General features: G+C 60.2%; 109 protein-coding genes and 2 tRNA genes (2 of these 111 only partly in view). 54 read left to right on the forward strand and 57 right to left on the reverse strand.

The annotated features are described in order from the left end of the window. Positions 1-1,075: the 3' portion of a cytochrome c gene (locus CKW30_RS00510; protein ID WP_095179500.1), read on the forward strand. 161 nt of this gene lie to the left of the window's left edge; the window shows 1,075 of its 1,236 coding nt (coding positions 162-1,236); its start codon lies beyond the left edge, outside the window; the stop codon is at positions 1,073-1,075. Position 1,076: 1 nt separating this feature from the next. Then, positions 1,077-2,048, forward strand: a complete 972-nt coding sequence (locus CKW30_RS00515) for an XdhC family protein (protein ID WP_095179501.1) — start codon at positions 1,077-1,079, stop codon at positions 2,046-2,048. A gap of 129 nt (positions 2,049-2,177) precedes the next feature. Here the strand turns inward: CKW30_RS00515 and CKW30_RS00520 are convergent, their stop codons facing one another. Then, the gene (locus CKW30_RS00520; RefSeq protein ID WP_041478544.1) at positions 2,178-3,461 is read right to left on the reverse strand and encodes an FAD-binding oxidoreductase; all 1,284 of its coding nucleotides are present in this window, start codon (positions 3,459-3,461) and stop codon (positions 2,178-2,180) included. A 183-nt stretch (positions 3,462-3,644) separates the two neighbouring features. On the opposite strand from CKW30_RS00520, the gene CKW30_RS00525 reads away from it, so the two are divergent. Together CKW30_RS00525 and CKW30_RS00530 are read left to right on the forward strand one after the other, a co-directional pair. After that, a tRNA-Val gene (locus CKW30_RS00525) sits at positions 3,645-3,721 on the forward strand. A gap of 465 nt (positions 3,722-4,186) precedes the next feature. Further along, a complete protein-coding gene (locus CKW30_RS00530) occupies positions 4,187-4,642 on the forward strand; it encodes a DUF2214 family protein (RefSeq protein ID WP_095179502.1) in 456 nt (151 codons plus the stop codon). 219 nt (positions 4,643-4,861) lie between these two features. Here the strand turns inward: CKW30_RS00530 and csrA are convergent, their stop codons facing one another. After that, positions 4,862-5,056 (reverse strand): carbon storage regulator CsrA, encoded by a 195-nt coding sequence (gene csrA / locus CKW30_RS00535; protein ID WP_003179932.1) that lies wholly within the window; start codon positions 5,054-5,056, stop codon positions 4,862-4,864. Positions 5,057-5,306: 250 nt separating this feature from the next. Here csrA and CKW30_RS00540 point away from each other — a divergent pair, with 250 nt between their 5' ends. Further along, positions 5,307-5,672 (forward strand): SPOR domain-containing protein, encoded by a 366-nt coding sequence (locus tag CKW30_RS00540; protein WP_056784413.1) that lies wholly within the window; start codon positions 5,307-5,309, stop codon positions 5,670-5,672. 82 nt (positions 5,673-5,754) lie between these two features. Here the strand turns inward: CKW30_RS00540 and CKW30_RS00545 are convergent, their stop codons facing one another. The 3 genes from CKW30_RS00545 to CKW30_RS00555 all read right to left on the reverse strand — a co-directional run bounded on the left by CKW30_RS00545 (position 5,755) and on the right by CKW30_RS00555 (position 8,004). Then, positions 5,755-6,444, reverse strand: coding sequence for an endonuclease (locus CKW30_RS00545; protein WP_041478547.1), 690 nt, complete (start codon positions 6,442-6,444; stop codon positions 5,755-5,757). Positions 6,445-6,448: 4 nt separating this feature from the next. Next, positions 6,449-6,718 carry a DUF1654 domain-containing protein gene (locus tag CKW30_RS00550; RefSeq protein WP_095179503.1) on the reverse strand — a complete coding sequence of 90 codons (270 nt, stop codon included), beginning with the start codon at positions 6,716-6,718 and terminating at the stop codon, positions 6,449-6,451. Positions 6,719-6,915: 197 nt separating this feature from the next. Beyond that, positions 6,916-8,004 carry an asparaginase gene (locus CKW30_RS00555; RefSeq protein WP_095179504.1) on the reverse strand — a complete coding sequence of 363 codons (1,089 nt, stop codon included), beginning with the start codon at positions 8,002-8,004 and terminating at the stop codon, positions 6,916-6,918. 336 nt (positions 8,005-8,340) lie between these two features. On the opposite strand from CKW30_RS00555, the gene CKW30_RS00560 reads away from it, so the two are divergent. The 8 genes from CKW30_RS00560 (at position 8,341) to CKW30_RS00595 (ending at position 15,954) form a co-directional block, all read left to right on the forward strand. Then, positions 8,341-8,790: a hypothetical protein gene (locus tag CKW30_RS00560; protein WP_041478549.1), complete on the forward strand. Its 450-nt coding sequence runs from the start codon at positions 8,341-8,343 to the stop codon at positions 8,788-8,790. Positions 8,791-8,988: 198 nt separating this feature from the next. Further along, positions 8,989-9,945, forward strand: a complete 957-nt coding sequence (locus tag CKW30_RS00565) for a sugar ABC transporter substrate-binding protein (RefSeq protein ID WP_024012403.1) — start codon at positions 8,989-8,991, stop codon at positions 9,943-9,945. Between the two features lie 55 nt (positions 9,946-10,000). After that, the gene (locus CKW30_RS00570; RefSeq protein WP_095179505.1) at positions 10,001-11,554 is read left to right on the forward strand and encodes a sugar ABC transporter ATP-binding protein; all 1,554 of its coding nucleotides are present in this window, start codon (positions 10,001-10,003) and stop codon (positions 11,552-11,554) included. Beyond that, the gene (locus CKW30_RS00575; RefSeq protein ID WP_016774040.1) at positions 11,551-12,528 is read left to right on the forward strand and encodes an ABC transporter permease; all 978 of its coding nucleotides are present in this window, start codon (positions 11,551-11,553) and stop codon (positions 12,526-12,528) included. The genes CKW30_RS00570 and CKW30_RS00575 overlap by 4 nt, the downstream gene beginning before the upstream one ends. 3 nt (positions 12,529-12,531) lie before the next feature. After that, on the forward strand, positions 12,532-13,551 hold the full coding sequence (locus tag CKW30_RS00580) for a LacI family DNA-binding transcriptional regulator (protein ID WP_076567153.1): 1,020 nt from the start codon (positions 12,532-12,534) through the stop codon (positions 13,549-13,551). A 24-nt stretch (positions 13,552-13,575) separates the two neighbouring features. Next, positions 13,576-14,493 (forward strand): ribokinase, encoded by a 918-nt coding sequence (gene rbsK / locus CKW30_RS00585; protein WP_095179506.1) that lies wholly within the window; start codon positions 13,576-13,578, stop codon positions 14,491-14,493. After that, positions 14,490-14,894: a D-ribose pyranase gene (gene rbsD, locus CKW30_RS00590; RefSeq protein WP_041478553.1), complete on the forward strand. Its 405-nt coding sequence runs from the start codon at positions 14,490-14,492 to the stop codon at positions 14,892-14,894. Before rbsK ends, rbsD begins: the two co-directional genes overlap by 4 nt. Before the next feature lie 31 nt (positions 14,895-14,925). Beyond that, positions 14,926-15,954: a nucleoside hydrolase gene (locus tag CKW30_RS00595; protein WP_095179507.1), complete on the forward strand. Its 1,029-nt coding sequence runs from the start codon at positions 14,926-14,928 to the stop codon at positions 15,952-15,954. Positions 15,955-15,987: 33 nt separating this feature from the next. Here CKW30_RS00595 and CKW30_RS00600 read toward each other — a convergent pair whose 3' ends face one another. Further along, positions 15,988-16,188 (reverse strand): hypothetical protein, encoded by a 201-nt coding sequence (locus tag CKW30_RS00600; RefSeq protein ID WP_016774045.1) that lies wholly within the window; start codon positions 16,186-16,188, stop codon positions 15,988-15,990. Between the two features lie 130 nt (positions 16,189-16,318). Between CKW30_RS00600 and CKW30_RS00605 the strand changes: the two genes are divergently transcribed. Both CKW30_RS00605 and CKW30_RS00610 read left to right on the forward strand, forming a co-directional pair. Then, a complete protein-coding gene (locus CKW30_RS00605) occupies positions 16,319-16,621 on the forward strand; it encodes a hypothetical protein (protein WP_056784439.1) in 303 nt (100 codons plus the stop codon). 166 nt (positions 16,622-16,787) lie between these two features. Continuing rightward, entirely contained in the window at positions 16,788-17,105 is a 318-nt protein-coding gene (locus CKW30_RS00610; RefSeq protein ID WP_095179508.1) for an I78 family peptidase inhibitor, read from the forward strand. 65 nt (positions 17,106-17,170) lie between these two features. Here CKW30_RS00610 and CKW30_RS00615 read toward each other — a convergent pair whose 3' ends face one another. Both CKW30_RS00615 and CKW30_RS00620 read right to left on the reverse strand, forming a co-directional pair. Next, positions 17,171-17,383: a cold-shock protein gene (locus CKW30_RS00615; RefSeq protein WP_003179963.1), complete on the reverse strand. Its 213-nt coding sequence runs from the start codon at positions 17,381-17,383 to the stop codon at positions 17,171-17,173. 290 nt (positions 17,384-17,673) lie between these two features. Beyond that, positions 17,674-17,976: a hypothetical protein gene (locus CKW30_RS00620; RefSeq protein WP_056784441.1), complete on the reverse strand. Its 303-nt coding sequence runs from the start codon at positions 17,974-17,976 to the stop codon at positions 17,674-17,676. A gap of 370 nt (positions 17,977-18,346) precedes the next feature. Between CKW30_RS00620 and thrS the strand changes: the two genes are divergently transcribed. The 10 genes from thrS (at position 18,347) to CKW30_RS00670 (ending at position 26,224) form a co-directional block, all read left to right on the forward strand. Continuing rightward, positions 18,347-20,269: a threonine--tRNA ligase gene (gene thrS, locus CKW30_RS00625; protein WP_024012407.1), complete on the forward strand. Its 1,923-nt coding sequence runs from the start codon at positions 18,347-18,349 to the stop codon at positions 20,267-20,269. Further along, the gene (infC, locus tag CKW30_RS00630; RefSeq protein WP_169432615.1) at positions 20,269-20,820 is read left to right on the forward strand and encodes a translation initiation factor IF-3; all 552 of its coding nucleotides are present in this window, start codon (positions 20,269-20,271) and stop codon (positions 20,818-20,820) included. The genes thrS and infC overlap by 1 nt, the downstream gene beginning before the upstream one ends. 60 nt (positions 20,821-20,880) lie before the next feature. Then, positions 20,881-21,075 (forward strand): 50S ribosomal protein L35, encoded by a 195-nt coding sequence (gene rpmI, locus CKW30_RS00635; protein WP_002553160.1) that lies wholly within the window; start codon positions 20,881-20,883, stop codon positions 21,073-21,075. A gap of 27 nt (positions 21,076-21,102) precedes the next feature. Next, positions 21,103-21,459: a 50S ribosomal protein L20 gene (gene rplT, locus CKW30_RS00640; RefSeq protein ID WP_002553161.1), complete on the forward strand. Its 357-nt coding sequence runs from the start codon at positions 21,103-21,105 to the stop codon at positions 21,457-21,459. Positions 21,460-21,568: 109 nt separating this feature from the next. Beyond that, a complete protein-coding gene (gene pheS, locus CKW30_RS00645; RefSeq protein WP_003226365.1) occupies positions 21,569-22,585 on the forward strand; it encodes a phenylalanine--tRNA ligase subunit alpha in 1,017 nt (338 codons plus the stop codon). Positions 22,586-22,611: 26 nt separating this feature from the next. Continuing rightward, positions 22,612-24,990, forward strand: a complete 2,379-nt coding sequence (gene pheT / locus CKW30_RS00650) for a phenylalanine--tRNA ligase subunit beta (RefSeq protein ID WP_095179509.1) — start codon at positions 22,612-22,614, stop codon at positions 24,988-24,990. A gap of 3 nt (positions 24,991-24,993) precedes the next feature. Continuing rightward, entirely contained in the window at positions 24,994-25,296 is a 303-nt protein-coding gene (gene ihfA, locus CKW30_RS00655) for an integration host factor subunit alpha (RefSeq protein ID WP_002553164.1), read from the forward strand. Further along, positions 25,277-25,633 carry a MerR family transcriptional regulator gene (locus tag CKW30_RS00660; RefSeq protein ID WP_003179985.1) on the forward strand — a complete coding sequence of 119 codons (357 nt, stop codon included), beginning with the start codon at positions 25,277-25,279 and terminating at the stop codon, positions 25,631-25,633. The genes ihfA and CKW30_RS00660 overlap by 20 nt, the downstream gene beginning before the upstream one ends. Positions 25,634-25,722: 89 nt before the next feature. Further along, positions 25,723-25,799 (forward strand) — tRNA-Pro (locus CKW30_RS00665). A gap of 209 nt (positions 25,800-26,008) precedes the next feature. Then, positions 26,009-26,224, forward strand: coding sequence for a hypothetical protein (locus tag CKW30_RS00670; RefSeq protein ID WP_082530259.1), 216 nt, complete (start codon positions 26,009-26,011; stop codon positions 26,222-26,224). Between the two features lie 419 nt (positions 26,225-26,643). Here the strand turns inward: CKW30_RS00670 and rtcR are convergent, their stop codons facing one another. Continuing rightward, a complete protein-coding gene (gene rtcR / locus CKW30_RS00675) occupies positions 26,644-28,248 on the reverse strand; it encodes an RNA repair transcriptional activator RtcR (protein WP_095179510.1) in 1,605 nt (534 codons plus the stop codon). A 195-nt stretch (positions 28,249-28,443) separates the two neighbouring features. Between rtcR and CKW30_RS00680 the strand changes: the two genes are divergently transcribed. The 3 genes from CKW30_RS00680 to CKW30_RS00690 all read left to right on the forward strand — a co-directional run bounded on the left by CKW30_RS00680 (position 28,444) and on the right by CKW30_RS00690 (position 31,318). Continuing rightward, the gene (locus CKW30_RS00680) at positions 28,444-29,670 is read left to right on the forward strand and encodes an RtcB family protein (protein ID WP_095179511.1); all 1,227 of its coding nucleotides are present in this window, start codon (positions 28,444-28,446) and stop codon (positions 29,668-29,670) included. Positions 29,671-29,830: 160 nt separating this feature from the next. Then, positions 29,831-30,856 carry an RNA 3'-terminal phosphate cyclase gene (rtcA, locus tag CKW30_RS00685; protein WP_095179512.1) on the forward strand — a complete coding sequence of 342 codons (1,026 nt, stop codon included), beginning with the start codon at positions 29,831-29,833 and terminating at the stop codon, positions 30,854-30,856. A gap of 174 nt (positions 30,857-31,030) precedes the next feature. Beyond that, on the forward strand, positions 31,031-31,318 hold the full coding sequence (locus CKW30_RS00690; protein WP_041478565.1) for a hypothetical protein: 288 nt from the start codon (positions 31,031-31,033) through the stop codon (positions 31,316-31,318). Between the two features lie 82 nt (positions 31,319-31,400). Here the strand turns inward: CKW30_RS00690 and CKW30_RS00695 are convergent, their stop codons facing one another. Then, positions 31,401-31,616 (reverse strand): hypothetical protein, encoded by a 216-nt coding sequence (locus CKW30_RS00695; RefSeq protein ID WP_016774063.1) that lies wholly within the window; start codon positions 31,614-31,616, stop codon positions 31,401-31,403. Positions 31,617-31,743: 127 nt separating this feature from the next. Beyond that, positions 31,744-32,019, reverse strand: a complete 276-nt coding sequence (locus CKW30_RS00700) for a hypothetical protein (RefSeq protein WP_095179513.1) — start codon at positions 32,017-32,019, stop codon at positions 31,744-31,746. A gap of 196 nt (positions 32,020-32,215) precedes the next feature. Between CKW30_RS00700 and CKW30_RS00705 the strand changes: the two genes are divergently transcribed. Next, positions 32,216-32,545 carry a hypothetical protein gene (locus CKW30_RS00705; RefSeq protein ID WP_041478568.1) on the forward strand — a complete coding sequence of 110 codons (330 nt, stop codon included), beginning with the start codon at positions 32,216-32,218 and terminating at the stop codon, positions 32,543-32,545. 30 nt (positions 32,546-32,575) lie between these two features. Here CKW30_RS00705 and CKW30_RS00710 read toward each other — a convergent pair whose 3' ends face one another. The 3 genes from CKW30_RS00710 to CKW30_RS00720 form a co-directional block, all read right to left on the reverse strand. After that, complete coding sequence (locus CKW30_RS00710) at positions 32,576-33,520, reverse strand: alpha/beta hydrolase (RefSeq protein ID WP_095179514.1); 945 nt, start codon at positions 33,518-33,520, stop codon at positions 32,576-32,578. 114 nt (positions 33,521-33,634) lie between these two features. Next, positions 33,635-34,633: an NAD(P)H-quinone oxidoreductase gene (locus tag CKW30_RS00715; protein WP_095179515.1), complete on the reverse strand. Its 999-nt coding sequence runs from the start codon at positions 34,631-34,633 to the stop codon at positions 33,635-33,637. Between the two features lie 60 nt (positions 34,634-34,693). Then, positions 34,694-35,893, reverse strand: coding sequence for a YbfB/YjiJ family MFS transporter (locus CKW30_RS00720; RefSeq protein ID WP_095179516.1), 1,200 nt, complete (start codon positions 35,891-35,893; stop codon positions 34,694-34,696). 111 nt (positions 35,894-36,004) lie between these two features. Between CKW30_RS00720 and CKW30_RS00725 the strand changes: the two genes are divergently transcribed. Both CKW30_RS00725 and CKW30_RS00730 read left to right on the forward strand, forming a co-directional pair. Beyond that, complete coding sequence (locus tag CKW30_RS00725; RefSeq protein ID WP_095179517.1) at positions 36,005-36,880, forward strand: LysR family transcriptional regulator; 876 nt, start codon at positions 36,005-36,007, stop codon at positions 36,878-36,880. Between the two features lie 180 nt (positions 36,881-37,060). Continuing rightward, on the forward strand, positions 37,061-37,567 hold the full coding sequence (locus tag CKW30_RS00730) for a hypothetical protein (protein ID WP_252869157.1): 507 nt from the start codon (positions 37,061-37,063) through the stop codon (positions 37,565-37,567). Between the two features lie 41 nt (positions 37,568-37,608). On the opposite strand, the gene CKW30_RS00735 is transcribed toward CKW30_RS00730, so the two are convergent. After that, positions 37,609-38,331 carry a pirin family protein gene (locus CKW30_RS00735; RefSeq protein ID WP_095179518.1) on the reverse strand — a complete coding sequence of 241 codons (723 nt, stop codon included), beginning with the start codon at positions 38,329-38,331 and terminating at the stop codon, positions 37,609-37,611. A gap of 220 nt (positions 38,332-38,551) precedes the next feature. On the opposite strand from CKW30_RS00735, the gene CKW30_RS00740 reads away from it, so the two are divergent. After that, positions 38,552-39,502, forward strand: coding sequence for a GlxA family transcriptional regulator (locus CKW30_RS00740; protein WP_095179519.1), 951 nt, complete (start codon positions 38,552-38,554; stop codon positions 39,500-39,502). Positions 39,503-39,592: 90 nt separating this feature from the next. Then, positions 39,593-41,065, forward strand: coding sequence for a winged helix-turn-helix domain-containing protein (locus tag CKW30_RS00745; RefSeq protein WP_095179520.1), 1,473 nt, complete (start codon positions 39,593-39,595; stop codon positions 41,063-41,065). On the opposite strand, the gene CKW30_RS00750 is transcribed toward CKW30_RS00745, so the two are convergent. Both CKW30_RS00750 and CKW30_RS00755 read right to left on the reverse strand, forming a co-directional pair. Next, positions 41,030-43,879: a winged helix-turn-helix domain-containing protein gene (locus CKW30_RS00750; protein WP_095179521.1), complete on the reverse strand. Its 2,850-nt coding sequence runs from the start codon at positions 43,877-43,879 to the stop codon at positions 41,030-41,032. The genes CKW30_RS00745 and CKW30_RS00750 overlap by 36 nt on opposite strands. A 134-nt stretch (positions 43,880-44,013) precedes the next feature. Next, positions 44,014-44,445 carry a helix-turn-helix domain-containing protein gene (locus CKW30_RS00755; RefSeq protein WP_056784487.1) on the reverse strand — a complete coding sequence of 144 codons (432 nt, stop codon included), beginning with the start codon at positions 44,443-44,445 and terminating at the stop codon, positions 44,014-44,016. Positions 44,446-44,681: 236 nt separating this feature from the next. Between CKW30_RS00755 and CKW30_RS00760 the strand changes: the two genes are divergently transcribed. From CKW30_RS00760 to ycaC, 6 genes are all read left to right on the forward strand, one after another. Further along, positions 44,682-45,665 carry an MBL fold metallo-hydrolase gene (locus CKW30_RS00760; protein ID WP_056784490.1) on the forward strand — a complete coding sequence of 328 codons (984 nt, stop codon included), beginning with the start codon at positions 44,682-44,684 and terminating at the stop codon, positions 45,663-45,665. Positions 45,666-45,719: 54 nt separating this feature from the next. Continuing rightward, positions 45,720-46,643, forward strand: a complete 924-nt coding sequence (locus CKW30_RS00765) for a LysR family transcriptional regulator (protein WP_039762138.1) — start codon at positions 45,720-45,722, stop codon at positions 46,641-46,643. A gap of 368 nt (positions 46,644-47,011) precedes the next feature. After that, entirely contained in the window at positions 47,012-47,425 is a 414-nt protein-coding gene (locus tag CKW30_RS00770; RefSeq protein WP_095179522.1) for a DoxX family protein, read from the forward strand. Continuing rightward, positions 47,418-48,044: an antibiotic biosynthesis monooxygenase gene (locus CKW30_RS00775; protein WP_041478579.1), complete on the forward strand. Its 627-nt coding sequence runs from the start codon at positions 47,418-47,420 to the stop codon at positions 48,042-48,044. The genes CKW30_RS00770 and CKW30_RS00775 overlap by 8 nt, the downstream gene beginning before the upstream one ends. A gap of 40 nt (positions 48,045-48,084) precedes the next feature. Continuing rightward, positions 48,085-49,923 carry an amidohydrolase gene (locus CKW30_RS00780; RefSeq protein ID WP_095179523.1) on the forward strand — a complete coding sequence of 613 codons (1,839 nt, stop codon included), beginning with the start codon at positions 48,085-48,087 and terminating at the stop codon, positions 49,921-49,923. 68 nt (positions 49,924-49,991) lie between these two features. Then, positions 49,992-50,615 (forward strand): isochorismate family cysteine hydrolase YcaC, encoded by a 624-nt coding sequence (gene ycaC, locus CKW30_RS00785; protein WP_016774080.1) that lies wholly within the window; start codon positions 49,992-49,994, stop codon positions 50,613-50,615. 224 nt (positions 50,616-50,839) lie between these two features. Here the strand turns inward: ycaC and CKW30_RS00790 are convergent, their stop codons facing one another. Both CKW30_RS00790 and CKW30_RS00795 read right to left on the reverse strand, forming a co-directional pair. After that, a complete protein-coding gene (locus CKW30_RS00790; protein ID WP_073474277.1) occupies positions 50,840-52,267 on the reverse strand; it encodes a mechanosensitive ion channel family protein in 1,428 nt (475 codons plus the stop codon). Between the two features lie 108 nt (positions 52,268-52,375). Continuing rightward, positions 52,376-53,395 carry an alpha/beta hydrolase gene (locus CKW30_RS00795; RefSeq protein ID WP_095179524.1) on the reverse strand — a complete coding sequence of 340 codons (1,020 nt, stop codon included), beginning with the start codon at positions 53,393-53,395 and terminating at the stop codon, positions 52,376-52,378. Between the two features lie 235 nt (positions 53,396-53,630). Here CKW30_RS00795 and CKW30_RS00800 point away from each other — a divergent pair, with 235 nt between their 5' ends. Then, positions 53,631-54,530: a LysR family transcriptional regulator gene (locus tag CKW30_RS00800; RefSeq protein WP_041478583.1), complete on the forward strand. Its 900-nt coding sequence runs from the start codon at positions 53,631-53,633 to the stop codon at positions 54,528-54,530. Positions 54,531-54,602: 72 nt separating this feature from the next. Here CKW30_RS00800 and CKW30_RS00805 read toward each other — a convergent pair whose 3' ends face one another. Together CKW30_RS00805 and CKW30_RS00810 are read right to left on the reverse strand one after the other, a co-directional pair. Then, a complete protein-coding gene (locus CKW30_RS00805; protein WP_082228561.1) occupies positions 54,603-54,872 on the reverse strand; it encodes a type II toxin-antitoxin system mRNA interferase toxin, RelE/StbE family in 270 nt (89 codons plus the stop codon). Next, positions 54,862-55,053, reverse strand: a complete 192-nt coding sequence (locus CKW30_RS00810; RefSeq protein ID WP_095180272.1) for an antitoxin — start codon at positions 55,051-55,053, stop codon at positions 54,862-54,864. Before CKW30_RS00810 ends, CKW30_RS00805 begins: the two co-directional genes overlap by 11 nt. 308 nt (positions 55,054-55,361) lie before the next feature. On the opposite strand from CKW30_RS00810, the gene CKW30_RS00815 reads away from it, so the two are divergent. Continuing rightward, entirely contained in the window at positions 55,362-56,159 is a 798-nt protein-coding gene (locus CKW30_RS00815; protein WP_095179525.1) for a class I SAM-dependent methyltransferase, read from the forward strand. A gap of 126 nt (positions 56,160-56,285) precedes the next feature. On the opposite strand, the gene CKW30_RS00820 is transcribed toward CKW30_RS00815, so the two are convergent. The 17 genes from CKW30_RS00820 to CKW30_RS00900 form a co-directional block, all read right to left on the reverse strand. Beyond that, the gene (locus CKW30_RS00820; RefSeq protein WP_041478587.1) at positions 56,286-56,978 is read right to left on the reverse strand and encodes a GNAT family N-acetyltransferase; all 693 of its coding nucleotides are present in this window, start codon (positions 56,976-56,978) and stop codon (positions 56,286-56,288) included. Positions 56,979-57,035: 57 nt separating this feature from the next. Continuing rightward, complete coding sequence (locus CKW30_RS00825) at positions 57,036-57,827, reverse strand: carbohydrate deacetylase (protein WP_095179526.1); 792 nt, start codon at positions 57,825-57,827, stop codon at positions 57,036-57,038. Beyond that, positions 57,799-58,986, reverse strand: coding sequence for a GNAT family N-acetyltransferase (locus CKW30_RS00830; RefSeq protein ID WP_095179527.1), 1,188 nt, complete (start codon positions 58,984-58,986; stop codon positions 57,799-57,801). The genes CKW30_RS00825 and CKW30_RS00830 overlap by 29 nt, the downstream gene beginning before the upstream one ends. Before the next feature lie 4 nt (positions 58,987-58,990). After that, positions 58,991-59,680 (reverse strand): N-acetyltransferase, encoded by a 690-nt coding sequence (locus tag CKW30_RS00835; RefSeq protein WP_095179528.1) that lies wholly within the window; start codon positions 59,678-59,680, stop codon positions 58,991-58,993. A 68-nt stretch (positions 59,681-59,748) separates the two neighbouring features. Continuing rightward, on the reverse strand, positions 59,749-61,668 hold the full coding sequence (locus CKW30_RS00840) for a hypothetical protein (RefSeq protein WP_095179529.1): 1,920 nt from the start codon (positions 61,666-61,668) through the stop codon (positions 59,749-59,751). Beyond that, positions 61,665-62,969: an oligosaccharide flippase family protein gene (locus CKW30_RS00845; RefSeq protein WP_095179530.1), complete on the reverse strand. Its 1,305-nt coding sequence runs from the start codon at positions 62,967-62,969 to the stop codon at positions 61,665-61,667. The genes CKW30_RS00840 and CKW30_RS00845 overlap by 4 nt, the downstream gene beginning before the upstream one ends. Then, positions 62,966-63,967: a polysaccharide deacetylase family protein gene (locus CKW30_RS00850; RefSeq protein ID WP_041478593.1), complete on the reverse strand. Its 1,002-nt coding sequence runs from the start codon at positions 63,965-63,967 to the stop codon at positions 62,966-62,968. Before CKW30_RS00850 ends, CKW30_RS00845 begins: the two co-directional genes overlap by 4 nt. A 13-nt stretch (positions 63,968-63,980) precedes the next feature. After that, on the reverse strand, positions 63,981-65,117 hold the full coding sequence (locus tag CKW30_RS00855) for a glycosyltransferase family 2 protein (RefSeq protein ID WP_095179531.1): 1,137 nt from the start codon (positions 65,115-65,117) through the stop codon (positions 63,981-63,983). After that, a complete protein-coding gene (locus tag CKW30_RS00860) occupies positions 65,110-66,078 on the reverse strand; it encodes a glycosyltransferase family 2 protein (RefSeq protein ID WP_095179532.1) in 969 nt (322 codons plus the stop codon). Before CKW30_RS00860 ends, CKW30_RS00855 begins: the two co-directional genes overlap by 8 nt. Next, positions 66,075-67,445: an O-antigen ligase gene (locus CKW30_RS00865; protein WP_095179533.1), complete on the reverse strand. Its 1,371-nt coding sequence runs from the start codon at positions 67,443-67,445 to the stop codon at positions 66,075-66,077. Before CKW30_RS00865 ends, CKW30_RS00860 begins: the two co-directional genes overlap by 4 nt. Further along, positions 67,442-68,533 (reverse strand): glycosyltransferase family 4 protein, encoded by a 1,092-nt coding sequence (locus CKW30_RS00870; RefSeq protein WP_095179534.1) that lies wholly within the window; start codon positions 68,531-68,533, stop codon positions 67,442-67,444. The genes CKW30_RS00865 and CKW30_RS00870 overlap by 4 nt, the downstream gene beginning before the upstream one ends. Beyond that, positions 68,530-70,122 (reverse strand): Wzz/FepE/Etk N-terminal domain-containing protein, encoded by a 1,593-nt coding sequence (locus CKW30_RS00875; RefSeq protein ID WP_095179535.1) that lies wholly within the window; start codon positions 70,120-70,122, stop codon positions 68,530-68,532. Before CKW30_RS00875 ends, CKW30_RS00870 begins: the two co-directional genes overlap by 4 nt. A 16-nt stretch (positions 70,123-70,138) precedes the next feature. Next, positions 70,139-71,161: a polysaccharide biosynthesis/export family protein gene (locus tag CKW30_RS00880; RefSeq protein ID WP_095179536.1), complete on the reverse strand. Its 1,023-nt coding sequence runs from the start codon at positions 71,159-71,161 to the stop codon at positions 70,139-70,141. Between the two features lie 21 nt (positions 71,162-71,182). Continuing rightward, entirely contained in the window at positions 71,183-71,830 is a 648-nt protein-coding gene (locus tag CKW30_RS00885; protein ID WP_024012451.1) for a CpsD/CapB family tyrosine-protein kinase, read from the reverse strand. Then, positions 71,830-72,576 (reverse strand): sugar transferase, encoded by a 747-nt coding sequence (locus CKW30_RS00890; RefSeq protein ID WP_041478600.1) that lies wholly within the window; start codon positions 72,574-72,576, stop codon positions 71,830-71,832. Before CKW30_RS00890 ends, CKW30_RS00885 begins: the two co-directional genes overlap by 1 nt. Positions 72,577-72,590: 14 nt before the next feature. Further along, complete coding sequence (locus tag CKW30_RS00895; RefSeq protein WP_095179537.1) at positions 72,591-73,625, reverse strand: NAD-dependent epimerase; 1,035 nt, start codon at positions 73,623-73,625, stop codon at positions 72,591-72,593. Further along, complete coding sequence (locus CKW30_RS00900; protein WP_016774103.1) at positions 73,622-74,974, reverse strand: UDP-glucose/GDP-mannose dehydrogenase family protein; 1,353 nt, start codon at positions 74,972-74,974, stop codon at positions 73,622-73,624. Before CKW30_RS00900 ends, CKW30_RS00895 begins: the two co-directional genes overlap by 4 nt. Positions 74,975-75,363: 389 nt before the next feature. Between CKW30_RS00900 and CKW30_RS00905 the strand changes: the two genes are divergently transcribed. Next, positions 75,364-77,061 carry a sulfatase-like hydrolase/transferase gene (locus CKW30_RS00905; protein ID WP_095179538.1) on the forward strand — a complete coding sequence of 566 codons (1,698 nt, stop codon included), beginning with the start codon at positions 75,364-75,366 and terminating at the stop codon, positions 77,059-77,061. A gap of 140 nt (positions 77,062-77,201) precedes the next feature. Here CKW30_RS00905 and CKW30_RS00910 read toward each other — a convergent pair whose 3' ends face one another. Both CKW30_RS00910 and CKW30_RS00915 read right to left on the reverse strand, forming a co-directional pair. Beyond that, positions 77,202-78,221: an AraC family transcriptional regulator gene (locus CKW30_RS00910; RefSeq protein ID WP_095179539.1), complete on the reverse strand. Its 1,020-nt coding sequence runs from the start codon at positions 78,219-78,221 to the stop codon at positions 77,202-77,204. After that, complete coding sequence (locus CKW30_RS00915) at positions 78,218-79,162, reverse strand: LysR family transcriptional regulator (RefSeq protein WP_095179540.1); 945 nt, start codon at positions 79,160-79,162, stop codon at positions 78,218-78,220. The genes CKW30_RS00910 and CKW30_RS00915 overlap by 4 nt, the downstream gene beginning before the upstream one ends. A 96-nt stretch (positions 79,163-79,258) precedes the next feature. On the opposite strand from CKW30_RS00915, the gene CKW30_RS00920 reads away from it, so the two are divergent. Continuing rightward, a complete protein-coding gene (locus tag CKW30_RS00920; RefSeq protein ID WP_095180273.1) occupies positions 79,259-80,107 on the forward strand; it encodes a helix-turn-helix domain-containing protein in 849 nt (282 codons plus the stop codon). Between the two features lie 12 nt (positions 80,108-80,119). On the opposite strand, the gene CKW30_RS00925 is transcribed toward CKW30_RS00920, so the two are convergent. Next, positions 80,120-82,093: an alkyl/aryl-sulfatase gene (locus tag CKW30_RS00925; protein ID WP_095179541.1), complete on the reverse strand. Its 1,974-nt coding sequence runs from the start codon at positions 82,091-82,093 to the stop codon at positions 80,120-80,122. Positions 82,094-82,232: 139 nt separating this feature from the next. Between CKW30_RS00925 and CKW30_RS00930 the strand changes: the two genes are divergently transcribed. The 6 genes from CKW30_RS00930 (at position 82,233) to CKW30_RS00955 (ending at position 87,674) form a co-directional block, all read left to right on the forward strand. Further along, a complete protein-coding gene (locus CKW30_RS00930; RefSeq protein WP_016774109.1) occupies positions 82,233-82,886 on the forward strand; it encodes an ABC transporter ATP-binding protein in 654 nt (217 codons plus the stop codon). Next, entirely contained in the window at positions 82,886-85,354 is a 2,469-nt protein-coding gene (locus CKW30_RS00935) for an FtsX-like permease family protein (protein WP_371857493.1), read from the forward strand. Before CKW30_RS00930 ends, CKW30_RS00935 begins: the two co-directional genes overlap by 1 nt. Next, positions 85,344-86,411 carry a lipocalin-like domain-containing protein gene (locus tag CKW30_RS00940; RefSeq protein WP_095179543.1) on the forward strand — a complete coding sequence of 356 codons (1,068 nt, stop codon included), beginning with the start codon at positions 85,344-85,346 and terminating at the stop codon, positions 86,409-86,411. Before CKW30_RS00935 ends, CKW30_RS00940 begins: the two co-directional genes overlap by 11 nt. A 137-nt stretch (positions 86,412-86,548) precedes the next feature. After that, the gene (locus CKW30_RS00945; protein WP_095179544.1) at positions 86,549-86,791 is read left to right on the forward strand and encodes a hypothetical protein; all 243 of its coding nucleotides are present in this window, start codon (positions 86,549-86,551) and stop codon (positions 86,789-86,791) included. Between the two features lie 11 nt (positions 86,792-86,802). Further along, positions 86,803-87,003, forward strand: a complete 201-nt coding sequence (locus tag CKW30_RS00950; protein ID WP_041478610.1) for a hypothetical protein — start codon at positions 86,803-86,805, stop codon at positions 87,001-87,003. 86 nt (positions 87,004-87,089) lie between these two features. Further along, complete coding sequence (locus CKW30_RS00955) at positions 87,090-87,674, forward strand: hypothetical protein (protein WP_041478611.1); 585 nt, start codon at positions 87,090-87,092, stop codon at positions 87,672-87,674. Between the two features lie 323 nt (positions 87,675-87,997). On the opposite strand, the gene CKW30_RS00960 is transcribed toward CKW30_RS00955, so the two are convergent. The 7 genes from CKW30_RS00960 to CKW30_RS00990 form a co-directional block, all read right to left on the reverse strand. Beyond that, positions 87,998-88,825, reverse strand: coding sequence for a glycosyltransferase family 2 protein (locus tag CKW30_RS00960; RefSeq protein ID WP_095179545.1), 828 nt, complete (start codon positions 88,823-88,825; stop codon positions 87,998-88,000). Between the two features lie 307 nt (positions 88,826-89,132). Continuing rightward, the gene (locus tag CKW30_RS00965; RefSeq protein WP_095179546.1) at positions 89,133-90,521 is read right to left on the reverse strand and encodes a VOC family protein; all 1,389 of its coding nucleotides are present in this window, start codon (positions 90,519-90,521) and stop codon (positions 89,133-89,135) included. Between the two features lie 88 nt (positions 90,522-90,609). Next, a complete protein-coding gene (glcF, locus tag CKW30_RS00970; protein WP_095179547.1) occupies positions 90,610-91,830 on the reverse strand; it encodes a glycolate oxidase subunit GlcF in 1,221 nt (406 codons plus the stop codon). Positions 91,831-91,832: 2 nt separating this feature from the next. Further along, positions 91,833-92,882 carry a glycolate oxidase subunit GlcE gene (gene glcE / locus CKW30_RS00975; RefSeq protein WP_095179548.1) on the reverse strand — a complete coding sequence of 350 codons (1,050 nt, stop codon included), beginning with the start codon at positions 92,880-92,882 and terminating at the stop codon, positions 91,833-91,835. Then, a complete protein-coding gene (gene glcD, locus CKW30_RS00980) occupies positions 92,882-94,381 on the reverse strand; it encodes a glycolate oxidase subunit GlcD (protein ID WP_095179549.1) in 1,500 nt (499 codons plus the stop codon). Before glcD ends, glcE begins: the two co-directional genes overlap by 1 nt. Before the next feature lie 163 nt (positions 94,382-94,544). Then, a complete protein-coding gene (locus CKW30_RS00985; RefSeq protein ID WP_095179550.1) occupies positions 94,545-95,471 on the reverse strand; it encodes an alpha/beta fold hydrolase in 927 nt (308 codons plus the stop codon). Between the two features lie 21 nt (positions 95,472-95,492). Next, positions 95,493-96,947, reverse strand: a complete 1,455-nt coding sequence (locus CKW30_RS00990) for an NAD(P)/FAD-dependent oxidoreductase (RefSeq protein ID WP_095179551.1) — start codon at positions 96,945-96,947, stop codon at positions 95,493-95,495. Between the two features lie 188 nt (positions 96,948-97,135). On the opposite strand from CKW30_RS00990, the gene CKW30_RS00995 reads away from it, so the two are divergent. The 3 genes from CKW30_RS00995 (at position 97,136) to CKW30_RS01005 (ending at position 100,333) form a co-directional block, all read left to right on the forward strand. Beyond that, entirely contained in the window at positions 97,136-98,209 is a 1,074-nt protein-coding gene (locus tag CKW30_RS00995) for a diguanylate cyclase (protein ID WP_095180274.1), read from the forward strand. 208 nt (positions 98,210-98,417) lie between these two features. Next, positions 98,418-99,653, forward strand: coding sequence for a M20/M25/M40 family metallo-hydrolase (locus CKW30_RS01000; protein WP_095179552.1), 1,236 nt, complete (start codon positions 98,418-98,420; stop codon positions 99,651-99,653). 401 nt (positions 99,654-100,054) lie between these two features. Beyond that, on the forward strand, positions 100,055-100,333 hold the full coding sequence (locus CKW30_RS01005) for a hypothetical protein (RefSeq protein ID WP_095179553.1): 279 nt from the start codon (positions 100,055-100,057) through the stop codon (positions 100,331-100,333). Positions 100,334-100,462: 129 nt separating this feature from the next. Here CKW30_RS01005 and CKW30_RS01010 read toward each other — a convergent pair whose 3' ends face one another. The 8 genes from CKW30_RS01010 to CKW30_RS01045 all read right to left on the reverse strand — a co-directional run bounded on the left by CKW30_RS01010 (position 100,463) and on the right by CKW30_RS01045 (position 108,674). After that, positions 100,463-101,332 (reverse strand): oxaloacetate decarboxylase, encoded by an 870-nt coding sequence (locus CKW30_RS01010; protein WP_016774123.1) that lies wholly within the window; start codon positions 101,330-101,332, stop codon positions 100,463-100,465. Positions 101,333-101,486: 154 nt separating this feature from the next. Further along, positions 101,487-102,521, reverse strand: a complete 1,035-nt coding sequence (gene astA, locus CKW30_RS01015) for an arginine N-succinyltransferase (protein WP_041478621.1) — start codon at positions 102,519-102,521, stop codon at positions 101,487-101,489. A gap of 49 nt (positions 102,522-102,570) precedes the next feature. Next, on the reverse strand, positions 102,571-103,587 hold the full coding sequence (locus CKW30_RS01020; RefSeq protein ID WP_095179554.1) for an arginine N-succinyltransferase: 1,017 nt from the start codon (positions 103,585-103,587) through the stop codon (positions 102,571-102,573). A 118-nt stretch (positions 103,588-103,705) separates the two neighbouring features. Further along, positions 103,706-105,055 (reverse strand): APC family permease, encoded by a 1,350-nt coding sequence (locus tag CKW30_RS01025; RefSeq protein WP_076567476.1) that lies wholly within the window; start codon positions 105,053-105,055, stop codon positions 103,706-103,708. Between the two features lie 53 nt (positions 105,056-105,108). Further along, positions 105,109-105,861: an N-formylglutamate amidohydrolase gene (locus CKW30_RS01030; RefSeq protein ID WP_056784608.1), complete on the reverse strand. Its 753-nt coding sequence runs from the start codon at positions 105,859-105,861 to the stop codon at positions 105,109-105,111. Continuing rightward, the gene (locus CKW30_RS01035) at positions 105,845-107,176 is read right to left on the reverse strand and encodes a glutamine synthetase (RefSeq protein WP_095179555.1); all 1,332 of its coding nucleotides are present in this window, start codon (positions 107,174-107,176) and stop codon (positions 105,845-105,847) included. Before CKW30_RS01035 ends, CKW30_RS01030 begins: the two co-directional genes overlap by 17 nt. Further along, positions 107,173-107,817: an isochorismatase family cysteine hydrolase gene (locus CKW30_RS01040; protein ID WP_095179556.1), complete on the reverse strand. Its 645-nt coding sequence runs from the start codon at positions 107,815-107,817 to the stop codon at positions 107,173-107,175. Before CKW30_RS01040 ends, CKW30_RS01035 begins: the two co-directional genes overlap by 4 nt. Before the next feature lie 2 nt (positions 107,818-107,819). Beyond that, complete coding sequence (locus tag CKW30_RS01045; RefSeq protein WP_095179557.1) at positions 107,820-108,674, reverse strand: MurR/RpiR family transcriptional regulator; 855 nt, start codon at positions 108,672-108,674, stop codon at positions 107,820-107,822. A gap of 258 nt (positions 108,675-108,932) precedes the next feature. Between CKW30_RS01045 and CKW30_RS01050 the strand changes: the two genes are divergently transcribed. Then, entirely contained in the window at positions 108,933-109,562 is a 630-nt protein-coding gene (locus CKW30_RS01050) for a histidine phosphatase family protein (protein WP_371857494.1), read from the forward strand. Continuing rightward, entirely contained in the window at positions 109,562-110,317 is a 756-nt protein-coding gene (gene cobF / locus CKW30_RS01055; RefSeq protein ID WP_095179558.1) for a precorrin-6A synthase (deacetylating), read from the forward strand. The genes CKW30_RS01050 and cobF overlap by 1 nt, the downstream gene beginning before the upstream one ends. A 219-nt stretch (positions 110,318-110,536) precedes the next feature. Here cobF and CKW30_RS01060 read toward each other — a convergent pair whose 3' ends face one another. Then, positions 110,537-111,449: the 3' portion of an acetyl-CoA C-acetyltransferase gene (locus tag CKW30_RS01060; RefSeq protein WP_095179559.1), read on the reverse strand. The gene runs 269 nt beyond the window's last position; the window shows 913 of its 1,182 coding nt (coding positions 270-1,182); the start codon falls outside the window, past its right edge; its stop codon occupies positions 110,537-110,539.

Consider the following 111,449-nt stretch of genomic DNA (forward strand, 5'->3'; position numbering starts at 1 on the left):
CCTGCCGATCGTGTCGCCGTTCGGCACGATCTACGGCACCAACATCACCCCGAGCAAAGAGCACGGCATCGGTCTGTACAACGATGACGAGTTCTTCGCTGCGCTGACCGAAGGCAAACGGCGCGACGGTGCGAATCTGTATCCGGCGATGCCGTACACTTCGTATCACCTGATGCCGCGCGCCGATTCCGATGCGATTCACGCGTATCTGAAAACCATCGAGCCGATCGAACGCGCCGCGCCGGTGACCAGCCTGAGCTTTCCGTTCAACGTGCGTCTGGGCCTGACCGGCTGGAACATGCTCTACGGTAAAGACGTCAAGCTGGAGCCGGCCGAAGGCAAAAGTGCGGCGTGGAAGCGCGGCCAGTATATGGTCGATGTCCTCGGCCACTGCGGTGAATGCCACACGCCACGTGGCCTGCCGGGCGCGATGCAAATGGACAAGCGCATGACCGGCGGCATTCTCAATGGTTATCTCGCGCCGAGCCTGCTGGCCACCGACCTGGCCGCGCGCGGCTGGAATCAGCAGGATCTGAGCACGTTTCTGAAGCATGGCATGAGCGCGCAAGGAACGATGTTCAACGAAATGTTCCCGGTGTTTCACAACAGCACTCAAGGTCTGAGCGATGCTGATCTGGCGGCAATGGCGACGTTCCTGCTTGGCGAGCAACCGCCACCAGCCAAAGAGCTCGTCGAAGTACCGCTGGACAAGCTCAGCGCGAGTGCTCAGCGCGGCCGTCAGGAATATCTGAACGTCTGCGCCGGTTGTCACGCGGCTGGCGGTGAAGGCAAACCGCACATCGCAGTGGCCATGCGCGGCAACACCACGTTGCGTCTGGAAGATCCGCGCAACCTGTTGCGAGTGATCGATGACGGCATCGGCGAACAGAAGTTCTCCGGGTTCGAGCACATGCAGCCGATGCCGGGTTTTGCTGAAAAGCTCAGTCCTGAGCAATTGACTGATCTGCTCAACTACCTGCGTCAGGGTTGGGGCGGCCAGAGCGCTGAGCTGGCAGTAAGTGAAGTGCAGAAGCTGCAAGCCGACGCGCCGAGCGTCGAGCACAAGGCCCACTGATATGCAGCATCTCGATCTGCAAGTGGTGCATAAGGCGCTGGAATGGTCGGTGGCCGGGCAGCGAATCTGGCTGTGCACGGTGCTGACCACTTACGGCTCGGCACCGCGCGCGCCGGGTTCGCTGCTCGCGGTGAACGAAAGCGGGCAGTGGATCGGTTCGCTGTCGGGCGGTTGCGTTGAGGAGGATTTTCTTCAGCGCGTTGCCGAAGGTGCGTTTCTCGAAGCAGTCAGCGTCGTGCGTTACGGCGAAGGCGATGATCCGCGCTCGCGGGTCAGTCTGCCTTGCGGTGGCATTCTCGATGTGTTGGTGGAAAAACTTGACGCCGACTGCGCGGTGCAGGCGCATCTGCGTGAACTGGAATCAGCGCTGCTGGGTCAGCGTCGTCTGCTTCGCGAAGTCGATCTGGCCAGCGGTGCTCGCGTTCTGTTGGCTGATCGCGAGCAGGGTGCACGGATCGAGCGTGAGATTGATCGGGTGCGCATCCGTATCGGTGCAGCACAGCGCTTGTTGCTCGCCGGCTACTCCAGTGTGGCGCAGGTCTGTGCCGAGTTCGCGGTAGGACTTGGCTTCGAAGTGATTCTCTGCGATCCGCGCGAGGAGGTGCTGGAAGGTGTGGTGCTCAATGGCGTGGAAATCCGTCGGCAGTTGCCTTCGGTGTTTATTGCCGACGGTGGTTGTCATCGCGATACGGCGGTAGTGGCGTTGACCCACGATCCGCGTATCGATGATCTGGCGATTATGGAGGCGGTGCGCACCAAGGCGTTTTACATCGGTGTGATGGGATCGCTGCAGACGTCGCAAAAACGCTTTGAGCGCTTACGTCGCATTGGTGGTTTGAGCGAGGCGCAGCTGGCGCGGATTCATGCGCCGATCGGCCTCAACCTCGGCAGCAAGACCCCGGCGGAAATTGCGCTGGCGGTGCTGGCGGATATCCTGCGGATTCGCAGCGGGATAGCTCGGGATCAGCTCTGATCCTAAGCCTTGCTGAATCTACTGTGGCGAGGGGATTTATCCCCGTTGGACTGCGCAGCAGTCCCCTCCTGCTCAAGAGGGGGCGCTTCGCACCCCCAACGGGGATAAATCCCCTCGCCACAATGGTGTTTATAGGCCGTACTTATCGCGCAGCCCGTAATACCAGGCGCCCAGCGCGGCAAACGGTGTGCGTAGCAGTTGCCCGCCGGGGAAGGGGTAGTGGGGCAGGTCGGCAAAGGCATCGAAACGCTCGGCCTGACCGCGCAACGCTTCGGCGAGGACTTTGCCGGCCAGGTGCGTGTAGGTGACGCCGTGTCCGCTGCAGCCCTGCGAGTAATAGATGTTGTCGCCCAGGCGCCCGACCTGCGGTAAGCGCGAAAGGGTCAGCAGGAAGTTGCCGGTCCAGGCGTAGTCGATCTTCACGTCCTTGAGTTGCGGGAAAGCCTTGAGCATTTTCGGGCGGATGATCGCTTCGATGTTCGCCGGATCGCGAGCGCCATAGACTACACCGCCGCCGAAGATCAGGCGTTTGTCGGCGGTCAGGCGATAGTAGTCGAGTAGATAGTTGCAATCCTCCACGCAGTAATCCTGCGGCAGCAATGCTTTCGCCAGCTCATCACCCAAGGGCTCGGTGGTGATCACCTGAGTGCCACACGGCATCGATTTGGCCGCCAGTTCCGGCACCAGATTACCTAGGTAGGCGTTGCCGGCAACGATGATGAACCTGGCCCTGACCTTGCCCTGCGGCGTATGCACAACCGGATTGGCCCCGCGCTCGATGCGCACGGCAGGTGATTGCTCATAGATGGTGCCGCCGAGAGACTCGACTGCCGCTGCTTCACCGAGCGCCAGATTCAGCGGATGGATGTGGCCGCCGCTCATATCGAGCATGCCACCGACGTATTGATCGCAACCCACTACTTCACGGATGCGGCGTTGGTCCATCAATTCCAGCTGGGTGTGGCCAAAGCGTTCCCACAGGCGCTTTTGCGATTCCAGGTGGCCCATTTGTTTGGCGGAAAGGGCGGCGAATACACCGCCATCTTTCAGGTCGCACTGGATGTTGTATCTGGCCACGCGCTCGCGAATGATCCGGCCGCCTTCAAAGGCCATTTCGCCGAGCAGTTGCGCCTGCTTGGGGCCGACCGTGCGTTCGATGACATCAATGTCGCGGCTATAGCTGTTGACGATCTGCCCGCCGTTTCGGCCCGAGGCGCCAAAACCGACTTTCGCCGCTTCCAGCACGGTTACGCGAAAACCGTTCTCCAACAGGAACAGGGCGGACGACAGCCCGGTATACCCGGCGCCGATCACACAGACGTCCGTCTCCACATCATCCTGCAGCACAGGGCGTGGTGGTACGGCATTGGCCGACGCAGCGTAATAAGACTCTGGGTATTGGGTGTTCGCCATCCTGCCGCCTCTGTTTAATATATTTTACGAGTGTGCCGATCCTACCCGAGTTGAAAAACCTCCGCCAGCCACCGCAAAATCTTCGTCGCTGAGGCGAAATTAAATATTTTGCATATTCATAGGGTTAGGTGAAAAAAAGGTGTTGACACCCCTCCGGAATTCCGTAGAATGCCGCCTCACAGCAGGCACGTAGCTCAGTTGGTTAGAGCACCACCTTGACATGGTGGGGGTCGTTGGTTCGAGTCCAATCGCGCCTACCAAACAAAATCCGCTCTGCTGGGCGGTCTGGAAGGGCTCACCGAAAGGTGGGCCCTTTTTTGTTGTCTGCGATTTGCGCAACGCTTGTTTCCGGTCATTTCCGCTTCGCTCTGTTCAGCTCTCCATTCATTACTGTTAGCGCAAAGCGATCAAGCGCCATTTTGGTGCGTTCTTCTTACATTTCGTAGTTGAAAACACCTGAATATCCAAAGGCTTACAGCTCTTTTTCTCCAACCGGTTATCGAAAAAGCCTTGTTGCATGTTGGGAATTTAAGTAACATCCGTTCCGCGTTCACCACCACGGTTTATGCATTGTTAAATCCCAAGCTTCCATCAGCTGCTTGGGATTTTTTTTGCCTGCGATTTGGCTTTTGAGCGCCTATCCCTCCATCACCTCCAAGCGAGGCGCGGTTTTTTCGTCTACTACTGACTGGCCGATTTTCAACTCTTTGTAAGGGAGTGCGTCGATGCTGAGTCAGTGGGTCCTTGCCGCTATTCATCTATTCGCGTTTGCCTTGGCTTTCTGGGCGGCGCTGACGCGCGGCACAGCTTTCCGAAAACTCTCGGCGGGTACGGGAGAGCTCAAGCGCGTGCTGCTCGCGGATAACCTCTGGGGGCTTTCAGCTTTTACGCTGCTTATTACCGGAGCGATGCGCGCATTTGGTGGTTACGAGAAAGCCTCCGACTATTACCTGCATCAGCCGCTGTTTCATCTGAAGATGACGCTGTTCTTGCTGATACTACTGATGGAGCTTGCACCGATGATCACGCTGATCAAATGGCGCATCGCATCGTCGCGCGGGGTAGCGCCTGAAGCCGGGCGTGCGAAGTTGTACGCGCGAATCAGTCATGTTGAAGCGCTGCTGCTGATCCTGATGATGGTCGCGGCGACAGGCATGGCGCGTGGCGTGATATTCGCTTAGAAGGCGAAATTCGCCGTGCTCTATCGGAAACGTCCGACAGCCAGCTCCAGGAGTGAAAGGTAATATCGGCGTAAGAAAGGAGGGAGGGGCAAGTGAAAGGAGTCAGCATGCTTCAGGCGCCGTGCCCAGCGGGGTGAAATGCGGATGGCTAAACGGCGCGTGAATCTTTAGCCAGTCTTGCGCGGGGGCAAAGGGACTGGCTACGTAATGCAAAGTGGCTCAGGGCGTTTGCGGCTTGTCCGGAGCGGTCAGGCCGGCCTGGATGCGTTGGTAAATTTCTTCACGGTGCACTGCCACGTTTTTCGGAGCGTTGATGCCGATGCGGACTTGTTGGCCGCTGACTCCGAGGATGGTGATCGTGATGTCATCACCAATGTTTATGCTTTCACCGACTTTGCGGGTGAGTATCAGCATGGTCTTCTCCTTGATTGCTTTGTAGGGCACCTGATTCAGACAGTGCAGAGGTCGGTGGTATCTATAGATTAGTGCGAAGTCTCACGGTTTGGGTGCCTCTTTCTGACGCGCAGATGCGGCATTAATTCCCAGGGCGTAACTATACAGAGGCTGCAATCATCATTCTCGTTGTTTTGTGCCCATTTTGCGGGGCTCGCGAAGTATTTATGAATGATAAGATCGCCGCTTTGTGAATTCCGAGGAAAGCGTTGTGCGCAAATTGGTTTGGCTGGTAGCGGCACTGGCATTGGCAGGCTGCGGTGAAGGCAAGAGTGTAGATGCGCCCAAGCCTGAGACAAAGGTCGCGGCAGCGCCGGCGGCCGCCGCGCCACAGTGGGATCTGGAAGTGCGTGGCGAGACTCCTCAGGCCGTCAGTGATCTGAGCGGCTGGTTGATCGAGCACGCTTTCGTTCCGACGGTCGTCAAGGACGGCAGCGGTAAAACACGAATTCTGATCGGTCCGTTCAATTCCCAGGCTGACGCCGAGGCGCGAAAGGTGCAGGTCGATGCAGCGCTGGTAAAAGCCAAGAAACAAAATATCGAATCCGTGGTGATCGAGCATCCGCTAACGCCATAAGCGAAGCGCCTTCAAAACACGCTGAACAGACATTAAAAAGGCCTCGAGCATAACGCTCGAGGCCTTTTTATTTCCGCTGCAATCAGCCGCAGGCTTTCAGATTTACCGAGCCGACAAACTCGTTGCCGCGCCCCATCACGCACGCCACGCTCTGGTTGCGTTGACGTTCCCAGTCCTGCACTGGATAGGTCTTGTCCCACGCTTCGTACAACTGCCGATCCTGCTTCGACAGGCGCAGTCCGTATTGTTTGCTCATATAAAAATACGTGCGGGCGATCATGCCGCGAATCGAAGGGCGGGGCATGACCTTCTTGGCCTTGAAGTCGACCTGGGTCAGGCAGGAACCGTACTGGCCCGATTGTACCGGCAACCAACCGTAGCTGAAGTTGCTGCGGTCACCGTTGACCTCGCCAATGCTCGGCACCAGGTTATGCAAATCTGCTTCGGCCTTTTGATAAACCGGATCGTAACGCGTGCAATTTTTGCGTCCGCCTTGCTGCCAGCACTGCCGCTGATGCCCGATCTGCCACGCTGGCACGATGTGCTCCCACTCGATCCTCGATGCACGCTTGGCGTTCTTGCGCGGCACATAGCCGCAAGCCTTGAGATCGACGCGGTTGCCGGTGTACTTGCAGCCGCAGTAAAACTCCGTGGACTGCGGCGCATAAAGTTTCCATGCAGCTTTCTTGGCTTCGGAAAATGTACGTGGGGCGCCAGCCTGGGCGCCCACGGCGAAAAACAACAACAGCAAAGCAACACAGCGGACACTCATTGAATCAATCTTCCTTCGGCACAACCCAAAAAATCTGCGCGCCACCGTCATCGCGATAGGCGAGGGTGACGTTGTCGTTCTCGTCGATTTCCTCGAGCAAGCGCTCCCAGTCGTCCATCGGCTCATCCGGCAGACGGAAAATCAGTGCGGCTTTGGCTTTTTGTGCGGTGGGGGAATTGATGATTTTCTGAACGCGCATACCCATGCGTTCATAAGCGTCAGGAGCAGCAGGAGAGGTGGCCACGAGGTTATCCTTATTAAGCTGTACGTGCATACAGTATTTAACTGTAAGCGATTTCGCAACTGCTTAAAATTCAAGAAAATCCTCTGACAGCGGGTTTCCGATTTTGGTGTAGGACTTGTCGAGATTTTTGTGGGAAAAGTATTGGAAGGGCGTAAGCGGGGCACCACCTGCCAAGCTGACAGGTGATGCGCAATTGCCCGATCGAGAAGTGATCAGGCGATGTTCAATCAGTATTCCCAGAACATCCGTTGCAGCTCTTTGCTGTCGTTGGTCTTGGTCAGTGCAACCATCGCCAGGATGCGGGCTTTCTGCGGGTTCAGGTCGTGAGCGACAACCCAGTCGTATTTGTCGTCGGGCTGTTCGGCGTTACGCAGGACAAAGCCGCCGGCGTTGACGTGGGACGAGCGAATGATCTGCACGCCATCCTTGCGCAGGGCTTGCAGGGATGGAACCACGCGAGAGGATACCGAACCGTTGCCAGTGCCGGCGTGGATGATGGCTTTGGCGCCGGCTTGCGCCAGTGCCTTGTAGGCGGTATCGCTGACGTTGCCGTAGGAGTAGGCAATTTCTACGTCAGGCAGGCTCTTGATGTCCTTGATGTCGAATTCCGAATCCATGGTGTGACGCTTGGCCGGCAGGCGGAACCAGTAGGATTTGCCTTCGACCACCATGCCCAGCGGACCCCAGGCGCTTTTGAATGCTTCGGTCTTGATGTTGATCATTTTGCTGACGTCGCGACCGGACTGGATCTCGTCGTTCATGGTCACCAGCACACCTTTGCCGCGTGCTTCTTTGCTGCTCGCCACGGCGACGGCGTTGTACAGGTTGAGCATGCCGTCTGCCGACATGGCAGTGCCCGGACGCATCGAACCTACGACGATGATCGGCTTGTCGGTCTTCTCGACAAGGTTCAGGAAGTAAGCGGTTTCTTCGAGGGTGTCGGTGCCGTGGGTGATAACGATGCCGTCCACGTCCTTGCTGTCAGCCAGTTCGGAAACGCGACGACCCAATTGCAGCAGGTTGTCGTTGGTGATGCTTTCCGAAGCGATCTGCATGACTTGTTCGCCACGCACGTTAGCCAGTTTGCTCAACTCGGGAATGCCGGCAATCAGTTGTTCGATGCCGACTTTTGCTGCCTGATAAGTGGCGCTGTTGGCCGCACTGGCGCCGGCGCCAGCGATGGTGCCGCCTGTGGCAAGGACGACGACGTTGGCCAGTTTCGTCTGGGTTTCGGCTTCTTTTGCCTGAAGGGCAGCAGGCAGGAGCAGGAGGAGGGCCAATGCGCCCGGAATCAAAGTATTGAAAGCAGATTTCATTATTTTTCTCTCTAGTCGTGAGACGGTGCTGATGCAGGTTCATCTAGATGCGCCCCAAGCCGATCTGAATGCTCGAGGTGCAAGGACGGGAGCAGGATTCATACCATGCGTAATGTGCTGGCGGAAAATGTTTAACCCAATGATTTAAATCAATATTTGTCGAGGGCTAGAGCATCGTTGAGGATCCATCCATCCGGGATTCCGAACGACAGACGGATTCGTGTTCGGCTCGCCGATAGGCAATCTCTGAAAAGCCAGGCGGGTGACAAATCCCCGCTAAAGAAATGTGCTCTCAGGCCGATGCGTCCTCAAGGAAACCAAATCTTAGGAGTTCACATGTCACTGACGGTCGGTTTTGCCAATCCCGCTGCAGTCACCATTGGCGGTAAAACTGCAGCGACGATCAACAGCCTGAACGATGCGACCAATGAGACTTCGGCGCAGGCGCTGGGTACCGAAAAGACTGAGAAGAATCAGGTCAGAACCGGTGGCGGGCCTGTGCAGGAAAACAGTGAAACCGAGGCTGACAGCAATCTCAGCATCACCGTCAAGACGTTGCTCAAGCGGATGAAGGAACTGCAGAAGCAACTTCAGGAGCAGCAACAGCAACTGGCTGCGGCTCAGGCCGCAAGCTATCCGACTCCCGAAGCGAAATCCCAGGCAGTGATGTCGATTCAGGGCCAGATCGCGCAAACCAGCGCCGCACTGGCAGAGGTGGCGGGTGCGTTGGTCAAGGAGATGTCGAAAAGCGCTACAAGCGGTGGCCTGGTCAACACGACCGCCTGAAGCGTCTGATGGCCGACTCAGCGATTCGGCCTACAACAAAAGACGATTTCTGATTGTTGACAAATGTCAGCGGGATTCTCATAGTTCGGTCTACGCAAACGTTTGCGCGGCTTTGAAGGGCATCTGCTTCCGGAGCCGTGACGTAGCTTACGTCAGCGCAAACGTTGCTCACAATAATCATAAGATCGGAGTGAACCCATGAAGCTGCCATTCGCCGCACGTCTTCTTGCTGTCGCTATGCTGGCTGCCACAGCCGCCGCACTACCTGTCTCCTCGGCGTTCGCCGAATCCGCAGAAAAGCCCAAAGTCGCGCTGGTCATGAAATCTTTGGCCAATGAATTCTTCCTGACCATGGAAGACGGCGCCAAGGCGTACCAGAAAGAACACTCCGCCGATTTCGATCTGATCTCCAACGGTATCAAGGACGAAACCGACACTGCCGGCCAGACTCGCATCGTCGAACAGATGATCCTGGCCAAGGTGAATGCACTGGTGATCGCGCCTTCTGACTCCAAGGCCATGGTGCCTGTGATCAAGAAGGCCGTAGACGCCGGTATCACGGTGATCAACATCGACAACCAGCTTGATCCCGCCGTGGTCAAAAGCAAGAACATCAACGTGCCGTTCGTAGGTCCGGACAACCGCAAGGGTGCACGTCTGGTTGGCGAATATCTGGCCAAGCAACTGAAGGCGGGCGACGAGGTCGGCATCATCGAAGGCGTGTCCACCACCACCAACGCGCAGGCGCGCACGGCCGGTTTCAAGGACGCGATGGAAGCCGCGCAGATCAAAGTGGTCTCGCTGCAGTCCGGTGACTGGGAAATCGACAAGGGCAACAAGGTTGCGGCTTCGATCCTCAGTGAATACCCGGATGTCAAAGCACTGCTGGCCGGTAACGACAGCATGGCGGTCGGCGCCGTTTCCGCAGTCCGTGCCGCTGGCAAGGCAGGGCAGGTAAAAGTCGTGGGTTACGACAACATCAATGCGATCAAGCCAATGCTCAAGGACGGTCGTGTGCTGGCGACGGCTGACCAGTTTGCAGCCAAGCAGGCCGTGTTCGGCATCGAAACCGCACTGAAGATCATCAAGGGCGAGAAAGTCGACAGCGGTGCCAACGGCGTGATCGAAACACCGGTCGAGCTGGTCACCCAGTAAGTCATCTGGCGACACAACGGCGCTCGTCCGTCCGGGCGAGCGCATGGAGATTTCTATGTCAGTTTCCGCCCCGAACGCTGTCCTCTCGGTCAGCGGTATCGGCAAGACCTATGCGCAACCGGTGCTCACCGGCATCGATCTGACGCTGATGCGCGGTGAAGTACTGGCGCTGACTGGCGAAAATGGTGCCGGCAAAAGTACCCTGTCGAAGATCATTGGCGGTCTGGTCACACCCACTACCGGCCAGATGCAATTCCACGGCAAGGATTATCGTCCGGCCAGCCGTACCCAGGCCGAAGAGCTTGGCGTGCGCATGGTCATGCAAGAACTCAATCTGTTGCCGACGCTGTCGGTGGCGGAAAACCTCTTTCTGGATAATCTGCCGAGCAGCGCTGGCTGGATCAGCCGCAAGCAGTTGCGCAAGGCCGCGATCGAAGCCATGGCGCAAGTCGGCCTCGATGCGATCGATCCGGACACGCTGGTTGGCGAACTCGGTATCGGCCATCAGCAGATGGTTGAAATCGCGCGCAACCTGATCGGCGACTGCCATGTGCTGATCCTTGACGAGCCGACCGCGATGCTCACGGCGCGCGAAGTCGAAATGCTCTTCGAGCAGATCAGCCGATTGCAGGCCCGCGGCGTTTCCATCATCTATATCTCTCACCGTCTCGAAGAACTGGCGCGGGTGGCGCAGCGTATTGCCGTGCTGCGTGACGGCAACCTGGTCTGCGTCGAGCCGATGGCCAACTACAACAGCGAGCAACTGGTCACCTTGATGGTTGGTCGCGAACTGGGCGAACACATCGACATGGGGCCGCGCAAGATCGGCGCTCCGGCGTTGACGGTCAAAGGCCTGACCCGTTCTGACAAAGTCCGCGACGTCTCTTTCGAGGTGCGTGCCGGGGAGATCTTCGGCATTTCCGGATTGATCGGAGCTGGGCGCACGGAACTGCTGCGGCTGATATTCGGTGCCGATGCTGCCGACAGCGGCACCATCGCGCTCGGCTCCCCGGCCAAGGTCGTGAGTGTTCGCTCGCCAGTCGATGCCGTACGCAATGGCATCGCGTTGATCACCGAGGATCGCAAGGGCGAAGGGCTGCTGCTCAGTCAGTCGATCAGCGCCAACATCGCCTTGGGCAACATGCCGGAAATCTCCAGTGGTGGTTTCGTCAACAACGGCGACGAAATTTCCCTGGCGCAGCGTCAGATCGAGGCCATGCGCATCCGCAGCTCGAGCCCTACGCAGTTGGTTTCGGAGCTGTCCGGCGGCAATCAGCAGAAGGTCGTGATCGGTCGCTGGCTGGAGCGCGACTGTTCGGTGCTGCTGTTCGACGAGCCGACTCGTGGAATCGATGTCGGTGCCAAGTTCGACATTTACGGTTTGCTCGGCGAGTTGACCCGTCAGGGCAAGGCGTTGGTGGTGGTGTCCAGTGACTTGCGCGAGTTGATGCTGATCTGCGACCGAATCGGCGTGCTTTCGGCGGGGCGTCTGATCGACACCTTCGAGCGCGACAGCTGGACCCAGGATGATTTGCTTGCCGCCGCATTCGCCGGCTACCAAAAACGTGATGCGTTGCTCAATGAGGCAGCGCCTAGGGATCTCCCATGAAAACTGCATCTTCTGCCAGTAAACGTAGTGGCAATTTCTTCGGCCTGGGCACATATCTGGGCCTGGCCGGTGCCTTGCTGGCGATGATTGCGCTGTTCTCGGTTCTGAGCAGCCATTTCCTTTCGTACAACACTTTCAGTACCCTGGCCAACCAGATTCCCGACCTGATGGTGCTGGCCGTGGGCATGACCTTTGTGCTGATCATCGGCGGCATCGATTTGTCCGTCGGCTCGGTGCTGGCGTTGGCCGCATCGACGGTCAGCGTTGCGATTCTCGGCTGGGGCTGGAGCGTTTTGCCAGCGGCGCTGCTCGGCATGGCGGTGGCGGCGCTGGCCGGGACCATCACTGGCTCGATCACCGTGGCCTGGCGGATTCCGTCGTTCATCGTCTCCCTCGGCGTGCTGGAAATGGCCCGCGGTGTGGCGTATCAGATGACCGGGTCGCGGACTGCGTACATCGGCGATGCGTTCGCCTGGCTGTCGAATCCGATCGCGTTCGGTATTTCACCCTCGTTCATCATCGCTTTGCTGGTGATCTTCATCGCGCAGGCAGTTTTGACCCGCACGGTTTTCGGCCGCTACCTGATCGGCATCGGCACCAACGAAGAAGCCGTGCGGCTGGCCGGGATCAATCCCAAGCCCTACAAGATTCTGGTGTTCAGCCTGATGGGGCTGCTGGCGGGCATCGCTGCGCTGTTTCAGATTTCGCGTCTGGAAGCGGCTGACCCGAACGCAGGTTCGGGTCTGGAACTGCAAGTGATCGCGGCGGTGGTTATCGGTGGTACCAGCCTGATGGGTGGACGCGGGTCGGTGATCAGCACTTTCTTTGGTGTGTTGATCATTTCCGTGCTCGCGGCCGGACTCGCGCAGATTGGTGCGACGGAGCCGACCAAGCGCATCATCACCGGCGCGGTAATCGTTATCGCTGTGGTGCTCGACACCTATCGCAGTCAACGCGCCAGTCGCCGGGGCTGAACCATGGCAACGATCAAGGATGTAGCGGCGCTCGCGGGTATTTCCTACACGACCGTGTCGCACGTGGTGAACAACACCCGCCCGGTGAGTCAAGAAGTGCGGCGCAAAGTCGAGGCGGCGATCAAGAGCCTCGACTACGTTCCCAGTGCCGTGGCGCGCTCGCTGAAAGCCAAAACCACGGCGACCATCGGCCTGCTGGTGCCTAACAGCCTCAACCCGTACTTCGCTGAATTGGCGCGCGGAATCGAGGATTACTGCGAGCGCAACGGTTACTGCGTGATCCTCTGTAACTCCGACGACAATCCGGACAAGCAGCGCAGTTATCTGCGCGTGTTGCTGGAAAAACGCATCGACGGTTTGATCGTCGCCTCCGCCGGCGGTGACAGTGGTCTGGCGCAAGGGCTGGCAGGCGTGAAGACGCCGATGGTCATCGTTGACCGGGGCCTGGAAGGTGTAAATGCCGATCTGGTGCGCATCGACCACGAATACGGCGCTTATCTGGCAACCCGTCACCTGCTCGAGTTGGGGCATCGCGACATCGCCACCATTGGCGGTCCGGCCAGTACCAGCGTGGCGCAAATGCGTCAGGCCGGTTATTGCCGAGCGCTGCGAGAAGCGGGAATCGAAGTGCGCGAGGAGCGTATGCTCGAAAGCGACTTCACCAGCACCGGCGGTTACAACGCCGCAGCCCGGCTGCTCGAAAGCAATCCCCCGAGCGCGATTTTTGCCGGCAACGACATGATTGGCATCGGTGTGCTGCGTGCGGCGGCTGAACGTAATGTCCGGGTGCCGGCCGAGCTGTCGGTAATCGGCTTCGATGACATTCAGATGAGCCGTTATGTCTATCCGGCGCTGACCACGGTCGGCCAGTCGATCCTGCAACTGGGCGAGATGGCCGCCGAAGTGCTGTTGCGCAGAATTGCTGCGCCGGATTCGGGCACCGATCAACGCATCGTGACCCCGAGCATTGTCCTGCGCGAATCGACCGCGCCGCTGTCCGGCGTGTTCACCGAATATCGCTGAAACCGAATTGATGAGTAGTGATGTATGCCAGCAAATGTAGTGGTAATAGGCAGCCTGAACATGGACCTGGTCACCCGGGCGCCACGGCTGCCACGCGGCGGTGAAACGCTGATCGGTCATTCCTTTGCCACGGTGTCTGGCGGCAAGGGCGCCAATCAGGCGGTTGCTGCTGCGCGCTTGGGCGCTAAGGTGGCAATGATCGGTTGCGTCGGAAATGACGACTACGGTGTGCGATTGCGCGATGCCTTGCTCGCCGAGCACATCGACTGCGAGGCTGTCAGTGTCGTAGAGGATTCCAGTGGCGTAGCGCTGATTGTGGTGGATGACGACAGCCAGAACGCCATCGTGATTGTCGCCGGTGCCAACGGCGCGATGACGCCGGCAGTGATCGACCGCTTTGATGCGGTTTTACAGGCCGCCGATGTTGTGATCTGTCAGCTCGAGATTCCCGACGCGACGGTCGGGCATGCGCTCAAGCGCGCGCGTGAACTGGGCAAAACCGTCATCCTCAACCCGGCGCCGGCCAGCCGTCCTTTGCCGGCTGACTGGTTTGCCGCCATCGACTATCTGATTCCCAACGAAAGCGAAGCCGCCGCATTGAGCGGGCTCGCTGTCGACTCGCTGCAGTCGGCAGAAACGGCTGCCACTCAGTTGATTGCCATGGGCGCGGGCAAAGTCATCGTCACGTTAGGCGCGCAAGGCTCATTGTTCGCCAACGGCAACGGCTTCGAACATTTCCCCGCGCCGACCGTGAAGGCGGTCGATACCACGGCGGCGGGCGACACTTTCGTCGGCGGTTTTGCCGCAGCGCTGGCCGATGGCAAGTCTGAGGCCGAGGCGATTCGCTACGGTCAGATCGCCGCTGCACTGTCGGTTACCCGCGCCGGTGCGCAACCGTCGATTCCAACCATGTCCGAAGTACAGGCGTTCAAACCCGCATGAAAAAGACTCCTCTGCTTAACGTCGCGCTGTCGCGATTGATCGCTTCTCTTGGCCACGGTGACATGGTCGTGATTGGCGATGCCGGTTTGCCCGTGCCACCGGGTGTCGAGTTGATTGATCTGGCGCTGACCCATGGCATCCCTGATTTCGTCAGCACGCTGAAAGTTGTACTCAGCGAGATGCAGGTAGAAAGCCATGTGCTGGCCAAAGAGATCTTCGACAAACAACCCACGGCACTGGCCGATCTGGACGCGTTGAACGAAGAGGGCGCGCTGGGCCGTAGGGATCTGCTCACCCACGAGCAGTTCAAGGTGCTTAGCCGACAAGCCAGGGCGATCATTCGTACAGGAGAATGTCAGCCGTACTGCAACATCGTTCTGGTCGCCGGGGTTACATTCTGATTTCCGATATCACCTGCACAAGGAATGCGCTATGCAACGCTATGCTGAAAAACTCCATCAACTGCTTCGGGGTCTGCTGCTTTTGTCTGTGATAACTGCGACCGGCGTTCAGGCCGCTGAAAAAATCGATTTGATCATCGACACCGATCCAGGCGCTGACGACGTTGTCGCTTTGCTCTTCGCGCTGGCGTCGCCGGATGAATTGAATATCCGCGCGTTAACGACTGTCGCCGGCAACGTGCGCCTGGACAAGACTTCGCGTAACGCACGCCTGGCTCGCGAATGGGCAGGGCGCGAAGACGTGCCGGTTTACGCTGGCGCACCGAAGCCGCTGATGCGCACGCCGATCTACGCCGAGAACATTCATGGCAAGGAAGGCTTGTCAGGCGTCACGGTTCACGAACCGAAGAAAGGCCTGGCGAAAGGCAATGCCGTCAATTACCTGATCGACACTCTCAAATCCGCCAAACCGCACAGCATCACCATTGCCATGCTCGGTCCGCAGACCAACCTGGCTCTGGCATTGATCCAGGAGCCGGAAATCGTTCAGGGCATCAAGGAAGTGGTGATCATGGGCGGGGCGCATTTCAACGGTGGCAACATCACCCCTGTGGCTGAATTCAACCTGTTCGCCGATCCGCAGGCTGCCGAGGTGGTGCTCAAGAGCGGGGTGAAACTCACTTATCTGCCGCTGGACGTGACCCACAAGGTCCTGACCAGCGATGCACGCCTGAAGCAGATCGCCGCGCTGAACAACAATGCGAGCAAGATCGTCGGCGACATTCTCAACGAGTACATCAAGGGCGACATGGAGCACTACGGCATTCCCGGCGGTCCGGTGCATGACGCGACGGTTGTGGCGTATCTGCTCAAGCCTGAGCTGTTCACCGGTCGGGCGGTCAACGTCGTAGTGGATAGCCGAGAAGGACCGACATTCGGCCAGACCATTGTTGACTGGTACGACGGCCTGAAAGCACCGAAGAATGCATTCTGGGTCGAAAATGGCGACGCCCAGGGATTCTTTGATCTGCTGACCGAGCGCCTGAAACGCCTGAAATAAGTCGTCAACCCGCAGGCGGTTGCCTGCGGGTTTTCACTGCGGCTGTTCGGCCTGACCGATCGGATAGCGTTCGAATACCTGATTGATAAAATGCTGCGCCGCTTCTATCCCCAGCTCCTTGACCAGTAAATCAATGCCGATCAGCGCCAATTCTTCCGTCGTGCCGGGGCTGTAAGAGCTGTGTCCTTCGGCCCATTTGGCGTTGATGGCGGCGTCGATGCTTACACTGGTCATGGGAGGCTCGAAAGGTCAGGATGTCTGTTTTCGAGTTAACCATTTTGTGCGGCATTTGGCACTGCGACTTAGGCATGAGCGGAGCGCTATGCGACACTTGGTCTTTTCCGGCTTGCAAAGGACCCCCGCTGTGCAGATTGATCTGAATACCCCTGACGGCCTCACACTCGAAGCAGTGCGCCAATTGCTTGCCTCGGGCAGTGACGACGTGCACAACCAATTGCGCGTGACCAAAGATGGCATTGCCTATCTGTCTACGGTGACCGGTGGGCAGGATATCGAGGGTCTGCTGTTTCGCCTGGAAACCTGGGCGAAGGGGTCGGGCTATGTGGGTAACGTCGCAGCCAGCGATGAAGTCTGGGTGATGCAAATTTTCAACGCACTCAAAGACAACTGGCCGAATCCGCCCTACGACTACATCGACGTTTATTGAGGTCGTTAATATTCAGTCACGAATGTTTGATGAGCCGGACAGGGCGGCTCAGGCACACTCGGCATTTTTCCGCTCGTGGGGCAGGGCATGGCTTGAGCCTTGAAACCAAACGCCGCATTGGCGGTCGCACGATCTCTGCTTAAACATTTGAAAACAAGGAGGCTTCATGCCTTTGAAGTTCGCGACACTGGGTGCACTTATGGCCGCTGCTCTGTTGGCTGGTTGCAGCACAACCTCCAGCGAGTCGGCAAAGGAGCCCGTGGCGGCTGAATCAGGAAATAGCCGCTGCGAAGCATCGGCAGCGCAATTTGCCATCGGCAAGAAGGCATCCCCTGAGTTGCTGGATCAGGCGCGTGCCAAGGCTGGGGCGCAAAATGCGCGCTTCCTCAAGCCGAACGACATGATCACCCTGGAATACCGCTCCGATCGCCTGAACCTGAACACCGACAACAACCTGATAGTCACCCGCGTCAACTGCGGCTGAGTCCTTTTGTCTCAAGCATAAAAAACCCCGTCACCAGGACGGGGTTTTTTTAGTGCGCCGAGAAATTACTCTGGGCGAACCTGTGCAGCTTGCATACCCTTTTGGCCTTTCTCAGCCACGAAAGAGACGGTCTGGCCTTCTTTCAGGCTTTTGAAACCGTCGGATTCGATAGCTTTGAAGTGTACGAACAGGTCGTCACCGCCACCTTGAGGAGTGATGAAGCCGAAGCCTTTTTCATCGTTGAACCATTTAACGGTGCCGGTTTGGCGATTAGACATGGTGTATCTCCAAGAAACATATATTTTCAGTAGTGCTGTGCTGCTCAGGCCAACTGGGCACACCCGGGTATCATAGTCGAAATGTTCGCTTTGGTAGCCCCCCGGACGTGCTGTTTGCCAATCAGTCGTGTTTTCTTTACCACCTGGTTGCGCTGAAAGCCCCGGTTTGAAAGGCTTTCAGCGAAACGTAAAGACGATAAAAAAACCTGTAAAACCTGCATAAATCGTCTGAAAAGCCTCATTTCCAGCACTTTTTTCCGCCTTTCAGCCGATGTTAATGACCGGTTTTCTTATTTTTTCGGGGCGGTATTTGCCTTGCATTTGGTGATCTGGCCAAGGGCTTTCTTTTGCAATTCAGGCGTCGCCTTGTTGTCCATCAGCGCCTGAATGTCGCTGGCCGGATAGGACTTGATGGCGTCAGCTCCGCAAGCGCAGTGGGATTTCGCCGCGGCAGCACCGATTTGCTGGGTTGCAGCCTCAGTGCACTGGGCCATGTACTTCTCGCGCTCGCCTTTCGGCCAGTCGGCATGGGCGCTCAGTGGCAGCAGCAGAACGACGGGTGCGACGAGGGCGAATAAGCTTTTCAGACGCATGCGAGGATGCTCCTTGTGGGTCAATGTCTTGTTATCTGAGGGCGCAAAGGCCGATCAAGTTCAGCACTTTGGCATAAAAACGGACATTTGACCTTCTGCCAAATCAGGACGTAAGCGACCGCTCATCTGTGCTAGCATGCCGGGCTCAAGCGTTCTCAGGCTTCGGATGACCTTCAGTCCCGAAGCGGTCGGCGTGCGAATTTTTCCGATTTGAATCCCAGTCACTCTGGTTCGGTTTTCCGGTTGGCCGCAAGGCTCCTGCCGCTGTAAGGCAGGCGTTCGTCATTGAATGGCCTGGATCGGATCTTGTACTGGCTCATCCCAACCCACGTGACCTTTGGTAGGGGTCACCACTAGGAGAGGAGGCGCCATGCCAACTATTACTCTTCCCGACGGCAGTCAACGTTCATTCGATCACCCGGTTTCCGTAGCCGAGGTCGCCGCATCCATTGGTGCAGGCCTGGCCAAGGCCACGCTCGCGGGCAAGGTCAATGGCCAACTGGTCGACGCCAGCGACATCATCAGCAGCGACGCGACCCTGCAAATCATTACGCCAAAGGATGAAGAGGGGCTGGAGATCATTCGCCACTCTTGCGCGCACCTGGTTGGCCACGCGGTCAAGCAGCTGTACCCGACCGCGAAGATGGTCATCGGCCCGGTCATCGACGAAGGCTTTTATTACGACATTGCCTACGAGCGTCCTTTCACGCCGGAAGACATGGCGGCTATCGAACAGCGCATGCAGCAACTGATCGAGAAAGATTACGACGTCATCAAGAAAGTCACTCCGCGCGCTGAAGTGATCGAAGTGTTCAAGGCTCGTGGCGAAGACTACAAGCTGCGTTTGGTTGAAGACATGCCGAACGAGCAGGCCATGGGTCTGTACTATCACGAAGAATACGTCGACATGTGCCGTGGTCCGCACGTGCCGAACACGCGTTTCCTGAAATCCTTCAAGCTGACCAAGCTGTCGGGCGCTTACTGGCGTGGCGACGCCAAGAACGAGCAATTGCAGCGCGTCTACGGCACAGCCTGGGCTGACAAGAAACAGCTGGCGGCGTACATCCAGCGCATCGAAGAAGCCGAGAAGCGCGATCACCGCAAGATCGGCAAGCGTCTGGGCCTGTTCCACACCCAGGAAGAATCCCCGGGCATGGTGTTCTGGCACCCGAATGGCTGGACTCTGTACCAGGTGCTCGAGCAGTACATGCGCAAGATCCAGCGCGACAACGGCTACCTTGAGATCAAGACTCCTCAAGTCGTCGACCGCAGCCTGTGGGAAAAATCCGGGCACTGGGCCAACTACGCCGACAACATGTTCACCACCCAGTCGGAAAATCGCGACTACGCCATCAAGCCGATGAACTGCCCATGCCACGTGCAGGTGTTCAATCAGGGCCTGAAAAGCTACCGTGAGTTGCCGATGCGTCTGGCCGAGTTCGGTGCTTGCCACCGTAACGAGCCGTCGGGTGCGTTGCACGGCATCATGCGCGTGCGAGCGTTCACTCAGGACGACGCGCACATCTTCTGCACCGAAGAGCAGATGCAGGCCGAGTCCGCTGCGTTCATCAAGCTGACCATGGACGTCTATCGCGATTTCGGCTTTACCGAAGTCGAGATGAAACTGTCCACTCGTCCGGAAAAACGCGTCGGCTCCGATGAGCTGTGGGATCGCGCTGAAGCAGCATTGGCTGCAGCCCTTGATTCTGCTGGCCTGCCGTACGATCTGCAGCCGGGCGAGGGTGCTTTCTACGGGCCGAAGATCGAGTTCTCGCTGAAAGATTGTCTCGGTCGAGTCTGGCAGTGTGGTACCTTGCAGCTCGATTTTAACCTGCCTGTCCGTTTGGGCGCTGAATACGTCTCCGAAGACAACAGCCGCAAACACCCAGTGATGTTGCACCGCGCGATCCTCGGTTCGTTCGAGCGTTTCGTCGGGATTCTGATCGAGCACTACGAAGGTGCTTTCCCTGCGTGGCTCGCGCCGACCCAGGCGGTGATCATGAATATCACTGATAAACAGGCAGATTTTGTTGCAGAGGTTGAAAAAACTCTCAACGAAAGCGGATTTCGTGCCAAGTCCGACTTGAGAAATGAAAAGATCGGCTTTAAAATCCGCGAGCATACTTTGCTCAAGGTTCCCTATCTTTTGGTTATCGGAGATAAGGAAGTCGAGATGCAGACTGTCGCTGTGCGTACTCGTGAAGGTGCTGACCTGGGCTCGATGCCCGTCGCCCAGTTCGCTGAGTTTCTCGCGCAAGCGGTTTCCCGGCGTGGTCGCCCAGATTCGGAGTAATTATTATTAAGCGTGAAATGAGACAAGATAAACGAGCTGCACCGAAAGCCCCGATCAACGAGAATATCTCGGCACGCGAGGTTCGGTTAATTGGCGCTGATGGCGAGCAGATTGGCATCGTCTCGATTGATGAAGCGCTTCGTATCGCTGAAGAAGCAAAGCTTGATCTGGTGGAAATTTCCGCAGATGCAGTCCCGCCTGTTTGCCGGGTGATGGACTACGGCAAATCGATCTTCGAGAAGAAGAAGCAGATTGCCGCGGCGAAGAAAAACCAGAAGCAGATTCAGGTTAAAGAAATCAAGTTTCGTCCAGGGACGGAGGAAGGGGATTACCAGGTAAAACTGCGCAACCTGGTACGTTTCCTGAGTGACGGGGACAGGGCCAAGGTATCCTTGCGATTCCGCGGCCGTGAGATGGCCCACCAGGAGCTGGGGATGGAACTCCTCAAGCGGGTTGAACAAGACCTGCTCGAGTACGGTTCGGTCGAACAGCATCCTAAGATGGAAGGACGCCAGCTGATCATGGTCATCGCCCCGAAAAAGAAGAAGTAATCAACAGGGCACGGCAGGCCTTCTGATTATGTTTATCAACTGAATGCGGAGTATCCGAACATGCCAAAAATGAAAACCAAAAGTGGTGCTGCCAAGCGGTTTCTGAAAACTGCTAACGGCATCAAGCACAAGCACGCTTTCAAGAGCCACATCCTGACTAAAATGTCGACCAAGCGTAAGCGTCAACTGCGCGGTAGCAGCTTGCTGCATCCGTCTGACGTGGCAAAAGTCGAGCGCATGCTGCGCCTTCGTTAATTTAGTCAAGAATAGAGGAAGTAACTCATGGCTCGTGTAAAGCGTGGCGTCATTGCCCGTAAGCGTCACAAAAAAATTCTGAAACTTGCTAAAGGCTACTACGGCGCACGCTCCCGCGTATTCCGTGTTGCCAAGCAAGCGGTAATCAAGGCAGGCCAATACGCCTACCGTGACCGTCGTCAGAAAAAACGTCAGTTCCGCGCTCTGTGGATCGCTCGTATCAACGCTGGTGCTCGTGTTAACGGTCTGTCCTACAGCCGTTTCATCGCTGGCCTGAAAAAAGCGTCCATTGAGATCGACCGTAAGGTTCTGGCTGATCTGGCAGTGAACGAAAAAGCGGCGTTTGCTGCGATTGTCGAGAAAGCTAAAGCCACCTTGGCTTAAGTACCCCCGACAGTCACCCGGCCTCACCTCTGTGGGGCCAGGTGTTAAACGTCATAAATAGGGGAAGAGCCTTCAAGCTCTTCCCCTATTTTGTATCTGGAGTCTGTACATGGAAAACCTGGATGCGCTGGTCTCTCAAGCACTAGAGGCTGTGCAAAGCGCTGAAGATATCAATGCCCTGGAGCAAATCCGGGTTCAATACCTTGGCAAGAAGGGCGAATTGACTCAGGTGATGAAGACCCTGGGGAATCTGCCGGCCGAAGAGCGTCCGCAAGTCGGTGCGCTGATCAACGTTGCCAAGGAACGTGTTACAGGCGTTCTCAATGCGCGCATGGCATTGTTTGAAGAAGCCGAGCTGGCTGCCAAACTGTCTGCCGAATCCATCGACGTGACATTGCCGGGCCGTGGCCAGACCTCTGGCGGTCTGCATCCGGTCACCCGGACTCTGGAGCGCGTCGAGCAGTTCTTCACCCGCATTGGCTACGGCATCGCCGAAGGCCCTGAGGTCGAAGACGACTACCACAACTTTGAAGCGCTCAACATCCCAGGCCATCACCCGGCCCGGTCGATGCATGACACCTTCTATTTCAATGCCAACATGTTGCTGCGCACCCATACCTCGCCGGTACAGGTCCGCACCATGGAATCGAAGCAGCCGCCGATCCGCATCGTCTGCCCGGGCCGCGTCTATCGCAGCGACTCCGATATCACCCATTCGCCGATGTTCCACCAGGTCGAAGGCCTGCTGGTCGATCGCGATATCAATTTTGCCGATCTCAAAGGCACGATCGAAGAATTCCTGCGGGTGTTCTTCGAGAAAGAACTGGCCGTGCGTTTCCGTCCTTCGTATTTCCCCTTCACCGAGCCATCCGCTGAAGTCGATATGGAATGCGTGATGTGCAGCGGCAAAGGCTGCCGCGTCTGCAAGCAGACCGGCTGGCTGGAAGTGATGGGCTGCGGCATGGTTCACCCGAACGTGCTGCGCATGTCCGGCATCGATCCGGAAGAGTTCTCCGGATTTGCCTTCGGCATGGGTGTCGAGCGTCTGGCCATGCTCCGTTACGGCGTGAACGACTTGCGTCTGTTCTTCGACAACGACTTGCGGTTCCTCGCGCAATTTCGCTAGTCGTAACGAATTCTTAGGAGAGCAGGATGAAATTCAGTGAACAATGGCTGCGTGGCTGGGTCAGCCCGCAGGTAGATCGCGACGAGCTGGTTGCCCGTCTGTCGATGGCCGGTCTTGAGGTCGATAGCGTTACTCCGGCCGCCGGCGTATTCAGTGGTGTGGTGGTGGGTGAGGTGCTGAGCACCGAGCAGCATCCGGACGCCGACAAGTTGCGCGTATGCCAGGTCAGCAATGGCGCGGAAACCTTCCAGGTCGTGTGCGGAGCGCCAAACGTGCGCCCGGGCCTGAAGATTCCGTTCGCCATGATTGGCGCAGAGCTGCCGGGCGACTTCAAGATCAAGAAGGCCAAGCTGCGTGGCGTCGAGTCCAACGGCATGCTGTGCTCGCAGGCAGAGCTGCAGGTCGGTGAGGGCAACGACGGTCTGATGGAGCTGCCGGCCGATGCGCCGGTGGGCGAAGATTTCCGTGTGTATCTGGATCTGGAAGACGCCAGCATCGAGGTCGACCTGACCCCGAACCGTGGCGACTGCCTGTCCTTGGCCGGTCTGGCCCGTGAAGTCGGCGCGCTGTACGCCGTGCCGGTAACCCGTCCTGTGGTGGCTGCGATTGCAGCGGTACACGACGAAGTCCGCTCGGTCGAGGTGCTGGCCCCAGCTGCCTGCCCACGTTACCTGGGTCGGGTCATCCGTAACGTCGACCTGTCCAAGCCAACCCCGCTGTGGATGGTTGAGCGTCTGCGTCGCGCTGACGTGCGCAGCATCGACGCTGCCGTCGACATCACCAACTACGTCATGCTCGAGCTCGGCCAACCGCTGCACGCTTTCGATCTCGCCGAAATCAATGGCGGCATTCGTGTGCGCATGGCTGAAGAGGGCGAAAAGCTGGTTCTGCTTGATGGTCAGGAAGTCAGCCTGCGTAGCGATACGCTGGTCATCGCTGACCACACTCGTGCACTGGCGATCGCCGGCGTCATGGGTGGCGAGCACAGCGGTGTTTCCGCGACCACCCGTGATGTGTTCCTCGAATCTGCGTTCTTTGATCAGATTGCGGTTGCCGGCAAGGCACGTTCTTACGGCTTGCATACCGACGCTTCGCATCGCTACGAGCGTGGCGTTGACTGGCAACTCGCTCGTGAAGCCATGGAGCGCGCCACTGGCCTGCTGCTGGAAATCACTGGCGGCGAAGCTGGTCCGATCATCGAGACCGTCAGCGAACAACATCTGCCATCGATTGCACCGATTACTCTGCGCGCTCAGCGCATCACTCAGATGCTCGGCATGGAGATGGATTCGGCACAGGTCGAGCGCCTGCTCAGTGCCTTGGGCCTGAGCATTGCCGCTGACGGCGAAGGTCAATGGCGAGTTGAAGTGCCAAGCCACCGCTTCGATATCAGCCTGGAAGTCGACCTGATCGAAGAGCTGGCGCGTCTTTACGGTTACAACCGTTTGCCGGTTCGCTACCCGCAAGCGCGTCTGGCGCCGCAAGCCAAGGCCGAAGCGCGTAGTGATCTGCCTGAGCTGCGTCGTCTGCTGGTTGCTCGTGGTTATCAGGAAGCGATCACTTACAGCTTCATCGATCCGCGTCAGTTCGAACTGTTCAGTCCTGGCGTCGAGCCGCTGTTGCTGGCCAATCCGATCTCCAACGATATGGCCGCCATGCGCTCGTCGTTGTGGCCAGGTCTGGTCAAGGCATTGCAGCACAACCTCAACCGTCAGCAGGATCGCGTGCGTCTGTTCGAGAGCGGCCTGCGCTTCGTTGGTCAGCTTGAAGGCTTGAAGCAAGAGCCGATGCTGTCCGGGGTTGTGTGCGGGAGTCGCTTGCCGGAAGGCTGGGCGCAGGGTCGGGATACCGTCGACTTCTTCGACGTAAAGGCTGACGTGGAGGCTGTACTGGGTTTTGCCGGTGCCCTGGATTCGTTCACCTTTGCTCCGGGCAAACACCCAGCGCTGCATCCGGGTCAAACCGCGCGCATCGAGCGTGAAGGTCGCGAGGTAGGCTATATCGGTGCAATTCACCCTGAGCTGTCGAAGGCGCTGGGGCTGGATCGTCCGGTGTTCGTCTTTGAGCTGGTTCTGGCGGAAGTGGCGCTCGGTAAAATGCCGAAATTCCACGAGTTGTCGCGCTTTCCTGAAGTGCGTCGTGACCTTGCACTGATCGCGCACAAAGACGTCGCGGCCTCGGCTGTGCTGGACGTAATCCGTGAAAATGCAGGCGAATGGCTCACAGAGCTCAGGCTGTTTGACGTGTATCAGGGTAAAGGTATTGATCCTGATAGAAAAAGCCTTGCAGTCGGCTTGACCTGGCAGCATCCATCGCGCACTCTTAATGACGATGAGGTGAATTCGACGACGCAAAATATCCTCACCTCGCTCGAACAAAGGTTGAACGCCACGTTAAGGAAGTGACGTATGGGGGCTTTGACGAAAGCTGAGATGGCGGAACGTCTGTATGAAGAGCTGGGCCTGAACAAGCGGGAAGCCAAGGAATTGGTCGAACTGTTTTTCGAGGAAATCAGGCACGCTCTTGAAGACAACGAGCAGGTCAAATTGTCCGGTTTCGGCAATTTCGACCTTCGGGACAAACGCCAGCGGCCTGGCCGCAACCCGAAAACGGGGGAAGAAATCCCGATCACGGCTCGCCGTGTGGTCACCTTTCGTCCAGGGCAGAAGTTGAAGGCCCGAGTTGAGGCTTATGCTGGAACCAAGTCATAACGACGAACTACCCGTCATCCCGGGCAAACGCTACTTCACCATTGGTGAAGTCAGCGAGCTGTGTGCCGTAAAGCCACACGTGCTGCGCTACTGGGAGCAGGAGTTTCCGCAGCTCAACCCCGTCAAACGCCGCGGGAACCGCCGGTATTATCAGCGCCAGGACGTGCTGATGATCCGGCAGATCCGCGCGCTCCTTTACGATCAGGGTTTCACCATCGGCGGCGCACGTCTGCGTCTGTCCGGCGACGAAGCCAAAGATGACACCACACAGTACAAACAGATGATTCGGCAGATGATTGCCGAATTGGAAGATGTCCTGGTGGTACTCAAGAAATAAAAAGCTGCGTTTGAATACTTCCAGTTTTCAAAAGCTTGCGATATATTCTTGAGCGTTCTTCGAGGTGAAGAACGGGATGCAACATCAGTCGGGGCGTAGCGCAGTCCGGTAGCGCACTAGCATGGGGTGCTAGGGGTCGAGTGTTCGAATCACTCCGTCCCGACCATATTTTTCAATGATCTAGGCCAATGTTCACAGCATTGGCCTTTTTCATGTGTGTGAGATTTGCGGGGCTACTCGATCACGCCTGCGACTCGCATCACCAAGTGTTTGGATTAGTAAGAAAGTCCGCTCGTCGAGCAAATAGCACTCTCTGTGCGCCGATCTTCTCTTACTTATTAAGCGCAGCCCCTGCGCCACTGACGGGAGAGAATGATGATCGACGACAACAATGGCCCTGAAGCGCCATATCCGGGACCAGACGAACAAACACCTGATTCTGGCGCGGGTCATGATTCCGGCCTGGAGCAGGCTGATTCTGAGCCGAAGCAGGGCACCGACGAACGACCAGAGGACTGGAATCCGCCACCCGGCAATCCTGGCTCTGATCAGGACGCCCAGACGGGCCGAGATAATGGCGGCGCTAAGTAAGCCCGATCAATTGTAATAGTTCACGAGACCCGGCCATCGCGCCGGGTTTTTATTGCCGCCCAACCCTCTATCGACATCCTTGGGCGCAGACGGTTATTTGGGCTTGGGTGGGCGAAGCCGAGCGGCGCCGGCGGCTGGAAGCTTCGATCCAGGCGCCGGCAACAAGCATGTTCACTCTACGATGCAGATCCAGCGATGGTTGTATCGATAGGGTGCGCGGGTGAAATGGACGTCTGAGACCATTTTCATGCCTCGCTCTTGGAGCGCTTCGGTCAGTTGTACGAGTGTCTCTGCCTGGATAGTCATTGCTGTCACCTCGTCAGATTTACTGCGTTCATAATTCTTGACCGAGAGATCAGGCGGCTAATTCATTTTTTCTACAGTAATCATTGAAGCAGTGTGATCAAGAGCGCTGTGCTTCACTTCGTGTCCACTAACTTGCCCCATTCAAGTCCGAACCGCGCCAGGTACTTCCTCAAGCGATCGGCATCATTGGGTTGCGCCTTGGCCTGCCGGGAAACACCGAACAGCTGTCGGCCGGCATCGGACAGGCTGTCCGCCTGCCGGCATACCTCTATAACCGCCTTCAGCTGTAAGCGATCGAACAGGTCCATGCTATCGCTATCTCCCGGCAACTCAGTTGATACAGCAGTGGGTTGCGCCAACCCCCACGCATATCGCAATCGATCGATCTCATCATCTACCTGCGCTTCATCGATGCGTCCGCTGTCGGCCAAAGTCGCCATCCGTGTAATCGACGCAGACAGTTCGCGAAAGTTGCCCAGCCACGCTGCTTCACGTGAACTGGCGAAGGCCAGGTAGCGTCGGCGTGCTTCGAGATTGAAGCGCGCGCGTTGCCCATGTTCGCGCGCGTGGCGTTCCAGTTCGAAATCGATGTTTGGCTCGATGTCCTCGCGGCGGCCGGCGAGGCCGGGCAGGTCGAATGTCCAGAGGTTGATCCTTGCGTACAGGTCCTCGCGAAAAAGGCCTTCGGCGACGCGGCTGCGCAGGTCGCGGTGGGTGCCGGCGATTATCAGAAAATCACTCTCGACTTCCTTGTCCGAGCCCAGCGGGAAGAAGCGTTTCTCTTCGATTGCCTTTAACAGCATCGCTTGTTCGTCCGCGCCGAGCTCACCGATTTCATCGAGAAACAGCATGCCGCCGTTTGCGGCGCGTAGCAGGCCATCGCGAGCGTTTTGCGCGCCGGTGAAGGCGCCTTTGACGTGGCCGAACAAGGCCGACATCGCGCCGTCGCCACGCAAGGTTGCACAGTTGACTTCGACAAAGCGTCCCTGCATTTGATGACGGTTACGTTTGAGTTCGTAGATGCGTCGCGCCAGGAAGGATTTGCCGGCGCCGGTCGGGCCGATCAGCAGCATGGAGGCTTTTGAGCGCAGGGCTACGCGCTCTATCTGTTCAATGGAGCGGTTGAAGGCCGGGTTGCGCGTGGCGATGCCGGACTTGAGAAATTCCAGGCCTTCAAGACGTTTGCTGGCGAAGCGTGAGGCAATCCGATCATAGCGCGACAGATCGAGATCGATCAGCGCATGAGTGCCGCAGGCGGGCTCGTTCTCGTTCTTGCGCTTGGCGGGGGAGGTTTGGATCAATCGGGCCGGCAGATAGCGCGCCTCGGTGAGCAGAAACCAGCAGATCTGTGCGACGTGGGTGCCGGTGGTGATGTGGACGAGGTAATCCTCGTGCTCGGTGTCAAAATTGTACGCAGTGGTGAAGTCGTGCAGGGCGCCGTACACCTCCTCGAAATCCCAAGGGTTGCGCAGCGACATTGGATGCAGGCGCACTTCGGTGCTCGGAGAAATCTGCTGGATGTCCGCTCGGACACGCTCGGCGAGGCTGACGTCGCGCGCGTCGAGGCCATGAATCAATTCAAGTCGGTGGATAGGGAGGTCTGTTTGTTGGCACAGGCCTACGCTTGGTCGCCAATAATTCCATCGGCTGGCACCTTTGCCGACACGATCCAGGGTGGCTCCGATAAATCCGATGGCGACCGTGCGTTTGTTGGGCATGCTTATCTCATAAGATAAATGACGATATGCAATGATAATTTTGCTGGTCGGATTTGTCTTCCATAGATTATCGAGCCTCGTCCAATCAGAGATAAAAGTTATTAAAATCAAAAACATAGCAGAAACAACCATGGCCGCATCCAAAGCTGGCACAGCGGCTGCAATGCTGATGGAAACGAACATGGACACCAAGATATGAAAGACCAAACCTACCAGCTTCTCGAAGTCGCCAACGGCAAGCCCATCAAACTCTGGACCGAAGGCGTCCCGGTTGAAAACGAAGCCCGCGCACAGTTGATGAACACTGCGAAAATGCCCTTCATCTTCAAGCATCTGGCGGTGATGCCGGATGTGCACCTGGGCAAGGGGTCAACCATCGGCAGCGTTATTCCAACGGTCGGCGCGATCATTCCGGCGGCGGTGGGCGTCGACATCGGTTGTGGAATGATCGCTGCGCGTACATCGCTGATGGCTTCGGATCTGCCGGACAACCTCCAGGGACTGCGTAGCGCCATCGAGCAAGCGGTGCCACATGGCCGCAGTTCGAATCGTTTGCGGCGAGACAAAGGCGCCTGGGACGAGATTCCTCAGCAAGCCGATCAGGCCTGGGCGGGGTTGCAGCCGCGCTTCAAACTGATCACCGACAAGTATCCGAAACTGGCCAACACCAACAACCGTGGGCACTTGGGGACGCTCGGCAGTGGCAACCATTTCATCGAAGTGTGCCTGGACGAGGCCAATCGGGTGTGGTTCATGCTGCACAGCGGTTCGCGTGGCGTCGGCAACGCTATCGGCAACCTGTTCATCCAGATGGCCCAAGCCGATATGCGTCAGCACATTGCCAACCTGCCGGACCGTGACCTGGCCTATTTCGAAGAGGGCAGCCAGCATTTTGATGATTACGTGGAGGCGGTTGGCTGGGCGCAGGACTTCGCCAGACAGAACCGTGAACTGATGATGCGTGCGGTGGTTCAGGCCACGCGGCAGATCATCCGCAAGCCGTTCGAAGTGGCGCTGGAGGCGGTCAACTGCCACCACAATTACGTGCAGAAGGAACGGCATTTCGGTGAAGACGTGCTGATTACCCGCAAAGGCGCGGTGTCAGCGAAGAAGGGCGAGCTGGGGATTATTCCGGGCTCGATGGGCGCCAAGAGTTTCATTGTGCGCGGTCTGGGCAATGAAGAGTCATTCAGTTCCTGCAGTCATGGCGCCGGGCGCACCATGAGCCGCACGAAGGCGAAGAATACCTTCACCGTCGCCGATCAGATCCGCGCCACTGCCCATGTGGAGTGCCGCAAGGACGAAGCGGTGATTGACGAAATTCCGATGGCCTACAAGGACATCGACAAAGTCATGCACGCCCAGCGTGAGCTGGTGGAAGTGCTGCACACCCTGCGTCAGGTGGTGTGCGTCAAAGGCTAAGGAACTACCGCGCTGGCGAGAATTCTGCGTCGGCAGTGCGCTGGTTCATCGCGGCTGAGCTGAAGCGCGAATTATCAATATTGATCGTAACTCAGGAAGACCCACGACGGTTTAACGGTACCTCAGAGACACCGTCGGGCTATACGCGTAAGGATTTGCAATGAAAGAGATAATCGAACTGGACGGCGCCATCGGTGGCGGCCAGGTGTTGCGCAGTGCGCTGAGCCTGTCGATGGTGACAGGCCGGGCGTTTCGCATTAAACAGATTCGCGCCAGACGCAGTCGTCCGGGATTGCTGCGTCAGCACCTGACAGCCGTGATGGCGGCGGGCGAGATTTGTGGTGCACAGATATCTGGTGCGCATCTGGGGTCGCAAGGCCTGAGCTTCGAACCGGGCGAAATTCGCGGCGGCGACTTTCAGTTCGCTATCGGCACGGCGGGCAGTTGCACGCTGGTGCTACAGACGCTGTTGCCAGCCTTGTTGCGGGCATCGAAGGCCAGTCGGGTGACGATCTCCGGTGGCACGCATAATCCGCTGGCGCCGCCGACGGATTTCCTGTCGCGCAGTTGGTTGCCGCTGCTGCGGCGCATGGGCGGCGATGTCGAGTTGGAGTTGCTGCGTCATGGTTTCGTACCGGCTGGCGGTGGCGAAATTGCGGTGAAGGTGCAGCCCTCGCGCCTCACGCGCCTGGACCTGTGTGAGCGCGGCGAGGCAGTCTCACGACGCGCATTGGCGCTGACCGCAGGTCTCGCACCCACTGTCGCTCAGCGAGAGCTGAGTCAGGTGGCCAAGCGTTTGAACTGGCCAGTGGAGGCGCTGCAACCTATGGCGCTTGACCCGGCACGCGGTCCGGGCAATGTGTTATTGCTGGAGTATGTTTTCGAGCATGTCACTGAGGTGTTCAGCGCATTTGGCCAAGTGTCGTTACGCGCCGAGAAGGTGGCCGATGCCGCAATCAATCAGGCCGTCGACTGGTTGTGCAGTAATGCTGCTGTCGCTGAGCATCTGGCCGATCAGTTGCTGTTGCCGATGGCGCTGGCCGGTGGCGGATCGTTCACCACGCCGCGCATGACTGATCATCTGCGCAGCAACATCGAAGTCATTCACCTGTTTTTGCCGGTCCGTATCGATTGCCGAGAGGAGGGCGGCGATCGCTTGCGGGTAGACGTTTTCCAAACCGATTAACAGCGGCCGGCAACCGGAAAGCAGTTGCACAACCTCATCGCAGGTGAGGCTAGCCTTCAGCCATTAGCACATCCGACCTAATTGCCCCCGGTCTGGCTCGACCTTAAAGTCCTTTCGCTTGGCAGGTTATTGCCAGTATTTCTCCGGTATGAAAATCAAAAAGGTCGATCTGCAATGAACTCATCAAGGACTATCCCGGTTCTCGCTTTATTCGCAACAATGGCGCTCGCAGTTACTGGATGCCAGACCGTCAAACCGGGAGAGAGTGATCTCAAGAATCGCGCACAGACCACCATCGGCAAACCCGTAATCAAGGTTTCAAATATCCGCAGCGACTTCAATACAACCTTCTACACCGCTCAAACCGAAAGTGGCGAATATACGTGCGAACTGCCGAGCGGCCCGATGGTTGCTCTGGGTTCCATGGGCATGGGACTGGGCGCTCAGTGCACCAAGCAATGACTAATCAATCTTTTCGAAGCTGAAATAAAAAGGCCAATGTCGATGACATTGGCCTTTTTCTTTAACCAATACTCGGCGCAGATCAGTTGGTTTTCGAGTTCAGCTTGCGCAGTTCTTCGTAGGTCGCCGATTGCACGAACCAGAAGCCGGAGACGATGCACCAGCCCAGGGTGCCGCCTACGAACATGCCGAGACCTGAAAGAAAGCTCTGGCTCATCATGAAGAGGGAAACGATCAGGATGACCGCCAGTGCGATGTAGAGAACGATGTTGTTGACGCCGATGACGAAATCTTTCATTTGCATTCCTTGGATGTATTTTCCTCTGGCCACCTTCTATGGTGGCCAGTGCGCGCATCATATTGATATCACCCTGGATTGCGCTAGTTCGGCGTCGGTATTTCGTTATGAATAGCAAAGTCCGTGGTTACTGAACGGGTTTTTTCTCAAGATCTTCGGAGTCGCTCGACGTCGCCGCATCCTTCTCCGTCTCGTGCGGTTCTGAGCCCGCGTTGGCGCCTGAAGACTCTTCACCTTTCTTGTTGGCCTTCTCATCATGGTCACTAGAGCTTTGTGCATGATTGACACCGGGCAGGGCGGTGGCGGGGGTGGCAGCGCCCGCTGTCGTTTCGGCTGCCCAAGCGTGGAGCGGGCCAATCAAGCACAGACTGAAAAACGAAATTGCGAAGATTTTCTTGTTCATCACGTGGGCCTTCTACGCGGTGGGATGTACTGCTTTGGATAAGCCTGTCTGCCAAAGGTGCGCAGTACTGGACGAGCGGCGAAGCCTGATTGTATTCAGCCGGATCAAAAATCTCGCGACAGCAGGCAAATTGCTGGCCCCCATAGGTGTTTCGCACCGGCAAAATCGCCTTTTTTCAAAAGGTTAGGTTGGCTACATGCGCACGATTGTCATCACCGTTGTGACGCTTTCCCTGGCTTTGATCGCCTCGGGAGTGCAGGCAAAAGAGTTGAGCAAGGGCCATCGCTTTGCCTGCACCTGGGGCTCGGATATTGCTGCCGGTGCGCAGCGATCAAAACTGTCCGGGGTTTCGCTGTATGGCGCGCGCAAGCAATTGCAGGTTCGCCGATTCCAGCAACCCTGGATGCGCATGACAGCGATGGGGATTACCGAGCAGACCTACAACAGCAGTTCGAAGCTCAAACCGGCAGCGGTCAAGCAGACCTATTACGAACAATGCGTACGCCATGAGTTGGCTCGGCGCTGATGCCGGTTTCTCAGGACTGATTTACACAGCTCAGGAATCGCGAGAGCCCTTGGCGACTGCCGGCCCGGCAACCCGCGGCGCCGCTTTGGTCTGCATCAGTGCATCCAGAGCCTTGCGATAGCCCTGGCCGCCAAGCGCCATGCTGTTGTTGTGCGTCGCGCCGGGCACGAGCAGCAGGCGTTTGGGCTGCTCTGCGGCATTGAATAGCTGCTCGCTGAAGCGCGGCGGCACGAAGGCATCAGCCAGGCCATGCACCACCAGCAGTGGCATGTGAATGTCGGCGATCTTGTCGATGGAATCGAATTTCTGCGACAGGAGCCAACGCACAGGAAGCGAGGTGTTGGCCACGGCGGCAGCTACGTCGGCGAGAGAAGTGAAGGTAGATTCGATGACCAGACCGCGAACCGGCAGAGGTGTGTTGTTGCGCGCCGCGTTCTGTCCGAGCTCGGCCGCCAGATCAATCGCCACCGCACCGCCGAGAGAGTGGCCGTAGATCAGGCGCTTGTTCGGGTCCGGTTGCAGCAGCTGGAAGCGCTCCCAGGCCACGCGGGCATCTTCATAAACGCTGCTTTCGGATGGTAGATAACCCTTGCTTTGGCCGAACCCGCGATAATCGATGGCCAGCACCGAATAGCCCGCCGCGCGTAGTTGCTCTATGCGGAACAACTGTCCGGTGAGGTTCCAGCGCACGCCATGCAAATAAAGGATTGCCGGGGCATTGGCACGTTCCGCCGGCCACCACCAGGCATGGATGTTCTGCCCGGCCTTGAAACTCTTCGGTTGCAGATCGAGTTCCTGAACGCTGCCGGGCAGACCGCGATACCAGCCGGCGGTGCCCGGCTCGATGCGAAACAACAGTTTGCGCTCGGTGTGTTCCAGCACCGCACAACTCGTCGGCACGCCAATGATCAGCGCGGCCATCATGGCGAACGCCAAGCGGCGGCGTCGCAGACGGGTCAGGAAGGACAGGAACATTAATCGTTTCACCACAGCGCAGACAAAGAACGCTTTTTACCAGATGCCTCGGTCTGCGCGTGACTGTTTTTCGACCACCGTGCACGCCCAACGATTACAAGATGCTGCAATCGATCACGCCACCTGCAGCACAATCTTGCCGATATGATCGCCGCCCTCCATGCGGGCATGGGCCTGAGCCGCGTCAGCCAGCGGGTAAACCTTGTCGATGATCGGCAGGCAGCGCCCGGCGCTGAGGGCAGGCCAAACGTGTTCTTGCAGTTGATCGGCGATGGCGGCTTTTTCCGTAGCCGTACGCGCGCGCAGCAGCGAACCGGTGACCACCGCGCGTTTGCCGAGGATCGCCAACAGATCGATGTCGTTGGCGCGGGCGCCGCCGAGAAAGCCGAGCATCACCAGTCGGCCATCCATTGCCAGTGCGCTGATGTTGCCGTTCAGATACGAGCCACCCATGATGTCGAGAATCACGTTCACGCCTTGATCTGCGGTTTTCTGGGCAATGACCTCGGCGAAATCTTCCTCACGATAGTTGATCGGTTGCCCGCCAAGCTGACGGATCGCGTCGCATTTTTCAGCACTGCCTGCGGTAGCAAACGCCTCGATGCCAAATTCACGACAGAGCATCAGCGCGGTGGTACCGATACCGCTGGTGCCACCGTGAATCAACACGCGCTGCCCGGCCTTGGCGGCGCCGAGGCCGAAAAGGTTGGCCCAGACGGTGAAAAAGGTTTCTGGAACTGCGGCGGCCTGGACCCAATCGACTCCATCCGGCACAGGCAAAGTCTGGCCGGCCGGAACCGCGCAATACTCGGCGTAGCCACCGCCATTGGTCAGCGCGCAGACCCGATCGCCGACCGCGAAACGCGTTACTCCGGCGCCAACCGCGACCACTTCGCCAGCCACTTCCAGACCGGGGATCGGGTCCATGCCGGGCTTCATCGGGTACTTGCCGGCGCGCTGCAAGGCATCCGGGCGATTGATGCCGGCAGCGTGAACGCGGATAAGCACTTGGCCTTCGCCAACGGTGGGCAGAGGTACGCGCCTGGCTTGCAATACTTCAGGGCCGCCGGGTTGGGTGATTTCGATACGGGTCATTTCTTTAGGCAGTGACATGTCGATTCCTGTGGAGAAGGTCGTGTAGATGGGAGCGCAGACAGGGTGCAATGATTCCCCTCAGTTCGCCGCGCAGCGCGTTTCATTAGCAGAGGGCAGCCAGCGCATGGCTAGCTCCAGCAGTAGAGCCACGACGATCGCGCCAGCGGCGATCACAAACAGCAGCGTGTGCTGGCCGCCCGAGGCATTGAACAATGCCGAATAGGCAAACCCGGCCAGCGCCTGAAAGGTTGCGAATGACACAGTGGCACGGCTCCAGGCGATCTGCTGACGGTGATGCGACGGCACCAGCTCATGCACGCGGGCCAAAGCCAGAGGGACGATGCCCGGCGGGAACGAGCCGAGAATCACCGCCAGTAAAGCCAGCGCCAGAAACGCATGGGAGACGGCGAGCAAACCGAGGGCAATGGCTTGAACTACCAACACCGGTCGAATACCAGTGCGGGCGCCAAGCTGGTCGGCCAGGAAGCCGTAAGTCACCGGCCCGACAATCGCTCCCAGGCCATACATCACCCAGACCATTGCGCCGATATGCGCCCCGGCGCCCAGTCCGCGAGCCACGTAATCCACCAGAAACACCATGGCAGGCACCAGCCCGGCGGCCATGAACGCGTATTGAGCGAACAACAGGTAAACGCCCGACGGTGTCGGCTCATCAGCCGACGTTGCGTGCGCAGCCACAGGGTGCGCGGTATCCGCAGGCCAGCCGAACCAGCTCAACGCGGTCAGCAACAACGCCAGCGCGCCCAGCCCCAGCCATGTTGCCTGCAAGCCCAGAGTCAGCAGTGGCGGCACGATGGTGCCGGAGCCAGCAATCCCCAGGCCGATGCCAAGGAAGATTGCGCCACTGGCCAGACCTCTGCGCGGCGCCGGAACGTGAGGCAGCACGGTTGCCGCCACCAGCACCATGATCGCGCCACCGGCTATGCCGGACAGCAAACGCCAGCCGAAGAACCAGCTCACCGACAGCGGATAAGCACAGGCAAAAAATGCTCCCGTGACCGCGAGCATCATCAGGCGCAGGGCGTTGCGGTTACCCAGTCGATGGGCCATGGGCCGACCGAGCAGGGCGCCGATCAAGTAGCCGACCAGATTGGCCGCGCCGAGATAGACGACATCATTGGCGGAAAACCACTGCGCCTGAATCAGCGAAGGGATCAGCGGCGTGTAGGCGAAACGCGCCAGGCCAATGCTGACCAGGCTGGCACAAAGCCCGGCGAAGATCGGCAGCCAGATGCCGGAGGAATTTGCAGTACGCATGATAGCGATCTCACAAGAGGTGTATGGCGCTCAGCTTATCGGCTATCTTGGCTGCGCATATGCAGCGATTAAGCGGCAGAGTGATGCAAAAATGCTTCGATGAGGACCAGCATGAATTGGGATGATGCGCGGGTTTTTCTGGCGGTCTGTCGCGAGTCCACCTTGCGCGGAGCTGCACGAGTTCTGGGCGTGGACCAGGCCACTGTCGGGCGGCGTATTACCGCGCTGGAAAAGTCTTTGAGCGCGACGCTGTTCCTGCGTACCTCCGATGGCTACGCGCTGACCAGTGTTGGTGAAGCGGCGCGTAAAAGTGTGGAAAAAATGGAGCATTCGGCACTGGAACTGGAGCGGCACATCCACGGGCTGGACGATCGTCTGACCGGTAACGTACGGGTCAGTACCACCGACTCGATGGCCATCGACTTCATCATCCCGGCGATGGCGCGCCTGCATGACCAGCACCCCGACGTGCAGATCCAGTTGGATGCGTCGACGCAAATCCTCAGTCTGGCCAAGCGCGAAGCCGATATCGCAGTGCGCAATACTCGGCCGGATAACCCGGATCTCATCGCTCGGCGAATCGCCCGTTGGCCTGTAGGACTTTTCGCAGCACAGGCCTATGTCGAGCGCCATGGACAACCGCAGCCCGGCAACGCTTTCGAGGGCCATGATCTGGTGGTGTATCAGCCGTACTTACAGAGCAAAAAAGACCTGACGCTGGTCTCTGAACCGTTGACCCGCGGACGCATCGTCGCCACGCTCAGCTCCAGCCTTTTGGTGCGTCGAGCCCTTGCCGCAGGCCTCGGGATAGGCGAGATACCGGTATACATGGGCGAACGCGATGGCCTCGTCAGACTTTGGCCGGAGCGGACCCGGCCGCTGCCGTATGAAGTGTGGCTGGTCACCCACGCCGACCTGCGTCACACCGCGCGGGTACGGGCGGTCATCGAGCAGATCGTTGAGGCTTTTGCGCTGGAAAACGAATAAGTGGTTCAGGGTTTTGCCGAGGCTACAACTGCTGACGAAACAGCCTACGTCCGAGACAGAATGGGCCGGCTTGTTGTAGTCCGTGATGAGTTCTATTGTCACTGCAGCTCGATGCAGACCTCAGTGACGCATCGAAACGAAGAGCCAGGGAAGGCCGCGTAGCCGCAGAAAGGTGTCGAATTGAAAATCAGGGAAGTGAATCAATATGCAGTCACGGACAGATCGGACGCGGGGCGGGACAGGCAAATCATGAGCAGCATAAGTCGCGAAGAATTCGATGCCAGGATAGAAACCATCGAGACGAGGATGGATGGCCGCGTGGCAGAAATGCGCGCCGACATTCGCGGGTTCCTGGCTGCTCAGGCAGAGCGGGACAAGGTCTATCTTGAACGGGACAAGGCCCTGCAGGAACGGGACAAGCGTTATGACCTGATGTGGATGGGCGTGCAGAAAATCGCCGACGAATCGCGGGAAGCGATCAGACAGGCATCGACGGTAAAGGCCAATTACTGGGCTGCCACCACTGTGCATTTCCTCGGCGTGGCTTCCTTGCTGGTTGGCGCACATTTTGCCAATCAGGCGGCGGTGTTGACCACGATACAAACCACGCTGGCAGCGATTCAGATTGGCAAAGAGGTATCGTCACCCAAACCTGTCGTACAACCCTCAGCAGAGCCGCCGCAATAAAAAACGGCCTTCAGTGGAAGGCCGTTCTGCATCGCGCCAGATCATGGCATTTCCGGCAACTCCTGAGGCCGCAAGTCGAACACCAGCACTTCGGCATCGACCCCGTTGCTCAAGGTGAGCAGCTGTTCTTCACGAACCCGCACGCCGTCGCCTTCCTGCAAGGCTTGGCCATTGAGTTCGACGCTGCCACGCGCAACGTGCACGTAAGCGTAACGATTGGCCGGCAATTTCAGCGTGGCACTTTCCTCGCCGTCAAATAACCCGGCGTAGACCCGCGCATCCTGACGGACTTTCAGGGAGCCACTGCTACCGTCCGGCGAGATGATCAGTTGCAGGCGACCACGTTTTTTCTGCGCGCTGAAGTGTTCCTGTTGATAGCGCGGCTTGGCGCCACTGACATCCGGCACGATCCAGATTTGCAGAAAGTGCACGGGCTTGGTGGCCGAGTGGTTGAACTCACTGTGCGCCACGCCGCTGCCGGCACTCATCAATTGCACGTCCCCAGGGCGGATCACCGAGCCAGTACCGAGGGTGTCCTTGTGTTCCAGCGCGCCTTCGAGCACATAGGAAAAGATCTCCATGTCGCGGTGCGGGTGCTGGCCAAAGCCTTTGCCGGCGGCGACCCGGTCATCGTTGATCACCAGCAGATCGGAGAAACCCTGTTCACGCGGGTTGCGGTAGCTGGCGAAAGAAAAGGTGTGAAACGACTTCAACCAGCCGTGATTGGCGAGGCCGCGATCGGAGGCTTTGCGAAGAGTCAGCATGATGAAATCTCCTGGCGGGACGTGAATTCGTCCGAGTGAGGAGAAGGTTACTGGTTACCCGGTGAGGCAATAAGTAGATGGAAATTGAAAGACTGTCCGGCTCAGGTTGACAGTTTTGCGTTATGGTTCACCCATTCGATCACGCTCCTGAACACTCGGTCCGCCATAATGCCTTGGCTGAAGCGTGCGTATTGACCCTTGAATATGTGTGAAACCTCCCATGAAAACCGTGGCAATGGTGCTGTTCCCTGACTTTCTGATGCTCGACATGGCGGGGCCGCTGGAGGTGTTTTCAGTCGCCAACCGTTATCTGAAACCTGATCTGCACTATCAATTGACGACTCTCGGGACAGAGCGCGGCTTGCTGAGGGCGTCCAACGGCGTGCAGGTTCAGGCTGACTTGCACATCGACGAAGCGGCCGAGCGCTATGACCTGCTATTGGTGCCGGGCGGACCCGGCGCCTATAACCAGAGATTTCCCGAGCTGTTTGGCTGGTTGAAAAAAGCCGTGCCGCGCGCGGAGCGTTACGGTTCGATTTGCACTGGCGCATTCATCCTCGGCCACGCCTGCCTGCTTGATGGTTATCGCGTCACCACGCATTGGAACTACACCGAACGGCTGATCAAGGCTTTCCCGAAAACCACGGTGACCACCGATCAGATCTACGTCGAGGATCGTAATCTCATCACCTCCGGTGGCGTTACGGCCGGCATCGACCTGGCGCTGGCGGTGGTGGCCAGAGATCACGGCAAGAAAATCGCCCAGGACGTTGCCAAGGTCTTGTTGGTGGTCATGAAGCGCCAGGGCGGGCAAGCGCAGTTCAGCCCGTTGATGGCGGCAGTCTCACCGCAAGAAACGCCCATCACCCGCGCGCAGAATTACGTCCTTGAACATCTGGATGAAGCGTTCACCGTCGAGCGCATGGCCGGATTGGCGAACATGAGCGCACGGCACTTTGCTCGCCTGTTCGCCCGTGACGTCAATATGACGCCGATGGAGTTTTTGCAGAATGCCCGCATTGACTGCGCGCGAAACCTGTTGGAAACCGGCGATCTGCCGCTCAAGACCATCGCCTACAAAAGCGGCTTTGGCAGTGTCCGGCACATGCGCTCGTTGTTCGCCGAAAAGCTCGGTCTTACACCGTTACAATACCGCGAACAGTTCAGCTAGAGCGGTTCTGTCCGTCTGACGCAGTCGGATGTCCGTGCTGCGTCGGCTCTGGCGGTTGTATCGTCACGCGAGAGTGCCAAGATGTTTGGCATGAATAATCACAACGACACAAGCCACGGTTCAGTGCTGCGTTTCGGCCCCTACGCCTTTCATGTGCGCCAACGTCTGGTCCTTGAAGGAGAGCAGCCGCTGCGCATGGGCGGGCGCGCCATGGACATCCTTCAGGCGCTGCTCGAACACGCGGGTGAGGTGGTCAGCAAAGAGCAGTTGATTGCTCGAGTATGGCCGACCTCGGTCGTCGAAGAGATCAACCTGCGGGTGCACATTGCGGCGTTGCGCCGCGCACTGGGTGACGGCGTAAACGGGCAGCGTTTCATCATTCACGTGGCGCACTGCGGCTACAGTTTTGTCGCCCCGGTGGAGCAGGGCACCAGTGATGCGCTGACCATGCCCGCTGCCGCGCTCATGCCCCTGCACAATCTTCCGGCACGACTGACGCCAGTCAGTGGGCGCGACGCCCTGATTGGTAGTCTGGTTCGACAAATGCCGGTATGCCGCTTGATGACGATTACCGGTGCGCCGGGTGTTGGCAAGACCACTGTGGCATTGCGCGTGGCGGAATTGCTCCTGCAATACTTTCGCGATGGCGCCTGGTGGGTCGACCTTGCCAGCCTCGAAGATGACATTCCATTGCTCGAGCGCCTGTTGCACACCCTGAAGACAGACTTTTTCACACTGACCGGCCGGCACGCCTTGTTGATACTGGATAACTGCGACCACCAGCGCGACAGCTGTGCGGCACTGGTGGAAACGCTGTTGCATGCTGCGCCTCGCCTGTCGATTCTGGTCACCGGCCGCGAAGCCTTGCAAGTCGCGCAGGAGACCGTTCATTACGTGCCGCTGTTGGCGATTCCCAAGCGCTCGACATTGAACACCGTCGAAGAAGCCATGGGCTATCCGGCGGTGCAGTTGTTCGTCAATCGCGCGCGGGCACGGCAGCATGGCTTCTGTTTGCGTGAGCAGGATTTGCCAGGTGTGCGCGAGATCTGCCGTCAACTGGACGGTCTGCCGCTGGCGATCGAGCTCGCCGCTGCGCAGATCGACGCGCTGGGCTTGATCGGCTTGCAGGCACAGGTTGAAAACGGCCTGCAGTTGCTTGGCCAAGGCCGGCGCACCGCGGAACCGCGCCATCAGTCGATGGCCGCTGCGATCGATTGGAGCTTCCAGTACCTGACGGAGATGGAACAGCGTGTGCTGCTGCGTCTGTCGGTATTCAGCGCGGGCTTTACCCTGGAGGCCGCACTGAGTGTGATCAGCAGCGCGGATCTGGCGGGTTCCAGACTGTCCGCGATAATCGAAGGGTTGGCGCGCAAATCGTTGCTTGTTCGAGAACCCAACCGTGCGACGGCCCGCTATTGGATGCTCAACACCGTGCGCCGCTATGCTCGTGATCAGTTCGAGCGCAGTGACGACAAGTTCGAACTGAAACAGCGCCATGCGCGCTATCTCAGCAGAACGCGCAACGCTTCAGGCCGGGCACTGCTCGTGGAGGCTGTCGAGTAGCAGGCGGACCTTGCGCAAGTCCGGTGTGGCGTAGCCTTCGGTGAAGCGCTGGTAAATGGGGCTGAGCAAATCCCATGCTTCGCGATGGCGGGACTGGCGCTGCCATAATCGGGCGAGGTCCGTGGCGCTGCGCAGTTCCCAAGCGAGGGCGCCCTGGCTTCTGGCGATGGCCAGAGCTTGTTGCAGGGTTTGTTCGGCTTCTCGGGTTTCAGCGGTGTCTGAGCGGGCCGATTCGCGAGCAGGCTCGCTCCCACAGGATGAACCCTTCAACAATGCCGCCGCCCGCGCCCGCAATATCTCCGCTGCACTCCATCCCGCATCGCCATTGCGCGCGCGCTCCACCAGTGCATCATCGACAAAACGCTCATCCAGCGTAACCATCACTTCCCGAATCAGACCGCTGCTCTGTGCTGGTACGGGCACGGCATTATCCGGATCGATCACCTGCGCATACTGCCGGCCCCAGTTATTGAACAGCAGCACCGAGTGCTTCTGCGATTGTTCCAGCAGCAACTGCAGCAGCGCGCGGGCGTTTACATGGTCGCCGTTGTAATGAGCGATCAGACAACTGGCCAGCGCCAGGGTGTAACAGATCGATGTGCCGTGATTGATCTGCACGGCGATGTCCAGCGCCTGCCGTGCGGCGCGCCAGGCTTGCTCGGGCAGACCCTGCAACCACAGCACTCGGGCCAGCACTGTCAGCGAAGCGACGCTCTGATCGTACTGCACGCCAAAACCATGGGTGAAACGATTGAGATGGCCGCTGTGTGCCATGCGTTGCAGCACCTGCTCGGCATGTACGCGTGCCTGCGGCTGGTCGCCGGCATAATGCAGGGCCAGCACGCGCAAGCGATGTGTGCTCAGTGACAGCAGCGGTTCGCCGTGCAGGCCGATGCGGTCGAATAGCTCACTCTGGGCCAAAGCCATGCGGTAATGCCCGCAACTCAGATTGACCGCCATGTGCCCCGACACTGCGCGCAGTTGCCCGGCCAGATCGCCGTGTTCCTCGGCCAATTGGCAGGCGTCGACGAAGGCCTGAATGGTTTGTGGCGTGCCGCCCCAGGTGTGATAGCTGGCGCTACCGAGCGCCAGTTTCAAGGCGATTTGCAGGCGAGGGCAGGGCGGTAGCAGCGAGTCTGCTGGCGAAGCCTCCAGCAGACTCAGTGCCCGGCGTACATAGCGGCTGTAATCGCGCAGCAACGACAGCTCCTGCCACAAAGGCGCCGACGCGGCTGCCAGTTGCACCCCCAGCTCATCCGGTCCCGGCCCGTTGAGGCTCCAGTCCAGCGCCGCGCGCAAATCCTCCAGACCCCGGGCATAGCGCTCCATCCACAATACAGTCGGAGTATTGTCCCAATCCGCCTGCGCCTGCTGCATCAGTGTCAGGCAGCGCTCGGCGTGGCGTTGGCGGGTTGCGTTGAGCTCGTCGGCCTGTTCGAGTTTTTCCAGTGCGTAGTGGCGGGTAGTGTCGAGCAAGCGATAGAAAACATCTTCGTCGCCCACTTCGACGCTCAGCAGGGATTTGGCCACCAATTGTGTGACGGCGGTGAACACCGCGCCGGGATCAATCTGTTGGCCGATGACCACCGCTGCCGCCGAGGCGAGGGTGAAGCTGCCGCGGAAAATCCCCAGTCGCCGCAGACAGGTTTGCTCGCAGACGTTGAGCAGGTTGAAACTCCAGTCCATCGTCGCGCGCAGGGTCAGGTGGCGTTCGGCGCTGCTGTGGTGTCCGGCCGACAATGGCGGCAAACCCTCGCGCAATTGCTTGAGCAATCCGTCCATGCCCAATTCGCTGACCTGCGCGGCGGCCAGTTCCAGTGCCAGCGGAATGCCGTCCAGGCGCTGGCAGATTTCGATCGCTTGCGGCAGCTCGGCGTGGCTTAGTCGGAAGTTTTCCCTGGCTGCGGTGGCGCGCTCGACAAACAACTGCATCGCAGCAAAGCCCAGTGCTTGGGCCGGCTCCATCGGGGTCGACATGGACGGGCATTCGAGCGATTCCAGACGCTGCACGAACTCACCCTCAGCGCGCAGGCTCTCGCGGCTGGTCGCCAGGATATGCACCTTTGGTGCCCCCCGCAGAATCTGCTCGCTGAGCGCGGCGACCGCATCAATCAAGTGCTCGCAGTTGTCGATCACCAACAACATTTGCTGTTCTCGCAGGCCGTCGACCAGACCAGCCTGCGCATCGCCTTCAGCTGCGGACAGATCAAGCAGCGTCGCCAGATGCGAGCCGATCAGCGCGGGATCGGCGATGGGCGCCAGATCCACCAGGCGGATGCCGTCGCGATACTGGTCGAGCAATTGTTCGGCGACGCGCAGGGCGACGGTGGTCTTGCCAATGCCGCCGGGGCCGACCAGAGTGATGCAGCGTCGGCGCGGCAGTTGCGTAATCAAGTGATCGATCAGGGGTTGGCGACCAATCATCCGCGTACGACGCAGCGGCAGGTTGTGCCGGGGCGCGGCGACCGCAGGCGTTGCTTCGATGCTGTCGAGCACGAACGGTGCGACAAAGCTGTAGCCGCGCTGCGCCACGGTGACAATGTAGCGCTGGCCGTTCTGCCCGTCGCCAAGTGCTTTGCGCAGCGCCGCCATGTGCACGCGCAGGTTGATGTCTTCAACGACGCTGTCTGGCCAGACCCCGGCCATCAATTGCTGTTTGCTCACCACTTCACCGGCATGGGCCAGCAAAATCAGGAGGATGTCCATCGCCCGCCGTCCCAGGCGCAAAGGCTGTTGGCCTTCAAGTAGCAATCGTTGCCCGGGATGAATCCGATAGGGGCCAAACGCAATGGCCTGATTCGGGGAAAAACTCAACAGCGCGCTCCTGCGGTGATGCGGCGGACAGGGCGAATCAGTGCCTGGCGCATGCGCAGGCCGTCTGATCCGGGGTGTCCGGGCATAATCCTCAGGTTTGAGCATCAGTGCAACGGGTGGCGTAACGGCAGCAGTCAAAACACCGCAGGCTGCGCTGCGGTGTTTTTCGGTTTATCCATGACTCGACAGCGCCAGGCGAAGGGATTGATGCCCTCGCTGCGGGTGAACATGTGGCAGAAGTGCGCCTGATCGCAGAAGCCGCATTCGAGGCTGATTTGCGTCAGGCTCAAGTCGGTGTGCTGGATCAGCAACTTGGCTCGAGCCAGACGCTGGGCGCGGATCCAGTCCTGTGGCGACAGGCCGGTGCTGCACTTGAATGCGCGGGAGAAATGACTGCGTGACAGTGCACATGCCCGGGCCAGTTCAGCCACTTCGAGGCTTTCGCCCAAGCGATCCAGGATCAACTGTTTGATCTGGCGTTCGCGCTGCGGACTGAGTCCGCCAGTCGTGTTTTTACGCGGTTCGCTGGCAGGGGCGAGGGCGACGGTTTGCTGTGGATAAGCCATGGCCAAGGTCCGTGTCGGTGGGGAAGGCACGGTCGGCGCATTCCCTCAGGTCAAAAAAGCAACGCTGCGCAGAGGGCTTCATTGTTGGGCGATGCCTTGAGACTGACGAGTTAATCGTTGTTAATTTCCTCGCTCAGGCTGGAACTCAGCACATCCTTGCAAGTCAGCGCCCGGCGCTTTGCGCGACGATGTCGACAAAGCACGGCCGCCGTTGGCCAGGTTCAAAGGGGAATGCAATGAAAAGCTTGGTGAAAGCGGCAACGACGCTGGCGGTCGTGCTGGCAATGTCCGGCGCCATGGCGCAGGCACCGCAGGTTGGCACTCAAGCGCCGGGTTATTTCCGGCTGGCTGTCGGCGATTACGAAGTCACCGCGTTGTTCGACGGTTACAACGATTTGTCGCCGAAGTTGTTGCAGGGCATGAGCCAGAGTCAGATTCGCGCGCTGCTTGCGCGCCGTTCGATTGAAACCCCTGGCGTGCAGACGGCGTTCAATGCCTTTCTGGTCAACACTGGCAAACAACTGATTTTGGTCGACACGGGCGCAGGACAGTGCATCGGCGCCACCGCAGGCCAACTCTCGGCCAACATGCAGGCCGCCGGTTACAAGCCTGAACAGGTCGACACGATTCTGCTGACGCACCTGCACCTCGATCACGTCTGCGGTCTGGTCGACGCCGAAAAGAAACCGGTGTTCGCCAACGCCACCGTGTTTGCAGCCAAAGCCGAGGCCGACTACTGGCTCGATCCGGCAGCGCTGGCCAAGGCCCCAGCGGGCGCAAAAGAGTTTTTCAAGATAGCCCGGGACTCTACGGCGCCCTATGTTGCCGCCGGTCGCTTCAAGACGTTTGCCGCCGGGCAGTCGCCACTGCCGGGACTGGTCGAAGCAACCCTGGAAGCCGGCCACACGCCGGGCAGCACCACATATCGCTTCAATTCGCAGCAGCAGAGCATCGTGTTCATGGGCGATCTGGTGCATAACCTGGCGGTGCAGTTTTTGCACCCGGAAGTGTCGATCGGTTTCGACGTCAACAGTCAGCAAGCGATCAGCAGTCGTCAGGCAGTGTTCAGTGCTGCGGCAGCGAGCAAGACCTGGGTGACGGCAGCGCATCTGCCGTTCCCGGGCATCGGCCACATCACCGCCGAGGGCAAACATTTCCAATGGGTGCCGGTGGAGTACGGTCCGTACAAACGCGCGGCGAAAGTGCCATTGATCGAGTAAAGTGCCCAACGCCTGTGGCAAAAAGCGTCTGACACCGATAAGGAAACCACACCCATGAACCGTAACGATCTGCGCCGCGTCGACATGAACCTGCTGGTGATTTTCGAAGCGCTGATGTTCGAAAAGAATCTGACCCGTGTGGCGGAAAAACTGTTCATGGGCCAGCCGGCGGTCAGTGCTGCGCTGGGGCGCTTGCGTGATCTGTTCGACGATCCGTTGCTGCTGCGCAACGGTCGCGGTATGGAACCGACAGCGCGGGCGCTGGCGATCCTCAAGGAATTGCAACCGGCAATGGACGTGATTTCCGGCGCAGTCAGCCGCGCCAAGGAGTTCGAACCGGCCAGCAGTTGTGACGTATTTCGCATCGGGCTGTCGGACGACGCCGAGTTCGGTCTGTTTCCACCGCTGTTGCGCCAGCTTCAGCAGGAGGCGCCGGGGATCGTCGTGGTGGTGCGCCGCGCCAACTATCTGTTGATGCCGGCGCTGTTGGCTTCGGGGGAAATCTCCGTGGGCGTCAGCTACACCACGGATCTGCCGGCCAACGCCAAGCGCAAGAAGCTGCGTGATATTCCCTGCAAAGTGCTGCGCGGCGACGACCGTCCGGGGCCGTTGACCCTGGACGAATATTGCGAGCGTCCGCACGCGATGGTGTCGTTCTCCGGTGACCTGAGCGGCAATATCGATCTGGATCTGGCCAAGATCGGCCGTTGCCGCCGAGTCGTTCTCGGCGTACCGCAGTTCAGCGGCTTGCGCGCCTTGCTCGCCGGTACCGAGATGATCGCGACGGTCCCGGACTACGCCGCCTGTGCCTTGGTCGAAGGCTGCGCCCTGCGTGCCGAAGATCCGCCATTCCCGATCGATGCCGCGCAATTGTCCATGGCCTGGAGCGGGGTGCACGACAACGACCCGGCAGAGAAATGGCTGCGCTCGCGCATTAGCCAGTTCATGGCGGCGCCGCTGGATATTCCGGCGCTTTAACCGCCCTCGATTACACAAGCAGTTCTCCTGTGGCAGCGAGCCTGCTCGCGAAAGCGGTATGTCAGTTGGTGTGGATGTGACTGACCTGACGCCTTCGCGAGCAGGCTCGCTCCCACAGGGATTCGGGGTGGAATGAACATTGTTGGTCACCACAAAAACCTGTGGGCGCGAGCCTGCTCGCGAAAGCGGTGTGTCAGTCAATGTGGATGCGTCTGACCTGACACCTTCGCGAGCAAGCTCGCTCCCGCATTGTTTTGTGGCTGGCGGCAGAACATCAAAGACCTGAAAGGCAACTAAGCACACCCATCCAATTTCTCCCGCGCCGGCCTTGGCATGATTCCCGTCAATGACATTCAAAGGGTCGGGTCATGATTGCTACGAGGGATGAACAGGCGCGCGACATCGGGTTGCTGTTTCTGCGGGTCAGCGGCGGCTTGTTTCTGTTATGGGTGCACGGCTTGCCGAAGTTGCTGGACTTCACCGCGCAGCTGCAACTGATCGAAGACCCGTTCCACCTCGGCGCCCCCCTGACCCTGATCCTGGCGATCTTCGCCGAAGTCCTCTGCCCGTTGCTGATCGTCGCCGGTGTGCTGGCGCGATTGGCTTGTTTGCCTATTCTCTTTGTACTGCTCGTGGCGTTGCTGGTCGTGCATCCGCAATGGAGTGTGGCTGAAGGGCAGTTTGGCTGGTTGCTGTTGATTCTTTTCACCACCGTCTTGATCGCCGGGCCGGGACGGCTGGCGATTCCTGTTCGTTTGCCCGGAGTGCTGCGTTATGCCTGAAGTCCTCAATTCACAAGCACCGGGGGCCGATGAGACCGTCACGTTGATCATCAAACACTCAGTCAAGGCCGGTTTCGAGTCGGCCTATGAAGCATGGCTGCGCAATATCGTGCGCGTCGCCGGGCAGCGCGAAGGGCACCTGGGTGTCGACGTGGTGCGCGGCAAGCGCGGGCGTCTGGATTTCTACACTTGCGTATTGCGCTTTAGCTCCACCGAAGCGATGCAGGGCTGGCTGGAATCCTCCGAGCGTCAGGCGCTGGTCGCCGAAGCTGCGCCGATGCTGGCTGACGGTGATCAGACCGAAGTCGCACCGGTCAATGAATTCTGGTTCACACCGCTGGCCGAGGCCGGCTCGCCGCCGCCGCGCTGGAAGCAGGCTGTCGTCACACTGTTGGTGATTCTGCCGCACACCCTGCTGGTGCCGCTGATCTGGGGCCCGCTGCTGGCGCTGCATCCGCTTCTGTCCAACTACGTGGTCGCCACGTTCCTGATCACCCTGACCATCGTCCTCTCGGTGGTCTACGTGGTGATGCCGCCGGTCACCCGTTTGTTTACCCCGTGGCTGGAAGCCAGTCAGGCCCACGAACACCTCGATTCCCAAGAAACCTCGCCGCGTTAAGCGGGGTTTGCTTCTTTTCACTTTCGCTTGAGGAACTGCGATGAGCGCCGATCTGATTTTATTCAATGGCCAATTTCATACCGTAGACCGGGAAAAACCACTGGCCAGTGCGGTGGCGATCAAGGATGGCCGCTTCGTCGCCGTCGGTAACGATGCCGAGGCCATGGCCCTCAAGGGCAGCGCCACACAAGTGGTCGACATGAAGGGCCGCTGCGTCATCCCTGGCCTCAACGACTCGCACTTGCACCTGATTCGCGGCGGTCTGAACTACAACCTCGAACTGCGCTGGGAAGGCGTGCCATCGCTCGCCGACGCGCTGCGCATGCTCAAGGATCAGGCCGATCGCACGCCCACCCCGCAGTGGGTGCGCGTGGTCGGTGGCTGGAACGAATTCCAGTTCGCCGAAAAACGCATGCCGACCCTGGAAGAAATCAACCAGGCCGCGCCGGACACCCCGGTGTTCATCCTGCACCTCTACGACCGTGCGCTGCTCAACCGCGCTGCCCTGCGCGTGGCCGGCTACACCCGCGACACGCCAAACCCGCCGGGTGGCGAAATCGTCCGCGACAGCAACGGCAACCCGACCGGCATGCTGGTCGCGCGGCCGAACGCGATGATCCTCTACTCGACACTGGCCAAGGGACCGAAGCTGCCGCTGGAATATCAGGTCAACTCGACCCGCCAGTTCATGCGCGAGCTCAATCGCCTGGGCCTGACCAGTGCAATCGACGCCGGGGGTGGTTTCCAGAATTACCCGGACGATTACCAAGTGATCGAGCAACTGGCCAAAGACGACCAGTTGACCGTACGCATCGCTTACAACCTGTTCACCCAGAAGCCGAAAGAAGAGCTGACCGATTTCCAGAACTGGACCGGCAGCGTCAAGTTGCATCAGGGCCACGACTACCTGCGCCACAACGGTGCTGGCGAAATGCTGGTGTTCTCCGCCGCCGACTTCGAGGATTTCCTCGAGCCGCGTCCAGACCTGCCGCAGACCATGGAACAGGAGCTGGAGCCGGTGGTACGCCACCTCGTTGAGCAGCGCTGGCCGTTCCGTCTGCACGCCACGTACAACGAATCGATCAGCCGTATGCTCGATGTGTTCGAGAAGGTCAACCGCGACATTCCGTTCAACGGTCTGCCGTGGTTCTTCGACCACGCTGAAACCATCACCCCGCAAAACATCGAGCGCGTGAAGGCGCTAGGCGGCGGCATTGCGATTCAGGATCGCATGGCGTTCCAGGGCGAATACTTTGTCGATCGCTACGGCAAGCAAGCGGCCGAAGCCACGCCGCCGATCAAGCGCATGCTCGCCGAGGGCGTACCGGTTGGCGCTGGCACCGACGCCACCCGCGTGTCCAGTTACAACCCTTGGACTTCGCTGTACTGGATGGTCAGCGGCCGTACCGTTGGCGGTCTGGCGCTTTACGAAGAAGGCTTGCCACGCAGCACCGCGCTGGAACTGTTCACCCACGGCAGCGCCTGGTTCTCCTCGGAGCAGGGCAAGAAGGGCCAGATCCGCGTCGGCCAACTGGCAGACCTCGCGGCACTGAGCGCGGACTTCTTCAGCGTTGAGGAAGAAGCGATCAAGTGGATCGAGTCGGTGATGACCGTGGTCGGCGGCAAGATCGTCTACGCCGCCGGCGACTTCGAAGACCTCGGCCCGCGTTCGATTCCGGTGCTGCCGGACTGGTCGCCGGTAGTCAAAGTCCCGGGCCACTGGCGCCCGAACTCGCCACTGCAGGCGCAGGTTCACCAGTGCAGCGGGCCGTGCGCCGTGCACACCCACAGCCATGAAAAAGCGCGGATGTCGAATGCGCCGGTCAGCGATTTCGCCGGTTTCTGGGGCGCGTTCGGCTGTTCCTGCTTCGCGTTCTGAGTTTGAAAAAAGCGCCGGTCATCAGGGCCGGCGCTTCCCGCAACAACCATCCATCCAGGAGTTTTGCCATGAGCGTTCCTTACAAGCGTCTGAACAAAGATGATGCCGTCGTCCTGCTGGTCGATCACCAGACCGGTCTGATCTCGCTGGTGCAGGATTTCTCGCCGAACGAGTTCAAGAACAACGTGCTGGCACTGGGCGACATCGCCAAGTTCTTCAAGCTGCCGACCATTCTGACGACCAGCTTCGACGCGGGTCCCAACGGCCCGATCGTGCCCGAGCTGCTTGAGCAATTCCCTGACGCGCCGTTCATTCAGCGTCCAGGCCAGATCAACGCCTGGGACAACGAAGACTTCGTCAAGGCGATCAAAGCCACCGGCCGCAAGCAACTGATCATCGCCGGTGTAGTGACCGACGTTTGCGTAGCTTTCCCGACCCTGTCGGCGATTGCTGAAGGCTTTGAAGTGTTTGTTGTTACCGACTCGTCGGGTACCTTCAACACCACCGTGCAACAAGCGGCGTGGGCGCGGATGTCGGCCGCCGGTGCACACCTGATGAACTGGTTCGCTGTGGCTTGCGAGCTGCAAGGCGACTGGCGCAACGACATGGAAGGTCTGGCGCATCTGCTGTCCGAGCGTCTGCCTAACTATCGCAACCTGATCAACAGCTATACCAAGTTCACTGCCAAGTAATCTGGTCGAAAGTCAAAAGCCCCTCACCCTAGCCCTCTCCCGGAGGGAGAGGGGACTGACCGCGTTGTTTGCTAGAGTTGCATCGACCTGCAATACCGAGCCGAGCTCCGCTCTTGAAACGCATGGAGATCGGCTCCCTTTCCCCCCTCGCCCCCTTAGGGGGAGAGGGCTGGGCGGGCGGCGTTCCGATGAGGGGGTGAGCTTTTGATCTTCAAAGTTTCAGATCAGCGTTTTTGCAACCACCCCAAAAAACCACCTTTTTTCACCGCCACCGGTTTGGCCATCAGCGCGAGGCGACTGTTCTGCTGACGCACCGCCTGCAACTTGTTCAAGGCCCGGCCGACTTCGCTGCGCTTGTCCATGCACTCACGGGTCAACTGTTTGTCGAGACGATAGATGATGCTCGACGTCAGCGCCGTGAACGTCGCCTGCGACGGTGTATCGGCAAGAATGCTCTGTTCGCCCATGACTTCGCTCGGCCCCATGCGCCCGGCCTCGGTCTGGCCATTGCCGTCCGGCACCGTCGCGCTGACCACGCCCGTGGCGATCACGAACAGACTGTCCGGCACCTCGTCCAGATCCAGCACCACCTGACCGGCCGTGTACTGCTGCGCGACCATCGACTCAGCCAGGCGATCGCGCTCTTCACTGCTCAGCGAGCGGAAAATCTTCACCTCATCCAGCAACGCACGGGCGCGGCTCGACGGTTCGATCACGCCGTCGGGATGGCGCGAAATACCTGCGGCTTCGAGATGGCGATGGGCGAGGTCGAACAGTTGATTGCGCACTTCGCTCTTCTTGCCCAGCTCAGCGATGAAACCGCTGGCAACGTATTCCGACATGGTTTCGCCGGCTTCTTTGAGTACGGCTTTCGGCGCCGGGCTGAGCAACAGCGAACTGCTGCCCTGCAGAGTGCGATCAAGGGCATCCAATACCCGACGCGGACGAATGTGGTTCGGCACTTTGATACTGATCGAGACACCGTGCATGTTGCTCGGCCGGCTGAGATTGACGATTTTCGCCTTGGCCGCCACCGAGTTCGGTACTACGGCCATGGTGCCGGCGCTGGTCAGCAGGTGCGTGGCGCGCCAGTCGATATCGAAGACCTTGCCTTCGACGCCGTCGATCATCACCAGATCGTCCACCTGATACGGCTTGGTGGTGTTGAGGACGATGCCGGAAAACACATCGGCGAGGGTGCTTTGCAGCGCCAGACCGACCACGATCGCGACCACCCCGGAGGTGGCCAGCAGACCTTTGACCGGCAGCTCCAGCACGTAACCGGCCGCCGCGACAATCGCGACCAGAAACACCAGCGCACCGATGACATCCTGCAGCAAGCGACCGCTGTGACCGATGCGGCGCATCAGCGCCAGGCCGATCACTTCGGTCAGCACCCGTGCTGCGTACAACCACCAGAGAATCCCCAGCGCCGTCGCCCCCAGTTGTGCCACGCGATCATCAGCGAAAAGCGGCGCCTGCAACGGGCTGACACCGGCGTTGATCACCAGCGCGCTGAATGCCAGAAACAGTGCCAGACGCACACCGACTCGCGGCGCGCGATGGCTGAAGGGCGAGAAATGCCAGAGCGCGGCGTCGAGCAGCAACAGGACGGCGCTCCAGGACAGCAGGTGGGCGTAGAAAAGAGTCATGACCGAAGCTCCGCAATGGCTGCAAATGAAAAGATCGCAGCCTGCGACAGCTTCTACTTTGGAATGCGTTTTCCTATAGGAGCTGCCGCAGGCTGCGATCTTTCGCTTTTATGGATTCAGATGAGTCTTCAGTTCAGCCGCCGCCTGACGCACCGCCGCTTTGACTTCCGGAATCTGGCTCAGCGGATTGAGCAGGCCGAAGTCATGAATCATCCCGTTGTAGCGCACCGAAGTCACCGGCACGCCGGCTGCATCCAGATGCCGCGCATAGCCTTCGCCTTCGTCACGCAGCACGTCGAACTCGGCGGTCTGCACCAGCGCAGCGGGCAGGCCCTTGAGCTGTTCGGCGCTGGCTTTGAGCGGCGAGGCATGGATCTGCGCACGCTCGGCCGGGTTGGTTGTGTAGTTGTCCCAGAACCACTGCATCATGCCCTTGGTAAGGAAGTGTCCCTCGGCAAATTGCTGGTAAGAACCGTCGTCGAATTGCGCATTGGTCACCGGCCACATCAACAGCTGGAAGCGCAGGGCAGGGGTTTTCTGCTCCTTGGCCATCAACGCCACGACCGCCGCCATGTTGCCGCCGACGCTGTTGCCGGCCACCGCCAGACGTTTGCCATCGACACCGATGTCCTTGCCGTGCTCGGCCACCCATTTCGTCGCGGCGTAAGCCTGATTGATCGCGGTCGGGTACTGCGCTTCCGGCGATGGCGTGTAATCGACATACACCGCAACAGCGCCAGAGCCGACCACCAGATCACGGATCAGGCGCTGGTGCGTCGGGAAGTCACCCAGCACCCAGCCGCCACCGTGGAAGAACATGAACACCGGCAACTCGCCTTTGACCTTGGCCGGGCGCACCACTTTCAGGTTGATGGTCTGGCCGTCGACCTTGATCGCCTTGTCGCTGACTTCCACGCCGGACAGATCAACCTTTACCGAAGCTTGGGCACCAGTCAGCACTGCACGGGCGTCCTTCGGGCTCAGTTGCTCCAGCGGACGACCACCGCCAGCGGCGAGGGCATCGAGGAACGCTTGGGTGTTGTGTTCGACGCCTGGACTGCCAGCGGCGAAAGCGCTGCTGACGGACAGGGCGAGGAGGGATGCGGCGAGGGTTTTCTTGATGCTCATGTTCAATTCCATTTTTGAATGTGTGATGTAGGAGCTGTCGAAGGCTGCGATCTGATCGTTCCCACGCTCTGCGTGGGAATGCAGCCGGGGACGCTCCGCGTCCCAACGATCAGATGGCTGCCTTCGGCAGCTCTTTGTGTTCAGGGTTGTTTTCAAACCGTGAGCACAGATTAATGGGCTGCTGAAAAGCGAAAAAGCGGCTATAAAGCGTTTAACTGTCCACCAGAGAGTGACAATGAACCCGTTCGAAGACATGCGTATTTTTTGCCAGGTCATGGACTCCGGCAGCTTCACCGCCGCGGCCGATCAGTTGGGGCTGTCCAAGCAGTTCGTCAGCCGCCGTTTGATGCAACTGGAAGAGCGCCTCGGTGTGCGCTTGTTGAATCGCTCGACCCGCCGCCTCGACGTCACCCCGCTGGGGCAGAGCTATTACGAATCGGCGTTGCGCTTGTTGGGTGAGGTGGAACAGGTCGAGCAGGGCATCGCCGGCGAAACCGCCGAGCCGCGCGGCACGATTCGCCTGAGCGCGCCGTTGTCGTTTGCCGTGGCGCATCTGGGTTGTCTGCTACCGCTATTCCTGCAGCGTTATCGCGAAGTCACCGTTGAGGTGGATCTGAGCGATCGCCCGGTCGACCTGCTCGGCGAAGGCTACGACCTGGCCCTGCGCATCGGCGTGCTGGAGGACTCGACATTGATCGCCCGACGTATCGCCAGCATCGAACGGGTCTACTGCGCCAGCCCGGCCTACCTCGCCGAACGCGGCACACCACTCAAACCCGAAGACCTGCACAGCCACGACTGCCTGCCTTACGGCCACGGGCGCTCGGTGCAATGGCGTTTCAACGAAGCGCCGGGCAAACCGCTGCTGATCAACGTCGCCGGCCGCATGCGCGTCAACAACGGCGAACTGCTGCGGGACGCAGCGGTGCAGGGGATGGGCATTACCTATCTGCCGACCTTCATCGTCGGTGCGGCGCTGAAGGATGGGCGCCTCGTGCCCGTGCTGGATGATTTACGCCCGGAGCCACTGACCCTGTCAGCGGTTTATCCGCAGCATCGCCAGGCTTCGCGGCCGGTACAGGCGCTGGTGGAGTTTTTGCGTGAGCGGCTTAACCAGAGTCATGTGAATCTTTGATAGTGGGGCCTACTGGGCAAACGGCGTGTTATCGATCGGGCGAACGTCCTACCGTTTTTTCCTGCGATGTCTTTATGGATATTCCTGTCGGGTATGCAAAACGCTAAGTATCTCGATTCGATCCGTCACCTCATAAATCACTACGTAGTTAGGATGTACAACGATTTCCCGGGTGCCGGGAGATCGACCTTTACGGTAGAGATGGGGATGAACGGAGAGTGAGGTTGTGGATTCTTCGATGGATTTCGAGAGACTCACTGCGGCTGCAAAGTTTCTCTCGCCAATGTATCTGAGGATGTTCGAAAGATCGGCCTTGGCTTCGGGCCGCCACTCAATCTGCATCGGCCTTTTTTCGCATGGATTCGATCAAGGCATGCATGTCCGCCATCACGTCCTCATGGGGGAGACTCGGATGGGGATCATCTCTGGACGCCTGCACCTTGGCTCGCAACCAGCGATCATGACTGGCAGCCTGCTCGTCGCTTTCAAACCCTGAATCGTCGGGAAAGATTTTGCCGTCCATAGTGCCTCCGGGATCAATGCCTGGCAGTCTATTCGGTACAGGGATTGCTGTCGTCGTTGTCTGGATGAACTGCATCTTGGTCGAGCTCCATGAGTACTTGTAGTTCGACAAATCCTAGACTGAGCGCTTCCGGCGGCCAACCGACGGAAGATGTAGGAAAACGGTTGGGGTTTCTCGAGTTCCTTCCTTTTTCTGTAGGACTCGCTGAAGAGGACTGCGCAGTGTGATTACAACATTGGAACAACCGCCACCCCGCGTCTGTTCTACACTCACGCCGCTCAATCACGAGCCTCACCCGGAGTAGCGCCATGGAAGTGCCCAACCCCAAAACCGCCATCGAAAGCAATCGACAGGCGTGGAACGATTCCGCCCGTCATCATCAGGATTCACCGGACTGGCAGGCATTGCTCAGCGATGTTGCGCAGGGGGAGTTTTGCTGCCTTGACGACACCTTGCGTGGCTTGCTGGACGTCGACGGCAAAGACGTGATTCAACTGGGCTGCAATAACGGTCGGGAGAGCCTGTCGCTGTTTGCGCTGGGTGCGCGCAGTGTCGTCGGCGTCGATCAATCGGCCGCGTTTCTTGAGCAGGCCCGCGAGCTCAACAGCCGCTCGCCGCACAATGCCGAATTCGTCGAGAGCGACATCCACCATCTGCCCGCATCGCTGCATAACCGCTTCGACGTCGCCCTGATCACCATCGGGGTACTCAACTGGATGCCTGACATCGGCGAATTCTTCCGTCATGTCGCGCAGGTGCTGAAGCCGGGCGGCAAGCTGGTGATCTACGAAACCCATCCGTTTCTGGAAATGGTTGATCCGCAGGCTGAAGATCCCTACCGCCTCGCCAGCTCGTATTTCCGTGCCGAGCCGTTTGTGCAGCAAGAGCCGATCGTTTACGTAGGTAAAGTCGAGCAGCCGGCGGCAAAGTCGTACTGGTTCGTGCATACGCTGGGCGCGATCTTCAGCGGCGCCATTGGAGCGGGGCTGAGCATTGTGGATTTTCAGGAATATGCGCATTCGAACCGGGAAGAGGTGTATGACTGCTACCTGAACCAGCAGGCGCAGCTGCCGATGTGCTTTAGCCTGGTGGCAAGCAAGGCCTGAGAACCTTTTTTGCGACGGCTGGCCTCTTCGCGAGCAGGCTCGCTCCCACAGGGAAACGCATCCCAATGTGGGAGCGAGCCTGCTCGCGATGGCGGCCTTGCGACCGCCACATTTCACAAGGCCGGATCAAGCCTGGGCCGCGGCACTTACCACCGGCCGGCCCGGTTTGCGCAGCGGATCCAGGCGTGAGCCTTCATAGCGGGTTTCGCGGAAGAATTTCCAGCGGCCGAACAGGCAGTAAACGTGGGTCACCCGGCCCTGTTCCTGATAACCCATGCGGATATGCAGTTTAAGCGCCGGGATGTTGTGGGTTTCGCAAACGTCGACCACCTTGGTGCAACCCTGCGCCGCCATCGCTTGCCACAGTGCAACCTGCACGTCCACCGACAGGCTGCTGCCGAAGTAGGCACGGATCATTTCGCCGCCGAATTCGAAGAACTCGCCGGGTTTGACCGGGAAGGTGCAGCCGTAATAGTGGCGGTCGTGGTAGTCGCGAATGCTGCCCCAGATAAAGCCCACGGCGTGGCCATCGGCGTCGAGGTACATGTGCCCGGTGTGGCCCTCGGCAGCCAGTTCGGCCATGGTGCCGACTCGGTCGCCGAAGTGTTTGCTGAACGCCACGGCGTTCTCCGGGGTGATGTCGACTTTGCGCAGGCCTTCATACGGGCGCAGTTTGTGTGGCGGCACCGGGCTGACCAGGTCGCGCTCCATCCACAGCAGTTCCCAGTGGAAGAACACGTAGCGTTTCCACAACGTGCCGACGGTGCGGCCCAGGCCTTTCTGTCTGATGCGATCTTGCACTTTGGTGATGATGCTCATGATGCCCCTCCAGGGTCTTTGCCCGGATGTTGTGGTGAGTGTCGTTACAGCGGTGATTCATTCGAGCGCCGTAGCGCCCTGCGTTTCCTCTCGATTGAGGTCGGCATACGAGACTCGCGCGACGCCTCTCAAACCCTGTTCGATTACCTCGCTCAAAGACTCGCCGGAGTCGAGATAGGCATCACCGAAATCGACGCCGAGGCGGGTCGGGTGGGCGACGATTTCCAGCACGCCGTCGCTGGGGACGCTGGCATTGCGCAGGTCCACCGGGGTGCAGACGTAATCGGCGGTGACCCGCGCCAGACTCTGCAAACGGCCATTGAGCAAACCCTTGAATAGGCGCTTGGGCAGCGTGAGGTTGTGCCCGAGGTTGCGCGCCAGCCGAATCGGTACGCCTTGCTCGGCGGCAAACTTCGCGACGACTTCGCCGATCGGCCAGATGTTGTGTACGTGCTGGTGCGAGTCGATATGGCTCGGGCGCATGCCGTGATCGACGCAGCGTTGCCACTGCGCCTGTAACTCGGCGCGCACCGCGTCACGGTCTGCGCGACTCAGCCACAGGCTGTGGCGGGGCAGGTTGAGGTCGAACACGCCGTTGCCATCGCAAAAGGTCCGCCGCCCCAGGATCGCTTGGCTCAGCGGGCGTCCATAGGTCAGGTTGAAGTGCAAGCCGATCCGACCTTGCAGCGCCGGATGGCGCGCCATGGTGCAGGCAGCTTCGAACGCCGGCATGTTGGCCATGGCCGTGGCCGAGCTGATCAGGCCGGCCTGGAAGGCAGCGAAGATCACTGCGTTTTCATTGGCGCTGAGACCGAAGTCATCAGCGTTGACTATGACTTGGCGAGGCATGGCCGCCCTCCGGAGTGATTGCGACAGGTTGCACCAGTGCTGCAGATTTTTTGTTGGCGCGCCTGGTGCGCCACTGCTGCACGGCGGGCTTGCAGCGATACCAGATGCGCAGCGCCAGACCCAATGCCAGCCCACTTGGGCGCCACGAATAGAAACTCCAGCGCCAGTGTTCCAATTGCCCGGTCATGCGTTCGTGCAGTTGATGGCTGGAGTTTTCCAGGCTGACCCGCGAGGCATCGATCCAGCGCCAGTGCTCGTCCAGGCCCCAGCGAATCCATTCCTCCAGCAACACCCGGCCACTGCCGAGATCGGCGTACTGCGGCAGGAAGGCGAGGTTGTAATCGTAGAGCCGGCCCTGTTCGAGCAGGCCGAGGCGATAGCTGATGCAGCGGCCGTTCAGCTCGAGCATCACCACGCGTACCATGCCTTGGCCGGCGAGGGCGGTGAAGGCGCGTTCGATCCATTGGCGACTGCGCGGTGTGGCGAAAATCCCGACGCCTTCATCGCCTTTCCAGCTCACCGCCTCGACTTCGCTGATGGTCTGCAACAAGGCAGCCATGCTCAGCGCATCCGGGGTAATCCGGCGGATCTGCGCACCGCACGCGGCAATCCGTTTGCGTGCCCGGCGCAGTTTGTAGCGCGGGTCGCCGGAGACTTCCTGATGGTCGGCTTCGCTGATCAGATGCACTGGCACCCGGCAGCTCAGGCGTCGCTCGGCCGTAGAACTGCGCGCCATCCATGCGGTGACGGCACTTTCTTCACCCGCAGGCTCCGACAACTCATTGAGTTGCAGCAGCGCATGGGGCAGGCGCTGGCGAATCAACAGCAGCGCCTCGTGCATGTCCGCGCCGCCGAGCAACGACAGCAGGGCCAGACGATCAGCCAGCGGATAACCCAAGTGATGCAAGACCCGAAACGGCACGCCGGCGAAGCGCTCGCGGCTGGCTACCAGCGGCAGGCACAGGCGTAGTTCTGCGGCTTCCCAACCGAGCAGAATGTGCAGGCGCTGATCCTCACCCAGAGCCTGTTCCGCCGCACATAACCAGCCGAGATTGTTGAACGGCGTATGGTCGGTCACGCCCAGGCGCAGCGTTTCATACGCGGTTGCCGGGAAGTCGGCGGCGCACAGGGACGTGCGCCATTCGAATCGCATCACCATAGGTTCAAGCCGCCGTTGCATTGACAGGTGGACGGGAAGTTTTACCCAGCGCCGCCAGGCGCGAACCGCTGTAGCGGGTTTCGCGATAGAAGCGCCAGCGGCCGAACAGCGTGTAGATATTCATGATCCGCCGTTGTTCGGTATAGCTCATGCGCAGATGCAGCTTGAGTGCCGGGATGTTGGTCGACTCACAGACATCGACCACTTTTCGGCAGCCCTGGGCGGCCATGGCTTCCCACAGGCGCAATTGCAGGTCCACCGACAGCTCTGTCCCCCAGTAGGCCCGGGCCAGTTCGCCGCCGAACTCGAAGAACTCGCCGGGCTTCACCGGGAATCGGCAGCCGTAGTAGTGCCGATCGAAATAACTGCGCGGCGTGCCCCAGATAAACGCCACAGCATCGCCTTGCTCGTCGACATGCATGTGCCCGGTGTGGCCCTCTTTGGCCAGCTCGGCCATCGTGCCGACACGGTCGCCAAAGTAACGCGCGAAAGCGCTGGCGTTGTCCGCGGTGATCCTGACCACGCGCAGCGGCGGATAGGGTTTGAGCTTGTGCGGCGGCACCGGGCTGACCAGGTCGCGCTCCATCCACAGCAGTTGCTGATGGGAAAAAATGTACAGTTTGCGGATCTTGCCCAAGGTCGCTCGCAGGCCTTTACGACGAATATGTCCGCTGAGTTTTTGCAAAACATCCATGGTCTCTTCTCCTGATGAGGGTGCCATGCGCGGCATCAAGCCCACGCGGCAGAGCATCGAAGGGCGGCTCATGAAGCGCTCCAGCTCAGGGCAAACAGGGTTTGCCCCGGCAGTTCGAAACGCACGCGCCCGTTGTCGCAGGCAAACGGTGCGTCGCGGCTGCGATTGTCGGCGCCGAAGTAACGCAGGGCGCCATGGTTGAGCGGGCATCGGGCGCCGCTCAGATCGACGCGTTGCAGGCGCGTACCTTTGTTCACTCCGAGCAACGTGCGCTGCTCGTCGCCGGCCATCGCCAGCACATCCACCTCAAAGGCATCGTTGTCCAGTTGCAGCACCTGGTGCAGCCAGTGGCGGGCGATGAATTGCTGGGCCAGGCCGACCGGTTTCAGCTCGAAGCGATCCTCGCCCAATATGCGCAACATGCCCTTTGGGTATTGCGGTTCATCGGCGGCCTGAAACCAGTTGAGCATGCTCAGCAAGCCGTCCTGGGAGGCATTGATCACCACTGAGGCCCACCACAGCGAGGTGTAGTGGGTTTCCTGATCGTAGGGGCTGAGGCTGGAGCCGCTGGACAGGTTGGTCTGATCGAGAAGCAAGGCCTTGCGCGGCTGACCATTGGCGTCGCGGCCGACCAGTTCGGCGGCACGGCGTACGCTGTCGCGGTAGACGCGGGTGGCGAGCAGATCGCGAATCATCCATTCATGCCAGGCCAGTGCATCGACCTGATCGGCTGACTCGCTGAGCAGGCGCCGTGCCCAATCGATTCCGCGCTTGTCCGCCGCGTTATCGGCGAACGGGCCGTTGACCAGTCGCGAACTGGCCGGCATGGCGATGCGCACACCGGCGCGGGCATTCGCCGGGTCGCTGCGCACCTGACGGGCCATGCTGGTGAAAATCGCCTGATATTGCCCGTAGCTGGAATAGTTGAGATTGGGTTCGTCGGCAAAGCCGATGTAATGCGTGCCATTGCCGCCCAGCGCGCGGGTGCTCGCCAGCCAGGCGTCGAGGCCGCTGTTGCTCTGCACGTCGGCGCGCAGATCGGCCTGGCGCTGACTGCCGGCCAGCAGGGTGATGTCGTTGCGAATGCCGAAGCGCTGCTGATAGACCCGGCGGAATGCGTCTTCGAATTGCGGGTTCTGCGCCGTGACGTCGACGAAACTGTAATAGCTCGCCGCCGTCGGCTTCAGCGCATCGAGCAGCGCGTGGCTGGCTGCGGGCGGCATCACGTAGGGCAGGGCAATACCGAGATCCGGCGTGCGCCCGAGGACTTTGTCATGCAGCACCAGCCGGACATCTCCGACGTCTTCGCGCAGCGGTTGCAGTTGCTGCGGATTCTGCGCAAACAGATTAGTCGTGCCATCAAGCCAGAACGCCGCTTTGCCGCTGCCCTGCAGTTGCAGGCGCCAGACCTGCTCGCGGGGGCTGACTGGCAACGCGACCTGATCGAACTGCCAATAGGCGCGATAGGGCTTTAGTGCGAGAGTCAGCGCCTGGTGGTCGCCGATCCGCTGCGCCTGTAGCGCGGTGACGCCGCCGTGAAACTTGCCGGCGAGCACTGCATGCTCACCGGCCGCGAGTTTGAAATACAGCACGTCGCCATTTTTGCTTTCGGCACTGAAGTGCACTTTGGCCGGGGCAAACAGGGCAACGGTGCGTTCATCGTGTTCGATGCGGTAGTGGCGGAAGCTGTAGCCGGGAATTTCCAGTCGATAACTCGCCGCGCCGGGCAGCAGCGGCCAGGTCTGGCTGCCACGGGTTTCGCTGGCCTTGATCAAGCGTTCGCCGAGCAATTTGCCGCGACCGTCGAGCAGGTACAGTTGCTCTTCGTTGGCATCCGCTTGCCACGCCGGGGTCCAGCGCACGGTCACGCTGTCAGGCTGATCGGTTTGCAGAAACAGACTGCCGTCACGAATCTCGCCCCAGCGCATCGACGCCGCCAAAGCGTCCAGCGACAGGCCGAGACCGAACAGCAGGTACCAGCCTTTCATGCGGGTTTCCTCTGCAGCATCGACCACATCGGCAGCACGTCGCGGGGCAGGATGATCAGGGTTTGCCAGAACGGCACAGCGCTCAAACGGCAATACAGCACGAGCATGGCCACGGTCACCGCCAGATAGGCGATCGATGATGCGGCGGCGGCGCCGACGATGCCGTAGGCCGGAATCAGCACCAGGTTCAGCGCCAGATTGAGCAGCGCGCCCAGGCCCATCAACAACGACACCGAGCCGGGGCGATTCTTGCCCAGCAGGTCCAGGCGCAGAATGCTCGCGTAGCACAGACCCAACAGCCCCGGCAGCAACGCCAGCAGCGCCGGGTACGCCGGTTGGTAGGCAGCGCCAAACAGGGTGACGATCAACCACTCGCCGATCACGGCCATGCTCAAACAGGCGCCGAGCATCACCGTCGCGGTCAGGCGCAGCGCCAGCGGAGTGACCTTGTCCATGCCTTCATCCTGTTGCAGCAGGCGTTTCATCAGGGGCGTAGTCACCGCTTCGGGGACGATCAACAGCAATTCGGCAGCAGCGCTGGCCATGGCGTAATGGCCCAGCGCGGTGCTGCCGAGCAGGGCGCCGATGAACAGGTAATCGGAGCGCAAAATCACTTGCTGGAACAGCAGATCGGGATGGCTGCGCGCGCTGTAGCGCAGCAGCTCCTTCTGGCTGGCGCGATCCCATTGCAGCTGCAATGGCTGCGCCCGCTTCAGCCAGACCCAACCGGCGAGCACCACCAGACTGATACCGGCCAGCCAACTGATCAGCGCTGCCTCCAACGCCGCGCTCTGCCACATCCAGAACAGTGCGACGAACAGCAACAGCGGCGCCAGCGATTCGATCAGGCGCAAGACGTTGAATGCGACCACGCCACCCGAGGCGTTGTGCAGGGTCAGCAGGCCGCTTTTCAACACGGTCAACGGCACCGCCAGCAGCAACAGCCAGGCGAGCAGGCCCAGTTGCATGGTCACGTCCAGTTGCGTGCCAAATTCGCGCACCAACGCCACCACCAGCAAAGTCAGCAAACCGGCCAGCAAACAACCGAACACCAGCACCTGGCTGAGCAGCAAACCCATCGGCCGCTGCTTGGCCGCCTGATAACCGACCGCCGAATTCAAACCGCCGCTGGTGGCCGCGCTGATCAGGTCAGGCAGGGTGCTGAGCAGGGCGAACAGGCCGCGTTCGCTGGGGCCGAGAATCCGCGCGAGCAGGACGTTGCGCAGCAAACGCAAGGCGATCATCGCCAGCTTGGTGCCCATGCTCAACGCGAGGTGCTTGAGGTAGTTGCCTCGGCTCATGGCCGCGCTCCCCGGTAGATCCGCCACGACAGCAATTGCGGATGGCGCGCGGTGCGCTGGCTGACGCCGAAACGCGGCAGGTTCAGCGGATCGCCGTCGCCGCGATAGATCCCGGTGCCGGTGCCCAGCGCAAACGGGTAATCGTGGTCCGCGACCTGCTGGCGAACGCGATCATCGTTGTCGCCGTTGGGGTAGCAATAGACCGGTAGAGGTCGGTTGCAGCCGTTGTTCAATGCGTCGCGGCTGCGGCGGATTTCTTCGCTCAGGCGCGCATCATCGAGACCGGTGAGGATTGCGTGGCTGGCGCCGTGCGGGCCGAACCGCACCAGACCGGAGGCTTCCATTGCCCGCACCTGATGCCAGTCCAGTGCCTGTGGCAGCGAGTCCTTCGGGCATTCGTCGGTGAGTTCTTCCAGCTCCTGCGGAGCCAGGCTTTTCAGCCCTTGCAGGTAATGCAGCAGCGCCAGGCTGCGGCGCTCGACATCGATGTCATCAAGCAGCACCGGCAGCGGATGTTTGCGCGCATGCAGGCATTCGATCAGGTGCATGCGTGCTTTATCGCCATGGCTGCCCCATAGGGTTTCGCCAAGGCTTTCCCACCAGAAGCGCTGGCGGCTGCCGATGAAATCGGTGGAGAGGAAAATGCTCGCCGGCACCTGGTGTTTCTGCAGCAACGGGAAGGCGTTGACGGCGTTGTCACGCCAGCCATCGTCAAAGGTCAGCGCCACCCTTGGGCGTTCACTGCGCAGGGCGTTGGGCTGGAGAATTTCCATCAGCGGCACGCAGTCGAAATGCTTGCGCAGCCACACCAGCAAATGCTCGAACGCTTTCGGTCCGACGCACAGTTCATTGCGGTGCGGCAGGTCGGCGGCGCGGTCATTGGACAGCACGCGGTGCAGCATCAGAATCACCCCCGCGCCCTGCAACTGCTGACGGCCCACCGGCGAGTTGAGATAGAGCCAGCCACTGGTGCTTTTTATCAGTTGTTTGATCGCCATGGCTTCGGTCCTCTTAACGGTTCTGTTCCGGATTCCACTGGGCATACCGCTGACCGCGCAGGAACTGCCACAGGCCGAGACTCATCCCGGCGAGGGTGACCAGCAGAAACGCGGCGAGGCGGAACGGTTTCGGCAAGCGGTGTTGCGCATCCAGCAGCCCGGCAATTGCCACGCTGTAGCCGAACAGTTGCGCGATCAGGCTCAGGCGATAGAAAGCGTGCTCGTCCCACAGCCAGCAATTGCTCAGCAGCAATGGCAGCAGGAGTACCGGCGCCAGGCGGCGGATCAATTTGTGGCTGATCAACGCCAGGGAATACAGGCCATGCTTGAGCGGGTTGAGCAGCTCGCGGCGCTGGGCCAGGCTTTGCAGGCCGCCGACGGTGACGCGCTGCCGGCGGCGAAACTGTTTGTCCGCCTCGTCGACGCCATGGTCGATCACTTGCGCTTCGGGCACGTAGACGATGCGCTTGCCGGCTACCGGCGCGCAGGTGCTGATAAAGAAGTCGTCGTTGACCTCGGCCGGTACGTTCTGGAACAACTCGCGGCGCAGGGCGAGCAGGGCGCCGTCGGCCGAGACCATGCAGCCGGTGCGATTCTCGACCCGGCGCAACCAGCCTTCGTAATGCCGGTACAGGCTGTCGCCGATGCTCAGGCCGCCACCAGTAACCGGGATCACCATGTGCCCGGCGCAGGCGCCGACCTGTGGATCGCTCAGCGGCGCGAGCAAGTGGCCGAGAGTGTCGCGTGACCATTGGTTGTCGGCATCGGTAAACACCAGAATGTCGCCGGTGCTCAGGGCCGCGCCGGCATTCAGCGTGGCGGCTTTGCCCTGACGCGGCAGGTCAAGCACGGTGATGCGCGGATCAATCACTTTGTGCGCGCAGGCCACGGTGTCATCGGTAGAGCCGTCGCTGGCGAGAATGATCTGCAGCGTTGCCGGTTGATAATCCTGGGCCAGCAGCGTGCGCAACTTGTGCTCGATATGCCGCGCCTCGTTGTGCGCGGCGATGACGATGCTGACGTTCAGCGGCGGCGCCGGCGTGTGTCGCCACGCTGGAAACAGCGGCGCGAGGATCGTCAGCAACAGCGGGTAGCCGACGTAGGCGTAGACCGGCAGCAACAGGCACATCCAGAAAATGAACTCAGCCACGGGCAGGCCTCCTTGCGTTCCATTGACACAGACTCAAAATGAACGCCGCGCCGGCCAGGTGCAGGCGCAGCCAGTGCAGGCCCCACAGTTGCAGGAGCAGAATCGGATCGCGGTGCTTGATGCTCTGGCGAACGCTCAGGACCAGACCGGGGATCACGGTCAGGGTGACCATCACCGCCGCGTGATGGGGAAAGCCGTCTAGCAGTGCGGAAATCGCCAGGAAATCGAGGATCCACACCAACAACGACAATATTGGAAAGCGCAGCAGGCGCAGGCTCATGCCATGGGTGCGCAGCAGTTGCAGATGGCTGCCCTGACGCCACATTTCCTTGCCCATCCATTCGCGCCAGTTCATCTCGTAACCCCAGTGCAGCGCGACCTTGTCATTGACCGACAGCAGACGCGCGCCCTGTTCGTGCAGGCGCAGGGTGAATTCCTTGTCTTCGCCAGTGCGCAGGGCCTCGTTGAAACCGCCGACCTTGTCGAACCATTCGCGACGCATCAGCAGGTTGGAACTGGGCAGCCAATCGACACTGTGGCTGACGCGGTGCGACGGCTGCGAAGTGCGCCGCTGCCAGGCCGTGGCGAACCATGGCGCCTCGGCCGGCGTATGCAGATCCAGGCCGAACACATCGGCTTGGCCACTGGCTTGGATGTCGAACAAGGGCTGCAACCAGGTTTCAGGCATTTCCACGTCGGCGTCGATGAAGGCCAGCCATTCCCCGCTGGCGATCGCCGTGCCGCGATTGCGTAGAGCGCCGATCAACAGCCCCGGCAAGCTCAGCACGGTTGCGCCGAACTGCCGGGCAATCTGCGGACCCTGATCGGTCGAGCCGTTGTCGACCACGATCAGCTCGCACTCGACGTTGGCCGCGTGTGCGGCTTTCTGCGCGGCGAGCAGGGTACGGCCAATGTGCCGCGCCTCGTTGTACATCGGGATGACGATGCTGATCCGCTTCATGCCTGCGTCTCCGGGGTCAGTGGCGCCTGCTCGGCCTTGATGCGCAGGACGCTGGTCAGCGCCAGCATGATCCACACGTATTTCTGGTTCGGCGCGCTGAGGAACATCAGGAACAGGGTCAGCGACAGAAAGCTCACCCCCATGTGGGTCATCATGTCCGCCCGATGTCCATCACCGCGCAGCATCCACGCCGCCCGCGCGCGAATCAGGTTGTACAGACCGAGCCCGAGCATGCCGACGAAGAACAGCCCGGCGGGCACGCCCAGTTCGCTGAAGATTTCCAGATAGGTGTTGTGGGCGCGGCGGTACAGATCGCCGATCTTGCGGTTGGCGGAAAACGCCTTGGCGTAACCGGTGGTCGCGTAATGCAGTGGGAAGGTGCCGGGACCGGAGCCGAGCACCGGATGTTCGCGGATCATCTGGCCGCCGACGACGATGTAGGAAGCACGGCGGCCGAGGGATTCGTCCTGCGCCTTGGAGCCGGCGCTGAGGATGCTCAATGACTGGATCCGCGCCATGTAACCGGCCGGCATGGCGTAGATCGCCAGCGGAATCACGATGGCCGCACCGAGCATGACGAAACCCAGGTGCCGTGGGCGGATGTGGGTCAGTTGCGCGCGGTAGTGCCAGATGCCGATGAGCAGGCTCAACGCCAATACCACCAGCCCGGAACGCGATTCGGTCTTGGTCATGCCACCGAGCAACAGCAGGCAGCAGGTGCCCCAGAACAAGCGGTGCAGCAGGTTCGGGCTGCGGATCACCAGCAGCAGACCCAGAGGAATGGCGAAGGCGATGAGCATAGCGAAGGCGTTGGGGTCTTCGAGCAGGCCGGCGGCGCGGCCCTGATCCTGAAACTTCGCCGAGAACATTGCCATGGCGCAGGTCGCGGTGACGGCGAGGGTCACCAGCCGGGCGAACAGGTCGAGGTTCAGTTCGCGGCCGATCAACAAGGTAATGACAAACAGCACCAGACCAACGCTGAGTTCGCGCAGATGCCCCAGCGACATGCCCATGTCATCGGTATTGAGCAGGCTGAGAAAATACAGAACCATGAAGCCGATCAGGCAGTGCCACAGGTTGCTGCGAAGGCGTTGCGACGGAATCTGGTGCAGCGCCAGTTGCAGCATCACGATTACCGCCAGGGAGGCGCCGAGCAACTTGCTTCCCGACACTGAACTGTCCTTGAAGAACCCTTCGAACGGCACCAGCGCGGCAATGCCGAGCAGGCCCCATGTCGGCTTGCGGTACAGGACGGTGAAACCGACCAGGCCAATCACAGCCCCCGGCGCCAGATACGGCCAGGGACTGGCCAGCAAACCGAGGCTGACCAGGGCGAACAGACTGACGATCGAGAGCGGGAAAATCATGCGCGTGTCTCCCGTGCCGTGTGGATGTACAGCTGCGACCAGCGTTCGGCCAAAGCCTTGAGGTCGTAGCCTTCCTGTTGGGTGCGTCTGGCGTTTTCACGCAACTGCGCGGCCAGCTTCGGTTCGGCCAGCAAGGTGTCGAGCTGGCGGGCGAGGGCGGCGGTATCCGTCGGCGCCGCGAGCAGGCCGTTGTGACGGTCCTGCAGGACATCGGGAATACCGCCGACCGCGAACGCCACCACCGGCACGCCGGCCTGCATCGCTTCGAGCAGAATCATTGGCGTGCCCTCGGTGCGCGAGCTGATCACCAACGCATCGAGTTGCTGCCACCAGCCTTGCATCGCCGTCTGGTAGCCCGGCAGGCGAATCCGCTGCTGCAACCCGGCAGCATCGATGCGCGCCTGAAGGGCCTCGCGTTCCGGTCCGTCACCGAGCATCACCGCGTCCAGTTGCGGATGCTGGTGACACAGTGCGATCAGCGCATCGAGGAACAGGTCCGGGCCTTTCTCGCTGCTCAACCGCCCGACGTAACCGGCCAGCCAGCGTTGCCGCTCTGCCAGCGACGGCATCGCTGGCGCCGCTGGTAAACCGTTTGGAATCACCTGCAACTTCTCCGTCCGGACGTTGGCCTGACGGTGCAGCACGGCGATACTTTCCGCCACGCAGACCACCCGTTTCACCGACGCCGTGCGGCACAGTTGCAGGCTTAGCCAGGTGTAGAACTTCTGCTTGCGACTGCGTGGGGTGAAGCCGTGCTGAGTGATCACCAGCGGCAGGCGCAACAGCGTGGCGCCGACCCAGCCGAACAGCAGGCCTTTGAAGTTGTGGGTGTTGAGCAACGGTTTGTCGCCACGGCGCTGACGCAAGTGCCGCAACAGCTCGCCCGGCCCTGAACAAGCGCGAGCGTCCACCCCAGCCTCGCGAAAGCGCGAGATCAGCTCAGGCGGTGCGTCGAGGAACAGCACCTGATGCTGCCCCGGCGTGGCCAGGCAATGATCCAGCAACATCCGCTCGGCCCCGTAGAAGCCGCCGCTGCTGAGCAAATGAATGATCGGCAGGGCGACGATTGGGGTGGACACCGCGTTCAATTGCGCACCCAGTGAACCAGGCTCGGCATGGTCCAGTTCTTGTGCGGATTGCCCGGCTGCGACGTTTCTTCGTTGAGCACCAACAGCACCGGCAGGCCCAGCTCATGGCTGATTTGCGCCGGATGCTTGAAGCGGTGATCGAAGAACTCACGCACGTAGACGAACGCGATTGCCAGCAGCAGACCGGTGAACAGCCCGAAAGGGATGATCAGCAGCGGTTTCGGGAACGCTGCCTCGGTCGGTTCGAACGGCGGGCTGAGTACCCGGGCGTTGGACAGGTCATCGTTGAGCGAGCGCGTGGTGCTGCTTTCGGCAAAACGCTGGGCATAGGTCGAGAACGCTGCGTGCAGCGCATCGATCTCGGTGTCCATCTGGCGCAGTTTGCTCTGGGTCTGCTGCAGGTCGCGGATGCGGTTCTTGAACTCGGCGATGCGCGCGGTTTTCTGCTCGATCACCTGCTTGACCACGGCCAGGTCGGCGGTGCGTTCCTGGATGCGGTTGCTCACCACTTTGAGAAACTGCTGACGGGTGCGGGCGATCTGCTCGCGGGTCAACAGCATCGGTTCGCTGCCGGGCTGGAACACCGCCAGATCGTTCATGTAACGGCTGACCTGGCTGGTCAGTTGCTCGCCCATCTGTTTGATTTCCCGGTCCTCGAACGCCACGTTGTCGACGGTGGTGGTGAAGGTGTAGGGGAAGGTGTAGTCGTTGAGCTTGCTACTGCTGGCGGCGGCGAGCGCGGTTTTCAGATATTCGAGCCAGCGCTGGCTTTGCAGCAGGCGGTCCTGATACAGGTTCAGCGCCTGTTCTTCAGTGTTGATGGCGTTGAGGCGGAAGGTGATTTCCTCCTTCGGATCCGCTGCGCCGACATTTTCCAGCAGTGCTTGACGATTACCTTCCAGGCCATCGAGACGCACTTGATACTGGTGCTTTTTGGTCTCGTAGAACGACTGCGGCAAGTCGATCGATTGCAGGGCCTGACGGCTGACCAGATAGTTCTGCAGCAGGGCGCTGACAAACGTCGTGCCTTGCTGCGGATCCGGGAAGCTGTAGGTGATCGAGATCACGTTGGAACCGGGCAGGGTTTCGATTTTCAGGCTGTCGACGGCTTGCTGGGTCAGGGCGTCGAGGGTGGTGTCACGTACCGGATCGGTTTCCATGCCGAGCCCGTCGCGAAGCGGATTGATCACGTACTCGCGCAGCGGCGTCGAGACGTAGCGCTTGAATGGTTCGCCAAGCAACTTGGCGAACACCCCGGGTGGCGGGCTGTATTCACCGTTGTCGCGCAGTTCGCTGATGGTCTGACGGATCAGTGCTGGCGAGCGGAGGATGTTGCTCTCGGTTTCCATGTCCGCCAGCGACGGCGGAATGAAGGTGGCGTTGTCCACCGTGAGCGACGTAGTGGCGTCGCCCTGAGAGAGTTTTTTCGACTGCACGATGACCTGCGCGGTGATATCGAAGCTCTGTTTGAGCAGCAACGGCAGGAGCAGGGCGATGACTGCAAAGGTCAGGAAGACGCGCTTCACCAGTTGCTTGTTGGCGAAGAAAATCCTGAAGAACTCATGCAGGTAGTTTTCCTTGGGGTTCATGTCGGTCACCTGTGAGTTAGTTGTCACTGTCTTTGTTGTCGACGCGGTAGCCGAAGCTGAAACCGACGCCCTGGAACAGCACCACATCAGCCAGTTGGCGGGCGAGTTCGCCGGCGCTGGCCAGTTTGGTTTTTGGCACGTAGAGCATGTCGTCCGGTTGCAGGTAGGCGATTTGCGGGGCGTCGCCGGACAGCGCTTTTTCGACGTCGTAGCGCACGGCTTTCACCTGATTGCCGTTGCGCCGCATGATCACCACCGAATCCAGCCGCGCCTTGACGTTGGTACCGCGCGCCAGGGTCAGCGCCTCGAGCACCGACACCGGCCGGCGGATCGGATACGAGCCCGGTTGTGCGACTTCACCCAGCACGTAGATCTCGTTGCCTGCGGTGGACTTGAGCAGCACGTCCACGGTCATGCGGCCCGGCAGTTGCGCGTACTTTTTGTTGAGGAACGATTCCAGTTGATTGACGGTCATGCCTTGCAGCGGCACGGCGCCGATTTCCGGAAAACTCGCGTAGCCGTCAGTGCCGACGGTGATCTCGCGGCTCATGCCGGTGGCCGGGTGATTGAGGGCGCTTTTCAGGTTCTGCTCGTTGCTCAGCGGGCTGATGATCTGCACGGTGAGCTGGTTGCGGTTGGGCTGGAACAGCTGTTTGCGCTGATACACGCGCTGGATTTCCTGGCGCGCTTCTTCGCTGGTCAGCCCGGCGATTTTCACCGAGGTGTTGGCGCCCGGCAGTTCGATGGTGCCGTCGGGCAGCACCAGTTGATTGCCGTTGAGCTGGCTGGCGGCGGTGAAATTCAGGCCGATCTGGTCGCCCGATTGCACGCGGTAGGCGTCCGAACCGCTGGTGCTGATATGGAAGATCACGTCCAGCACATCCTGCGGGCGCAGGGTCTGCTCGATCTTCGGCATATCGGTCGCCTGGGCGTTGGCCGGGGAGGCGGTGAGAATATTCACCGGCATGTTCTGGGTGTCGGAAGTGCTGGAGCAGCCCGCAAGCGGCAGCAACAGCAGGACAAGCATTCTGGCGTTCATGGCGTCATCCTTTGCGTTCGCTTACAGGTTTTTGTAAAGCCATTTGGGCATGTAGTACTTACGCCGGTTGAACACGCTGCCGACCACTTTCGCCCCGGCCTGAGTCAGGCGTTGCACAGCGGCCTGGGCGACTTCCCAGCGGGTGTCTTCGGCGCGCACGACAAACACCACGCCGTCGACCTGAGTACTGATGACCAGGGTGTCGGCGGCGGAATACACCGCGTCGCCGTCGATCACCACAAAGCGGTACTGGCTGCCCAACTGGTCGAGCAATGGGCTCAGGCGCTCGGCGGTCAGGTGTTCCAGCGTGCGGATCGGCCGGCCGTTGGGCAGCACATGGAAGGGCAGGCTCGAGACCTGCACCACGCAGTCCTGCAACAGCGGCGGGTTGCCCGGGTTGAACAGCAGGTCGCGCAGGCCGCGCTCCTTGCCGAGGTTCATCTGCTGGGTGAGGTTGTTCGCCGACTGGCTGGCGTCGACCAGCAGCACCTGGCCGCTGCTCATCTGCGCCAGCTGACTGGCCAGTGCCAGAGCGCTGGTGGTGGTGCCGGCGCCGGGGTTGGCGGCGGTCAGGAACAGAATGCGCAGATCGAGATCCAGCACGGTCGAAGTCAGATTCGATTCGCTGGGGCTGGCGATGCTCAGGCTTTTATTGGTTGAACCGTCCATTAGCTTGCTCCGTGGCCGCTGAATACTTTGAAGGGGGTTTTCAACAGAATCTTCAGATCAAGCAGAAGGCTCTGCTCGGCGATGTAGCTGAGGTCCAACTCAACGCGCTGGTCGAAGTCGATGTTGCTGCGTCCGGAGATCTGCCACAGACCGGTCATGCCGGGGTAGATCGCCAGACGCGCGAGGTGATTGTCCTTGTAGCGGTAGGCGTTGAACGAGGTCGGACGAGGGCCGACCAGGCGCATGTCGCCGGTCACTACGTTGATCAGATTGGGCAGCTCGTCGAGGCTGGTGCGCCGCAGAAAACTGCCGATGCCGGTGACGCGCGGGTCCTTGTCGATCTTGAAGTCGATGGCGTCGGCCCCGTGCTTGTTCAGGTGGCGCAGCGACTCTTTGAGGTCTTCGGCGTTGCTGACCATGGTGCGGAACTTGAACATGCCGAACTTGCGCCCGCGATAACCGGTGCGTTTCTGCACGAACAGCACCGGCCCCGGGCTGGTGAGCTTGATGGCCAGGGCCAGGCCCAGCAGCACTGGCGAGATCAGCACGAGAATCGTCAGCGCGCCGAGGCAGGCGACCACCCGGTTGGTCCGCGACAGCTGCCATGGGCGGCCGCCATCGCGGCCGCTGAGCCAGCCGCGACCCTGGCGGTGGATCGCTGCGTCGAGGCGCATGCGATGTTCCGGGTCGACGCGCTTGTCAGGGCGCATCTGTGCAATCGACACACTTCTTTCATGTCCAGTCATGGCGTCCTCCGCATTCAATCAGCCGCAAGCGGCGCACGGGCAATGGGGTAGTAGTCGCGGAACCAGGCGATGAAGCGGCCCAGTCCTTCATCCAGTTCTATCCGGGGCTGGAATCCGGTGGCCTGGGCCAGATCGCTGGCCTCGGCGCAGGTGTTGAGCACGTCGCCCGGTTGCAGCGGCAGCAGCTCGACAATGGCTTGCCGATCGAGATGTTTTTCCATCAGCGCGAGGTAGGTTTTCAGTGCAACCGGCCGCTGCCCGCCAATGTTGAACAGACGCCACGGCGCCATGCTGCTGGCCGGGTCGGGCTGCTCGCGATCCCACTGCGGATTGGCTTGCGGTGGCTGATCGATGAGGCGTGCGATGCTTTCGATGATGTCGTCGATGTAGGTGAAATCGCGCTGGTGCTCGCCGTAATTGAACAGCTTCAGCGGCTCGCCTTCGCTGATCGCCCGGGCGAACTGGATCGGCGACATGTCCGGCCGACCCCAAGGCCCGTACACGGTGAAAAAGCGCAGGCCGGTGCAGGGAATGCCGAACAGATGGCTGTAGCTGTGCGCCATCAGTTCATTGGCTTTCTTGGTCGCGGCGTACAGCGACAGCGGATGGTTGACGCCATCCTTGACCGAGTAAGGCGTGTGTTGATTGGCGCCGTACACCGAACTCGACGAGGCGTAGATCAGGTGTTCGACCGGGTGGTGGCGGCAGCTCTCGAGAATGTTCAGGAAACCGTTGAGGTTGCTGTCCAGATACGCCCGTGGATTGTCCAGCGAATAACGCACCCCGGCCTGCGCAGCCAGATGGATCACCACTTGTGGCTGCTCGCGGGCAAACAGCGCATCGATCGCCGAAGCGTGGGCCAGATCCACCGTGGCCAGCGGAAAATCGCCGACCTGCTCGCGCACCCACTGCACGCGGTCGTGCTTGAGCTGCGGGTCGTAGTAGTGGTTGAAATTGTCCAGGCCGACCACCGAATGCCCGTCGCGCAGCAAGCGCAGGACGCAATGGGCACCAATGAAACCGGCGGCACCGGTCACCAGAATCTTCATGGCCGCAGCCCTTCAGGGGCGATGTGGCGCAGGCCGATGCCGCTGTAATGCAGGCCGGCGGCGGCTACTTGTTCCGGGTTGTAGAGATTGCGCCCATCGATGATTACCTTCGAACGCAGCTTCTCGGCGAGCAGCTCGAAATCGACCACGCGGAAGTTCTTCCACTCGGTGCAGATCACCAGCGCGTCGGCGTCTTCGAGAGTGTCGTCGCGGGTCGCGCACAGGTGCAGGTCGTTGCGGTAGCCGTAGATGCGCCGGCATTCGGACATGGCTTCCGGATCATAAGCCTGCACGCTGGCGCCTTCGGCCCACAACGCGTCCATCAGGTAACGGCTGGGGGCTTCGCGCATGTCGTCGGTGTTCGGTTTGAACGCCAGGCCCCAGACCGCGATGGATTTGCCGGCCAGGCCTTGCGGAAACTGCGCGCGCAGTTTGCTGAACAGGATGTGCCGTTGGCTGTCATTGACGTCGGTGACGCTGCGCAGCAGTTTCAATGGCATGCCGTTGTGTTCGGCGGTGTGCAGCAAGGCACGCAGATCCTTGGGAAAGCACGAGCCACCGAAGCCGCAGCCCGGATAGATGAAGTGGTAGCCGATGCGCGGGTCGGAGCCGATGCCTTTGCGCACCGCTTCGATGTCGGCGCCGAGCAGCTCGGTGAGATTGGCCAGTTCGTTCATGAAACTGATGCGGGTGGCGAGCATCGCGTTGGCCGCGTATTTGGTCAGCTCGGCGCTGCGGTTGTCCATGAACATCAGTTTTTCGTGGTTGCGGCAGAACGGCGCGTACAGCTCGCTCATCTGCTCGCGGGCAGCGTCGTCGCGGGTGCCGATGATGATCCGGTCGGGGCGCATGCAGTCGGCGAGGGCGCTGCCTTCCTTGAGAAATTCCGGATTGGAAACCACGCGCACCTGCAGCTCGGTTTTGCCGCGCAACAGCAATTCGCTGGTGGCCGTGGCCAGAACCTGGTCGGCAGTCCCGACCGGCACCGTGGATTTGATGATCAGCGTACGATCGGCCTCCATCAGACCGGCGATCTGCCGGGCGACGTTGAGTACATGGCTGAGGTCGGCTGAGCCGTCTTCGTCCGCCGGGGTGCCGACGGCGATGAAAATCAGCTCGGCGTGAGTCACCGCATCACTGGCCTGGGTGCTGAACAACAAGCGCCCGGCCTTGATGTTTTCTTCAAGTGTTGCGGACAGGCCTGGTTCACTGATGGGAGGTACCGCTTGTTGCAGTTGTTTGATCTTGTTGGGATCAATATCAATGCATAAAACCCGATGACCGACATCGGCAAGTGCAGCGGCTTGTATAAGTCCGACATAGCCAGTGCCAAATACGCTCACGTCCATCTGCGCACCTCAATAAAACCAGAAAAGTTAACTACGGAATGAGATTGTTAAAGGGGTATAGCGCAGGGTTTGGAAAGCGTGTCAGCAAAATGACATGTTGCACGGGTATAACACTTGAGGCGTTTTTGGCGATTGGCCATCAAGTCATTGCTGCCATTGAATTTGTTCTTTCTTTGCAGATTTGTTCAGATTTTATTTAACCGACAGACGGTCTAAGTCCCCGAAATTAAAGGCTTTCACCGCTACAGGTGTGTCAGATTTGAGTCACCGTTTTTTTGACGCTTTCCCCGCCTATCAGTCATTTCTTGCGCTTTGATGGCCGGGTGCTAGTTTCAGGTTCTGACCGACAAACCTTTGACATTTGCCCTTTTCCGATCACCGGTATCGCCATGTTCAAATACGCCAAGGAACTGCTCTTAGTTGCCCATCTGTTGCTCTTTTCCGACTATTACGTGGATCGGTTAAATGCTATCGGGTGGGGTTTGAATGTACTTGTTTTTGGCGCGATGTTTTTGGCGCTGACTTTTGCGTTATATCTAACTGCCTATATACGTCAGGCTCTTGTTCGACATGCGTTCGCATTAACACTGTTTGTGGCGGCGGTTTTTTTCGATGTCTATACCCGGGTCACGGCGGATTACCTGAGGTACAGCGATTTTGTCTCGCTGGTGTACTCCGGCGGCTTCATTCAGGAAGCGGCGTACCAGTACCGCGACGCGATCCTGCGCGCGCTGCTCAGTGGCTTGCTGCTGTTATTCGGCATCGGACTCAAGCCGCGTCATGCGCTGTTCATACCCAATACGTTGCGGGTAGCGGCTCCGGTCATCGGCGTGTTGATGCTCAGCGCTTTGCTGTTTTTACGTGCGGGTGAGGGCGCACGTGGTCTGCCGATCATGTACACGCCGCTGGCCTACCTCAACCTGTTTGCCTACGAAGCGTTGCATGACACCGTCGGCCCCCGTGAGGCGGTGACGCTTGCGCGCGCCACGCCCGCCGTCGGCCACGACATCGTGCTGATCATCGACGAAAGCATTTCCGGCAATTACCTCGACATCAACGCGCCGTTCGGCGTGCACAGCAACCTCAAGCAAGCGCCGGCCGGGGTCGATGTCTTCAACTTCGGTTATGCCGCGTCCATTGCCAACTGCAGCGCCGACACCAACGTCACCTTGCGCTACGGCGGCACCCGCGCCGATTACAGGCGCATCAACAGCACGTTGCCGTCGATCTGGCAGTACGCGAAGAAGGCCGGGCTCGGCACGGTGTACATCGACGCCCAACGCACGGCCGGCAACCTGCAGAACCTGATGACCGCTGCCGAGAAAAACGACATCGACAGTTTCGTGCAATTCGACCAGACCAGCGTGCGCGACCGCGATATGGCGGCAGCGGCGAAGCTGATCGAATTGCTCAATGACGATCGCCCCGAGCTGATCGTGATCAACAAGGTCGGCGCGCATTTTCCGGTGCATGACAAATACCCGGACGCGTTCATGGCCTACCGGCCAACGCTGCCGCGCGGGCAGTTCACTGAAGTCGCCGATACTGGCGAACGCACCGGTTTCAACGGCCAGCCGGATGACTGGGTGCTGTATCGCAACGCCTACAAGAACACGCTGTTGTGGAACGTCGGCGAGTTCTTCGCCCGGGTGTTTGCCCAGGCCAATCTGGACAATGCGCTGCTGATATATACCTCCGATCATGGCCAGGATCTGCATGAGCGTGGCAATCCGGGCTTGAATACCCATTGCGGCGGCGACCCGGTGGAAGAGGAGGGGCTGGTGCCGCTGGTGGTGATTCAGGGCCGTGGATTGCAGACGCCGGACTGGGCAGCGAATCTGCCGGCAAACAAGGACCGCTCCAGCCACTACAACATCTTCCCGACGCTGTTGCAGGTGATGGGTTATGACCTTGCGGGGATTGAAGCGGTATATGGCAAACCGCTGAGCGTGCCGACGGCGGATGAGTTCACTTTCAACTACCGCTTCAATGCGCGGTTGGGGGCCAAGCCTGAGTGGAAGCATATCGATCTGGGCAGCATCGTCACCCCGGAACGAGCGCCGGCGAGTGTGGCTTCGGGGCAGTGAGTTTTTGATTGCTCGGGCGGGCCTCTTCGCTGGCAAGCCAGCTCCCACAGGGTTCGAGGTTGTTCACGAATCCTGTGTCAGCACTGGCCTCCGTGGGAGCTGGCTTGCCAGCGATGGGGCCAGCACTGACACCAGCCAATTCAAAGCTTCAGCCACCGCGCCCGATACTCCCCAGGCGCGCACCCCAGCCAGCGCGCGAAAGCCCGGTTGAATCCCTGCACATCGCTGTAACCCAACCGATCCGCCACGTCGACCAGCTCCAGCGCCCCGGATTGCAACAGGTCCTCGGCACGATAGCGGCGATGCTCATCAAGCAGTTCGCTGAAAGTCCAGCCCAACGCCTTCAAGCGCCTTGCCGCCGTGCGCTCAAGCACATGCTGTGTAGCACAGAACTGCTGCCAATCCGCTGAAGCCAGATCTTCGATCAGATAATCGCTGAGCTGTCCGAGCAAGGTCGATTCACTGAGACGTCGGGTCTGTTCCAGCAGATCGACAAGCGTTGTTTCCAATGCCGGATTGCCCGGTGTCAACGGCATCACGAACAGCTGAGGATCCAGATAAATCGCCGCGCATGACTGCTCTGCGCTCACCGGGGCGCGCAATGCCGATTGATGCTGCTCGCGGCTTGCCGATGCCAATGCCACACCTAGCACCGGATCACGATTCACGCCGCTGGCGAGCAATTTGCGCCGCACCAGGCTGCACAGGCTGACAAGGATGTAATCGGTCAGCGCCGCCGGAGCACCAAGACTGCCGTCGTCGACCAGACGCAGTGTTACGCCGTCATCTTCACGCAGGATTTGCACACGGAAATGTCCGTTGAAAAACGCAAAGTACTCGGCGAAAAACGCACAGGCACGTTCCAGCGACACGGCGACATCGAACAGATAGGTCAGCCCGTTGGTGGCCGTCGAAACGAAACGTTCACCCGCCGCCAGACCGATCAGTGGATCCCCGCTCTGTTCCACGGCAAACGCCCAGAAGCGCCGTGACATCAGCAGCGGCATGCGCGTGAACGGCGTGCGCAGATCGAACAGGCTGCGGCGCAGCTGCGCTTCGATTGCGCCTTGGGTAACGCCGCGCGCGAGCAATTCTTCAATGGCCGGCAGCAGGGTCGGCGCGTAAAAAGCGTTGACGGGCTGCGGATGGATTTTGCTCATGTTGTGCGCGCGTCTCCCGTAGCTCCGTTAGCCGCCAGCAAACGCTGATCGACGCTGAGGATCGCCTTGATCATCGCCCGCGCTGCTGGCGTCAGGGTAAAACCGGCGCGGCTGACGATGCCGTAACCCAGTTGCAGCGCCGGCTCGTCATGGGGGACGTCGACAAAGTCGAGCAGCTCGATCAGGCCTCGATCAAGTTGTTCACGCAAGGCCTCAAGCGTGGCGAGCCCCACCGCGTCTGAACGCAGCACTACGCGCTGGATCGCGTCAAATTGTGCGCACTCGACGCTCGGGGTGAAGTCCTGCTCACCGAGGATATCGGCGAGTACCTTGCGGATCATCGGTGGAATGCGCGTGCCGACGATCGGGTAATCGAGCAGGGCGCGCAAGCGCAGGTCTCGTTGCGCGAGGAGCGGATGGCCGGCGCGACAGAAAAACCGTCCCGGCCGCGTGCGCAGCAGGTGCACCTGATACTGCGGATCGCTGACGAAGTGCCGCGCATCGGCGACGAAAAACTCGATCTGCTGCTCGCGCAACCACAGCGTCAATTGCTGCCAGTCGCCCTGATGAAACCGCGTGCGAATCGCCGGATGCGCATCAATGAAGTCGGCCAGCGCTTCCGGCACCAGCACTTGCGCCGGATACGGACCGCAACCGAATTGCAGTTCGCCGCCGGTGAGGCCGTTGTATTGCGTCAATTCGTTGTGCAGCGCCTGACTGCCAGCGAGCAGGCGCCGCGCATGTTGCAGCACCAGTTGTCCTTGCCCGGTCAGGCGAAACTCACGGCTGCTGCGCTCGACCAGTTCGCAGCCGAGATCCCGTTCCAGAGTCTGGATGCTGCGGCTGAATGCCGGTTGGCTGAGGTTGATCGCCTCGGCGGCGCGCCCGAAGTTGCGGTAATCAGCGAGGGCGACCAAGTGGCGAAGCTGGCGAAGATCCATCATGCGTCTCCTGCATTTTGCGAATACTTTTAATGCATTGGATCGATAGCACGTCCGCTGGCATAAGTACACGCCTGTTCTTCGATGGCCGCCTTCATGTCTCAGCCTCTGTTCGCCTCCAGCGCGTTCACCCGCACGATTCTCGCGCATGCTCGCCAGTCCGGGCTGTGCCCGCAACGCTTGATGACGCGCGTCGGGATCTGCCCGTCAGTGCTCGCCGGACAGCATCAATTGATCGCCGCACAAGCGCTTGAACGGTTGTGGCGTGAGTGTGAATGGGCCGGGGTAGCGCCGACGTTTGGCTGCGAACTGTCCGACGGGATGGCGACCGATTGCCTGCAAGGACTGAATATTCTGCTCGACTCGGCCGCGACCCTGCGGGCCAGTCTGAAGTGCTTCATCGACTGCTTGCCAAGGGTGATCAATTACATTGCGGTGGAATTGGTCGAGGCGGGCGATTTTGCTCATTTGCGCCTGCGTTCGCAGCAGGGGCAGCTCCATCATTTCGCTCTGGATGCGGCGGCGATAACGCTGGTGCGCAACATTGCCCGTCGACTCGGCGGGGCGCCTGGAGATTTGTTTGTGAGTGTCAGCCTGCGCCCCGCGCAAATGGCCGGTGGCTGGCTGCGTGGAGTGGGTATCGCGGTGGAGCAGGGCGAGCATCTGTGCCTGACCTTGCCACGCTCCAGGCTCGATCAGGCCTTGCTGGGCGCCAACCCGTTTCTGCACCAGAGCATGCTGCGCCACTGGCACGCTGCAACTTGCGCGCCCGCGCGTGAGGACAATCTGACGATGGCGCGGCACTGGCTGACGGCGGGCGATCAACCGATCGAGCGGATCGCTGAGCGGCTGGGTTATCGCCAGCCTAGCAACTTTATCCGCGCGTTTCGCAAACAGTTCGGGATTACGCCGAAGCAGTTCCGGTTGAATCCCGGTCAGGCATGAGGGGCGTTTGGCCTAAGGCGTGACGATATTGAACTGCGGCCCGAACGTATCCAGGCTGCCCATCAATAATCCGAATTTCTGACCATTGCCCTGCAACTTCACCAGTCCTTTTTGCATCGCTGTCGGAAAGTCCAATTGCTTCAGGCTGATCTTCTCCAGCGTATCGCGGCTCAGGCTGACGCTCGCATCCGCCGCCGGATTCAAGCCGGCGCGGTGAGTCAGCACGCCGTTGCGCAGGGTCAGGGTGAAATCCTTTTGCACATCGTCGAACGTCCAGTTCAGCGTCAGGTCATGGGCCACGGCTTTGTCGCTGTCCAGGCGTACCGCGAGGTAGTCGAAGAACATTTCCGGACTCATCGCCCGGACCATGTCCACCGATACGGTATTGGCAGACTGCGGTGGTACGCCGTTGCGCAGTTCCATCGCACCGGTCAGGTACATGTTGCGCCAGGTGGCGTTCTCGCTTTGATAACCCAACTGCTCCAGCGTCTCGGCTTGAGCGTTGCGGGCATCCGCGTTGTCCGGATCGGCGAACAGCAACTGGTTGCCCAACTGCGCGGCCCAGCGGTAGTCAGCGCTGGCCATCGCACTGCGCATTTTCTCCAGCACCGACGCGGCACCCCCCATGGCCTCGACCGAGCGTTTAGCTGCATCGACCGGGGGCAGCGGATTGAGGTTGGCCGGGTTGCCGTCGTAGAAACCCATGTAGCGCTGATACACCGCGCGCGTATTGAAACTCAGCGAGCCGTAATAACCACGGGTGTACCACTTCTGATCGAGTGAGCCGGGCAGTTTCTTGATTGCTTCGGCAATTTCCAGCGGCGTCAGGCCCTGGTTGAGCAAGTGCAGGGTGCGGTCATTGATGAAGGCGTACATGTCACGCTGATCGGCGAGCAAAGTACGAATCCGCTCACCACCCCAGGTCGGCCAGTTGTGTTGGGCGAACAGCACGTCCGCCTTGTCACCGTAGCGCATGAGGCTGTCATCGAGGTATTGCGACCAGGCTTTGGCATCGCGTACTTGCGCGCCGCGCGGGGTGAGGATGTTGTGCATCATCTGCGTGGCGTTTTCGGCCATGCACAAGGCTTTCAGCTGCGGTAGATAAAGGTTCATTTCCGCTGGCGCTTCGGTGCCCGGGGTCAGCTGGAATTCGACTTGCAGGCCAGCGATGGTGCGGGTTTCCAACGGCTCGGCAATCAGATCGGTAGGCGCGATCAGTGTGACCGTGCCACCGCTGGGCGCGCTCTTGCCGAGGCCAGCGTCGACCTGGCCTTTTTCACTGCGCGGCAACAGGCTGCCGAACTGGTACTGCGCGCGGCGGCTCATGGCATTGCCGGCCATGACGTTCTCGCTCATCACGTGTTCCATGAAGCCCGCTGGCGCATACACCTTGACCTTGCCGGACTTGACATCGGCCTCGTCGATCACACCGCGCACGCCGCCGAAATGATCGACATGGGTGTGACTGTAGATCACTGCGACGACCGGTTTGCGCGGGCGATGGGCGTAGTACAGATCCAGCGCCGTCCTGGCGGTTTCGGCCATGGTCAGCGGATCGATGATGATCAGCCCGTCGTCACCTTCGATGATGGTCATGTTGGCGAGGTCGAGACCGCGTACCTGATACAGCTTGGGGCTGACCTCGAACAGACCGGCGTGGGCATTGAGTTGGGCCAGCCGCCACAGGCTCGGATTGACCGATTCCGGCGTCTTGTCTTTGGCGAGGAAATCATAGGCATTGACGTTCCAGATGACTTTGCCGGCGGCATCCTTGATCTGGCCCTTGAACGGTGCGATCAAGCCTTTGCTGACGGATTCGAAATCGGTGCGGTCGCTGAAAGGCAGGGTTTGCAGGACGGCAGCGTTGCTTGCAGCGGTTTGCATGCTTGGCGCCACCGGACCGTCAGCAGCGAGCAACGGCTGGCTCAGGCAAGTGGTGATCAGGCAGGTCAGCAGGCCACGCGGGCTCAGGATGAAACGGGGCATGGGTGTCTCCGGTTTTATTATCGTTATGGCCGAACAGCCAGCAGCTTAAGGCGCGGCGCTGGGTTGACGATGATCATCAGCGGACAAAAACCATTCAGGGCCGCTATCCTAGGCCCAGGTTCACTGATCGGGTTTGCCCATGCTTGAGGTTCGCGACGTTTTCAAAAGCTATGCCACGCCACAGGGATTGTTGCCGGTGCTGCAAGGCGTCGACCTGACGCTGGAGGCCGGTGGCAGCCTGGCGCTGATGGGCGAATCGGGCAGTGGCAAAAGCACGCTGCTGCATCTGGTGGCGGGGCTGGACAAGGTCGACAGCGGCAGCATCCGCAGCGGTGAACATCGTCTGGAAGCCATGAGCGAAGCGCAACTGGCCAACTGGCGACGTACGGAAATCGGTCTGGTGTTTCAGCAGTTCAACCTGATCGGCAGTCTGCGCGTGGAAGACAATCTGGCCTTTCAGGCGCGCCTGGCCGGGCGCCATGAGCCGCGCTGGCAAGCGCATCTGGTGCAGCGTCTGGGTCTGGGCGATCTGCTCTCGCGGTATCCCGAGCAACTCTCCGGCGGTCAGCAGCAACGAGTCGCTTTGGGCCGGGCATTGGCTTCGCAGCCGAAATTGCTGTTGGCCGATGAACCCACCGGCAGCCTCGATGAAGCGACCAGCGATGAAGTGCTGCGGCTGTTGCTGGAATTGCTCGATGACACGCCGACGACCCTGCTGATGGTCACCCACAGTCAGCGCGTCGCGGCGCGATTGGCCCAGCGTGTGGTGTTGTCGAACGGGCGGGTCGCCTGATGATCTGGCGGCAAACCCTGCGCGCGCTGCTCAGCCACTGGCGGCGCCATCCCGTGCAGTTTTTCAGCGTGCTGACCGGGTTGTGGCTGGCCACCAGTCTGCTCACTGGCGTCGAGGCGCTGAACAGTCAGGCACGTGACAGCTACGCGCGGGCCAGCCAGATGATCGGCGGCGAACCACAGGCCAGCCTGAGCACGCCGAATGGGGCACTGTTTCCCCAGCGCTGGTTTATCGAATTGCGCCGTCAGGGCTTGCCGGTGTCGCCGGTGTTGCAGGGCCGGCTGACGCTCAAGGGCCACGAAGACCAGCGGATTCAGGTGATGGGCATCGAGCCGGTGTCGCTGCCGACGGATTCGGCAGTGGCCGGGCAGGCGATGCCGATCGAGCGCATCGTCGAATTTTTCAGCCCGCCGGGCAGCACATGGATTTCTCCGGACACCCTGCAAATGCTCGGCTTGCGCGAAGGTGATACACCGCAAACCGTAAACGGCCAAACCCTGCCGCCACTGCTCGCGCAGAAGGACATGGCGCCGGGCCTGTTGCTGGTCGACATCGGCGTAGCGCAGCGCCTGCTCGAACAACCCGAGCAATTGTCGCGACTGCTGCTACCCAAGGACTTTCATCAAGAATTACCAGCGAGTTTCAACGATCGCTTGCAGCTCAAGAGCAGCGGCGAAGAAAACAATCTCGCGCGGCTGACCGAGAGCTTTCACCTCAATCTCGATGCCCTTGGATTTCTGTCGTTTCTGGTCGGCCTGTTCATCGTCCACGCCGCCATCGGCCTCGCTCTGGAACAGCGCCGAGGTTTGCTGCGCACCTTGCGCGCCTGTGGCGTCAGTGCACGAATGCTGATCGCATGTCTGGTGGTTGAACTGGGTGTGCTGGCGCTGATCGGCGGATTATTCGGTGTGATCAGCGGCTATTGGCTGGCCAGCGTGCTGCTGCCGGACGTCGCCGCCAGCCTGCGCGGTTTATATGGCGCGGAAGTGGCGGGGCAGTTGCGCCTGAGTCCCTGGTGGTGGTTCAGCGGCATAGGGCTGAGCCTGCTCGGCGCGTTGCTGGCCGGGGCCAACAGTCTGCTGCGGGCGGCGCGCCTGCCATTGCTGGCGGTGGCCGATCCGCAGGCGTGGCATCAACAGTATTCGCGCTGGTTGCGCCGACAGGGTTGGCTGGCGACAGCGCTGCTGACAATTGCGCTGGCGGCGCTGATCTGGGGCGACAGCCTGAGCAGCGGTTTCGTGCTCATGGCCGGGCTGTTGCTCGGTGCCGCTCTGGCCTTGCCGGTGTTGCTCAGCGCGTTGTTGAACCCGTTGCTCGGGCGCAGTCGTTCGGTGCTCGGCCAGTGGTTTCTCGCCGACTGCCGCCAGCAACTGCCAGCCCTGAGTCTGGCGCTGATGGCGCTGCTGTTGGCGCTCGCCGCCAATATCGGCGCCGGCAGCATGACCGCCGGTTTTCGCCAGACCTTCAACGACTGGCTCGAACAACGCCTGAGCGCCGAGTTGTACATCAACCCGGCCAACCCGGCGCAGGCCCGCGAGATGCACAGTTGGCTCAGGCAGCAGCCCAACGTGACCGCTGTGCTGCCCAACTGGCAGGTTTCGGTGACGCTGCAAGGCTGGCCGGCCGATGTCTACGGCATCATCGACCACTCCTACTATCGCCAGCACTGGCCGTTGCTCGACAGCAGTGGCAGCGATCCGTGGGGCAAACTGGCCACGGATGATGCGGTGATGCTCAGTGAACAACTGGCACGACGCCTGAAAGTGAAGCCGGGCGAGCATCTGAACATTCCCACGCCGAACGGCACATGGTCGCCGCGCATCGTCGGCATCTACGCCGACTACGGCAATCCGAAGGGGCACGTGCTGATCAGCAGTGAGCACCTGCTGCGCGGATGGCCGCAACTCACGCCGAACCGCTTCAATCTGCGTATCGACCCAGCGCAGATTCCGGCGCTGCTCAACGCCTTGCAGGCGCGTTTTGCGCTGGATGACAACCGCATCGTCGATCAGGCGCGGCTCAAGGGCTGGTCGGTGCAAGTCTTTGAACGCACATTTGCTGCGACAGCAGCTTTGAACAGCCTGACCCTGGCCGTGGCGGGTGTGGCGCTGTTCATCAGTCTGCTCACTCAGAGCCAGAGTCGCCTCAGTCAGCTCGCACCGCTGTGGGCGCTGGGCGTTACACGCAAACAATTGATGCTGCTCAACCTCGGTCAGACCTGGCTGCTTGCCGTATTGACGTTGCTGTTGGCGCTGCCGTTGGGCATCGCCCTGGCGTGGTGCCTCGATGCGGTGATCAACGTGCAGGCGTTCGGCTGGCGACTGCCGCTGCGGGTGTTCCCGTTGCAGTTGTTGCAACTGATGGGCCTGGCCTTGCTCGCGACTTTACTGGCTTCGGCATGGCCGCTGTATTCGCTGTACCGCACACAACCGGCGGACTTGCTGAGGACATTTGCCCATGAGGACTAAATGGCTCGTGCTGATGATTGCGCTGCTGCTCGCTGGCTGCGATCAGCCTGCACCCGAGGAAAAGGGTTTTGCCGGCATGGGCGATCAGGCGCAATCCTTCACCCCGGTGGTGCCCGGTCGGATATTCAGCTTTCCGGCCGATCATGGCGCGCATGATGGTTTTCGCATTGAGTGGTGGTACGTCACCGCCAACCTCAAGGATCAGCAGGGCAATGATTTCGGCGTGCAATGGACGCTGTTTCGCAGCGCCCTGAAACCCGTCGCCGAGCAGGCCGGTTGGGGCAACCAAACGATCTGGCTGGGCCATGCGGCAGTCACTTCGCGCTCGGTGCATCATGCCGCCGAGCGCTACGCCCGGGGCGGAGTAGGCCAGGCCGGCGTGCGCCTGGCGCCGTTCGAGGCGTGGATCGATGACTGGATGTTTGCCAGTCAGGCGCAGGATCCGTTGCGCGACATGCAACTCAGTGCTCGTGACAAGAATTTCGCTTATCAACTGCGCCTTACCTCCAGCCGACCGCTGGTGCTGCAAGGCGACCAGGGTTTCAGCCAGAAATCCGAAGAAGGCCAGGCGTCGTATTACTACAGCCAGCCATTTTTCCAGGCCAGCGGCACGCTGCAGATCGACGGCCAGACCTACACCGTCAGCGGCCCGGCGTGGCTCGATCGCGAGTGGAGCAGTCAGCCACTCACCGCCAATCAAACTGGCTGGGACTGGTTCTCGCTGCATCTGGACAGCGGCGAACACGTGATGCTTTATCGCATGCGGCAGAAGACCGGCGCGCCTTATCTGACCGGCACCTGGATCGCCGCTGACGGGCAGATTCAGACGTTGCGCAGCGAGCAGATCAGCCTTGTGCCGCAGGATACGGCCAAGGTTGCTGATCGACCGATGCCGGTGAAATGGTCGATCCGCATTCCAGACAAGAAACTCGATATCAGCGTTGACGCGATCAACCGCAATGCGTGGATGAATTTGCGTATCCCGTACTGGGAAGGGCCGGTGAAGATTGATGGCAGCCATCCTGGCCAAGGCTATCTGGAAATGACCGGGTATTAACGGCGGCACCGCTTTCTTCCCTGTGGGAGCGAGCCTGCTCGCGAAAGCGTCAGCGCTGTGACCGCTGAGTTAACTGACTGGAACTCTCGCCAGCGCTCTCCGCTCTACCCAGAAACCCGCCATTTTCGGACTCACCCATGAGCGACGACCTGCAACCCCCAGACCTCGACACCTGGCAGCGCCTGTTCGACGATCAAGCCTACTGGCAGAACTCCCCTGACGCTCACTACCTCGATCTGCAACGCATCGCCGATGGCCTGCTCGGCCAAGGCGCAATCGATCTTGAGCAATGGCAGTTGATGCGCGCCAAAGCCGACGATCTGCACAAGCAGTCACCCGAGGTCAACGTCGCCCGCGAACTTGAAGATCCCGAAGCCTGAGGACTCCTGCCATGAATACCACCAACAACCAGAACGACAACCCCGACGAACCACGCCCGGCCGGTGAAACCGAGCGCGACAATGATGCCTTGCGCCCGACTGATCCCAAGCAGCGACAGGACAGCGGCAAAGGCACCCCGAGTGGCGAATCCACCGCCCAGGAGACTGCCAAGCCACATACCCGTGGGCCACAAACCCAAGTCAAGCCCTGAACAGCGTCTATGCTCACTGGCACGCCTGCTGCAGAAGTCGTTTCGGTGGCGGGCGTCGCCATTTCATCACAGGGAAAGTAATGCATATGAAGCTCGACGCTCTGGCCAAGGCCATCACTCTCGCAACGCTGCTTTCTGCTGCCAGTTTCGGCGCTTTAGCTGCCGATATTCCGTTATCTGCCGTCGTTGAGGCCGATTCCGTTACCACCAAAGTGCTCGCCGTCGACCCGGCCAATCACCAGGTCGTGCTGGAAGGCCCCGAGGGACGTCAGGTCCACGTTCAGCTCAGCGACAAAGCGAAAAATCTTGCCAATCTCAAGGTGGGGGACCTGGTGAAAATCGAGGTGCAGCGATCTGTCGCCGCTTATCTCGATACAGACGTGGATAAAGGTCTGCCAGGCACCACCGAACGTACCGGCGAACTGCGCAAGGCCCCGGGCAGCGATAACCCGGGCGGCGAGGCCTATCGTCAGGTTCAGGTGCAGCTGAAAATCAGCAAAATCGATTTGAAGACCAATCAGGTCACCCTCCAAGATCCGTCCGGACAATCGAAGACGCTCGATGTGAAGAAGCCGGAGATTCAGGCCAAGTTGAAAGATCTGAAAGTAGGGCAGAGCGTTATTGTCACTTATACCGATATCCTGAAAGTGACCAGTCAGCACGATAGTTGAGTATTAACTCTACAAGTTTATTGCTCTTGTACAACTTTATGTATGAGAGCAATCATATAAAGGTTTTTGTAAGACAATTCCCGGGATAAATCGGCAAAACACAGTTTTTAACTTTTCAGTGCAAAAATTTCATGTTTGCCCATGACGACAGGTCCACTTGTTTGAATTAAAATCCTCGGCGTTCGCCCAGTGTCAGGGCTCTTTACCGGTGCAAGGATTGCCAGGCCGTAACACTGGGCGAACTCCACTACTGGCGAAAGTTGTATACAGAATCTGCAAACAAAAAGGGCGACTTTGAAGTCGCCCTTTTTTATTGTTTTCGATCAAGTCGAAGCCTGCATACCGGTTTTGCCATGCTGCCCCTGCAAGCGCTTGAGTGTCTGCTGGTACATTTTTGTACGGCGGTGATCCTTGCCATACGTGCCTGCCGCCGCGACGGTGCCGGCCTGGATGTGATCCAGATAGCGGAAAATCTTCCGCGGCGAGAGGAACCTGACGCCATAGCCCAACCCGACCATTCGATCCTGAAGCGTGTAACCAGGCACCTCCTCATCCATGCAGAAGTGCAGCCCGAGCGACTTCATCAAACGCGCATTCCACAGCGTACAGAAACTTTTCAGATGCGTTTCTTTATACGGGCGTGGTGGTTTCGAACGCAGGCCGAAATGAACTTTTAGCCGACGAACATGATGTTTGCAGAACCGCGAAGTTAACCGCCAGGTGTCTCGCAGCCACCCACGATCAAGTTGCTCAACACAACCCACCGCCGCCATGTCCGCACTTTTCGTGCATTCGCGCATCATCATCGCGAACACTTCCATGTCGTAGACAAAGGTATCGGTGTGCAGCAGAAACAAATAATCGGTCTCAACTTTCGCCAAGGCCAGATCCAGCGCCTTGCCATGGGCAATATGCCCCATTTCCTTGCCCGGCGACGGCCGCTCGATCAAATTGATCCAGTCCAGAGAACGCAAATAATCAAGGCTGGCATCCGCCGAATCGTTATCCACCACCCACACTGGAATGCCCTGCGCCTGGACATGCTCGCGCAACAGCTCCAGACACATGCGGGTGATGTCCGGAGTTTTGTAATTGACCAGAACAAGACTGAAGTTGGGATGCGGCTGGGTAGGCAGATCGAAGGCTTTCATGTCGGAGGGACTCATCACGGCTCAAGACGACAGGTTGATGAGCCGGGATGCTAGCGGGGGAAGCTTAGGTGAAGCTTAATTTGCCGATCTGATTGGTTTGTGAAAACAAGCGGGATAATTCAGATCCGACATTGTTTTCCAATAGATGCAGCGACCATTTGGTTTTGTCGCTTGTCCTGAACGGCGGTCCATCCGCAAAACCTGTGGGAGCGAGCCTGCTCGCGAAGGCGTCTTTCCACTCACATCATCGGCGACTGTTACACCGCTATCGCGAGCAGGCTCACTCCTACAATAGAACGGCGCAAATTCAGGTCAGTTTGATCCGCAGCACTTCGGCACATTCCTCAATCGACCGCCGTTGCGTCTCGGCATACAACCCCAACTCATCAATGGTCGAACGCCCCAGCGCCTGTTCGAAAGCATGTCGATTGGAGTGTTCGGCGTAATGCGCCTGTGCGGCATCCCCCAGGTTCGACTGAAAAATCCCCGCCGCGCTCACCGGCAGGAAATCTTCGTACACCAGCGGCTCCGCTTTCACGTAGCCATCGCGCAGCAAATCCTCCAGTGACGATTCGCCAAGTCCGTGCGCCGCGATGCCCTTTTCCGTAGCGAAATAACGAAAGTACGCCATCCCCTGTTCGCGCATGCCCTCGATGCTGTCAGGAAATTCGGCAAAGTGCTGCGTCATCAGCGCGTCGTAGCGTGCGGCATTGGCTTCGTTAGGGAAGTCGCCCAATTCATCGCGAGCGGCATTCAACAAGCGGTCATACAACGCGCGACCCTTCGGCGTGAGGGCGGCGCCGCGTTGTTCGATTTCGCCGAAGCGCGCGCTGTGGCTGCCACGGGTTTCGGGCTGATCGGTGAAGGCGATCGGCTCGTCCAGCGCTTTGAAGCTGGTCTGGCGCAGCAGGATCGGGCAATTGCGGCGTGGTGGACCTTCGATCACCGCTTTGGGTGTGATGCCATGGGCAGGCATCTGCTCCTGAACGGTGTCGATGTCCAGCGTGCGCGGGGTCAGGTGATTGATATGCGGGCCTTTGAACGCAACGACATCGGCGACCAAACGGTGCTGAGCGCTAAGTTTCTGGTATTGCGCGGCACTGACGGTGGCGCTGTGGTGCCAGCGAAAAGTCTCCAGTGCCTGTCGGACGAATTCTGCGGCTTCGGCGTCATCCAGTCCGCCCGCCGTTTCCGCCTGTTCAATCAGACGCAACGCGGAGTCAGTAAAAATCGAACGACGGGCCAGCACCGACTCGGCAAACTCACGCAGTTCACGATCTTCAATCAGCTCCAGGCGCAGCAACGAGGTGAACACGCGAAACGGGCTGACCTGCAGCGCTTCTTCATGCACCGCGCGAAACGCCGTTGAATGCACCGGCACACCCGCTGGGGTCAGGTCGTAATAACCCACCGGTTGCATGCCCATCACCGCGAACAGGCGGGCGAGGATAGCCAGTTCGCTCGCGGTGCCGACGCGGATGGCGCCGTGGCGTTCCATGTCCAACCGATCGATTTCGCCGGTGCGCTTGAGTTGCCCGGCGATGTCTGGCTGACCTGCCAGCACTTCGCGATTGGTTTTCTCCACCAGTTCCATCAGCGCGCCGTACAGCGGCACCTCTTCGCGGTACATGTCGGACATCGCTCGGGAGAAGCGTTGGCGGATCAGGTCGGGGCTGACGAACGGCTGCACGGTCATGAAAAAAATTCCTGCCACGGTGACGAAATGGATGCCCGAAAAGATCGCAGCCTTCGCCCACGCGGGCAAACGAAGAATCCTACGAACTTCATTCTGCCAACGACTGATCCACCAGCTCGATCCAGTGTCTGACCGGCGTGCGCCCGGCGCTCGCCAGATGGCTCTGACAGCCCACATTGGAAGTGACGATCAACTCGGGCCGTCCGCTTTCCAGAGCGTTGAGTCGATGGTCACGCAGTTGCCGCGCCAGCACCGGTTGGGTCAGCGAGTAAGTGCCCGCCGAGCCGCAGCACAAATGGCCATCCGGCACTGGTGTGAGGTTGAAGCCGAGTCGGGACAGTACTGCCTCCACGGCGCCGCCGAGTTTCAGTGCGTGCTGCAAAGTGCACGGGCAATGCACGGCGATGCGCCGTTCGCTGGCGGCGCAGACCTGTTCCAGCGGTTCCTGCGCGATGATTTGCACCAGATCCCGAGTCATTTCGCTGATCCGCCGTGCTTTCGAGGCGTAGATCGGGTCGTCCGCAAGCAGATGCCCATAATCCTTGATGAACGCGCCACAACCGCTGGCCGTTTGCACGATGGCTTCGGCGCCATTCTGCAAGTGCGGCCACCAAGCGTCGATGTTCTGTCGAGCGCGGTCAAGACCTTTGGCCTGGGCGTCGAGGTGATAGTCGAGCGCACCGCAGCAACCGGCCTCGTTCACCGGAGTGACGCTGATGCCCAGACGATCGAGCACCCGCGCGGTCGCGTCATTGGTGTTCGGCGACAGGCCCGGTTGCACGCAGCCTTCGAGCAACAACACCCGGCGCGGATGCCGAGGAGCGGGGCGCGACCCCATAACACCCAAGTGCTGCGGCAATTTGCTTTCCAGCAGGCGCGGCAGCAGTGGTCGAAAGGTCGCGCCCATGCGCAGCAAGCCTTTGAACAGCCCCGGATTCGGCGCCAGCGCGCGCAAGCCTTCGCGCAGCAAGCGCTGAGCGGCAGGGCGCGGCACCGCGCTGTCGACTACCGCGCGGCCAATGTCGAGCAGGTTGTGATAATCGACGCCGGACGGGCAGGTGGTTTCGCAGTTGCGGCACGACAGGCAACGATCCAGATGCAGTTGCGTCTGCTCGGTGGCCGGTGCGCCTTCCAGCACTTGCTTGATCAGATAAATGCGCCCGCGCGGGCCATCGAGTTCATCGCCGAGCAATTGATAGGTCGGGCACGTCGCGTTGCAGAAACCGCAATGCACGCAGGTGCGCAGGATCTTTTCCGCTTCGCCAGCCCGGGGCAATTTTCGCGATTGCTCGCTGAGGGTGGTTTGCATGGCTAGACCTCCGCGTACATGCGTCCGGGGTTGAACAGCCCTTGCGGGTCGAGTTGCGCCTTGAGTTGCCGGTGGTAGCGCAGCAGGGTTGGCGCCAAGGGTTGAAACGGCGAGTCGGTGGCACCGTGGGTAAAGCACGTTGCATGGCCGCCCAAGGAATGGGCGAGTGCGTGAATCTCAGAGCTTTCGGATTTAAGCCAGCGTTGCGCGCCGGCCCAGTCGATCAGTTGCTCGCCGGGCAGCTCGAGCGGGCCGAGGTTGTTCGGCAATGACAGGCGCCACAGCGGCAAACCTTCGTCGAAAAAACTCAGGCGCTGTTCGTTGAGGTCGCGCCAGAAACCCGAATCCAGCTGCTCGCCGCCGAGGCGTTGATGCGCCGCCGTCACCGAACCTTCGCCACCTTCCAGGCGCAGGTACAGGCTCCGGCCATCGTGGCACGCGGCGCTGATCGGCAGCGGTTGCTGGCCCCATTCGGCAAGTTTGCTCAAGGCCCGAGCGCAGTCGATATCGAGGCGAATGCTCAGGCACTGGCGTGGTTTCGGCAGGACTTTCAGCGACACTTCGGTGAGCACGCCGAGGCAACCGAAACTGCCGGCCATCAGCCGCGACAGGTCATAACCGGCGACGTTTTTCATCACTTCGCCACCGAAGCGCAAATGTTGACCGAGGCCGGTGATCACCCGCGTGCCGAGAACGAAGTCGCGCACCGAGCCGGACCACGGCCGGCGAGGTCCGGACAGTCCCGTGGCGACCATGCCGCCGACCGTGGCGCTGTCGGCAAAGGATGGCGGTTCGCAGGGCAACATTTGCCCGGCCTCATCCAGCGCCGCAAGCAGCTCGGACAACGGCGTGCCGGCACGTGCGGTGACCACCAGTTCGGTCGGATCGTATTGAACGATGTCGCGATGAGCACGGGTGTCGAGCACTTCGCCGGCCACCTCGCGACCGAGAAACGCCTTGCTGTTGCCGCCCTGAATCTTCAGCGGCGTGGCATTGGCCCGCGCGGCGTTGACCTGATCGAGCAGGGCGTTGGCGGCATCGAAATCAGCCATCAGAATCGCTCCAGCTCGGAGAAGGGCAGTTGCCCGGCGTGAATGTGCATCGCGCCGAATTCGGCGCAGCGATGCAGGGTCGGAATGTTCTTGCCGGGATTGAGCAGGCCCTGCGGATCGAACGCGGCTTTCACCGCATGAAACAGCAGTAACTCGTCGCTGTTGAACTGCGCGCACATCTGATTGATTTTTTCGCGGCCGACGCCGTGCTCGCCGGTGATGCTGCCGCCGACTTTCACGCACAGTTCGAGGATCTTGCCGCCCAGTGCCTCGGCGCGATGCAGCTCCCCCGGCTGGTTGGCGTCGAACAGGATCAGCGGATGCATGTTGCCGTCGCCGGCATGGAACACGTTGGCCACGCGCAAGCCATATTCCTCGCCGAGGCTAGCGATACCTTGCAGCACAGCGGGCAATTCGCGGCGCGGGATGGTGCCGTCCATGCAGTAATAATCCGGCGACAACCGGCCGATCGCCGGAAACGCATTTTTGCGCCCGGCCCAGAAACGCACACGCTCGGCCTCGTCCTGGGCCTGGCGCACTTCAGTGGCGCCGGCCGCTGTCATGACTTCCCGTACGCGCTGGCAATCGTCGTGCACGTCGGCTTCGACGCCGTCGAGTTCGCACAACAGAATCGCCTCGGCGTCGACCGGGTAACCGGCGTGGATAAAGTCTTCGGCGGCGCGAATGGCCAGGTTGTCCATCATTTCCAGACCACCCGGAATGATCCCGGCAGCGATGATTTCGGCAACCGCACGACCGGCCTTTTCCACTGAGTCGAAACTGCCGAGCAGGACCTTGGCGACTTGCGGTTTGGGCAGCAGTTTCACCGTGACTTCGGTGATGATCCCCAGCAGGCCTTCGGAGCCGGTGAACAAGGCGAGCAGGTCAAAACCGGCTGAATCAAGCGCCTCGGAACCCAGCGTCAGACGTTCGCCCTCGATGGTCAGCACTTCGATTTTCAGCACGTTGTGCACGGTCAGGCCGTACTTGAGGCAATGCACGCCGCCAGCGTTTTCCGCGACGTTGCCGCCGATCGAACAGGCGATCTGCGATGACGGATCCGGCGCGTAATACAGGCCGAACGGGGCCGCCGCCTGGGAGATAGCAAGATTGCGCACCCCCGGCTGAACCCGCGCGATACGTGCAGCGGGGTCGATGTGCAGGATGCTGTTGAACCGCGCCATCACCAGCAACAGGCCTTTTTCCAGTGGCAGCGCGCCGCCGGACAATCCCGTACCGGCACCCCGCGCGACCACGGGCACATTGTTCTGATGGCAGAGTTTCAGCAGGGTTTGCACTTGCTCCAGACGCCGGGGCAGGGCCACCAGCATTGGCGAGGTGCGGTAGGCGGAGAGGCCGTCGCATTCGTAGGGTTTGAGTTCATCTTCGCGCCAGAGGATGTCCAGGTCCGGCAGGGCTTGTTGCAGAGCCTTGAGCAATTCGCCCTTGTTCACCTCGGGCAACGGACCGTCGAGGCGTTCGTCGTAAAGGATGTTCATGGGAACGCCAACCTTCTGTCTCCGCTGATCGTTCCCACGCTCTGCGTGGGAATGTAGCCCGTGACGCTCCGCGTCACTGGACGCAGAGCGTCCCCTGAGGCATTCCCACGCAGAGCATGGGAACGATCAGTTGCGCAACCTGGGGCATTGCGAGTATCCATCTTCATCGCTGTCGTTCCAGAAATTCCCCGTACAGCCGCGCGGTATTTCCCGGCTGTTCGACCATCGGCATGTGCCCGACGTGATCCCACACATCCACTTCGAGATTGGCGATGCCTTTGCTCCACACCGGCACGCTGCTGACGTCGATCAGGCGATCCTTGCGTCCCCAGAGCAACAGCGCCGGGCATTGGATCTCGGCCAGTTTCGGCTCCATCGGCGGGCTGGCGCGGAAGTCGCGGAAGATTTCTTCGAGCTCGTCACGCTGTTGCTCGTAGCGCTGGGCGACGGCGTCCAGCACCAGTTTCGGTACCCACGGCGGCGACTCCATGGTCATCGCGTAGAAGCGCTGAAATTCTTCGCGGGAATTGATCAGAAACGGATTGTGCCCGCGCGCCAGATGGCGCTCCATGTCGCTCGGCTCCGGTGCGGTGACGCCGGCCGGGTCGATCAATGCCAGCGAGGCGATTCGCTCCGGATAGGTCGCTGCCAGCCACGCGGCAATGTAGCCGCCCATGGAGTTGCCAATGACGTGGACTTTCTCTACGCCGCAGACATCGAGCAGCTGAATCATGCGTTTGGCCTGAACCGCAATGTCGTAACCGCCGCCAGCCTTGAAGCCAGTCTCACCGTGGCCGGCCAGATCCGGGATGATCACCCGATACTGACGGACGAAATGCCGGGCGCAGCGCAGCCAGAGGTTTTTATCGGCGCTGAAGCCGTGCAGCATCAGGATCGCGCTGGACGCCTCGTACGGCCCGCCTTGCCAGGTCGACACGGTCATCTCGGCTATCGGCACTTCGATCTTGTGCAATTTGTACAACCTGGCCTCGCTTGCCATCGCCAGGTCGTACAGCCAATGGCCGACCGCCGGGTAACTCAACCAGCTCCAGGCCACGAAAACCGCGAGTGCGACAAACAGCAAAAGCATCGACGTCTTCCTTATACGTGTTCAGGACAAAATATGGTCGGCCGGTTTCAGCGCCCGGGTCAGCAGGTGATAGCTGAAACTGAAGCCGGGAAACATCGCGATCACATGACCGCTCTTGCTCTGGTACCAACTGTGGCAACCACCGGACTTCCACACCGTGCGCTGCATTTCCCGGTGGATCATTGCAGTGTAGGTACGTTCTGCGTCACGGCGCACTTCGATGCTGCTCAGGCCTTTGGCCCGTACGGTGCGGATGCAGTCGAGGATGTAGTTCATCTGCGATTCAATGATGAAAAGCGCCGAGGTGTGGCCAATGCCGGTGTTCGGCCCGGTGACGATAAACAGGTTGGGGAAATCCGGCAGGCTGGTGCCGAGGTACGCGCGCGGGTATTCGGCCCAGACATCTCTGAGTTGCACCGCGTTTTTGCCGCTGACCGGGTAGGAAATCACCCCGTCGGTGGCGTCGTAACCGGTCGACCAGACGATCAGATCAACATCGAGATGCTCACCGTCCACGGTGTTGATCCCGCTTTCGTCGATCGAAGCGATGCCGTGCTCGCGACTGTGCAACGTGACGTTGGCGCGGCTCAGCGCCGGGTAGTACGTGCTGGACACCAAAACGCGTTTGCAGCCGATGGTGAAGTCCGGAGTGAGTTTTTGCCGCAGCAGCGGGTCCGGAATCTGGCGCTTGAGAAAACGCAGCGCATGTTGTTGGACCAGATGAATCGCCGGTCTCGAGTATTTGAAGGCGATCACCCGGGTTTCGAATTGCCAGTAGATCAGCCAGCGCAGCAGCTTGTACGCCGGCTTCAGACCGAGCAGCCAGCGCTGGAAACGGCCGAATTTGCGATCGGCACGCGGCAGCACCCAATGCGGCGTGCGCTGGAATACATGCAGGTGTTCGACTTGTGGCGCAATCGCCGGGATCACCTGCGCGGCGCTGGCACCACTGCCGACGATCGCGACGCGTTTACCGCGATAGTCGTAGCTGTGATCCCAATTGTTTGTGTGAAAAGTCTTGCCTTGAAAGCGATCCATCCCAGCAAAGTGCGGGATGACCGGCTGACTCAATGGCCCGGAAGCGTTGATCAAAAACTGCGTGTGAAAGATGCCTTTGGCGCGGGTGTGCACCGTCCAGTGTTTTTCCGCCTCGTCCCACTCGACGCGCTCGACATCCGCCCCCAGCTCCACGCGCTCGCGCAAACCGAACTGCTCGATCAGCTGTTCGGTGTAGCGACGCAATTCCGCCTGTTCGGCGAACATCTGCGACCAGCGGTAGGGCGCGAATGACAGCGAATACAGCGGCGACGGGACGTCCACCGCTGCGCCGGGGTAGGTGTTCTGGCACCAGGTGCCGCCGAAGAAGTCGCGTCGCTCAAGAATGCGAAAATCGTCGATTCCGGCCTTGAGCAGGTTGACCGCCGCGCACTGGCCGCCGAAACCGCTGCCGATGATCAACACAGCGTAGGTATGCATGTGCCCCCTTTTTATAGTTGTTTTTCCATTTCCCCTCTTTCATTTATAGCCAACTCTGGGCCGCGCGTGCGGCGCTGATAGCGCTCTATTCAGGCCGCTGGCCGGTGATGGCTATTTAGCGGCGCCCTGATAGACTCCGGACACATCCTTGTCGGGATGTAACCATGCATCGCGCGGTCGAGGCCCTTATGGGAAATACGCGAGGAAAGGGACTTTCACTGGCCAGGAGGCTGTACAGGTCGCGGGTGTTCGGGCTGCTGCTCGGGCTGATGTGTGTCAGCGTGGCGATGCATGCGCTCGATCCGCCGCTGTGGGTGTGGGGCCTGATGCTGTTCAACGGCCTGGTCTGGCCGCATCTGGCCTTTCTATGGGCGCGAAGCTCGAGCGTGCCGTTTCGCGCCGAACACCGCAATTTGCTGATCGATGCATTCATGGGCGGCTTCTGGGTCGCCGCCATGCAGTTCAATCCCTTGCCCAGCGCGACCACGATTTCGATGATGGCAATGAACAACGTCGCCATCGGTGGCGGGCGGTTTTTGCTGGCGGGCACGGCGGTGCAGTTGCTCGGTATGGGCGTAGGGCTGGTGGTGTTTGCGCCGGCGTTCATCCCGCCAACAACGCCGCTGCAGCTGTACGCCTGTTTGCCGTTGCTGTTGCTGTATCCGCTGGCGCTAGGCTGGATCTGCTTTCGCCAGGCATCGACCCTCGGTCGGCACAAGCGCGAGCTATTGGCGTTGAGTCGCACCGATAGCCTGACCGGCCTGCTCAATCATGGCGCGTGGAAGGATCAGCTGAACCTCGCGTTCCAGCGCTGCAAACGCCAGCAGCAGGGCGCGGCGATTGCGCTGATCGACATCGACCACTTCAAAGCGATCAATGACACCTATGGGCATGTCGCTGGCGATATCGTCCTGCGCCAGTTGAGCAAACTGCTCAAACAGAATCTTCGCGCCACGGATGTGGCGGGGCGCTATGGCGGGGACGAGTTCTGCGTGATTTTGCCGGAGCTGCCACTGTTCAACGCGGCTCAGGCGATGGAAGCCTTGCGCGAGCGTTTTGCGGTGATGGGCTACGAGCAGAACCCGGCGTTGAAGGTCAGTCTGAGCATTGGCCTGGCCGCGTACGACCCGAGCCATGCCGACGCCACGCGTTGGCTGGATGAGGCCGATCAGGCGTTGTACGAAGCCAAGGCCAGTGGGCGCAATCGGGTGATCTGCAACAGCGACAACAAGCCGAGGCAGGCGCTGCTGGATTCGGTCTGACGGGCGAGCTGATACCTGTGGGAGCGAGCCTGCTCGCGAAAGCGCTGGGTCAGGCGGTATCAATATCGTTTGCCACGACGCCTTCGCGAGCAGGCTCGCTCCCACCGGGGTATGTGTTGTCGGTTAGATCAGTGTCGCATCCGCTATAGAGCCTTGCGCCGATGTCGGTTACGGTTGAATCCCTCCGACACGAAACAAGGACTGCTTCATGACGTTCTCCTTTCCCCGCTCTCTGCTGGCCGCCAGCCTCGGTCTGTCCCTCGCATTCTCGGCAGCAAACGCCGCCGAACCGCACAAACAAGTGCTCGCCGATGCCGAGCAGTATCAGCCCGAAGCCCTGAAAATGTTGGAGCGACTGGTCAATATCGACTCCGGCTCAGGTTATGAGCCGGGCCTGAAACAGGTCAGCGACATTGCCATCGATGAACTGAAAAAACTCGGCGCCACCATCGAACTGGTGCCCAACACCCCGGAAAAATCCAACCACGTGCTGGCCACGCTCAAAGGCACCGGGAAAGCGAAGATTCTCCTGATGGCTCACATGGACACTGTGTTCAAGGAAGGCTCCGCCGCCGAGCGGCCTTTCCACATCAAGGACGGCCGCGCCTACGGGCCGGGTGTAATGGACGACAAGGGCGGCATCGTCGCCGGCATCTACGCATTGAAAGTGCTGAAGAACCTCGACTTCAAGGACTATGCGCAGATCACCTTCCTGCTGGATGCCAGCGAAGAAACCGGCTCGGACGTCGCCACCGACCTGATCAAGAGAACCGCCAAACAGCACGACGTCACCCTCAACCTCGAACCGGGGCGCCCGGCCGATGGCCTGGTGGTGTGGCGCAAGGGCAGTGCGACGGCGCTGGTCGAAGTCAAAGGCAAGGCCGCCCACGCCGGCGTCGCGCCTGAATTGGGCCGGAACGCGGCGATGGAAGCGGCGCATCAGATTCTGCAACTGGGCAAGCTCGGTGACGAGGCGAAGAAGACCACCATCAACTTCACCGTGCTCAAGGCCGGCGATCGCACCAACGTGATTCCTGATCAGGCCACGGCCAAGGCGGATGTGCGCGCGGCAGTGCCGGAGGAATTTGATCGCATCGAGAAGGATCTGGCGCGGGTCTCGCAGGACAAGTTGATTGCCGATACCGAAGTGGAAACGTCCTTGCAGCGCGGTTTGCCGCCGATGCCACAAACGGCCGAGTCGGATCGCCTGATGGCCATGGCCCAGGGAATTTACGGCGAGATTGGCCGCAAGCTGACCGAGGAGGGCAGTGGTGGCGCGGCGGATGCCAGTCTGTCCGCAGGCGTAGGGACGCCGACGCTGGATGGCTTCGGCATTGTCGGCGGCAATATTCACACGCCTGAGGAATATGCCGAGGTGGCGAGCGTGGCGCCGCGGATTTATTTGTTGTCACGGATGATCATGGAGTTGGCCAAGCCGCGGTGATGGGGTTTGCGGTGTGACGAGGCCGGGCGGGGTGCCAGAGAAATCGGCCCCTCACCCTAACCCTCTCCCGGAGGGAGAGGGGACTGACCGCGTTGTTTGTGGTCCATGTGGCAACCGCCAGATCAAGTTGAATTCAAATTCGCATTCAACGCGATCTCTCACGTCGGCGTAGATCCAGAGCATCCCCCAATCAGTCCCCTCTCCCTCTGGGAGAGGGCTAGGGTGAGGGGCTTTTGTGGGAAAAGTGGCAGTCGAGGACGGCGCACAAAAAATACCGAAAAGTCCGACAGAAGCTCTCGTTGCGGCCGTCGGGCGCGGCTCTTATAGTCTCGGTTCGCAGATAACCCTGCGACGATCTTGGCCGGTCGAATACAGAACCTGACCTTTCTGGAGTGAACTCTATGACCGACCAAGTAATGCCGCGCTATCTCCCCATCGACACCTACGACGCCGAATCGCCGGTGCTCTTCATCAATACCCACACTGAACTCAGCGACATGGCCGCCTGTGCGATGCACCGGTTTTTGGTCGTGCGCGATCTGGCCGACACTTTCGCCAGCCTCAACCTCAAGGGCATCTCCGATTGTGATCTGACGCGGGTGACCAGCGCGGTTCATCTGCTGATGCGCGAGGGCTGCGCGATTCTGAATGTGATTCAGGCGCGGGCGGCGCAGCGGTAGGAGGGGTATAAGACGCCGGTTTAGCGGTGCCGCAATAGACGCTTTCGCGAGCAGGCTCGCTCCCACAGGGGACCGCATTTCAACTGTGGGAGCGAGCCTGCTCGCGAGGGGGCCGGTGCAGCGTGTGCATCACTCCTTGACGCTCATGTACTCCTTGGCCCAGAGAATGTATTCCTCCGGCTGGGTATAGGTGTGGGTCAACTCGGTCGCGCTCAAATCGGAGGCCTGGGTGAAGATCTGCCGCTGTTCGCGCAGGCTGTCGTAGGTTGCTTTGATCGCGGCGAAGTAGGCGCCATGGCCGTCGATGGTCACGCGCACGCCCAGTTCGGCCAGGCGTTTGTCGTCGCGCAGGGCCGGGTTGCCGTAGGTGACCAGCATCAGCGGCACGGTCAGATGTTCGGCGATCTGTTCCAGCTGATCGAAGTCCTGCACGCCGACCATGCAGATACCGTCAGCGCCCGCCGCCTGATATTGGCGGGTGCGGCTGATGATTTCCTGATTCGGCAGAATGCCAGCGTTGGTGCGGGCGATGATGGCCATCTCGGTGTCGACCCGGGCTTCCAGCGCCGCGCGGATCTTGCCGACGCCTTCGGCCACGGTGATCAGGTCGGTGGATTTGCGCCCGAATTGCGCGGGCAGCAAGGTATCTTCGATGGTCAGTGCAGCGACGCCAGCGCGTTCCAGTTCGACGATGGTGCGCATCACGTTAAGAGCGTTACCGTAGCCGTGGTCGGCGTCGGCGATCACTGGCAATTGGGCGACGCGGCCAATGCGCGTGGCCTGTTCGGCGAATTCGCTGAGGGTGATCAGGGCGAAGTCCGGCGCGCCAAGCACCTGCAGGGAGGCCACGGAACCGCCGAGGATACCCACTTCAAAACCCAGGTCAGCGGCGATGCGGGCGGACATCGGGTCGAACACCGAAGCCGTGTGGTAGCAGGTGTCGGAGGCCAGCAGCTGACGGAAGTTACGGCGCAAATCTTGATGGGAAAGCCTGGTCATACGAGTTCCACCAATACATAAGGAATGGAAGGGCTTGAGCAAAGGTGTCAACGCCGAAGAGTGAAAAGGCTATCACGCGAATGGGTCAAGAATCATGACGAATTTGCGCGGCAGGACTGGCGGCTGAAAGGTTTAATCTCCCGTGCTGGAAATATCAGGCCGCCACGGCATGTTGCTGTTGATGGGGCAGGAGCACTGCGCGCACTGAATTGCCCGGCTGAAGTTGCAGGCGTTTGGCGGTGAGACGATCGACAACCAGGCTGTTGCCCACCAGTCGACCGGGGGCCACGGTGATACGGCAGTTTTCCAGCCGGCGGTTGTGAATCAGCCATAGCGGCGCCTGCTCGTCCGGGGTGCCGAGGCTCAGGGTCAGTTCGAGGCTGTCGCGCACCGTGCGGATGCTGCGGATCGGCGCTTCGATGACCGGGCCACCGTCGAAAATGTCGATATAGCCTTTGTGCGTGAAACCCTCGGCTTGAAGAATCTTCAACGCCGGCTGGGTGTTCGGGTGAGTCTGGCCTATCGCCGCCTGCGCCTGTTCGGTGAGGAGGCAGGTGTACAGCGGCTGGCGCGGCATCAGTTCGGCGATAAAGGCTTTGTTGCCCAGGCCGGACAAGTGATCGGCGTGGGTGAAATCCATCTGGAAGAAGTGCCGGCCGAGGCTGTCCCAAAATGGCGAGCAACCGTTTTCATCGGCACTGCCTCGCAGTTCGGCTATCATCTTCTCGCCAAACAGATGCGGAAATTCGGCGACGAACAGCAGACGACCCAGCGACAACAGGCGGCCATTGCTGCCGTTGCGCTGGTCATGGCGCAGGAACAGCGAGCACAGCTCCGATTGCCCGGTCAGTTCGTTGTTGAGGAACAACGTTGGGATCTGCCGCTGAATGCCCAGGTCCGGTGCCGAACTGACGGTCACCCCGAGCCGGTAGTTGTACCAGGGCTCGCGCAGGCCAACGGCGCCGGCCATCGCGCTGACACCGACCACGCGCTGCTCATCATCCTCGAGGACAAACAGGTAATCGGCATCGGCCCGTTCGACCTGTTCGGCGAACGCCCGTTGCGCCCAGCGCACCCGGTGCGCAAGTCGGTCCTCGTTGGCCGGAAGGGTGGTGAAACCTGGCCCGGCCTGTTCGACGAGGGTCATCAAGGCAGGCAGGTCGCTGACTTTTACCGGACGGACAATCATGCTCCAACTCCTTTGGCGTACCGATTCAGGCGCCGATGGCTAACGCGGCTCACAGAGCGACCAGCCGTATCGAGCTGCCTTCGCTGACTTTCAGCGCCGCGCAGATGGCGGGCGTCAGGGGCAGCGGCTGATCGGGGTGATAATCGAGTTCGGTGACAATCGCGCGGTAGTCATGCAGGGCGTCATTGCTCAGCAGATAACGGCCACGGGCGTCGGTCGATACTTGTTGGCGGACAATGGCCGTTTGGCTGTCAGCGATCGAGCGAATGTTTGCGGTACGCGCATACAGGGTCGGGCCGGCGTCGAACAGGTCGATGTAGCTGTTGGTTTCGAAGCCTTCCCGCGCGAGGATGTCGAACGCTTCCTGGCCGTCCGGGTGCACGCGGCCGATGCAATCCTGCGCCGCTTGCGGCAGCATCGGCACGTAGATCGGGTATTGCGGCATCAGTTCGGCGAGAAACGTGCGGCTCTGCAACCCGCACAGGCGCTCGGCTTCCGCGTACGGCAGGTCGAAGAAATGCTTGCCCAGCGCATCCCAGAACGGCGAGTGACCCTGCTCGTCGCTGTAGCCGACGATCTCGGTGATCACCGCCTCGGAGAACCGCTGTGCATGCGCAGCAATGAACAGCAGGCGCGCTCGCGACAGCAGTTCAGAAAACGGCGTGCGCACCAACGCGGTGTCAATGTGGAAACCGCGCAGCAAGGTATGCCCGCTGAGGTCATGGCACAGCGACAACGCCGGCACGCCATGCTCGATGTTCAATTCTCGCGATGCACTGGTGAAATGGCGGTTGCGCAGGCTGTAGAACGGCTCCTTGAAGCCGGCGGTGGCAAGGATTTCCGAGCAGCCGACCAATTGCTGGCGTTCGAGATCTTCCAGTACAAAGAAATAGTTTTCCGGCCCCTGGGCTGTGGCGGCGCTGTCGAGAGACGCGCACGACGCGGCGATTTTTTCGCGCAGGTGTTCGCTGTCATCCGGCAGCGAAGTCACGCCGATCAGGCTCTCGCGGGCCAGGCGCTGTAGCTGGGGCAGATCATTCTGCTCGACTGGGCGTAAGACCAGCATGGATGTACTCCTGTATCAAAAGGTTCGGCCGATTCGCCGAACCTGACTATCACTGTCGGTGTCCACGCGTTGAATCGGCGGTCGCCTGATTTGTTGTCAGACGCCGCTCTTTTTCTTGTCAGCCTTTGCTCGGATCGGGCAGCGCTGTGCTGGCGCCGAGCTTGTTGAGGAAGAACAGGTACACCAGGCCCAGGGCAATCCAGATCAGGCCGAGTTTCTGCGCATCGACGCCCATGTTGTACATGATCGCGGCGACGATGATGAAGCCGATCACCGGGCAGAGCAGATGGCGCACAAACTGCCCCGACTTCTGCCGACGCCAGTAGTGGTTGATCACCGTCAGGTGCAGGAGCATGAAACCGCTGAGGGCGCCGAAGTTGATCAGCGAGGTGAGGATGTCGACCGCGTCGATGAACAGGTAGCAGATCAGCAGCGACAACACCGCCACCAGATAAATGCTCAGGTACGGCGTGTTGTGTTTCGGGTGGACCTTGGCCAGCACCTTCGGCAGCTTGCCGTCGCGGGCCATGCCGAACAGCAGGCGCGATACGGCGGCCTGCGAGGTGATTGCCACGGCCACGCCCCAGGCCAGCGCCGTGGCGACGGCTGTCAGGGTCGCGAGCCAGCTGCCAGCGGCGATTTCAGCGATTTCATAGAACGCGGTGTCGGCGGATTTGAAGCCCATGCCCGCCGCCAGATCGGTGGCAATCCACGTCTGTACGACGAAAATCGTGCCCATCACCGCCAGGGTGATCAGCGCTGCCTTGCCGACGCTGCGGCCCGGATCTTCCTTGATTTCTTCGGCGAGGGTGGAGATCGCGTCGAAGCCGAGGAACGACAGCACGGCGATCGACACCGCTTGCATCAGCAGAGCGAAGTTGAAGGTTTCCGGGTGATACAGCGGCGCCAGCGTCAGCTCACCGTTACCGCCACCGTTGTGCAGGGCGTTCCAGGCGTAGAACAGGAAGATGCCCAGCACGACCAGTTGTGCCAGCAGGAACAGCATGTTCATCCGCGCGGTGAAGGTGATGCCGCGCAGGTTGACGAATGTTGCGCTGACCAGAAACGCCAGGATGAAGCCGACCTTGGGAATGTCCGGGTACAAATGGTTGAGCGCCATCGCCGAATACAGGTACAGCAGCGGCGGAATCAGCAGGTAATCGAGCAGCATCAGCCAGCCAGCGATGAAGCCGACGTGTTGATTAAGGCCGCGTTGCGCGTAGGAATATACAGAGCCGGCAACCGGGAAGGCCTTGGCCATGCTGCCGTAACTCAGGGCGGTGAACAGCATCGCCACCATGCCGATGATGTACGCCAGCGGCACCATCCCCGGTGCTTCGGCGTTGACGTAGCCATACACACCGAACGGGGCGATGGGGATCATGAAGATCATCCCGTACACCACCAGATCGGTCAGCGTCAGGCTACGTTTCAACTCTTGCTTGTAGCCGAATTCTTCAATTTCCATGAAGCGCAACTCCTTGTCAGCCATCGGTCGGTTTATGTTTATCGGTCCGTCATTTACAGCAAAGGTGCGAGGTAGCCGGCCCAGCGCGACACTGCTTCGGGGCTGCGCAGCAGATCGTTGCGCACCTCGATCAGCACCGCCTCAAGGCCCCGGGCATCACCGTGCACCGGCACGGTCATGTCGCCCAAGGGATCAATTCTGTACGGCTGGTTGCCCGCCACCTTCAGCGGATGCACTTGCAGCCCGTCGAGCAAACGCAGGGCATAGTCTTTGGCCTGGCCGAACAACACGCCGACTTCCAGCGGTCGCGGCTGGCCGTAATACACCGGGGTGAAACTGTGAATGCCGACCACACGCACCGGCAGACCTTTGGCAATGCGCTCGTCGATCAACATCTGCAAGCGCGCATGAAACGGTTTGAACAGCGTTTGGCGCCGGTATTCGCGGGTCGCCTCATCCAGCTCGCGGTTGCCGGGTATCGGGTAGATCTCGCTCTGCAGCGGGATGCTGTCCGGAGCATGGCGCGGGCGGTTGAGGTCGATCAGCAGCCGTGAATAATTGGCGCTGAGCAACGTAGCGCCAAGCTGTTCCGACAACTGTTCGGCCAGTTGCAGCGCGCCGATGTCCCAGGCGATATGTTCGCGCGCGGCCGCCTCGTCCAGGCCCAGATTGTTCAGGGCGTCGGGGATGTATCGACTGGCGTGTTCGCACACGAGGATCAACGGATTCGTCGAGTCCTCGCGGCTCAGGGTGTAGACCGGGCGGGTATACAACCCCAGCTCAGCGGATTCAGTACAGGCGTGCATAGTGCTCACACAGGTCAGCGGGCGAGAGCTGTTCCGTCAGCGCCAGTTCCTCGGTTTTCAGGGCGTAATACGTGTCGAGCAACGGCTTGGGCAGCCATTCATTGAAGGCTGCACTGTCACGCAGGCAATCCAGCGCCTGGGCCAGCGAGGCGGGCAGGGCGACGATGCCCCGGGCCTTGCGTTGCTCGTCGTTGAGTGAATCGGGAATTTCATCCGTGATCGCGTTCAGCGCCAGACGTTGTTCGATGCCCAGCCGCCCGGCAATCAGCAGCGCGGCCATGGCCAGATGCGGCGAGGCGGTGGCGTCCATGGCGCGGAATTCCAGGTTGAACTGCTGCGCAGCGGATTTACCCCCCAAGGTCACGGTCGGGCAGATGCGCAACGCCGCTTCACGATTCTGCTGCCCCAGACACGCATAGGACGCGCTCCAGTGGTGCGGCTGCAACCGCTGGTAGGACAGCGGCGTCGGTGCGGTGAAGGCGCACAGCGCCGGCAGATAGTGCAGGACGCCGGCGGCCCAGTGCTGACCGATGCTCGACAGGCCGTTGCTGGTGCCGGCGTCGTACAACATCGGCTGGCCGGCCAGATCGAGCAGGCTGACGTGCAGATGCACACCGTTGCACACCGCTTCGGCGGCAGTCTTCGGCGCAAAACTCAGGTCGAGGCCCATTTGCCGGGCGATTTCCCGGGTGATTTCGCGCACGTTGACCGCACGATCCGCCGCCGCTACGCCAAGAGTCGGGCGGCAGGTGATTTCGTATTGGTGCTTGCCGTATTCCGGCAGAAACATTTCCGGCTCGACGCCGCCGGCGCGCAGGGCGCTGAGCAGCCAGCCGCCGAATTCGGCGCCCTGGCGCTGCGCTTCGAGAGAGAACGCCGCGTGTTCGGCAATGCCTGCGTGCAGGTTGAATTCATGTTCGAAGGCGGCGTTGACCTGCAACCCCAACTCATCGTGATAGCGCTCGATTTCATCGCGCAGCAATGTGCGTGGGCAGGCGCCCCAGGCCTGGCCGTCGGTCTCGCGAATATCGGCGTGGATGAAATCCAGCACCGGTGCATTGGCGTCCGGGCCGCTGCCGACAGTGACGCGGCTGCTCAGATCCGGAATCAGCCGCAGATCGCCGTACGCGCCCCACGGACTGCTCGAGGCGATGATGTCCTGCGGCGTCAACGCGCTGTTGGCGGGGACCCAGCCGCAACCCGCCGCCTGGTAATGCTCCAGCTCATCGCTAGGAAACGAGCGGCCCCGGGTGATGCCGATCAGGTCAGTTGTCACCAGCGTGGTCATCGGTAAAGGCGTCAGGCGCGGGCTCATGGCTGCATCTCCCGCAGACGACCGAGCACGGTGTCGGTGTCGGTGATCCAGCAGTAACCCTTGATCGCGTTGAGGCAGGCGTGATGGCGTTCGGCGCTGTAAGTGGCGCAGGCGTCTTCTACCAGCGTCACCAGATAACCACGGTCGGCGGCGTCGCGCACGGCCATGTCCACACATTGGTCGGTGACGATGCCGGCGATGATCAGATGCCGGGTTTGCAGATTGCGCAGCACGTAATCGATGTTGGTCGAGTTGAACACCCCGGAGGAGGTCTTCGGCAGCACGATTTCGTTTTCGGTCGGGGTCAGTTCAGCGATGACCTGAGCCTGCACGCTGCCCTTGGGCAAGTGCATGTCAGACAGTTTGTGATCCAGCGAGCGGTCGCGACCGTCGGCGGTCAGGCTTTCGATAATCGTGTGCAGCACGTTCTGCTGCGCCTGGCGAAAGGCGCCAAGCAGCCGTTGCTGATTGGGCACCACCTGGCTGCGCGTGCGCTGGAGAAAATATTCGGCATCCGCCTCGAGCAGGTGTGGGTCGAATTGCGGTTCGAGCCAGGCGCGCTGCATGTCCACCAGCAACAAAGCGGTGTGGTCGGTCGCAAACGGCAGGTCCCGTGGCGAGCGGTGGGGAAGGCTGAACATCCTTATTTGTCCTCCAGCAGGTGAGTCGCAAAATCGTTGCGCAGGGCATCGATGCCTTCCAGGCGATCGGCCGGGTCCGGCACGCGCAAGGTCAGGCAGGCAATCAACGCCTCGACCTGCGCCAGCGCCGGCACCATGGTGTCGAACGGCGACGCCGATTCCACCGGCGCGCTGATGATCAGGTCGGCCAATTCGCGCAGCGGCGAGGCGTAGACATCGGTGAACAACACCACTCGCGCGTTGTTGTTCTTCGCCGCCTGCGCAACGCGCAAAGCCTGGGTCTGGTAGCGCCGGTAGTCGAACACCAGCACCACGTCCTGACGTTGCAGGTCGAACAAGCGGTCAGGCAGCAGCGCGTTATCTTCCAGGGCGAAACAGCCGGGACGCAGCAGACGCAAATGGTTGAGCAGGTAATTGGCCAGCAGAATGCTGAAGCGGCCACCGAAACAGTAGACCTGATGGCGGCTGTCGAGCAGCCATTCCACGAGGATGCGCACGTCTTCAGGCTGGGTCAGGGCTTGGGTGTCGACCAGTAAACGCTGGCTGTCGGCCAGGTAATGCGCCCAGGCATCGTCCTTGTTCTGCTGCGAGCGCGGCTGCAACAGTGTGCGCGGTGAACGCAGGCGATGGTCCATGTCGCTGAGCAGGGCTTCCTGGAATTCGGCATAACCGCCGAAACCGAGCTTTTTCACCAGACGCACGATGGTCGGATCGCTGACACCGGCATGTTCGGCCAGTCGCGCCATAGGCCCGAGACCGTTGCGCGGATACTGATCAAGCAGGGCGCGAACGACTTTGCGCTCCGACGGCGTCAGGTCCAGGCCGGGATCGGTGATCAGGTCTCTGAGAGGGGGCATCCGGGCTCCTGCTGGATGGGGTGTCGAATTTGTTTCACATTCCGTTAAACGAGTATTTATGTAATGGGTGCTACATGTCTAGCTAATTTTTGTACAGGTTTTCTGAGCACCAAAAGTGTGCAAGGTGCCCGTGTAATAAGGGCTACGTCGAAGTAACGCGCTGTTGTAGTCCTTTGCCAATTGTTGTGTCAGACATTGCCTATCCCAAGCTCAGCGACGGGCCGGTGACAGCCCTGAACGCCGAGGTTTTACGGCACAATGCGACGCGTATCGGCTGTGTGCCATTGTTTGTTTTATCTTTCGACCGAGAACCTGCTTGTGCCAAGTAGCCGTTTGACACTGATTTGCCATGCGCGAACCATCGCACAGAAACTGGCGCGTTTTCCTACGAACGAGCCTGTTGAAGAGTTGCATTTAGCTTCTGACGCGTGGAGGGCGCGATTCGCCCCGCCACGGCGACTGATTTGCGCGCCTGAGCTGCGTACCCGGCAAACGGCAGCGTGGTTTGGCGTCGATGCGCAGATTGATCAAGCCCTGCGCGATTGCGATTGGGGACGCTGGCACGGCCAATCGATCAAGGATCTGCAAGCCAATGAAAACCAGGCTGTGCAAGCCTGGCTAGCCGATCCTGAAGCCGCACCCCATGGCGGCGAATCGGTCAGGCAACTGACGCAGCGGGTCTCAATGTGGCTGGACTCCATCGCCGAAACCCCTGGACATGTAGTGGCAGTCACGCATCCGTTCGTCATGCGCGCGGCGCTGATGCAGGTGCTGCAAGGCGCGGCGTTCAATGCAATCGACATCGAGCCACTGGCGATGATCGACTTGCGCTTCAATGGCATCTGGCGGCTACGCTTGCCGGGCATGGCCCTTGACGAGGAATTCTGATGAAACAGCTGCTGGTCATCGGCATTGGCGCCGGCAATCCGGACTACATCACGATGCAGGCGGTGAAAGCGCTGAATCGGGTCGATGTGTTCTTTTTGCTGGATAAAGGCCAGAGCAAGCAGACGCTGATCGATCTGCGCCGCGAGATCTGCGAGCGCTACATCACTGACCACGCTTATCGCTTTGTCGAAGCCAGCAGTCCGGAGCGCGAGCGCGGCGATGTCGACTACAGGGCGAGCGTCGATGCACTGAACCTCGCCAAGCAGCAGACCTTCGAACGGCTGATCAATGAAGAATTGTCCGACGGCCAGTGCGGCGGATTCCTGATCTGGGGCGATCCGGCGTTATACGACAGCACATTGCGGATTCTTCAGGCGATTCAGGCATCAGGCCGCTGTGAATTCGAATATGAAGTCATCCCCGGGATTACCAGTGTTCAAGCCTTGGCTGCGCAGCACAAAATACCTTTGAACACGATTGGTCGCTCAGTAGAAATCACCACAGGCCGGCGATTGGCGGCGGGGCAGGTGAGTGAAGCGGACAGTCTGGTGGTAATGCTCGATGCCGAGGATTCGTACCAGCGGGTGGCGGATCGGCAGACCGAGATTTTCTGGGGCGCTTACCTGGGCACGCCGGACGAGATACTGCTCAGCGGCCGGCTGGCGGAAGTGGCCGATGAGATCGAACGGGTGCGCAAGGCGGCGCGAGCGGAGCATGGCTGGATTATGGATACCTATCTGTTGCGCAAGCCTTGAGTGGTTGGCGCCTGAACAAGCGCTTTCGCGAGCAGGCTCGCTCCCACAGGGAAATGCGTTGCAGAATGTGGGAGCGAGCCTGCTCGCGAAGGGGTCAGAACATTCACCACCGATTGTAGACAGGCAAAAAGAAACCCGGTGCAACGCAAATCGCACCGGGTTTTTTGTTGCCAGCCAACAGCGGATGTCGTGGATCCGCCGTCAACCTTGAACTCCGTATCAGCCGCGTTCCAGCGCCAAAGCCACGCCCTGACCGCCGCCGATGCACAAGGTCGCCAGACCTTTTTTCGCATCGCGCTTGAGCATTTCGTGCAGCAATGTCACCAGCACCCGGCAACCTGATGCGCCGATCGGGTGACCTAGGGCGATGGCGCCACCGTTGACGTTGACCTTGTCCAGATCCCATTGCAGATCCTTGGCCACGGCCAGCGATTGCGCAGCGAACGCTTCGTTGGCTTCGATCAGGTCGAGCTGATCGATGCTCCAGCCGGCCTTGTCCAGGCAGCGGCGGGTGGCCGATACCGGGCCGATACCCATGATCGCCGGGTCGACGCCAGCGTTGGCGTAGGCGGCAATCCTGGCCAGAACCGGCAGGCCCAGCGACTGGGCTTTCTCGGCACTCATCAGAATCACGGCGGCGGCACCGTCGTTCAGCGACGAGGCGTTGCCAGCGGTTACGCTGCCGTCCTTTTTGAACGCCGGACGCAGTTTCGCCAGAGATTGTGCGGTGGTATCGCCGCGTGGCTGCTCGTCGACCTTGAACGCGACAGGATCGCCTTTGCGCTGTGGGATCAGGATCGGCGTGATTTCATCAACGAAGCGCCCGGCCTCGATAGCGGCGGCGGCTTTCTGCTGAGACGCGGCAGCAAAGGCGTCCTGCTGTTCGCGGCTGATCTCATACTTTTCGACCAGATTCTCGGCAGTGATGCCCATGTGGTAATCGTTGAACGCATCCCACAGGCCATCGCTGATCATGGTGTCGACGATTTGCGCGTGGCCCATGCGCAGACCGGTGCGCGCACCCGGCATGATGTAGTTGGACAGGCTCATGTTTTCCTGACCGCCGGCGATGATCACCTCGGCGTCGCCGCAACGGATCGCTTGCGCGCCCAGGTGCAGAGCCTTGAGGCCG

It is taken from the genome of Pseudomonas sp. Irchel 3F6, assembly GCF_900187595.1.
Lineage (GTDB): Bacteria > Pseudomonadota > Gammaproteobacteria > Pseudomonadales > Pseudomonadaceae > Aquipseudomonas > Aquipseudomonas siliginis.

What these genes read in the sequence shown, in the direction of transcription:
- ycaC (WP_016774080.1), top strand. Translation starts at nt 49,992, where the DNA reads ATGAGCGTTCCTTACAAGCGTCTGAACAAAGATGATGCCGTCGTCCTG.
- CKW30_RS00610 (WP_095179508.1), top strand. Translation starts at nt 16,788, where the DNA reads ATGCCTTTGAAGTTCGCGACACTGGGTGCACTTATGGCCGCTGCTCTG.
- CKW30_RS00695 (WP_016774063.1), bottom strand. Translation starts at nt 31,616, where the DNA reads ATGAAAGATTTCGTCATCGGCGTCAACAACATCGTTCTCTACATCGCA.
- CKW30_RS01005 (WP_095179553.1), top strand. Translation starts at nt 100,055, where the DNA reads ATGACCGACCAAGTAATGCCGCGCTATCTCCCCATCGACACCTACGAC.
- csrA (WP_003179932.1), bottom strand. Translation starts at nt 5,056, where the DNA reads ATGCTGATACTCACCCGCAAAGTCGGTGAAAGCATAAACATTGGTGAT.
- CKW30_RS00905 (WP_095179538.1), top strand. Translation starts at nt 75,364, where the DNA reads ATGTTCAAATACGCCAAGGAACTGCTCTTAGTTGCCCATCTGTTGCTC.
- CKW30_RS00910 (WP_095179539.1), bottom strand. Translation starts at nt 78,221, where the DNA reads ATGAGCAAAATCCATCCGCAGCCCGTCAACGCTTTTTACGCGCCGACC.
- CKW30_RS00915 (WP_095179540.1), bottom strand. Translation starts at nt 79,162, where the DNA reads ATGGATCTTCGCCAGCTTCGCCACTTGGTCGCCCTCGCTGATTACCGC.
- CKW30_RS00765 (WP_039762138.1), top strand. Translation starts at nt 45,720, where the DNA reads ATGAACCGTAACGATCTGCGCCGCGTCGACATGAACCTGCTGGTGATT.
- CKW30_RS00920 (WP_095180273.1), top strand. Translation starts at nt 79,259, where the DNA reads ATGTCTCAGCCTCTGTTCGCCTCCAGCGCGTTCACCCGCACGATTCTC.
- CKW30_RS00860 (WP_095179532.1), bottom strand. Translation starts at nt 66,078, where the DNA reads ATGAAGCGGATCAGCATCGTCATCCCGATGTACAACGAGGCGCGGCAC.
- CKW30_RS00990 (WP_095179551.1), bottom strand. Translation starts at nt 96,947, where the DNA reads ATGCATACCTACGCTGTGTTGATCATCGGCAGCGGTTTCGGCGGCCAG.
- CKW30_RS00790 (WP_073474277.1), bottom strand. Translation starts at nt 52,267, where the DNA reads ATGACTCTTTTCTACGCCCACCTGCTGTCCTGGAGCGCCGTCCTGTTG.
- CKW30_RS00670 (WP_082530259.1), top strand. Translation starts at nt 26,009, where the DNA reads ATGATCGACGACAACAATGGCCCTGAAGCGCCATATCCGGGACCAGAC.
- CKW30_RS00895 (WP_095179537.1), bottom strand. Translation starts at nt 73,625, where the DNA reads ATGAAGATTCTGGTGACCGGTGCCGCCGGTTTCATTGGTGCCCATTGC.
- CKW30_RS00570 (WP_095179505.1), top strand. Translation starts at nt 10,001, where the DNA reads ATGTCAGTTTCCGCCCCGAACGCTGTCCTCTCGGTCAGCGGTATCGGC.
- CKW30_RS00710 (WP_095179514.1), bottom strand. Translation starts at nt 33,520, where the DNA reads ATGTTCCTGTCCTTCCTGACCCGTCTGCGACGCCGCCGCTTGGCGTTC.
- CKW30_RS00700 (WP_095179513.1), bottom strand. Translation starts at nt 32,019, where the DNA reads ATGAACAAGAAAATCTTCGCAATTTCGTTTTTCAGTCTGTGCTTGATT.
- astA (WP_041478621.1), bottom strand. Translation starts at nt 102,521, where the DNA reads ATGATTGTCCGTCCGGTAAAAGTCAGCGACCTGCCTGCCTTGATGACC.
- CKW30_RS00565 (WP_024012403.1), top strand. Translation starts at nt 8,989, where the DNA reads ATGAAGCTGCCATTCGCCGCACGTCTTCTTGCTGTCGCTATGCTGGCT.
- CKW30_RS00945 (WP_095179544.1), top strand. Translation starts at nt 86,549, where the DNA reads ATGAGCGACGACCTGCAACCCCCAGACCTCGACACCTGGCAGCGCCTG.
- CKW30_RS01035 (WP_095179555.1), bottom strand. Translation starts at nt 107,176, where the DNA reads ATGAGCCCGCGCCTGACGCCTTTACCGATGACCACGCTGGTGACAACT.
- CKW30_RS00705 (WP_041478568.1), top strand. Translation starts at nt 32,216, where the DNA reads ATGCGCACGATTGTCATCACCGTTGTGACGCTTTCCCTGGCTTTGATC.
- CKW30_RS00560 (WP_041478549.1), top strand. Translation starts at nt 8,341, where the DNA reads ATGTCACTGACGGTCGGTTTTGCCAATCCCGCTGCAGTCACCATTGGC.
- CKW30_RS00950 (WP_041478610.1), top strand. Translation starts at nt 86,803, where the DNA reads ATGAATACCACCAACAACCAGAACGACAACCCCGACGAACCACGCCCG.
- rpmI (WP_002553160.1), top strand. Translation starts at nt 20,881, where the DNA reads ATGCCAAAAATGAAAACCAAAAGTGGTGCTGCCAAGCGGTTTCTGAAA.
- CKW30_RS00955 (WP_041478611.1), top strand. Translation starts at nt 87,090, where the DNA reads ATGAAGCTCGACGCTCTGGCCAAGGCCATCACTCTCGCAACGCTGCTT.
- CKW30_RS00985 (WP_095179550.1), bottom strand. Translation starts at nt 95,471, where the DNA reads ATGCTTTTGCTGTTTGTCGCACTCGCGGTTTTCGTGGCCTGGAGCTGG.
- CKW30_RS00795 (WP_095179524.1), bottom strand. Translation starts at nt 53,395, where the DNA reads ATGAGCATCAAGAAAACCCTCGCCGCATCCCTCCTCGCCCTGTCCGTC.
- CKW30_RS00755 (WP_056784487.1), bottom strand. Translation starts at nt 44,445, where the DNA reads ATGGCTTATCCACAGCAAACCGTCGCCCTCGCCCCTGCCAGCGAACCG.
- CKW30_RS00775 (WP_041478579.1), top strand. Translation starts at nt 47,418, where the DNA reads ATGCCTGAAGTCCTCAATTCACAAGCACCGGGGGCCGATGAGACCGTC.
- glcF (WP_095179547.1), bottom strand. Translation starts at nt 91,830, where the DNA reads ATGCAAACCACCCTCAGCGAGCAATCGCGAAAATTGCCCCGGGCTGGC.
- rbsD (WP_041478553.1), top strand. Translation starts at nt 14,490, where the DNA reads ATGAAAAAGACTCCTCTGCTTAACGTCGCGCTGTCGCGATTGATCGCT.
- CKW30_RS00745 (WP_095179520.1), top strand. Translation starts at nt 39,593, where the DNA reads ATGAATAATCACAACGACACAAGCCACGGTTCAGTGCTGCGTTTCGGC.
- CKW30_RS00900 (WP_016774103.1), bottom strand. Translation starts at nt 74,974, where the DNA reads ATGGACGTGAGCGTATTTGGCACTGGCTATGTCGGACTTATACAAGCC.
- CKW30_RS01000 (WP_095179552.1), top strand. Translation starts at nt 98,418, where the DNA reads ATGACGTTCTCCTTTCCCCGCTCTCTGCTGGCCGCCAGCCTCGGTCTG.
- CKW30_RS00845 (WP_095179530.1), bottom strand. Translation starts at nt 62,969, where the DNA reads ATGAGCCGAGGCAACTACCTCAAGCACCTCGCGTTGAGCATGGGCACC.
- CKW30_RS01020 (WP_095179554.1), bottom strand. Translation starts at nt 103,587, where the DNA reads ATGCTGGTCTTACGCCCAGTCGAGCAGAATGATCTGCCCCAGCTACAG.
- CKW30_RS00760 (WP_056784490.1), top strand. Translation starts at nt 44,682, where the DNA reads ATGAAAAGCTTGGTGAAAGCGGCAACGACGCTGGCGGTCGTGCTGGCA.
- CKW30_RS00620 (WP_056784441.1), bottom strand. Translation starts at nt 17,976, where the DNA reads ATGCGTCTGAAAAGCTTATTCGCCCTCGTCGCACCCGTCGTTCTGCTG.
- pheS (WP_003226365.1), top strand. Translation starts at nt 21,569, where the DNA reads ATGGAAAACCTGGATGCGCTGGTCTCTCAAGCACTAGAGGCTGTGCAA.
- CKW30_RS00960 (WP_095179545.1), bottom strand. Translation starts at nt 88,825, where the DNA reads ATGAAAGCCTTCGATCTGCCTACCCAGCCGCATCCCAACTTCAGTCTT.
- CKW30_RS01030 (WP_056784608.1), bottom strand. Translation starts at nt 105,861, where the DNA reads ATGCACGCCTGTACTGAATCCGCTGAGCTGGGGTTGTATACCCGCCCG.
- CKW30_RS00575 (WP_016774040.1), top strand. Translation starts at nt 11,551, where the DNA reads ATGAAAACTGCATCTTCTGCCAGTAAACGTAGTGGCAATTTCTTCGGC.
- ihfA (WP_002553164.1), top strand. Translation starts at nt 24,994, where the DNA reads ATGGGGGCTTTGACGAAAGCTGAGATGGCGGAACGTCTGTATGAAGAG.
- CKW30_RS00880 (WP_095179536.1), bottom strand. Translation starts at nt 71,161, where the DNA reads ATGAACGCCAGAATGCTTGTCCTGCTGTTGCTGCCGCTTGCGGGCTGC.
- CKW30_RS00925 (WP_095179541.1), bottom strand. Translation starts at nt 82,093, where the DNA reads ATGCCCCGTTTCATCCTGAGCCCGCGTGGCCTGCTGACCTGCCTGATC.
- CKW30_RS00580 (WP_076567153.1), top strand. Translation starts at nt 12,532, where the DNA reads ATGGCAACGATCAAGGATGTAGCGGCGCTCGCGGGTATTTCCTACACG.
- CKW30_RS00515 (WP_095179501.1), top strand. Translation starts at nt 1,077, where the DNA reads ATGCAGCATCTCGATCTGCAAGTGGTGCATAAGGCGCTGGAATGGTCG.
- CKW30_RS00815 (WP_095179525.1), top strand. Translation starts at nt 55,362, where the DNA reads ATGGAAGTGCCCAACCCCAAAACCGCCATCGAAAGCAATCGACAGGCG.
- CKW30_RS01045 (WP_095179557.1), bottom strand. Translation starts at nt 108,674, where the DNA reads ATGCCCCCTCTCAGAGACCTGATCACCGATCCCGGCCTGGACCTGACG.
- CKW30_RS00930 (WP_016774109.1), top strand. Translation starts at nt 82,233, where the DNA reads ATGCTTGAGGTTCGCGACGTTTTCAAAAGCTATGCCACGCCACAGGGA.
- thrS (WP_024012407.1), top strand. Translation starts at nt 18,347, where the DNA reads ATGCCAACTATTACTCTTCCCGACGGCAGTCAACGTTCATTCGATCAC.
- CKW30_RS00935 (WP_371857493.1), top strand. Translation starts at nt 82,886, where the DNA reads ATGATCTGGCGGCAAACCCTGCGCGCGCTGCTCAGCCACTGGCGGCGC.
- CKW30_RS00885 (WP_024012451.1), bottom strand. Translation starts at nt 71,830, where the DNA reads ATGGACGGTTCAACCAATAAAAGCCTGAGCATCGCCAGCCCCAGCGAA.
- CKW30_RS00600 (WP_016774045.1), bottom strand. Translation starts at nt 16,188, where the DNA reads ATGACCAGTGTAAGCATCGACGCCGCCATCAACGCCAAATGGGCCGAA.
- CKW30_RS00555 (WP_095179504.1), bottom strand. Translation starts at nt 8,004, where the DNA reads ATGAAATCTGCTTTCAATACTTTGATTCCGGGCGCATTGGCCCTCCTC.
- CKW30_RS01040 (WP_095179556.1), bottom strand. Translation starts at nt 107,817, where the DNA reads ATGTTCAGCCTTCCCCACCGCTCGCCACGGGACCTGCCGTTTGCGACC.
- CKW30_RS00545 (WP_041478547.1), bottom strand. Translation starts at nt 6,444, where the DNA reads ATGAGTGTCCGCTGTGTTGCTTTGCTGTTGTTGTTTTTCGCCGTGGGC.
- CKW30_RS00780 (WP_095179523.1), top strand. Translation starts at nt 48,085, where the DNA reads ATGAGCGCCGATCTGATTTTATTCAATGGCCAATTTCATACCGTAGAC.
- CKW30_RS00940 (WP_095179543.1), top strand. Translation starts at nt 85,344, where the DNA reads ATGAGGACTAAATGGCTCGTGCTGATGATTGCGCTGCTGCTCGCTGGC.
- CKW30_RS00595 (WP_095179507.1), top strand. Translation starts at nt 14,926, where the DNA reads ATGCAACGCTATGCTGAAAAACTCCATCAACTGCTTCGGGGTCTGCTG.
- CKW30_RS00875 (WP_095179535.1), bottom strand. Translation starts at nt 70,122, where the DNA reads ATGAACCCCAAGGAAAACTACCTGCATGAGTTCTTCAGGATTTTCTTC.
- rtcA (WP_095179512.1), top strand. Translation starts at nt 29,831, where the DNA reads ATGAAAGAGATAATCGAACTGGACGGCGCCATCGGTGGCGGCCAGGTG.
- CKW30_RS01025 (WP_076567476.1), bottom strand. Translation starts at nt 105,055, where the DNA reads ATGGAAATTGAAGAATTCGGCTACAAGCAAGAGTTGAAACGTAGCCTG.
- CKW30_RS00820 (WP_041478587.1), bottom strand. Translation starts at nt 56,978, where the DNA reads ATGAGCATCATCACCAAAGTGCAAGATCGCATCAGACAGAAAGGCCTG.
- CKW30_RS00965 (WP_095179546.1), bottom strand. Translation starts at nt 90,521, where the DNA reads ATGACCGTGCAGCCGTTCGTCAGCCCCGACCTGATCCGCCAACGCTTC.
- rbsK (WP_095179506.1), top strand. Translation starts at nt 13,576, where the DNA reads ATGCCAGCAAATGTAGTGGTAATAGGCAGCCTGAACATGGACCTGGTC.
- CKW30_RS00690 (WP_041478565.1), top strand. Translation starts at nt 31,031, where the DNA reads ATGAACTCATCAAGGACTATCCCGGTTCTCGCTTTATTCGCAACAATG.
- CKW30_RS00715 (WP_095179515.1), bottom strand. Translation starts at nt 34,633, where the DNA reads ATGTCACTGCCTAAAGAAATGACCCGTATCGAAATCACCCAACCCGGC.
- rtcR (WP_095179510.1), bottom strand. Translation starts at nt 28,248, where the DNA reads ATGCCCAACAAACGCACGGTCGCCATCGGATTTATCGGAGCCACCCTG.
- cobF (WP_095179558.1), top strand. Translation starts at nt 109,562, where the DNA reads ATGAAACAGCTGCTGGTCATCGGCATTGGCGCCGGCAATCCGGACTAC.
- CKW30_RS00840 (WP_095179529.1), bottom strand. Translation starts at nt 61,668, where the DNA reads ATGAAAGGCTGGTACCTGCTGTTCGGTCTCGGCCTGTCGCTGGACGCT.
- CKW30_RS00740 (WP_095179519.1), top strand. Translation starts at nt 38,552, where the DNA reads ATGAAAACCGTGGCAATGGTGCTGTTCCCTGACTTTCTGATGCTCGAC.
- CKW30_RS00725 (WP_095179517.1), top strand. Translation starts at nt 36,005, where the DNA reads ATGAATTGGGATGATGCGCGGGTTTTTCTGGCGGTCTGTCGCGAGTCC.
- CKW30_RS00850 (WP_041478593.1), bottom strand. Translation starts at nt 63,967, where the DNA reads ATGGCGATCAAACAACTGATAAAAAGCACCAGTGGCTGGCTCTATCTC.
- CKW30_RS00810 (WP_095180272.1), bottom strand. Translation starts at nt 55,053, where the DNA reads ATGGACGGCAAAATCTTTCCCGACGATTCAGGGTTTGAAAGCGACGAG.
- CKW30_RS00680 (WP_095179511.1), top strand. Translation starts at nt 28,444, where the DNA reads ATGAAAGACCAAACCTACCAGCTTCTCGAAGTCGCCAACGGCAAGCCC.
- CKW30_RS00890 (WP_041478600.1), bottom strand. Translation starts at nt 72,576, where the DNA reads ATGACTGGACATGAAAGAAGTGTGTCGATTGCACAGATGCGCCCTGAC.
- CKW30_RS00530 (WP_095179502.1), top strand. Translation starts at nt 4,187, where the DNA reads ATGCTGAGTCAGTGGGTCCTTGCCGCTATTCATCTATTCGCGTTTGCC.
- CKW30_RS00735 (WP_095179518.1), bottom strand. Translation starts at nt 38,331, where the DNA reads ATGCTGACTCTTCGCAAAGCCTCCGATCGCGGCCTCGCCAATCACGGC.
- CKW30_RS00550 (WP_095179503.1), bottom strand. Translation starts at nt 6,718, where the DNA reads ATGCACGTACAGCTTAATAAGGATAACCTCGTGGCCACCTCTCCTGCT.
- CKW30_RS00615 (WP_003179963.1), bottom strand. Translation starts at nt 17,383, where the DNA reads ATGTCTAATCGCCAAACCGGCACCGTTAAATGGTTCAACGATGAAAAA.
- CKW30_RS00830 (WP_095179527.1), bottom strand. Translation starts at nt 58,986, where the DNA reads ATGGTGATGCGATTCGAATGGCGCACGTCCCTGTGCGCCGCCGACTTC.
- glcE (WP_095179548.1), bottom strand. Translation starts at nt 92,882, where the DNA reads ATGGCTGATTTCGATGCCGCCAACGCCCTGCTCGATCAGGTCAACGCC.
- CKW30_RS00770 (WP_095179522.1), top strand. Translation starts at nt 47,012, where the DNA reads ATGATTGCTACGAGGGATGAACAGGCGCGCGACATCGGGTTGCTGTTT.
- CKW30_RS00660 (WP_003179985.1), top strand. Translation starts at nt 25,277, where the DNA reads ATGCTGGAACCAAGTCATAACGACGAACTACCCGTCATCCCGGGCAAA.
- CKW30_RS00805 (WP_082228561.1), bottom strand. Translation starts at nt 54,872, where the DNA reads ATGCAGATTGAGTGGCGGCCCGAAGCCAAGGCCGATCTTTCGAACATC.
- rplT (WP_002553161.1), top strand. Translation starts at nt 21,103, where the DNA reads ATGGCTCGTGTAAAGCGTGGCGTCATTGCCCGTAAGCGTCACAAAAAA.
- CKW30_RS00995 (WP_095180274.1), top strand. Translation starts at nt 97,136, where the DNA reads ATGGGAAATACGCGAGGAAAGGGACTTTCACTGGCCAGGAGGCTGTAC.
- CKW30_RS00800 (WP_041478583.1), top strand. Translation starts at nt 53,631, where the DNA reads ATGAACCCGTTCGAAGACATGCGTATTTTTTGCCAGGTCATGGACTCC.
- CKW30_RS01010 (WP_016774123.1), bottom strand. Translation starts at nt 101,332, where the DNA reads ATGACCAGGCTTTCCCATCAAGATTTGCGCCGTAACTTCCGTCAGCTG.
- CKW30_RS01050 (WP_371857494.1), top strand. Translation starts at nt 108,933, where the DNA reads ATGCGACGCGTATCGGCTGTGTGCCATTGTTTGTTTTATCTTTCGACC.
- CKW30_RS00520 (WP_041478544.1), bottom strand. Translation starts at nt 3,461, where the DNA reads ATGGCGAACACCCAATACCCAGAGTCTTATTACGCTGCGTCGGCCAAT.
- CKW30_RS00835 (WP_095179528.1), bottom strand. Translation starts at nt 59,680, where the DNA reads ATGGATGTTTTGCAAAAACTCAGCGGACATATTCGTCGTAAAGGCCTG.
- glcD (WP_095179549.1), bottom strand. Translation starts at nt 94,381, where the DNA reads ATGAACATCCTTTACGACGAACGCCTCGACGGTCCGTTGCCCGAGGTG.
- CKW30_RS00865 (WP_095179533.1), bottom strand. Translation starts at nt 67,445, where the DNA reads ATGATTTTCCCGCTCTCGATCGTCAGTCTGTTCGCCCTGGTCAGCCTC.
- CKW30_RS00825 (WP_095179526.1), bottom strand. Translation starts at nt 57,827, where the DNA reads ATGCCTCGCCAAGTCATAGTCAACGCTGATGACTTCGGTCTCAGCGCC.
- CKW30_RS00720 (WP_095179516.1), bottom strand. Translation starts at nt 35,893, where the DNA reads ATGCGTACTGCAAATTCCTCCGGCATCTGGCTGCCGATCTTCGCCGGG.
- pheT (WP_095179509.1), top strand. Translation starts at nt 22,612, where the DNA reads ATGAAATTCAGTGAACAATGGCTGCGTGGCTGGGTCAGCCCGCAGGTA.